The organism is Actinacidiphila paucisporea (assembly GCF_900142575.1).
In the GTDB taxonomy this organism is placed as follows: domain Bacteria; phylum Actinomycetota; class Actinomycetes; order Streptomycetales; family Streptomycetaceae; genus Actinacidiphila; species Actinacidiphila paucisporea.
The window spans coordinates 1-94,895 of record NZ_FRBI01000029.1; the positions used below are offsets into that span (position 1 = coordinate 1).

The 94,895-nt window shown below is 71.7% G+C and carries 73 protein-coding genes, 1 tRNA gene and 2 rRNA genes; 58 read left to right on the forward strand and 18 right to left on the reverse strand.

Going from position 1 to position 94,895, the window contains the following annotated elements:
* The 4 genes from BUE44_RS30100 to BUE44_RS30115 all read left to right on the forward strand — a co-directional run.
* A 23S ribosomal RNA gene (locus BUE44_RS30100) occupies window positions 1-129 on the forward strand; the annotation flags it as partial.
* 101 nt (window positions 130-230) lie between these two features.
* Window positions 231-347: ribosomal RNA gene (gene rrf / locus BUE44_RS30105) — 5S ribosomal RNA — on the forward strand.
* Window positions 348-481: 134 nt separating this feature from the next.
* Window positions 482-1,210: a DegT/DnrJ/EryC1/StrS family aminotransferase gene (locus BUE44_RS30110; RefSeq protein ID WP_073502250.1), complete on the forward strand. Its 729-nt coding sequence runs from the start codon at window positions 482-484 to the stop codon at window positions 1,208-1,210.
* A 94-nt stretch (window positions 1,211-1,304) separates the two neighbouring features.
* Window positions 1,305-1,377: transfer RNA gene (locus BUE44_RS30115), tRNA-Thr, on the forward strand.
* 64 nt (window positions 1,378-1,441) lie between these two features.
* On the opposite strand, the gene BUE44_RS30120 is transcribed toward BUE44_RS30115, so the two are convergent.
* Window positions 1,442-4,081: a SpoIIE family protein phosphatase gene (locus tag BUE44_RS30120; RefSeq protein ID WP_073502251.1), complete on the reverse strand. Its 2,640-nt coding sequence runs from the start codon at window positions 4,079-4,081 to the stop codon at window positions 1,442-1,444.
* Between the two features lie 321 nt (window positions 4,082-4,402).
* Between BUE44_RS30120 and BUE44_RS30125 the strand changes: the two genes are divergently transcribed.
* The 10 genes from BUE44_RS30125 (at window position 4,403) to BUE44_RS30170 (ending at window position 19,210) form a co-directional block, all read left to right on the forward strand.
* Window positions 4,403-9,799 carry a HAMP domain-containing protein gene (locus BUE44_RS30125; RefSeq protein ID WP_200804567.1) on the forward strand — a complete coding sequence of 1,799 codons (5,397 nt, stop codon included), beginning with the start codon at window positions 4,403-4,405 and terminating at the stop codon, window positions 9,797-9,799.
* Between the two features lie 235 nt (window positions 9,800-10,034).
* Window positions 10,035-10,721, forward strand: coding sequence for a response regulator (locus BUE44_RS30130; protein ID WP_073502195.1), 687 nt, complete (start codon window positions 10,035-10,037; stop codon window positions 10,719-10,721).
* 159 nt (window positions 10,722-10,880) lie between these two features.
* Window positions 10,881-13,592 (forward strand): DNA translocase FtsK, encoded by a 2,712-nt coding sequence (locus tag BUE44_RS30135; RefSeq protein ID WP_073502253.1) that lies wholly within the window; start codon window positions 10,881-10,883, stop codon window positions 13,590-13,592.
* A 194-nt stretch (window positions 13,593-13,786) separates the two neighbouring features.
* Entirely contained in the window at window positions 13,787-14,587 is an 801-nt protein-coding gene (locus BUE44_RS30140; protein ID WP_073502196.1) for a helix-turn-helix domain-containing protein, read from the forward strand.
* A gap of 74 nt (window positions 14,588-14,661) precedes the next feature.
* Window positions 14,662-16,272 carry a 30S ribosomal protein S12 methylthiotransferase RimO gene (gene rimO, locus BUE44_RS30145; RefSeq protein ID WP_073502197.1) on the forward strand — a complete coding sequence of 537 codons (1,611 nt, stop codon included), beginning with the start codon at window positions 14,662-14,664 and terminating at the stop codon, window positions 16,270-16,272.
* 104 nt (window positions 16,273-16,376) lie between these two features.
* A complete protein-coding gene (pgsA, locus tag BUE44_RS30150; protein WP_407640072.1) occupies window positions 16,377-17,135 on the forward strand; it encodes a CDP-diacylglycerol--glycerol-3-phosphate 3-phosphatidyltransferase in 759 nt (252 codons plus the stop codon).
* Complete coding sequence (locus BUE44_RS30155) at window positions 17,132-17,617, forward strand: CinA family protein (RefSeq protein ID WP_073502198.1); 486 nt, start codon at window positions 17,132-17,134, stop codon at window positions 17,615-17,617. Before pgsA ends, BUE44_RS30155 begins: the two co-directional genes overlap by 4 nt.
* 164 nt (window positions 17,618-17,781) lie before the next feature.
* Window positions 17,782-18,183, forward strand: coding sequence for a helix-turn-helix domain-containing protein (locus BUE44_RS30160; protein ID WP_073502199.1), 402 nt, complete (start codon window positions 17,782-17,784; stop codon window positions 18,181-18,183).
* Window positions 18,184-18,324: 141 nt separating this feature from the next.
* Entirely contained in the window at window positions 18,325-18,795 is a 471-nt protein-coding gene (locus BUE44_RS30165; RefSeq protein ID WP_073502200.1) for a Dps family protein, read from the forward strand.
* A 187-nt stretch (window positions 18,796-18,982) separates the two neighbouring features.
* Window positions 18,983-19,210 (forward strand): hypothetical protein, encoded by a 228-nt coding sequence (locus BUE44_RS30170; RefSeq protein ID WP_073502201.1) that lies wholly within the window; start codon window positions 18,983-18,985, stop codon window positions 19,208-19,210.
* Between the two features lie 14 nt (window positions 19,211-19,224).
* On the opposite strand, the gene BUE44_RS30175 is transcribed toward BUE44_RS30170, so the two are convergent.
* Window positions 19,225-20,025, reverse strand: a complete 801-nt coding sequence (locus tag BUE44_RS30175; protein WP_073502202.1) for a DNA-formamidopyrimidine glycosylase family protein — start codon at window positions 20,023-20,025, stop codon at window positions 19,225-19,227.
* A 681-nt stretch (window positions 20,026-20,706) separates the two neighbouring features.
* A complete protein-coding gene (locus tag BUE44_RS30180; RefSeq protein WP_073502203.1) occupies window positions 20,707-25,362 on the reverse strand; it encodes an ATP-dependent helicase in 4,656 nt (1,551 codons plus the stop codon).
* A 91-nt stretch (window positions 25,363-25,453) separates the two neighbouring features.
* Here BUE44_RS30180 and BUE44_RS30185 point away from each other — a divergent pair, with 91 nt between their 5' ends.
* The 7 genes from BUE44_RS30185 (at window position 25,454) to recX (ending at window position 30,811) form a co-directional block, all read left to right on the forward strand.
* Window positions 25,454-26,302: an AraC family transcriptional regulator gene (locus BUE44_RS30185; protein ID WP_073502204.1), complete on the forward strand. Its 849-nt coding sequence runs from the start codon at window positions 25,454-25,456 to the stop codon at window positions 26,300-26,302.
* A gap of 9 nt (window positions 26,303-26,311) precedes the next feature.
* Window positions 26,312-27,073: an AzlC family ABC transporter permease gene (locus BUE44_RS30190; RefSeq protein WP_079190209.1), complete on the forward strand. Its 762-nt coding sequence runs from the start codon at window positions 26,312-26,314 to the stop codon at window positions 27,071-27,073.
* Complete coding sequence (locus BUE44_RS30195) at window positions 27,070-27,396, forward strand: AzlD domain-containing protein (RefSeq protein WP_073502205.1); 327 nt, start codon at window positions 27,070-27,072, stop codon at window positions 27,394-27,396. Before BUE44_RS30190 ends, BUE44_RS30195 begins: the two co-directional genes overlap by 4 nt.
* A 47-nt stretch (window positions 27,397-27,443) precedes the next feature.
* A complete protein-coding gene (locus BUE44_RS30200) occupies window positions 27,444-27,638 on the forward strand; it encodes a DUF3046 domain-containing protein (RefSeq protein WP_073502206.1) in 195 nt (64 codons plus the stop codon).
* A 75-nt stretch (window positions 27,639-27,713) separates the two neighbouring features.
* Window positions 27,714-28,901, forward strand: coding sequence for an AI-2E family transporter (locus tag BUE44_RS30205; protein ID WP_079190210.1), 1,188 nt, complete (start codon window positions 27,714-27,716; stop codon window positions 28,899-28,901).
* A gap of 217 nt (window positions 28,902-29,118) precedes the next feature.
* Entirely contained in the window at window positions 29,119-30,234 is a 1,116-nt protein-coding gene (gene recA, locus BUE44_RS30210) for a recombinase RecA (RefSeq protein WP_073502207.1), read from the forward strand.
* A 4-nt stretch (window positions 30,235-30,238) separates the two neighbouring features.
* A complete protein-coding gene (gene recX, locus BUE44_RS30215) occupies window positions 30,239-30,811 on the forward strand; it encodes a recombination regulator RecX (protein ID WP_073502208.1) in 573 nt (190 codons plus the stop codon).
* Window positions 30,812-30,866: 55 nt separating this feature from the next.
* On the opposite strand, the gene BUE44_RS30220 is transcribed toward recX, so the two are convergent.
* Complete coding sequence (locus BUE44_RS30220) at window positions 30,867-32,582, reverse strand: FAD-dependent monooxygenase (protein WP_079190211.1); 1,716 nt, start codon at window positions 32,580-32,582, stop codon at window positions 30,867-30,869.
* Between the two features lie 289 nt (window positions 32,583-32,871).
* Here BUE44_RS30220 and BUE44_RS30225 point away from each other — a divergent pair, with 289 nt between their 5' ends.
* Complete coding sequence (locus BUE44_RS30225; protein WP_073502210.1) at window positions 32,872-33,627, forward strand: response regulator transcription factor; 756 nt, start codon at window positions 32,872-32,874, stop codon at window positions 33,625-33,627.
* Between the two features lie 23 nt (window positions 33,628-33,650).
* The gene (locus BUE44_RS30230; protein WP_073502211.1) at window positions 33,651-35,081 is read left to right on the forward strand and encodes a sensor histidine kinase; all 1,431 of its coding nucleotides are present in this window, start codon (window positions 33,651-33,653) and stop codon (window positions 35,079-35,081) included.
* A gap of 30 nt (window positions 35,082-35,111) precedes the next feature.
* On the opposite strand, the gene BUE44_RS30235 is transcribed toward BUE44_RS30230, so the two are convergent.
* Window positions 35,112-36,128 carry a TAXI family TRAP transporter solute-binding subunit gene (locus tag BUE44_RS30235; RefSeq protein ID WP_073502212.1) on the reverse strand — a complete coding sequence of 339 codons (1,017 nt, stop codon included), beginning with the start codon at window positions 36,126-36,128 and terminating at the stop codon, window positions 35,112-35,114.
* Between the two features lie 129 nt (window positions 36,129-36,257).
* Between BUE44_RS30235 and miaB the strand changes: the two genes are divergently transcribed.
* The gene (gene miaB / locus BUE44_RS30240) at window positions 36,258-37,751 is read left to right on the forward strand and encodes a tRNA (N6-isopentenyl adenosine(37)-C2)-methylthiotransferase MiaB (RefSeq protein WP_073502213.1); all 1,494 of its coding nucleotides are present in this window, start codon (window positions 36,258-36,260) and stop codon (window positions 37,749-37,751) included.
* A 94-nt stretch (window positions 37,752-37,845) separates the two neighbouring features.
* Window positions 37,846-38,574 (forward strand): class III extradiol dioxygenase subunit B-like domain-containing protein, encoded by a 729-nt coding sequence (locus BUE44_RS30245; protein WP_073502214.1) that lies wholly within the window; start codon window positions 37,846-37,848, stop codon window positions 38,572-38,574.
* 132 nt (window positions 38,575-38,706) lie between these two features.
* On the opposite strand, the gene BUE44_RS30250 is transcribed toward BUE44_RS30245, so the two are convergent.
* Window positions 38,707-38,946, reverse strand: a complete 240-nt coding sequence (locus BUE44_RS30250) for an antitoxin (RefSeq protein ID WP_107415888.1) — start codon at window positions 38,944-38,946, stop codon at window positions 38,707-38,709.
* 194 nt (window positions 38,947-39,140) lie between these two features.
* Between BUE44_RS30250 and miaA the strand changes: the two genes are divergently transcribed.
* The 10 genes from miaA to BUE44_RS30300 all read left to right on the forward strand — a co-directional run bounded on the left by miaA (window position 39,141) and on the right by BUE44_RS30300 (window position 52,704).
* Window positions 39,141-40,064 (forward strand): tRNA (adenosine(37)-N6)-dimethylallyltransferase MiaA, encoded by a 924-nt coding sequence (gene miaA / locus BUE44_RS30255; protein WP_073502215.1) that lies wholly within the window; start codon window positions 39,141-39,143, stop codon window positions 40,062-40,064.
* A gap of 105 nt (window positions 40,065-40,169) precedes the next feature.
* Window positions 40,170-40,739 carry a hypothetical protein gene (locus BUE44_RS30260; RefSeq protein ID WP_073502255.1) on the forward strand — a complete coding sequence of 190 codons (570 nt, stop codon included), beginning with the start codon at window positions 40,170-40,172 and terminating at the stop codon, window positions 40,737-40,739.
* A gap of 45 nt (window positions 40,740-40,784) precedes the next feature.
* Window positions 40,785-41,693: a diaminopimelate epimerase gene (gene dapF / locus BUE44_RS30265; protein ID WP_073502216.1), complete on the forward strand. Its 909-nt coding sequence runs from the start codon at window positions 40,785-40,787 to the stop codon at window positions 41,691-41,693.
* Window positions 41,694-41,888: 195 nt separating this feature from the next.
* Window positions 41,889-44,099, forward strand: coding sequence for a RelA/SpoT family protein (locus tag BUE44_RS30270; protein ID WP_073502217.1), 2,211 nt, complete (start codon window positions 41,889-41,891; stop codon window positions 44,097-44,099).
* Between the two features lie 261 nt (window positions 44,100-44,360).
* Window positions 44,361-45,857, forward strand: coding sequence for a GTPase HflX (gene hflX, locus BUE44_RS30275; RefSeq protein ID WP_073502218.1), 1,497 nt, complete (start codon window positions 44,361-44,363; stop codon window positions 45,855-45,857).
* A 316-nt stretch (window positions 45,858-46,173) separates the two neighbouring features.
* The gene (locus BUE44_RS30280; RefSeq protein ID WP_073502256.1) at window positions 46,174-47,523 is read left to right on the forward strand and encodes a diaminobutyrate--2-oxoglutarate transaminase family protein; all 1,350 of its coding nucleotides are present in this window, start codon (window positions 46,174-46,176) and stop codon (window positions 47,521-47,523) included.
* Between the two features lie 55 nt (window positions 47,524-47,578).
* Complete coding sequence (locus BUE44_RS30285; protein WP_079190212.1) at window positions 47,579-49,432, forward strand: IucA/IucC family protein; 1,854 nt, start codon at window positions 47,579-47,581, stop codon at window positions 49,430-49,432.
* Window positions 49,433-49,442: 10 nt separating this feature from the next.
* Window positions 49,443-50,165, forward strand: coding sequence for a GNAT family N-acetyltransferase (locus BUE44_RS38920; RefSeq protein WP_073502219.1), 723 nt, complete (start codon window positions 49,443-49,445; stop codon window positions 50,163-50,165).
* 59 nt (window positions 50,166-50,224) lie between these two features.
* A complete protein-coding gene (locus BUE44_RS30295) occupies window positions 50,225-51,988 on the forward strand; it encodes an IucA/IucC family protein (RefSeq protein ID WP_073502220.1) in 1,764 nt (587 codons plus the stop codon).
* Between the two features lie 74 nt (window positions 51,989-52,062).
* Window positions 52,063-52,704, forward strand: a complete 642-nt coding sequence (locus BUE44_RS30300; protein ID WP_073502221.1) for an FHA domain-containing protein — start codon at window positions 52,063-52,065, stop codon at window positions 52,702-52,704.
* Here the strand turns inward: BUE44_RS30300 and BUE44_RS30305 are convergent.
* Complete coding sequence (locus BUE44_RS30305; RefSeq protein ID WP_073502222.1) at window positions 52,688-53,884, reverse strand: serine/threonine-protein kinase; 1,197 nt, start codon at window positions 53,882-53,884, stop codon at window positions 52,688-52,690. The two genes, BUE44_RS30300 and BUE44_RS30305, sit on opposite strands and share 17 nt — an antisense overlap.
* A gap of 324 nt (window positions 53,885-54,208) precedes the next feature.
* Here BUE44_RS30305 and BUE44_RS30310 point away from each other — a divergent pair, with 324 nt between their 5' ends.
* Window positions 54,209-56,179 (forward strand): ATP-dependent DNA helicase, encoded by a 1,971-nt coding sequence (locus tag BUE44_RS30310; RefSeq protein WP_073502223.1) that lies wholly within the window; start codon window positions 54,209-54,211, stop codon window positions 56,177-56,179.
* A gap of 117 nt (window positions 56,180-56,296) precedes the next feature.
* Here BUE44_RS30310 and lexA read toward each other — a convergent pair whose 3' ends face one another.
* Window positions 56,297-57,076 (reverse strand): transcriptional repressor LexA, encoded by a 780-nt coding sequence (gene lexA, locus BUE44_RS30315; RefSeq protein ID WP_073502224.1) that lies wholly within the window; start codon window positions 57,074-57,076, stop codon window positions 56,297-56,299.
* A 538-nt stretch (window positions 57,077-57,614) separates the two neighbouring features.
* Here lexA and nrdR point away from each other — a divergent pair.
* The 3 genes from nrdR to BUE44_RS30330 all read left to right on the forward strand — a co-directional run bounded on the left by nrdR (window position 57,615) and on the right by BUE44_RS30330 (window position 61,854).
* The gene (gene nrdR, locus BUE44_RS30320) at window positions 57,615-58,127 is read left to right on the forward strand and encodes a transcriptional regulator NrdR (protein ID WP_073502225.1); all 513 of its coding nucleotides are present in this window, start codon (window positions 57,615-57,617) and stop codon (window positions 58,125-58,127) included.
* A gap of 116 nt (window positions 58,128-58,243) precedes the next feature.
* Complete coding sequence (locus tag BUE44_RS30325; protein WP_073502226.1) at window positions 58,244-61,105, forward strand: vitamin B12-dependent ribonucleotide reductase; 2,862 nt, start codon at window positions 58,244-58,246, stop codon at window positions 61,103-61,105.
* 143 nt (window positions 61,106-61,248) lie between these two features.
* Window positions 61,249-61,854: a DUF4937 domain-containing protein gene (locus BUE44_RS30330; RefSeq protein ID WP_073502227.1), complete on the forward strand. Its 606-nt coding sequence runs from the start codon at window positions 61,249-61,251 to the stop codon at window positions 61,852-61,854.
* Window positions 61,855-61,868: 14 nt separating this feature from the next.
* Here the strand turns inward: BUE44_RS30330 and BUE44_RS30335 are convergent, their stop codons facing one another.
* Window positions 61,869-62,468 carry a TetR/AcrR family transcriptional regulator gene (locus tag BUE44_RS30335; RefSeq protein WP_073502228.1) on the reverse strand — a complete coding sequence of 200 codons (600 nt, stop codon included), beginning with the start codon at window positions 62,466-62,468 and terminating at the stop codon, window positions 61,869-61,871.
* 72 nt (window positions 62,469-62,540) lie between these two features.
* Between BUE44_RS30335 and BUE44_RS30340 the strand changes: the two genes are divergently transcribed.
* From BUE44_RS30340 to BUE44_RS30365, 6 genes are all read left to right on the forward strand, one after another.
* Entirely contained in the window at window positions 62,541-63,272 is a 732-nt protein-coding gene (locus BUE44_RS30340; protein ID WP_073502229.1) for an SDR family oxidoreductase, read from the forward strand.
* Window positions 63,269-64,105 carry an SDR family NAD(P)-dependent oxidoreductase gene (locus BUE44_RS30345; RefSeq protein WP_073502230.1) on the forward strand — a complete coding sequence of 279 codons (837 nt, stop codon included), beginning with the start codon at window positions 63,269-63,271 and terminating at the stop codon, window positions 64,103-64,105. Before BUE44_RS30340 ends, BUE44_RS30345 begins: the two co-directional genes overlap by 4 nt.
* Before the next feature lie 98 nt (window positions 64,106-64,203).
* A complete protein-coding gene (locus BUE44_RS30350) occupies window positions 64,204-64,866 on the forward strand; it encodes a histidine phosphatase family protein (RefSeq protein WP_073502258.1) in 663 nt (220 codons plus the stop codon).
* A 55-nt stretch (window positions 64,867-64,921) separates the two neighbouring features.
* Entirely contained in the window at window positions 64,922-65,827 is a 906-nt protein-coding gene (locus tag BUE44_RS30355) for an ADP-ribosylglycohydrolase family protein (protein WP_073502231.1), read from the forward strand.
* Between the two features lie 48 nt (window positions 65,828-65,875).
* Window positions 65,876-66,568 (forward strand): ribonuclease HII, encoded by a 693-nt coding sequence (locus tag BUE44_RS30360; protein ID WP_073502232.1) that lies wholly within the window; start codon window positions 65,876-65,878, stop codon window positions 66,566-66,568.
* A gap of 54 nt (window positions 66,569-66,622) precedes the next feature.
* On the forward strand, window positions 66,623-67,291 hold the full coding sequence (locus BUE44_RS30365; RefSeq protein ID WP_073502233.1) for a hypothetical protein: 669 nt from the start codon (window positions 66,623-66,625) through the stop codon (window positions 67,289-67,291).
* A gap of 37 nt (window positions 67,292-67,328) precedes the next feature.
* Here BUE44_RS30365 and BUE44_RS30370 read toward each other — a convergent pair whose 3' ends face one another.
* Window positions 67,329-67,919 (reverse strand): hypothetical protein, encoded by a 591-nt coding sequence (locus BUE44_RS30370; RefSeq protein WP_073502234.1) that lies wholly within the window; start codon window positions 67,917-67,919, stop codon window positions 67,329-67,331.
* Between the two features lie 465 nt (window positions 67,920-68,384).
* On the opposite strand from BUE44_RS30370, the gene BUE44_RS30375 reads away from it, so the two are divergent.
* Complete coding sequence (locus BUE44_RS30375; protein ID WP_073502235.1) at window positions 68,385-70,544, forward strand: RecQ family ATP-dependent DNA helicase; 2,160 nt, start codon at window positions 68,385-68,387, stop codon at window positions 70,542-70,544.
* 36 nt (window positions 70,545-70,580) lie between these two features.
* Here BUE44_RS30375 and BUE44_RS30380 read toward each other — a convergent pair whose 3' ends face one another.
* Both BUE44_RS30380 and BUE44_RS30385 read right to left on the reverse strand, forming a co-directional pair.
* Complete coding sequence (locus tag BUE44_RS30380) at window positions 70,581-71,927, reverse strand: M1 family metallopeptidase (RefSeq protein ID WP_073502236.1); 1,347 nt, start codon at window positions 71,925-71,927, stop codon at window positions 70,581-70,583.
* Window positions 71,928-72,068: 141 nt separating this feature from the next.
* Window positions 72,069-76,034 (reverse strand): Pls/PosA family non-ribosomal peptide synthetase, encoded by a 3,966-nt coding sequence (locus BUE44_RS30385; RefSeq protein ID WP_079190215.1) that lies wholly within the window; start codon window positions 76,032-76,034, stop codon window positions 72,069-72,071.
* A gap of 443 nt (window positions 76,035-76,477) precedes the next feature.
* Here BUE44_RS30385 and BUE44_RS30390 point away from each other — a divergent pair, with 443 nt between their 5' ends.
* Window positions 76,478-77,737, forward strand: a complete 1,260-nt coding sequence (locus BUE44_RS30390; protein ID WP_073502237.1) for a DUF4192 domain-containing protein — start codon at window positions 76,478-76,480, stop codon at window positions 77,735-77,737.
* Here the strand turns inward: BUE44_RS30390 and BUE44_RS30395 are convergent.
* The gene (locus tag BUE44_RS30395) at window positions 77,649-78,959 is read right to left on the reverse strand and encodes an alpha/beta fold hydrolase (protein ID WP_073502238.1); all 1,311 of its coding nucleotides are present in this window, start codon (window positions 78,957-78,959) and stop codon (window positions 77,649-77,651) included. The two genes, BUE44_RS30390 and BUE44_RS30395, sit on opposite strands and share 89 nt — an antisense overlap.
* 1,058 nt (window positions 78,960-80,017) lie before the next feature.
* On the opposite strand from BUE44_RS30395, the gene BUE44_RS30405 reads away from it, so the two are divergent.
* The 5 genes from BUE44_RS30405 (at window position 80,018) to BUE44_RS30425 (ending at window position 86,427) form a co-directional block, all read left to right on the forward strand.
* On the forward strand, window positions 80,018-80,752 hold the full coding sequence (locus BUE44_RS30405; RefSeq protein WP_073502240.1) for an NUDIX hydrolase: 735 nt from the start codon (window positions 80,018-80,020) through the stop codon (window positions 80,750-80,752).
* Between the two features lie 43 nt (window positions 80,753-80,795).
* Window positions 80,796-82,568 carry an ABC transporter ATP-binding protein gene (locus BUE44_RS30410; protein WP_073502241.1) on the forward strand — a complete coding sequence of 591 codons (1,773 nt, stop codon included), beginning with the start codon at window positions 80,796-80,798 and terminating at the stop codon, window positions 82,566-82,568.
* Window positions 82,569-82,673: 105 nt separating this feature from the next.
* The gene (locus BUE44_RS30415; RefSeq protein WP_073502259.1) at window positions 82,674-83,576 is read left to right on the forward strand and encodes a FadR/GntR family transcriptional regulator; all 903 of its coding nucleotides are present in this window, start codon (window positions 82,674-82,676) and stop codon (window positions 83,574-83,576) included.
* Between the two features lie 254 nt (window positions 83,577-83,830).
* On the forward strand, window positions 83,831-85,402 hold the full coding sequence (locus tag BUE44_RS30420) for an RNA polymerase sigma factor (protein WP_073502242.1): 1,572 nt from the start codon (window positions 83,831-83,833) through the stop codon (window positions 85,400-85,402).
* Window positions 85,403-85,557: 155 nt separating this feature from the next.
* The gene (locus BUE44_RS30425; protein WP_079190216.1) at window positions 85,558-86,427 is read left to right on the forward strand and encodes a S1 family peptidase; all 870 of its coding nucleotides are present in this window, start codon (window positions 85,558-85,560) and stop codon (window positions 86,425-86,427) included.
* A 108-nt stretch (window positions 86,428-86,535) separates the two neighbouring features.
* Here the strand turns inward: BUE44_RS30425 and BUE44_RS30430 are convergent, their stop codons facing one another.
* Window positions 86,536-86,766: a DUF7455 domain-containing protein gene (locus tag BUE44_RS30430; protein ID WP_073502243.1), complete on the reverse strand. Its 231-nt coding sequence runs from the start codon at window positions 86,764-86,766 to the stop codon at window positions 86,536-86,538.
* Between the two features lie 425 nt (window positions 86,767-87,191).
* Between BUE44_RS30430 and BUE44_RS30435 the strand changes: the two genes are divergently transcribed.
* The 3 genes from BUE44_RS30435 (at window position 87,192) to BUE44_RS30445 (ending at window position 90,807) form a co-directional block, all read left to right on the forward strand.
* Complete coding sequence (locus BUE44_RS30435; RefSeq protein ID WP_073502244.1) at window positions 87,192-89,312, forward strand: DNA gyrase/topoisomerase IV subunit B; 2,121 nt, start codon at window positions 87,192-87,194, stop codon at window positions 89,310-89,312.
* A gap of 793 nt (window positions 89,313-90,105) precedes the next feature.
* Window positions 90,106-90,285, forward strand: a complete 180-nt coding sequence (locus BUE44_RS38925; protein WP_235002603.1) for a hypothetical protein — start codon at window positions 90,106-90,108, stop codon at window positions 90,283-90,285.
* Between the two features lie 132 nt (window positions 90,286-90,417).
* Window positions 90,418-90,807: a hypothetical protein gene (locus tag BUE44_RS30445; RefSeq protein WP_073502245.1), complete on the forward strand. Its 390-nt coding sequence runs from the start codon at window positions 90,418-90,420 to the stop codon at window positions 90,805-90,807.
* A 114-nt stretch (window positions 90,808-90,921) separates the two neighbouring features.
* Here BUE44_RS30445 and BUE44_RS30450 read toward each other — a convergent pair whose 3' ends face one another.
* Both BUE44_RS30450 and BUE44_RS30455 read right to left on the reverse strand, forming a co-directional pair.
* Window positions 90,922-91,290: a hypothetical protein gene (locus BUE44_RS30450; protein ID WP_073502246.1), complete on the reverse strand. Its 369-nt coding sequence runs from the start codon at window positions 91,288-91,290 to the stop codon at window positions 90,922-90,924.
* 57 nt (window positions 91,291-91,347) lie between these two features.
* Window positions 91,348-91,653, reverse strand: coding sequence for a hypothetical protein (locus BUE44_RS30455; RefSeq protein ID WP_073502247.1), 306 nt, complete (start codon window positions 91,651-91,653; stop codon window positions 91,348-91,350).
* A 450-nt stretch (window positions 91,654-92,103) separates the two neighbouring features.
* Between BUE44_RS30455 and BUE44_RS39875 the strand changes: the two genes are divergently transcribed.
* Together BUE44_RS39875 and BUE44_RS30460 are read left to right on the forward strand one after the other, a co-directional pair.
* Entirely contained in the window at window positions 92,104-92,418 is a 315-nt protein-coding gene (locus tag BUE44_RS39875) for a DUF6924 domain-containing protein (RefSeq protein ID WP_407640073.1), read from the forward strand.
* A 164-nt stretch (window positions 92,419-92,582) separates the two neighbouring features.
* The gene (locus BUE44_RS30460; protein WP_073502248.1) at window positions 92,583-93,014 is read left to right on the forward strand and encodes a TIR domain-containing protein; all 432 of its coding nucleotides are present in this window, start codon (window positions 92,583-92,585) and stop codon (window positions 93,012-93,014) included.
* A gap of 201 nt (window positions 93,015-93,215) precedes the next feature.
* On the opposite strand, the gene BUE44_RS30470 is transcribed toward BUE44_RS30460, so the two are convergent.
* Together BUE44_RS30470 and BUE44_RS30475 are read right to left on the reverse strand one after the other, a co-directional pair.
* Entirely contained in the window at window positions 93,216-93,935 is a 720-nt protein-coding gene (locus tag BUE44_RS30470; protein ID WP_073502261.1) for a DinB family protein, read from the reverse strand.
* 175 nt (window positions 93,936-94,110) lie between these two features.
* Window positions 94,111-94,638 carry a hypothetical protein gene (locus BUE44_RS30475; protein WP_073502249.1) on the reverse strand — a complete coding sequence of 176 codons (528 nt, stop codon included), beginning with the start codon at window positions 94,636-94,638 and terminating at the stop codon, window positions 94,111-94,113.
* A gap of 63 nt (window positions 94,639-94,701) precedes the next feature.
* On the opposite strand from BUE44_RS30475, the gene BUE44_RS38930 reads away from it, so the two are divergent.
* The coding region (locus BUE44_RS38930) for a transposase (RefSeq protein ID WP_235002604.1) at window positions 94,702-94,895 on the forward strand (194 nt) is incomplete at its 3' end.

The following is a 94,895-nucleotide window of genomic DNA, read 5'->3' on the forward strand; positions in this document are numbered from 1 at the left end:
TTCGAGATGAGGGCTCCCACCCACTTGATGGGGTAAGGCTCCCAGTAGACGACTGGGTTGATAGGCCGGATGTGGAAGCCCTGTAAGGGGTGGAGCTGACCGGTACTAATAGGCCGAGGGCTTGTCCTCAGTTGCTCGCGTCCACTGTGTGGTTCTGAAACAACCAGCTACCACACTCCCGTACCACCGTCAGGTGGTGTGTGTGGGGTGTGGTGTGTGTTTCATGGTGTTTCGGTGGTCATAGCGTTAGGGAAACGCCCGGTTACATTCCGAACCCGGAAGCTAAGCCTTTCAGCGCCGATGGTACTGCAGGGGGGACCCTGTGGGAGAGTAGGACACCGCCGAACAATCTTTGATAGAAGCCCCGGCCCCCGAGTTTTGTCTCGGGGGCCGGGGCTTTTTTGCTGCCCGTTACCCGGTGTTCACATGGTGCAGAGACTCTGGGCGCCCCGACAGGCGGAGGTGTGGAGACGTGCAGCAGATGACGACTGCCGGACGGCGGCACAGGATCGCTTCGGACACGACGGCCGCCGCTTTGCGCCAGGCGCTGACGGTGCTCGGGATAGGGGCCGGCGACGAGGTCATCGTGCCCTCGTTCGGGCCCGGTGCGCCGGCTGACGCCGTTCGGCTCGCCGGTGCCGTACCGGTCTTCGCGGACATCGACCCGCGGACGTTCTGCCTCGACCCCGACGCGGTGGCGGCCGGCATCACGTGCCGGACGGCGGCCATCCTGCCGGTGCATGTGTTCGGGCACCCGGCGCCCATGTCGCGGCTCAACGAGCTGGCCGAGAGTCGTGCGTTGGCCGTGGTGGAGGAGGGCGCCGACGGCGGGCGTACCGAGGACGCGGGGGCCGTCGCGAGGCGCCGGGCCCACGCGCGCTTCCTGGACTCGGCGTTGAAGGGCGTCACCGTGCCGTACACCGAGCCCGGGGCGCGTCACCTCTACCATCGCTACACCGTGCGGATACCGGGCAACGGACGCCCCGACAGGGACGCCTTCGCCGCCGCCCTGGCCGCCCGCGGGGTGCGGGCCGAGGTGAGCGTGCCCGTACCGGTGCACCGGATGCCCGCACACCGCTCCGGGGCCGTGCTGCCGCAGACCGAACGGGCGGCCGCGGACACCCTGTCGCTGCCGGTCCACCCGGGCATCACGCAGCGGGAGTTGACGCATATCGCGGACACGTGCAACGCGCTCGGCGGGCTGGTCTGAGCCGACCGCCCGCAGCCCGCGAACCCGGCTCGACCAGGCACTCGGCCGAGTTTCCCGCACAGCCGTTCATGGGCTACGATCTTCCCGTCGACGCGCCCCAATAGCTCAGTCGGTAGAGCGTCTCCATGGTAAGGAGAAGGTCTACGGTTCGATTCCGTATTGGGGCTCTGACAGGAAAGGCCCCCCGCTTCCGGCGGGGGGCCTTTCCCATGTCCGGGGAGCGGTGGGCGGTCAGTCCTTCGGCAGGGCCGGCACCCGCATGGCGAGGATGGCCATGTCGTCGGAGGGCGCGTCGGAGGCGAAGCGTTCGACGGCCCGCTGGATGCGGGCCGCGACGGCGCCGGCCGTCAGGCCCGTACAGGTCGCGAGGACGTCCGCGAGGCCGTCGTCACCGAGCATCCTGGACCCCTCGCGGCGCTCGGTGACACCGTCGGTGACGCAGAGCAGGACGTCGCCCGGGTCCAGGGTGACGGACTGCTCGACCAGTTCCAGGTCCTCCATCACGCCCAGCAGCGGCTGCGGGTCGGCCGCGGGCTCGACCGATCCGTCGGGGCGCAGCCGCAGCGGCAGCGGGTGGCCCGCGCAGACCATGCGGAGCACGGCGCTGCCGTCGTGCTGCGGCCACAACTCGCCGTAGAGGAGGGTCAGGAAGCGGCTGCGGGCGCCCTCGTCCAGGATGGCCGCGTTGAGGCGCTCCAGGACCGCGGGGCCGCCGAAGCCCTCGCGTGCCAGCAGGCGCAGGGCGTGCCGGGCCAGGCCGGTCACGGCGGCGGCCTCCGGCCCCGTACCGCAGACGTCGCCGATGGCGAAGCCCCAGCAGCCGTCACGGATCGGGAAGAGGTCGTAGAAGTCGCCGCCGACCTCGTTGCCCTCGCCGGCGGCACGGTAGACGACCTCGACCTCGACGCCGGGGACCTGCGGCAGTTCGGGCGGGAGCAGGCTGCGCTGGAGGGCCTGGCTGATGGCGGTGCGCTCGCTGTAGAGGCGGGCGTTGTCCAGCGCGAGGGCGGCCCGGCGGGAGAGGTCCTCGGCCAGTTCGAGGATCTCCTGGCGGAAGCGCTCGTCGGACGGCTTGCCGAGGGTGAGCATGCCGATGACGCGGTTGCGGGCGACCAGTGGCAGGACGACCGTCTCGCCGCCGACCGCGGCGGCGGTGGCAAGGGCCACGCCCGGGGTGCTGGGTGCGCGGCCGGCGATCGTACCCGAGCCGCTGGGGCCGACGCCGAGGCTGCGCAGCGACGCGCGTAGGGCGCTGGAATGTGCCGCGTCGGAGGGCGCGGTCCAGATGCGGGCGCCGGGGGTCGGGTCAGGTTCCGGGGCGCGGACCTGGGACAGCAGCGCTTTGATGCCGTCGATGCGGTCCTCGTCCTCGTGCAGCACGAAGGCCAGTTCCGGCTCGGACTGCTCGGCGATCGTGTAGACCGCGCACCAACTGGCCAGCGTGGGCACGGTCATCTGGGCCATCAGCGCCAGCGTCTGGTCGCGCTCCAGGGTCCCCGCGAGCAGGTCGGAGGCCTCGACGAGGAAGGACAGCGAGCCGCGGCGGAGCCTTTCCAGCTCGGTGAGCCTGGCGCTCTCCACGGCCAGGGCGATCCGGTCGGCGGCGAACTGCAGCCGCAGGGCTTGCTGGTTGGAGTAGCGGCCCGGGGCTTCGGCGGCGACTCCGAGCGAGCCGGTGAGCCGGCCCTCGACCTTGAGCGGCACGGTGACGACCGAGCGCATCCCGGTTCCCGACAGCAGCGGGACGGCGCCGGGGACAGCGGTGAGGTCCTCGTGTACGGCGGGCATACGGGCGCTGCCGTACCGGCCGGTGCCGGCCTCGACGGGGACCCGGGCGAAGCGCTGGCGGGCGGAGGGCAGGCCGGTGGAGGCGCGTACTTCGAGTTCGGTCTCGTCGTCGGTGGCCAGCAGCAGGTAGGCGGCGTCGCCGTCGAGCATGTCACGGGCGCGTTCCACCGTGCGCTGCAGGAGGCTGTCGAGGTCGTCGGGGGCGGGCGAGCCGATGAAGACCTCGAAGGCGTCGACGTTCTTGCCGCGCTGGACCAGGCCGGTGTCGGAGGGCGCGTTGCCGCGCGCCGGGGTCTGCAGGACGGCGCGCTCCTCGACGCGCACCAGCAGGCACACGGTGGAGGGCTCGCCGGAGGTGTCGCGGACCCGCAGGTGGGAGCCGTAGACGGGCAGGACGCGGCCGTCGCTGTTGCGCAGCCCGTAGGTGCCCTCCCAGCGCGACAGCTGCAGGGCCTCGGCCAGGCCGATGCCGGTGCCGGGGGTCTGCGGCCAGGCGGTGAGGTCGGCGAGCGACTTGCCGACGACGCCGTCGGCGGGGTGGCCGAAGAGGTCGGCGGCGTCGTCGTTCCAGCGGGTGATGGCACCCCGGCTGTCGACCTGGACCACGGCGACCCTGACCCGCTCGTCGGCGACGGGCAGGTCGGCGGCGGGCAGCAGCGGTCCGGCGGAGCGGGTGCCCGCGGGGCGCTCGGGAAGGTCGAGCTGGAACCAGACGTGCTTGCCCGCCGCCGTGTACTCCACGCCCCAGCGGCTGGCGAGCGCGGCGCACAGCAGCAGGCCGCGGCCGCCTTCGTGGTCGGGGTCCCGGTGCGGCCGGCCGCGGCCCTGGAGCGGTACCTCGCGCTCGGGGTAGTGGTCGGCGACCTCCACGCGTACGGCCGTCTCGTAGCGCAGGCAGCGCACGTCGGCGGCGGTGCCCGCGTGCACCACGGCGTTGGTCACCAGTTCGCTGGTCAGCACCACCGCGTCGTCCACGACGTCGGCGAAGCCCCAGCCGTGCAGGGTGTCCCGCACGAAGGCCCTGGCCACGGCGACCGACCGCCCCACCGGTTCGAAGCTGGCGGATGCCCGAGCCGTGATCACGGATCTCCTCTTGACGGATTCGGTGGTGTCCCGGATCAGCTGCCGGGTCGCGCCACGATCGGTCGCCCGCTCGTGCACCGTGCGTCGTACTGCCATCAGGCAAGGCTAGTGCGTAGCGCCCCGGCCGTCAGTTGGGGCTGTCAAACCGGAACGTGCCCTGCCGGATGCGGTGCGTGTACAGGTCCGGTTACGGGTCTAGCCCCAACGAACCCGCTGCGTACTGGTTACGCGGGATGTTGCCTGGCCGGTAGGCGGAGGTGGAAGACTGGAGGCGCCTAACTCAGGTACATGCAGGTCGATCGACCCTCCAGGAGGGACACGGTGGAGTCTGGCGCATCGGCGCGGGGCACAGTCACGCGTACGAAGAACGGGCGTTCCCGGGCCGGCGGGACCGTAGAGGTCGATTCTGCCGCGCTCACCAAGCTGCTCACCGCGCTTGCCGCGATGCGGGACGGAAATTTCCGCCGGCGTCTGACGGTGGCGGGCGACGGGGTGATGGCTGAGGTCGCGGCCGTCTTCAACGAGGTCGCGGACCGTAACCAGCACCTCACCGGGGAGCTGGCGCGGGTGCGCCGGGTCGTCGGCCGGGAGGGCAAGCTCACCGAGCGGCTGGAGACCGGCGCCTGCGAGGGCGCCTGGGCGGCCGCCATCGAGGCGTCGAACGCGCTGGTGGACGACCTGGTGCGGCCGGTCTCCGAGGTGGGCCGGGTGCTGTCGGCGGTGGCCGAGGGCGACCTGGAACAGCGGATGGACCTGCGCGCGCAGAATTCGGACGGCTCCGCGCACCCGCTGCGCGGCGAATTCCTCAAGGTCGGCCGTACGGTCAACGGCCTGGTCGACCAGCTGTCCGCCTTCACCGACGAGGTGACCCGGGTGGCCAGCGAGGTCGGCACCGAGGGCAAGCTCGGCGGGCAGGCGAAGGTCCGGGGCATGGCGGGGTCCTGGAAGGACCTGACGGACTCCGTCAACACCATGGCGTACCGGCTGACCGCGCAGGTGCGCGACATCGCGCTGGTGACGACCGCGGTGCTCAAGGGCGACCTGTCGCGCAAGGTCACCGTGCATGTCGCGGGCGAGATGCTGGAGCTGAAGAACACCGTCAACACGATGGTGGACCAGCTCTCCTCGTTCTCCTCCGAGGTGACGCGCGTCGCCCGGGAGGTCGGCACCGAGGGCGAACTGGGCGGCCAGGCGCAGGTGCCCGGTGTGGCCGGGGTGTGGAAGGACCTTACCGACTCGGTGAACCTGATGGCCGGCAACCTGACGGCCCAGGTGCGGGACATCGCCCAGGTGACCACGGCGGTCGCGAACGGCGACCTGACGCAGAAGATCACCATCGGCGCGCGCGGCGAGGTCGCGCAGCTCGCCGAGACGATCAACGCGATGACCGAGACGCTGCGGACCTTCGCCGACGAGGTGACCAGGGTCGCCGGCGAGATCGGGGCCGAGGGCCAGCTCGGCGGTCAGGCGCAGGTGCCTGGCGCCGCGGGCACGTGGAAGGACCTCACCGACTCGGTGAACACCGCCTTCCGCAATCTGACGGCCCAGGTGCGGGACATCGCCCAGGTCACGACCGCGGTCGCGGGCGGCGACCTGTCGCAGAAGGTCACTGTGGACGTCTCCGGCGAGATGCTGGAGCTGAAGAACACCGTCAACACGATGGTCGACCAACTGTCGGCCTTCGGCGCCGAGGTGACGCGGGTGGCCCGCGAGGTCGGCGTCGAGGGCATCCTCGGCGGTCAGGCGCAGGTGCCGGGTGCCGCGGGCACGTGGAAGGACCTCACCGACTCGGTGAACACCGCCTTCCGCAACCTGACCGGCCAGGTCCGCAACATCGCGCAGGTCACCACGGCGGTCGCCAACGGCGATCTCTCGCAGAAGGTCACGGTCGACGTCTCCGGCGAGATGCTGGAACTGAAGAACACCGTGAACCGCATGGTCGACCAGCTCGGCTCCTTCGCCGCCCAGGTGACCCGGATGGCCACCGACGTGGGTACGGAGGGCAGGCTCGGCGGCCAGGCGCGGGTGGACGGCGTCAGCGGCACCTGGAAGGACCTCACCGACTCCGTCAACTTCATGGCGGGCAACCTGACGTCGCAGGTGCGGCAGATCGCCCAGGTGACCACGGCGGTGGCCCGCGGCGACCTGTCGCAGAAGATCGACGTGGACGCGCGTGGCGAGATCCTGGAGCTGAAGAACACCATCAACACGATGGTGGACCAGCTGTCCTCCTTCGCCGAGCAGGTGACCCGGGTGGCCCGCGAGGTGGGCACCGAAGGGCGGCTCGGCGGTCAGGCGCAGGTGCCGGGCGTCGCCGGTGTGTGGCGGGACCTCACCGACTCGGTGAACTTCATGGCCGGCAACCTGACCGGCCAGGTCCGCAACATCGCGCAGGTCGCGACGGCGGTCGCGCGCGGCGACCTGTCGCAGAAGATCGACGTCGACGCCCGTGGCGAGATCCTCGAGCTGAAGAACACCCTGAACACGATGGTCGACCAGCTGTCGTCGTTCGCCGAGCAGGTGACCAGGGTCGCGCGCGAGGTGGGCACCGAGGGCATCCTGGGCGGCCAGGCCGAGGTGAAGGGGGTCAGCGGTACCTGGAAGGACCTGACCCAGTCCGTCAACTTCATGGCCAACAACCTGACCAGCCAGGTCCGCAACATCGCCGACGTCACCAGCGCGGTCGCGCAGGGCGATCTGTCGCGGAAGATCACCGTCGACGCCAAGGGCGAGATCCTGGCGCTGGTCACCACGGTGAACACGATGGTGGACACGCTGTCGGCCTTCGGTGACGAGGTGACCCGGGTGGCCCGCGAGGTGGGCACCGAGGGCCAGCTCGGCGGCCAGGCGCGGGTCCGTGACGCGTCGGGCATCTGGAAGGACCTCACCGACAACGTCAACCTGATGGCGAGCAACCTGACCAGCCAGGTGCGGTCGATCTCCTCGGTCGCCACCGCCGTCGCCAACGGCGACCTCACCAAGAAGATCAACGTGGACGCGCGCGGCGAGGTCGCGCAGCTCGCCGAGACCATCAACACGATGGTGGACACGCTGTCGGCATTCGGTGACGAGGTGACCCGCGTGGCCCGCGAGGTGGGCACCGAGGGCATCCTGGGCGGCCAGGCGCGGGTGCCGGGCGTCAGCGGCACGTGGAAGGACCTCACCGAGTCCGTCAACGGGATGGCGTCCAACCTGACGGGCCAGGTGCGGCAGATCGCCCAGGTGACCACCGCGGTCGCCCGCGGCGACCTGTCCAAGAAGATCGACGTGGACGCCCGGGGCGAGATCCTGGAGCTGAAGACCACCATCAACACCATGGTGGGGCAGCTGTCCGCCTTCGGTGACGAGGTCACCCGGGTGGCGCGCGAGGTGGGTACGGAGGGCAGGCTCGGCGGTCAGGCGCGGGTGCCCGACGTGTCCGGCATCTGGAAGGACCTGACCGAGTCCGTCAACCTGATGGCCAACAACCTGACCAGCCAGGTGCGCAACATCGCGCAGGTGGCCACCGCGGTGACCCGCGGCGACCTCAACCTGCGGATCGACGTGGACGCGGCCGGCGAGATCCTGGAGCTGCAGGACTACATCAACACCATGATCGTCCGGCTCCGCGAGACGACGCTCGCCAACAAGGAGCAGGACTGGCTCAAGGGCAACCTGGCCCGTATCTCCGGCCTCATGCAGGGCCGCAGGGACCTCGGCGACGTGGCCGCGCTGATCATGAGCGAGCTGACGCCGGTGGTCTCCGCGCAGCACGGCGCCTTCTTCCTCGCCGTGGACACCTCGGAGGTCGGCGAGGAGTACGAGCTGCAGCTGCGCGGCAGCTACGGCTTCTCTCGGCGCACCATGTCGACGGTCTTCCTGCCGGGCGAGGGGCTGATCGGGCAGGCGGCGGTGGAGAAGCGGTCGATCCTCATCGAGCACGTCCCGCCGGGCTATCTGAAGATCACCTCGGGTCTCGGCGACTCGCCGCCGTCGCACGTGATCGTGCTGCCGGTGCTGTTCGAGGGCCGGGTGCTGGGCGTCATCGAGCTGGCCGCCTTCCAGCCGTTCACCCAGATCCAGAAGGACTTCCTCAACCAGATCACCGACATCATCGCGATCAGCGTCAACACCATCAGCGTCAACACCAAGACCGAGGGCCTGCTCAAGCAGTCCCAGGAGCTGACCGAGCAGCTGCAGGAGCGGTCCGCCGAGCTGGAGAACCGGCAGCGTGCCCTGCAGCTGTCGAACGCCGAGCTGGAGGAGAAGGCCGAGCTGCTGGCCCGGCAGAACCGCGACATCGAGGTGAAGAACACCGAGATCGAGGAGGCCAGGCAGGTTCTGGAGGAGCGGGCCGAGCAGCTCGCCGTCTCGATGCGCTACAAGTCGGAATTCCTCGCCAACATGTCGCACGAGCTGCGCACCCCGCTGAACTCGCTGTTGATCCTGGCCAAGCTGCTGGCCGACAACGCCGACGGCAACCTGTCGCCCAAGCAGGTCGAGTTCGCCGAGACCATCCACGGCGCCGGCTCTGACCTGCTGCAGCTGATCAACGACATCCTGGACCTGTCGAAGGTCGAGGCGGGCAAGATGGACGTCTCGCCCACCCGTATCGCGCTGGTGCAGCTGGTCGACTACGTGGAGGCCACCTTCCGGCCGCTGACCGCGGAGAAGGGCCTGGACTTCTCGGTGCGGGTCTCGCCGGAGCTGCCGGTCACCCTGCACACCGACGAGCAGCGGCTGCTCCAGGTGCTGCGCAACCTGCTGTCGAACGCGGTGAAGTTCACCGACAGCGGCTCGGTGGAGCTGGTGATCAGGCCGGCCGGCAGCGAGGTGCCGCAGTCGATCCGCGAGCAGCTGCTGGAGGCCGGCACCTTGCGCGACCCTGACCAGCCGCTGATCGCGTTCTCGGTGACCGATACGGGTATCGGCATCGCGGCCGGCAAGATGCGGGTGATCTTCGAGGCGTTCAAGCAGGCCGACGGCACCACCAGCCGGAAGTACGGCGGTACGGGCCTGGGCCTGTCGATCAGCCGGGAGATCGCCCGGCTGCTCGGCGGCGAGATCCACGCCGACAGCCAGCCGGGCCGCGGCTCGACCTTCACGCTGTATCTGCCGCTGAGCCTCGGCGAGATCCCGCAGTCGACGCCGCAGCTCCCGGCGGGCGCGGGCGACCAGGACGCGGCGGCCGCGGCCCGCACCCGCAGCCCCGGCAGCAGCCTGGCCAGGCTCCGCCGCCGCTCCGCCCAGCCGGCCCCGCTGCCCGCCGGGCACGGCCAGCAGGGACAGCACGGCAGCGGGCACGAGCCGTGGCTGGAGGAGGAGGCCCAGCCGGCCCCCTACTCGGGCTTCACCGGCGGTTTCAGCGGCGAGAAGGTGCTGATCGTCGACGACGACATCCGCAACGTCTTCGCGCTCACCAGTGTCCTTGAGCAGCACGGCCTGACCGTGCTGTACGCCGAGAACGGCCGCGAGGGCATCGAGGTGCTCGAACAGTACGACGACATCTCGATCGTGCTGATGGACATCATGATGCCGGAGATGGACGGCTACGCGACGACGACGGCGATCCGCAAGATGCCGCAGTTCGCGGGCCTGCCGATCATCGCGCTGACCGCGAAGGCGATGAAGGGCGACCGCGAGAAGAGCATCGAGTCCGGAGCGTCGGACTATGTCGCCAAACCGGTGGACACCGACCACCTGCTGACGCTGATGGAGGAGTGGATGCACGCCCGCTGACGACGAAAAGTTGAAGTTTTACCAACTCTCTCGTCTGACGGGGTGTGAGGACGGGAGGATCAGGGAACCTTCTCGTCTCCGCCAGCGTTTTCGGTGTGTGGTGAGTGACGTGACGGTGACAGGGTGTGGCGAACGGCGGGGTGCGGCTACCATGACCGGCACAAGGACGGGCGGCGCGACAGAGTCGTCCCCGGGGGCGGCGACCGGCGTGATGCCGGGGCGAGGAGGGCGGGCCATGGTGCAGAAGGCCAAGATCCTCCTGGTCGATGACCGGCCGGAGAATCTGCTGGCGCTGGAGGCCATTCTCTCGGCGCTCGATCAGACTCTGGTCAGGGCATCGTCCGGGGAGGAAGCGCTCAAAGCGCTGCTCACCGACGATTTCGCGGTGATTCTGCTCGATGTCCAGATGCCGGGCATGGACGGGTTCGAGACCGCGGCGCACATCAAGCGGCGGGAGCGGACCCGGGACATCCCGATCATCTTCCTGACCGCGATCAACCACGGCCCGCACCACACCTTCCGGGGTTACGCGGCCGGTGCGGTCGACTACATCTCCAAGCCCTTCGACCCGTGGGTACTGCGGGCCAAGGTGTCGGTCTTCGTCGACCTCTACATGAAGAACTGCCAGCTGCGCGAGCAGGCAGGACTGCTGCGGCTGCAGCTGGAGCAGGGCCTGCCCTCCGGCGCCGAGGCCAACGGCTCCAAGGAGCCCGCGGGCCTGCTGGCCGAGCTGTCCGCCCGGCTCGCGGCCGTGGAGGAGCAGGCCGAGGCGCTGAGCAAGCAGCTCGGGGAGTCCGCCGACGCGGCGGCTGTGGCGACCGCGGCCCACCTGGAGCGCAAGCTGACCGGACTGCGCCGGGCGCTGGACGCGCTGGAGCCGGGCAGCAGCGGCGGTATCGTGCGGCAGGCCTCCGGGGACTGAGAGCCCGCCGGGGGCACGGCCGGTACGGGCTCGGTCGGCGGCCGGTCGGGCAAGGCCGGTTGACGCCACGTCAACACGGCGGCGACGGCGGCCCGACACGAACGGGCGTATCCGCAAGCACGCGTGTTCCCCGATCACAAGGGCGGTAACCTCGGCACCATGGCCCCACGTACGTCCGGCACCGCCAAGAAAGCCCCGGCGAAGCCTGCGGCCAAGAAGCCCCCGGCGAAGAAGGCCGCCGCCCGACCGCCCGCCAAGAAGGCGGCAGCGGCGCCCAAAGCCGCGCCCAGACCGGTCCCTTCGCCGACCAGCGGCGTCTACCGGATGTTCCGGGCGCTGTGGCTCGGCCTCGCGCACACCGTCGGCGCGGTCTTCCGCGGTGTGGGGCGCGGTGCCCGCGGCCTGGACCCCGCGCACCGCAAGGACGGCCTCGGCCTGCTGCTGGTCGGCCTGACCCTGGTGGTCGCGGCCGGCACCTGGTCCGATCTGCACGGCCCGGTCGGCGACCTGGTCGACATGCTGATCACCGGCGCTTTCGGCCGGCTCGACCTGCTGGCGCCGCTGCTGCTCGGCGCGGTCGCCGTCCGCGTGATGCGGCACCCCGAGCAGCCCGAGGCCAACGGCCGGATCGTGATCGGCCTGTCCGCCCTGGTCATCGGCATGCTCGGGCTGATCCACCTGGCGTGCGGCGCACCGACCCGCAGCGACGGCGCCACCGCGCTGCGCGACGCCGGCGGCCTGATCGGCTGGGCGGCCGGCGCCCCGCTGGTCGCCACGGTCGGGCCCACCCTCGCCGCGCCGCTGCTGCTGCTCGTCACGGTCTTCGGGCTGCTGGTGGTCACCGCCACCCCGGTCGCCGCCGTACCCCAGCGGCTGCGCGCCGCCGGGGCCAGGTTCGGCCTCTACGCCTCGGCCGCGGACCCGGACGCCATACCGCTGGAGGACTTCTTCGACGCCGACGAGCCGGGCGGCATGCCCGGCACCCTCGACGACGAGGACGCGTCGCCGGTCCGCCGGCTGCCCAGGAAGCTCAGCAAGGCGCCGGACGAGCCGTACGACGTCGACAGCGACCTCGGCGCCGACGGCCTGCCGGCCGCCGACGAGCCCACACCGCGCCGCAGACCCCGCCGCCGCCCCGAGCCGCTGCCGGGGACCGCCCAGGCCGCGGGCTCCGAAGCGGTGGACGTGGCCGCGCGGGCCGCGGCGGCGCTGGACGGCGCCGTCCTGCACGGGCTGCAGCCGTCGCCGCTGGTCGCCGACCTGACCACCGGCATCAGGACGCCGGTGCCGGCCGCCCGCGCCCAGGAGGACACCGGCTCCGGCGTCCCCGACCTCACCAAGCACACCGCGGACCCCGGCGAGCCGCTGCCGCCGCGCGCCGAGCAGCTGCAGCTGTCCGGCGACATCACCTACGCGCTGCCCTCCCTGGACCTGCTGGAGCGCGGCGGCCCGGGCCGTACCCGCAGCGCCGCCAACGACGCGGTGGTCGCCTCGCTGTCCCAGGTCTTCAAGGAGTTCAAGGTCGACGCGACCGTCACCGGCTTCACCCGCGGCCCGACCGTCACCCGCTACGAGGTGGAGCTGGGCGCCGCGGTCAAGGTCGAGCGGATCACCGCCCTGGCCAAGAACATCGCCTACTCCGTGGCCAGCCCCGACGTACGGATCATCAGCCCCATCCCCGGCAAGTCCGCGGTCGGCATCGAGATCCCCAACAGCGACCGCGAGATGGTCAACCTCGGCGACGTGCTGCGCTCGGCGGAGGCCGCAGGCGAGGACCATCCGATGACGGTCGCGCTCGGCAAGGACGTCGAGGGCGGCTACGTGATGGCCAACCTCGCCAAGATGCCGCACGTCCTGGTCGCGGGCGCCACCGGCTCCGGCAAGTCGTCCTGCATCAACTGCCTGATCACCTCGGTGATGGCCCGCGCCACCCCGGACGAGGTCCGCATGGTGCTCGTCGACCCCAAGCGCGTCGAGCTGACCGCGTACGAAGGCATCCCGCACCTGATCACGCCCATCATCACCAACCCCAAGCGGGCCGCGGAGGCCCTCCAGTGGGTGGTGCGCGAGATGGACCTGCGCTACGACGACCTGGCCGCCTACGGCTTCCGGCACATCGACGACTTCAACGCCGCGGTGCGCTCCGGCAAGGCCAAGACCCCCGAGGGCAGCGAGCGCGAGCTGACGCCGTACCCGTACCTGCTGGTCATCGTGGACGAGCTGGCCGATCTGATGATGGTCGCGCCGCGCGACGTCGAGGACTCCATCGTGCGGATCACCCAGCTGGCCAGGGCCGCCGGCATCCACCTGGTGCTCGCCACCCAGCGGCCCAGCGTCGACGTCGTCACCGGCCTGATCAAGGCCAACGTGCCGTCCCGGCTGGCCTTCGCGACCTCCTCGCTCGCCGACAGCCGGGTCATCCTCGACCAGCCGGGCGCCGAGAAGCTGATCGGGAAGGGCGACGGCCTGTTCCTGCCGATGGGCGCGAACAAGCCGATCCGCATGCAGGGCGCCTACGTCACCGAGGACGAGGTCGCCAAGGTCGTGGACCACTGCAAGGCCCAGCTCACCCCGTCGTACCGCAGCGACGTCACCGTCGGCAGCGGTCCGAAGAAGGAGATCGACGAGGAGATCGGCGACGACCTGGACCTGCTGTGCCAGGCCGCGGAGCTGGTGGTCTCCACCCAGTTCGGCTCGACATCGATGCTCCAGCGCAAACTGCGTGTGGGATTCGCCAAGGCGGGCAGGCTGATGGACCTGATGGAGTCGCGCGGCATCGTCGGCCCCAGCGAGGGCTCGAAGGCGCGCGACGTCATGGTGAAGGCGGACGAGCTGGACGGCGTCCTGACCGAGATCCGCGGCGGGGCCTGATCGCGACACGCGGTGGCGGCCGAAAAGCGATCGGATTTTACGGGCAACCGTTTGATCTGTTCGTACGTCAACTTCGGCAGGGAAGGCGACATCCTGATGGCGGACAAAATCCGGCCGTCCGCTTGTCCCGCGTTTTCCGACCCCCTCTAGACTGATACACCCAGCAGGCGGCTGCACGCTCGAAAGGCGCCCTCGTGTCCCTCGGCAACACGCCCACCGAAGACCGGCCTTCGGTCGGTCACGCCCTCGCCCGGGCCCGCATCGCCGCCGGGCTCTCCATCGACGAGGTCAGCACCAGCACCCGGGTGCGCGTCCCCATCGTGCAGTCGATCGAGCAGGACGACTTCTCCCGCTGCGGCGGCGACGTCTACGCCCGCGGCCATATCCGTACGCTCGCCCGCGCGGTCGGCCTGGACCCCGAACCGCTGGTCGCACAATATGCGGCCGAGCACGGCACGGAGATCGCGCCCGCGCCCGTCGCGCCGCTCTACTCGGCCGAGAAGATCCGCTCCGAGCCGCGCCGGCCCAACTGGACCGCCGCCATGGTCGCGGCAATCGTCGCGGTCATCGGCTTCGTCGGCTACACCGCCTTCACCGGCGGCAACGACGGGAACGGCGCCAAGGCCGACCCCGCCCCGCCGACCCCGAGCAGCGCCAGCACGAAGCCCACCGCCACCACCCAGGGCGCCCTGCCGCCGTCCTCGACGGGCAGCGCCATCGCGGCGGCCCCGCCCGGCAAGGTCACGGTCAAGATCAGCGCCGAGGGCGGTGCCAGCTGGGTCCAGGCCACCGACCACAACGGCAAGCGGCTCTTCCAGGGCTCGCTGAAGAAGGGCAACTCGCAGACCTTCAGCGACGACAAGAAGATCAAGCTCGTCGTCGGCAACGCGGGCGCGGTGCAGCTCTTCGTCAACGGCAAGGACCTGGGCCCGGCCGGCGACGACGGCCAGGTGGTCCGCCTGACGTACACCCCGGGGGATCCGACCCAGGGCTGACCGGCCGGCGGGGCGTTCCGGCCGCGGCAACCGTGCCGCGAGGGGCGCGACAGGGCAGCGGGTAGTCTGAGTGCATGCCCGAACCCCGTACCGTCGCCCTTGTCACGCTCGGATGCGCCCGTAACGAGGTGGACTCCGAAGAGCTCGCCGGCCGTCTGGCGGCTGACGGCTGGCAGCTGGTCGAGGACGCGGCGGACGCCGATGTGGCGGTCGTCAACACCTGCGGCTTCGTGGAAGCGGCCAAGAAGGACTCCGTCGACGCCCTCCTCGAAGCCAACGACCTCAAGGACGGCGGCCGCACCCAGGCCGTCGTCGCCGTCGGCTGCATGGCCGAGCGGTACGGCAAGGAGCTGGCCGACGCGCTGCCCGAAGCCGACGGGGTGCTGGGCTTCGACGACTACGCCGACATCTCCGACCGGCTGCGGACCATCCTGGCCGGCGGCGTCCACGCCTCGCACACCCCGCGCGACCGGCGAAAGCTGCTGCCGATCAGCCCGGCGGAGCGCCAGGCGTCAACGGTGGCGCTGCCGGGTCACTCGCAGGAGGTTCACTCGAACGGGCGCTTGTCCGGGGCGGGTGCCGCTGTGGCCGAGGGCGCCTCCGCGGTGGACGACGGGCCGGCCGTGGACCTCGCCGACCTGCCGGAAGGCGTCGCCCCCGCCTCCGGACCGCGCGCACCGCTGCGGCGCCGGCTGGACTCCGGGCCGGTGGCCTCGGTGAAGCTGGCCTCCGGCTGCGACCGGCGCTGCACCTTCTGCGCGATCCCCTCCTTCCGCGGCTCCTTCATCTCCCGCCGCCCCTCCGACGTCCTCGGCGAGACCCGCTGGCTGGCCACCCAGGGCGTCACCGAGGTCATGCTGGTCAGCGAGAACAACACCTCCTACGGCAAGGACCTCGGCGACATCCGGCTGTTGGAGACACTGCTGCCCGAGCTGGCGGCCGTGGACGGCATCGAGCGCGTCAGGGTCAGCTACCTCCAGCCTGCCGAGATGCGCCCCGGGCTCATCGACGTGCTGACCTCCACGCCCGGCGTGGTCCCGTACTTCGACCTGTCCTTCCAGCACTCGGCCCCCGGCGTGCTGCGGGCCATGCGGCGCTTCGGCGACACCGACCGCTTCCTCGAACTGCTCGGCGCGATCCGCGCGAAGGCACCCGAGGCGGGGGTCAGGTCCAACTTCATCGTCGGCTTCCCAGGCGAGACCGAGGCCGACCTCGCCGAGCTGGAGCGCTTCCTGAGCGCCGCCCGGCTCGACGCGATCGGCGTCTTCGGCTACTCCGACGAGGACGGCACCGAGGCGGCCGGCTATGACGGGAAGCTGGATGACGACGTGATCGCCGCCCGGCTGGCCCGGGTCTCCCGGCTCGCCGAGGAGCTGACCGCGCAGCGTGCCGAGGAGCGCCTCGGGGACACCGTGCGGGTGCTGGTCGAGGCCGTGGACGAGGAGACCGGCGAGGTGACGGGACGCGCCGACCACCAGGCGCCGGAGACGGACGGGCAGGTCGTGCTGGTTCCGGCCGCCGGGCACGGGCAGCTGCGGCCGGGGACCTTCGTGACCGCGAAGGTGACCGGCACGCAGGGCGTCGACCTGGTGGCCGAGCCGCTCGGCGGCGCCGCCGTGGTCGGCGCGCCCGCCGCGCCGGCCGCCGGCGCGGTCACGGACGGACCGGCGGTGGTGGGCAGATGAGCGGAGCCCCCGCGCCGGCCGCGTCCCCCACGCCGTCCTCCTCTTCCTCCGGATCCTCCTCTTCAGGTTCTGCCGGGCCGGCGGCTGCCGACTCGGGCGCCACGGTGGCACCCGCCTCCCTGGTGAACCCGGCGGCGGGCACCGACCACGCGGGCGACCCGGTGGCGCCGAACGCCGGCCTGTGGAATATCGCCAACCTGCTGACCATGACCCGACTGGTGCTGGTCCCCGGCTTCGTGCTGCTGCTGGTGCACGGCGACGGGCACGACCCGAAATGGCGCTCCTTCGCCTGGGCCGCCTTCGCCATCGCGATGATCACCGACCTCTTCGACGGTGAGCTGGCCAGGCGCTACGGGCTGGTCACCGACTTCGGCAAGATCGCCGACCCGATCGCGGACAAGGCGATCATGGGCGCGGCCCTCGTCGGGCTGTCCGCGCTCGGCGACCTGCCGTGGTGGGTCACCGCCGTCATCCTCTTCCGCGAGCTGGGCATCACCCTGATGCGGTTCTGGGTGATCAGGCACGGCGTCATCCCGGCGAGCCGCGGCGGCAAGCTCAAGACGCTCACGCAGGGCATCGCCGTCGGCATGTACATCCTGGTGCTGACCGGCCCGCTGGCCAGCACCCGCGCCTGGCTGATGGCCCTCGCGGTGCTGCTCACGGTCGCGACCGGGTTCGACTACGTACGGCAGGCCGTCGTGCTGCGGCGGGCCGGCCTCGCCGCCGAGCGGGAGGCGGCGCAGGAGCCCGCGGGCTCGCCGCAGCCCGCGGCGTCCTCCGGGGCGAGCGCCGCTGACGGGGCCGCGACCGGCGGGCCCGCGACGGGGGGACCGGGCGCCGAGGGGCCGGAGCAGGGCGTATGACGGGCGGCGCCGCGGCCGAGGTGCTGCGGCTGCTGGAGCTGCGGGGGGACACGCTCGCGGTCGCGGAGTCGCTGACCGGCGGTCTGCTGGCCGCCGAGCTGACCGGGGTGCCGGGCGCGTCCCGCACCTTTCGGGGGTCGGTGACCGCCTACGCGACCGCGCTCAAGCACGAGCTGCTCGGCGTGGACGCTGCGCTGCTCGCCGAGCGGGGCGCGGTGGACGCGCAGGTGGCGCGCGAGATGGCCGAGGGCGTACGCCGCAGGCTCGGCGCGGACTGGGGAGCCGCCACCACAGGCGTGGCGGGTCCCGAACCGCAGGACGGCCGGCCGGTGGGCACCGTTTTCGTGGCGGTGGCCGGTCCGGGCGGGGTCGCCGAGGTCGCGGAGCTGCGGCTGAGCGGGGACCGGACCGCGATCCGCCGGGCGTCGGTCGCGGCCGTCGTCGATCAGCTGCTCGAACAGCTTCGGAAGGTCTGCGAATAACCGGCCCGGCGTGCGTTCGGCGGCCGCAGGCAGGGAAGAACACCAAGGGGCGGGTTGTTTGCAGCCCTGAGTGAACACGTCTTTGCTCCCCGCACGGCCGGTGCCCGAGGCGGTACGGTGGGGCGAGAAGGATGCGGTACCGCGATCCGAGGAGGGAGCCACCGATGATTCTGCTCCGTCGCCTGCTGGGTGACGTGCTGCGTCGGCAGCGCCAGCGCCAGGGCCGCACCCTGCGCGAGGTCTCCTCGTCCGCCCGGGTCTCGCTCGGCTATCTGTCGGAGGTCGAGAGGGGGCAGAAGGAGGCGTCCTCCGAACTGCTCTCGGCGATCTGCGACGCCCTGGACGTGCCGATGTCCGAGGTGATGCGTGAGGTCAGCGACGATCTGTCGCTCGCCGAGCTGGCACAGTCCGCGGCGTCCGAGGCCACTGCCGCACCGATGAGGCCGCTGCTCGGCAGCGTCACATCGGTCACATCGGTGACGTCCGTCGCGTCCACCCCGGACGAACGGATCACCATCAAGGCACCGAAGAAGTCCGCGGAAACCGTGGACGTCGTCGCCGCCTGATGTCCGGCCGCCATCCCGTGCGGCGGCGGATCTGCTTTTGCCGTGTTCCAAACGGCGAGGCAGGGTAGGCGAAGAAGGTCCGATCATGGCCGCAAAGGGTCATATCGGATCCGATCGCGTCGATCCGCAGGGAGAACCCGCATGAGTGTCGTGAAGAGCCCTCTGTCCGAACAGGACCGCAAGGCCGTGGGAGACGCCCTCCAGGGCGCGCTGGTCGACCTTCTCGACCTGTCGCTGCTCGCCAAGCAGGTCCACTGGAATGTGGTGGGACCGCGCTTCCGCTCCGTCCACCTCCAGCTCGACGAGGTCGTCGACAGCGCGCGTACGCACGCCGACACCGTCGCCGAGCGCGCCTCGGCCATCGGCGTCTCGGCCGACGGCCGCGCCGGAACCGTCGCCAAGACCAGCGGCATCGACACGGTGACCGACGGCTGGGTCAAGGACACCGAGGTCGTCGAGATCATGGTGGCCGCGCTGGGCGCCGTCATCACCCGTCTGCGTGAACGCATCGAGCTGACCGAGAAGCCCGACCCGGTCTCCCAGGACATCCTGATCGGCGTCGCCCGCGACCTCGAGAAGGCTCATTGGATGTTCCAGGCCGAGAACGTCTGACCTGTCCGCTCGCTCGTTTGTTTGTGCTCCGGCACCGAAAGTACGGGCACCACGGGGGCCGCCGCGTGCGGCCCCCGCCGCGAACTCGGGGTCAGAGGAGGCGGCCATGCGTGCGCTTCAGGAAGTCCCGGCAGTCCCTTCCGGCCCTAGCGTCGCACCAGCGTCGCCGCCGTCGTCCTCGTCTTCGGTGGGATCCCGACGGCGTGCGGTGCGCTGCGTCATCGGAGTGATCGGCGGGGTGCTGTGGTGGGGCTCGCTGCTGTGGCTCGCGATACGCCCCGAGGCGGTCGGCCCGTGGCAGGGCGTACTGGCCGCGGGCGGCTGGAGTCTCGGCCTGATACCGCTGCACGCCGTGCCCGTAGGCATCCGGCGCACCCGCGCGACCCGGGCCCCGGACGGCGTCACCGCCGCCTGAGGCCCGGGCCCCGGTTACCGGGTGGGCACCGGCCCGCGCTGGCACCGTGGGCACCAGTACGCCACCCGCCGCTGCTCCGCCGGGCCGTGCTCGCCGACCCTGACCGGGGTGCCGCAGCGCAGGCACGGCCGGTTCGCCCGGCCATACACCCAGTGCGTACGCCCGCGCCGCGTGTCCCCGGTCGTCACGTGGCCGGGCCGGGACTTGTTGGCCTCCAGCAGCCGCTTGGCCAGCGCCACCAGTTTGTCCGGGGCGGTGACCTCACCGAAGGGCGTCCAGGGGGTCACCCCGCGCAGAAAGCACAGCTCGGCCACGTAGACATTGCCGATCCCGGCGAGATTGCGCTGGTCCAGCAGGGCCTCGCCCACCGGCCGCTCCGGCGCGCCCGCCAGCCGGTCAAGCGCCGCCGCCGCATCCCATCCCGGCCCGAGCAGATCGGGCCCGAGATGCCCGACCACCTGTGACTCCTCCGCGGTGGGCAGCAGTTCGAGAACCGGCAGCCGATAGCCGACCGCGGTCCTCGCCTCGTTCCCGAGCACTGCCCGTACCTGGTGCTCGGCCCCGCCGCGCCACTGCTCCCCGGGCGCGTACAGGTGCCAGGAACCGTCCATCCGCAGATGCGAATGCAGCGTCAGGCCGCCCTCCAGCCGCGCCATCAGATGCTTCCCGCGGGCCGCGACCTCCACCACCTGCCGCCCCACCAGCTCCACCGTGGCCAACTGCGGCACCCGCAACTCCGCCCGCACCAACGGCCGCCCGGCCAACGCCGCATCCAGCCGCTGAGCGGTCAGCCACACCGTGTCTCCTTCAGGCACCCCCCCATCATGCCGCCCCCACGATCCCCTCGCGCCGGGGGGCAACGCCTGACCCCCGCCCTCCGCGCGGACCCGCGGCTGTCCGGCCACGACCGCGTGCGACGACGGCCCGCCACCATCTCGCCCCGCGGCGCGGCGCGCGGCTGTGCGGCCACGACCGCCGTGCGACGACGGACCGCCACCATCGCACCCCCCGGCGCGGCGCGCGGCTGTGCGGGCCAGGCTGCCGAGCGGCGACGACCGTCACCGTCCTGCGGGCTACGCGGCTGAGCGGCTGAGCGGACACGACCGTGGTGTGGCGACGCATCGCCACCACCCCAGGGGCGCGGGGAACTGCGTGCCCAGCCCACCACCGGGGTGCGGGTTGCCACCGACCAGAAGGGGCTGTTGCTGTCACATCCGGACCACCGGCCGGTGGCCGGCTGGGCGCGCAGTTCCCCGCGCCCCTGGCGGGACCCAGCGACGCAGCCGCGGCGCTTGCCGGGTGTGCCCCGGAGAGTGAGGCACTTCGGGCCCGCCAGGGCATGTGCGCGGGGGCGCCCTGGTGGCCACGGCACCCCCCGCCGGGGGAAGCAGGGCCGCGCCCGGCGTACCGCTGTGGGGCGCGGGCACCCTCGCAGGGGAAGCCGGACCCGGGGCGCGCCCGGAGTCCAAGCGGCACCCCGCAGGGGACCGCGGGGGTCAGGGGGAGTCGCGCAGGCGCAGTCCGCGCGGTGTCGCGTGGAAGCCGGCCGCTTCCAGCGCCCGCCCGAGCGGCGAGGTCAACGCGGACTCGCCGTTCGTCCGCTCGACCGTGAGCTTGCCGAGCGCACCCTCCCGCACCGCCAGCGCCAGCGCATCCGCCGCGGCCTGCGTCCGTATCTCGTCAGTGGGCCAGGCCAGCAGGGTCTTGCCGCCCCGCTCGACGTAGAGGGCCACCTCGCCGTCGGTGAGCACGACCAGGGCGCCCGCCTTGCGGCCGGGACGGTGGGTGATACCTGCCGGCTGTTCGGGCCACGGCAGGGCCGCGCCGTAGGGGTTCGCCGGGTCCGCCGCGGCGAGCACCACCGTCCTGGTGCGGCCGGTCTGCTCCTCCTCCCGCTCCCGCGCCGTGTTCAGCGCGCGCAGCCGGTCCACGGCCCCGTCCATCGCGAACTGCGCCGCGCCCAGCCCCTCGATCACATAACCGCGCCGGGCCTGCCCGGTCTCCTCGAACGCCGCCAGCACCCGATACGCCGCGGAGAAGCCGCCCTCTACCCCTTCCGCCGCCACCGCACCCCGCGTCACCACACCGTGCCGGTCGAGCAGGGAATGAGTGAGGGCGTGGGCGCGCAGGGTCGGGTCCTGCTCGGCCGCGGGCAGCAGCGACCAGCGCCCCGCGGTCGTCGGCGGACCGTTGCGCGACGCTGTGGCGCGCGGCGCGGCCCGGCCGGCGAGCGAGCTGTACCGGCCGCGCGGAACCGACCGGGGCGCCCGGTGGGCCGTGGCCCCGGCGGTGCGGCCGGAGCCGAGCAGGGCGCGCAGCGGCGCGAGCGTGTCATTGGTGAGCCGGCCCGACCAGGTCAGATCCCAGACGGCGTCGGCGAGCTGAGGCTCCGTGACGCCGAGGCCGCCCGCCCGTACCTGGTCGGCGATCTGCCGGAAGAACAGCCCGTACCCGCCGGACAGCGCGGTGAGCACCGCCTGGTGGAGAGGGGTCAGCTCCAGCGGCTGGGGCGGCGGCAGCAACAGCGGCGCGGTGTCCGCCAGGTAGAGCGAGATCCAGCCGTCCTTGCCGGGCAGCCCACCGGCTCCCGCCCACAGGATCTCGCCCGAGGCGGTCAGCTCGTCCAGCATCGCCGGGGTGTACCCGGTGACCCGGGAGGGCAGCACCAGCTTCTCCAGCGCGGACGCCGGCACCGACGCGCCCTGCAACTGCTCGACCGCCCGCGCCAGGCCATCCATGCCGCGCAGGCTGTGCGTGCCGATGTGCTGCCACTGCGGCAGGAACACCCCCAGCGTCGCCGGCGGCACCGGCTCCAGCTCCTGGCGGAGTGCCGAAAGCGACCTGCGCCGCAGCCTCCGGAGCACGGCCGCGTCGCACCACTCCTGGCCCGCGCCGCCCGGCCTGAACTCGCCCTGCACCACCCGGCCGGCCGCTCCCAGCCGGTGCAGCACGCCGTCCGCGACCGCCGCCCCGAGCCCGAACCTCGCCGCGGCCTCGCCGGTCGTGAACGGTCCGTGCGTGCGGGCGTAGCGCGCCAGCAGATCCCCCAGCGGATCCTTCACCGGCTCGGTGAAGGCCACCGGCACCCCCACCGGCAGCGCGGTGCCCAGCGCGTCCCGCAGCCGTCCCGCGTCCTCGACCGCCGCCCAGTATTCGGCGCCGGCGATTCGCACCCGGATCGCCCGCCGGGCGGACTCCAGCTCCGCCGCCCAGGTCGGCTCCGCGCCCCGGGTGGACAATTCCGCCTCGGTCAAAGGTCCGAGCAACCGCAGCAGGTCCGCGACGCCCTCGGCGCTCCTTGCCCTGCGGTCCTCGGTGAGCCACTGCAGTTCGCGGTCCAGCTCCGCCAGCACGTCGGCGTCGAGCAGTTCGCGCAGCTCTGCCTGTCCCAGCAGCTCCGCGAGCAGGCGCGAGTCCAGCGACAGCGCCGCCGCCCGGCGCTCCGCCAGCGGCGAATCCCCTTCGTAGAGGAACTGCGCGACATAACCGAACAGCAGCGACCTGGCGAAAGGCGACGGTTCGGTCGTGGTGACCTCGACCAGCCGCACCCTGCGTGCCTCGATGTCGCCCATCAGCTCCACCAGGCCCGGCACGTCGAAGACGTCCTGGAGGCACTCGCGTACCGCTTCCAGCACGATCGGGAACGATCCGTACTCGGAGGCGACCGAAAGCAGCTGGGAGGCGCGCTGGCGCTGCTGCCACAGGGGGGTGCGCTTGCCCGGGCTGCGGCGCGGCAGCAGCAGCGCGCGGGCCGCGCATTCCCGGAACCGGGAGGCGAACAGCGCGGAGCCGCCCACCTGGTCGGTGACCAGCTGCTCGACCTCGCCCTTGTCGAAGGCGACATCCGCGGCCCCGACCGGCGACTGCTCGGGATCGAACTCCGCCTCCTGCCGCGTCGGGGCCATGTCGAGCAGGTCGAGCCCCATCAGGTCGGCGTCCGGCAGCCGCAGCACGATGCCGTCGTCGGCATGCATCGCCTGCGCGTCCAGGCCGTACTTCTCCTGGAGGCGAGCGCCGAGAGCCAGTGCCCACGGCGCGTGCACCTGCGCGCCGAACGGGGAGTGGATGATCACCCGCCAGTCGCCCAGCTCGTCGCGGAAGCGCTCGACCACGATCGTCCGGTCGTCCGGGACGTGGCCGCACGCCTGCCGCTGCTCGGTCAGATAGGCCAGCACATTGTCGGCCGCCCAGGTGTCGAGGCCCGCCGCCGACAGCCGCTCCCTGGCCGGCCCCTCGGCGAGCGCGCCCACCTCGCGCAGCCACGCCCCCAGCGCCCGGCCCAGCTCCAGCGGGCGGCCGAGCTGGTCGCCCTTCCAAAAGGGCAGCCGCCCCGGCACGCCGGGTGCGGGCGAGACCAGCACCCGGTCCCTGGTGATGTCCTCGATCCGCCAGGAGGTGGTGCCCAGGGTGAAGACGTCGCCGACCCTGGACTCGTAGACCATCTCCTCGTCCAGCTCGCCGACCCGCCCACCGCCCTTCTTCGGGTCGGCACCCGCCAGGAACACCCCGAACAGGCCCCGGTCCGGGATGGTGCCGCCCGAGGTGACCGCGAGGCGCTGCGCTCCCGGCCGCCCGGTCACCGTATTCGCCACCCGGTCCCACACCAGTCGTGGGCGCAGTTCGGCGAAGGCGTCGGAGGGATAGCGCCCGGCGAGCATGTCGAGCACCGCCGTGTAGGCGGAGTGCGGCAGGGAGGCGAAGGGTGCCGCGCGTCGCACCACCGTCAGCAGCTCGTCGACGTCCCAGCTGTCCAGCGCGGTCATCGCGACGATCTGCTGGGCCAGCACGTCGAGCGGGTTGGAGGGCACCCGGAGCGACTCGATCGCCCCGGCCCGCATCCGCTCGGTGACCACCGCGGACTGCACCAGGTCGCCGCGGTATTTGGGGAAGACCACACCGGTGGAGACCGCACCGACCTGGTGACCCGCGCGCCCCACCCGCTGCAGGCCCGAAGCGACCGAGGGCGGCGACTCCACCTGGACGACCAGGTCGACGGCGCCCATGTCGATGCCCAGCTCCAGGCTGGAGGTGGCGACGACGGCCGGCAGCCGGCCGGCCTTCAGGTCCTCCTCGACGAGCGCCCGCTGCTCCTTGGACACCGAGCCGTGATGGGCGCGGGCCAGCACCGAGGGCGCCCCACGGGCCGCACCCGACTGTGCCATGACCTCGGCGGGGGAGTGGGCTTCGGGCAGTGGCTCGCCCTCCGCCCGCTCGTGCCCGATCTCGTTGAGCCGGTTGCAGAGCCGCTCGGCCAGCCTGCGCGAATTGGCGAAGACGATCGTGGAGCGGTGGGCCTGCACCAGGTCGGCGATCCGCTCCTCCACATGGGGCCAGATCGAGGGCCGCTCAGCGGGACCCGCGGCCGGACCGCTGTGCTCGGCCTGGTCGGCGACCGGCGAGCCGCCCAGCTCGGCCAGATCCTCCACCGGCACCACCACCGACAGCCGGAATTCCTTCTGCGACGGCGGCTGGACGACGGTCACCCTGCGCTGCGGGGACAGATAGCGGGCGATCTCGTCCACCGGACGCACGGTGGCCGACAGCCCGATCCGGCGGGCGGGCCGGTCGAGCAGGCGGTCGAGACGCTCCAGCGACAGGGCCAGGTGGGCGCCGCGCTTGGTGCCCGCCACCGCGTGCACCTCGTCCAGGATCACCGTCTCGACCCCGGCCAGCGCCTCCCGGGCGGCGGAGGTGAGCATGAGGAAGAGCGACTCCGGGGTGGTGATCAGGATGTCGGGCGGCCTGGTGACCAGCGCGCGCCGCTCCGCCGGCGGGGTGTCCCCCGAGCGGATCCCGACCCGCACCTCGGGCTCGGGCAGCCCGAGGCGCACCGATTCCTGGCGCAGGCCCGCGAGCGGGCTGCGCAGATTGCGCTCCACATCCACTGCCAGGGCCTTCAGCGGTGAGACGTAGAGCACCCGGCAGCGCTTGCGTGCCTCGGCCGGCGGCGGGGTGGCCGCCAGCCGGTCGAGCGCGGCCAGGAAGGCGGCGAGTGTCTTGCCCGAGCCGGTGGGCGCGACGACCAGCACGTCGGAGTCCTCGGCGATGGCCTTCCACGCCCCTGCCTGGGCGGGAGTGGGCTCGCTGAACGCCCCCGTGAACCACGCTCGGGTGGCGGGGGAGAAAGCGTCGAGGCTGCTGCGACTGGACATGCCACCATCCTGCCTCGCCGGACCGACAGCGCGCTGAGCCGGAATCGCGACCTGTGGATAACTCCTGGCGCGGTCACGCCACAATGGCCTCATGACGCCGCGCGAGCAGGCAAGACACTGGGAGCACCCGGCGCTGCCGGGGGTGGACCTGCTGCGGGCCCGCTACGTCCGGCACACCTTCCCCCGGCATGCTCATGACGGCTACGTGATCGCCGCGGTCACCGGGGGAGTGGAGGGCATCGGCCTGCCGGACGGGGCCGAGCGGGCCGGTGCGGGCGGTGTCGTGCTGATCAACCCCGGGACACCGCACTCCGCGTACGCGGGCACCGAGGAGGGGTGGGCCTACCGCGTCCTTTACCCCGCCCCGCAGGTGGTCGCCGCGGTGGCCGCCGACCTCTTCGGTTCGCGCGGCACCCCGGCCTTCGACGCCACCGTCGTGCACGACCCCGTCACGGCCCGGATGATCGCCGACGTCCACACGGCGGCCGAGAGCGACAACGCGCTCGCGGCCGACACGTGCCTGCGGCTCCTGCTGGCCCGCCTGCTCGCTCGGCACGGATCCGTGCCCGCCGCGGCCGGCGGCCGCGCGGGCGGACAGGCCGTCGCCGCCCGCGCCCGCGACCTGCTGGCGGCCCGGCTGGCGGAGCCCCCCAGTCTGGAACAGCTCGCCACCGAGTTCGGCACCAGCCCCTTCGCCCTGCTGCGGGCGTTCAAGTCCGTCTACGGGCTGCCCCCGCACGCCTGGCTGACCGGCGAGCGCGTCAAGGAGGCCCGCCGGCTGCTGGACGCCGGCGTCGCGCCCGCGAGCGCCGCGACCGCCGTCGGCTTCACCGACCAGTCGCACCTCACCCGCCACTTCACCCGGATCGTCGGCGTCCCGCCAGGGGCGTACCAGCGCGAGCGCAAGAACGTACAAGACCCGCCGGTCGCCCGTTCCTAGCCTGGGCGCATGACCGCACCGCCGATACCTGACAGAGCCGCTGACCAGCCGCCGTCCCCCTCCCCGTCCCGCTCACGCGTGGTCCGCGACGCCCTCGGTGTCGGGGTGGCCGTGGGGCTGTCCGGTTTCGCCTTCGGCGTCACCTCGGCCGGCGCCGGGCTCACGGTGGCGCAGAGCTGCGCGCTGTCGCTGCTGGTCTTCACCGGCGCCTCCCAGTTCGCCCTGGTCAGTGCGCTCGGCGCGGGCGGTAACCCCCTCGCGGCAGCGGCCGGCGCGTTCTTCCTCGGCGCACGCAACGCCTTCTACGGGCTGCGGCTCTCCGGGCTGCTGCGGCTGCCTGCGGCGGTGCGCCCGCTGGCCGCGCAATGGGTCATCGACGAGACCTCGGCGGTGGCGCTCGCCCAGCGGGACCGGGCCGCCGCCAGGCTCGGCTTCACCGTGACCGGCGCGAGTCTTTACGCGCTGTGGAATCTCACCACCCTGCTCGGAGCGCTGGGCGCCTCCGCGCTCGGCGACCCGGCGGCCTGGGGCCTGGACGCGGCCGGTCCTGCCGTCTTCCTCGCCCTGCTGGCCCCCATGGTCAAAGGCCGTACCGAACGCGCCGTGGCGGCGCTCGCCGTGCTCCTCGCACTGGCCGGGCTGCCGCTGCTGCCCGCCGGGGTGCCGGTGCTGGTCGCCGCTCTCGCCGCGCCGCTGGTGCTGGCGGGCAGCCGGTGGACCAGGAGAGGCACCGCGGCGGCCGGTCCGGAACAGCGTGAGGCGCGGCGATGAGCCCTGACGCCCGCACCTGGACGGCGATCACCGTGACGGCGGCGGGCTGCTACGCGGTGAAACTGCTCGGCCTGTCGGTACCAGCGGGGCTGCTGGAAAGACCGCTGGTCAAACGGCTCGCGGCCCTGGTGCCGATCGCGCTGCTCGCGGCGCTCACCGCGCTGCAGACCTTCGGCACCGACAAGCCGGGGTTCACCGTCGACGCACGCGCCGCCGGACTCGCCGCCGCCTGGGTGGCGGTGCTGCTGCGGGCGCCCTTCCTGGTGGTGATCGCGGCGGCGGTTCTCGTCACCGCGGGCCTGCGGGCACTGTCCGGCGTGTGACGAAGGGCGGGCGGGATCCGCGCGGCGGGCGCGCGATACTGGCACCCATGCGGTTGACGATTTTCTGGGAACGAATGCGCGCTCATTTCGGTGACGCCTACGCCGACTCCTTCGCACGGGACCATGTCATGGCCGAGCTGGGCGGGCGTACGGTCCACCAGGCGCTCGACGACGGCTGGGAGGTCAAGGACGTCTGGCGCGCGGTGTGCGCCGCCATGGACGTCCCCGCGACCCGCCGCTGATCTGTCGCCGGACGGACGCCACGCCGCGTCCCTCCGGCGGCAGCGGACCGCGCCAGGGCACTCCCGCTGCGCCGAATGAGTCGATATCAGGACTTTCCCCCCGCTCAAGGCGAGACTTGGCGCGTGGCAGGCAGCGACGACACCCCCGATCCGGCCGCACCTGCTGCCCCGCCGCCCGGCGGACCCGGTTCTCGCGACACGCACGGCACGCCACGTGCCCGAATGCCGCGCTGGCTGCCGCGCGCACTGCTGCTCGCCCTCGCGCTCATCGCCTGCTATCAGTTCGCACACTGGGCCTTCGACCGGCTCCTCGGACTGCTCGTCAACATCGTGGTCTCGTTCTTCTGTGCCGTGGCCATCGAGCCCGCGGTGGAATGGATGGCCACCCGGGGAGTCCGCCGCGGGGCGGCCACCGGCCTGGTCATTCTGGTGGTGCTGGCCGCGGCGGCGGGCTTCCTCCTGGCGCTCGGCTCGCTGCTGGTCGACCAGATCGGCACCATCGTGCGCAATCTGCCGCAGTACGTGGACGACGTCGTCGTGTGGATCAACAGGACCTTCCACTCCCACCTCGACACCGGCAGGCTCCGGGACAACGTCCTGCACTCCGACTGGGTGCGCACCTATCTCGCGAACGGCGCGAGCAGCGTGTGGGGACTGTCGGCCACCGTCGTCGGCACCGTCTTCCAGCTCTTCACCGTGCTGCTGTTCACCTACTACTTCGCCGCCGACGGCCCGCGGCTGCGGCGCGCGCTGTGCTCCGTACTGCCGCCCGCCCACCAGGCGGAGGTGCTGCGCGCCTGGGAGATCGCGGTCGCCAAGACCGGCGGCTACCTCTACTCCCGCGCGCTGATGGCGCTGATCTCCGGAGTCGCGCACTACATCCTGCTCCAGGTGCTCGGGGTGCCCTACGCGCCCGCGCTCGCCGTCTGGGTCGGGCTGGTCTCGCAGTTCATCCCGACCGTCGGCACCTATCTGGCGGGCGCGCTACCGGTCCTGATCGCGTTCACCGAGGACCCGTGGGACGCCCTGTGGGTGCTGTGCTTCGTCGTGGTCTACCAGCAGTTCGAGAACTACCTGCTGCAGCCGCGGATCACCGCGCGCACCGTGGACATCCACCCGGCGGTCGCCTTCGGCTCGGTCATCGCGGGCACGGCCCTGCTCGGCGCGGTCGGCGCCCTCATCGCGATCCCCGCGACCGCCACCCTGCAGGGCTTCTTCGCAGCCTACGTGCGGCGCTACGAAGTGACCGATCCCCGGGCCTGACGGCCCCGGCGGGTCGCTTGACACGGAATTCGAACATCCATTCTTATGGAGGCGCCGGGCGGATTTCCTGGTCGGCGGCATGGATTCGGGCCGGAACTACCCGGCCGGAACCGCCCGAGTTATCCACAGGCCGGAGCGACGTCCGGGCGCATTGTCAGTGGCACGCGCTAGCGTCGTGGACGTGAAGCGATCGAACCAGACATCCCGGGTGGAACCCATGGCAGGAAACGACCGCGACAAGGCGCTTGACGCCGCGCTCGCACAGATTGAACGGCAGTTCGGCAAAGGCGCGGTCATGCGCCTCGGCGACCGGCCGAATGAGCCCATCGAGGTCATCCCCACCGGGTCGACCGCCCTGGACGTGGCCCTCGGCGTCGGCGGACTGCCGCGCGGCCGGGTGGTAGAGGTGTACGGCCCCGAGTCCTCGGGCAAGACGACGCTCACCCTGCACGCGGTGGCCAACGCGCAGAAGGCCGGCGGCACGGTGGCGTTCGTGGACGCCGAGCACGCCCTCGATCCCGATTACGCCAAGGCGCTCGGCGTCGACACCGACAACCTGCTGCTGTCCCAGCCGGACACCGGCGAGCAGGCGCTCGAAATCGTGGACATGCTGGTCCGCTCCGGCGCCATCGACCTCATCGTGATCGACTCCGTGGCAGCCCTCGTGCCGCGGGCCGAGATCGAGGGTGAGATGGGCGACTCGCACGTCGGCCTCCAGGCCCGGCTGATGAGCCAGGCACTCCGCAAGATCACCAGCGCGCTCAACCAGTCGAAGACCACCGCGATCTTCATCAACCAGCTCCGCGAGAAGATCGGTGTGATGTTCGGCTCACCGGAGACCACCACCGGCGGCCGCGCGCTGAAGTTCTACGCCTCCGTCCGGCTCGACATCCGCCGGATCGAGACGCTCAAGGACGGCACCGACGCGGTCGGCAACCGCACCCGCGTCAAGGTGGTCAAGAACAAGGTCGCGCCGCCCTTCAAGCAGGCCGAGTTCGACATCCTCTACGGCCATGGCATCAGCCGTGAGGGCGGTCTGATCGACATGGGCGTCGAGCAGGGCTTCGTCCGCAAGTCCGGCGCCTGGTACACGTACGAGGGCGACCAGCTCGGCCAGGGCAAGGAAAACGTCCGCAATTTCCTCAAGGACAACCCGGATCTCGCGGACGAGATCGAGAAGCGGATCAAGGAAAAGCTGGGCGTCGGCGTGCCGAAGACCACCGAAGCCCCGGCAGTCCAGCCGGGCGCCGACGCGGTAGGTGTCGCGGCGCCGGCCAAGGCCGAGGTCCCGGCGCCGAAGAAGGCGGCCAAGGCCACCGCTGCCAAGGCCTGACGCCATGGCGCGCAGGTCCCAGGAGCGCGGCGGCTCTTCCGAGTCGAGGGCCTCGCAAGAGCCGCCGCTCGATCCCGAGGAGCAGGCGCGGGCGCTGTGCCTGCGCCTGCTCACCGGGACTCCGCGCACCCGGCGGCAGCTCGCCGACGCCATGCGCAAGCGGGAGATCCCCGAGGAGGTCGCGGAATACGTCCTGGAGCGCTTCCAGGACGTGGGCCTGATCGACGACCAGGCGTTCGCCAACGCATGGGTGGAGTCACGGCACCGCGGCCGCGGCCTGGCCCGCCGGGCCCTCGCCCAGGAGCTGCGCCATCGAGGGGTGGAGGCCGAGCTGGTGAGCGAGGCCGTCGGTCTGCTCGACCCGGAGCAGGAGGAGGAGACCGCACGGGCCCTGGTGCAGCGCCGGCTGCCCGGTACGCGCGGCCTGGAGCGGGACCGGCGGATCCGGCGGCTGGCCGGGATGCTCGCCCGCAAGGGCTACGGCGAGGCGCTGGCCCTGAAGGTGGTGCGTGACGCCCTCGTGCAGGAGCAGGAGGAAAGCGCCGACAGCGCGGAGGGACTGGACCCATGGGAATAGCCGAGCGGCCGGGCCGTCCGGCGTAGGACCACCCCGCCACCTACCGCCCAGCTGCCTACCGCGTCCGCCCGCTGACGCGCGGGCCCGCCGCGCTGCCTCCCGGCATTCCGCGGGCTTCGGAATGTTGACCGCCGTCGTCCTGGCCGTCCTCCTCGTCACCGCCGCCCGTGGTCGGCGGACCGCCGCGGGCGAGGTCAGCGTAGGAGTACAGCTCGGCGGGCCGGCAGCCGACCATGGCGGTGACCAGATGGCCGTCCGGCCGGATCAGCAGCACCGTGTGCGCCGTTGCCCCCGGGTAGGTCTCGGCAACCAGCAGTTCCGCGGGAGTGGGCAGTGCGGCGACCGCCGACGCCAGCCGGGGCATCAACCCGGCCGTCAGCCAGTGCCTGCTCTCCCACACCCCCGTGCCTGGCGCGATCAGGACCACCACCAGCCCCTGCCCCAGCCGGTCCCGCAACCGCCCGACCGTTCCGTCGAGCGAGGTCACCTGCACATCGGCGACCTGCCCGCCCGGCGCCGTGTCGCATCCCGCCACCAGTGGGGACGCCCCGGACCTGCCGCCGCCCGACCGCGGCGCGGGCAGCGCGAGCGGCGAGCGCCCGTAGACCCGGGAGGCGGCTGCCGCTCCCAGCCCCAGGTGGCTGTCGGTCAGCAGTTCCGCCTGCCCGCGCGCCGACCCGGACAGCAGCGACTGCCGTACGGTCTGCCAGGTGCCGCTGGCCCGGAGCAGGGGAAGCACCTGGTCGGTGGCCCGCAGCCGGGCGCCGACCGCGCCGCGCCGCTCGGCCTCGTAGCTGTTGAGCAGCAGCTTGGACGCACCGTCGTGCCAGGCGAGGGCCAGTTTCCAGGACAGGTTCTCGGCGTCCCGCAGACCCTCCTCGACGCTCTGTGCGCCGAGCGCCCCCATCAGGTGCGCGGCGTCCCCGGCCAGGAAGGCCCGGCCGGACCGCCAGCGCCTGGCAAGCCGCTGGTGCACCGAGTAGTCGGCGGAGCCCACCACCTCGTACGGCACGACGCTGCCGCACCACGTGGTGAGCGTGCCGCGCAGCCGCTCCACCAGGGCGTCAGGGGTCAGCGCACGGGCCTGTACCGGCAGCAGCCAGTCAAGCCGCCACAGCCCCTCGGGAAGCGGCCGCGCCGTCACCTCCTGCCCGGCGGGAGCGCCCGGCGGGTCGCGGTGCAGCAGGGCCACGCCCGGCTCGGGCAGTTCGGCGCGCACCACCGCCACGGCATGCCGGTCCACCGCCGTGCGGCCGGGGAAGCGCACCCCCAGCAGCTTGCGTACCGTCGACCGCGGGCCGTCGCACCCGACCAGGTAACTGCCCCGCCACCAGGTCTCGTGCGAGCCGCTGGTGTGCACCGTGACCCCGCGCCCGTCCTGCTCCAGCGCGTCCACCCGGCAGCCGGCCACGATCCGCACGGAGCCGCACCGGAGCAGCGCCTGCCGCAGGCCGTTCTCCAGCCGGTGCTGTGCGATGTGCACCGGCGCGTCGTCGGCTCCGAAATCGATCCGCGCCACCTCGGCGCGCCGCCGTACGGTGCGCCAGCCGATCCAGGCGGCGCCCTCCTCGCGGGCGGCGGGGAAGCCCAGCCGCTCGACCAGCGCGACCTCCGCCGGCCCCAGCACCGCGGTACGCGACCGCCGCAACCCCTCGGCGTCGGCGATCACCTCCGATTCGTCCAGGAGGATGACGGGGACGTCGCGGCGGGCCAGCGCGAGGGCGAGGGTCAGGCCCACAGGGCCCGCCCCCGCGACGATCACCGGGTCCATGGAGCAGCCCCCGGAAGAAGTGCGGTCACAAAGCGTATGCAACCCACTGCGCCTGCCCACGTCAAGCGACAGTGGCACGTCGGCGCGGTGCGCCGACCTGCGCCCGGCGCATGCCGGTGGCATCGAACGGCGCCGGTGACGCGTACCGGCTCGGTAACGGTCGGCACCGTGAGCCGGTAGCCCCTTGACGCACCCCGGGCCGATCAGCGTGGATTCGGTCACAGGGCCGGGCACGACCGGCCCGAACGGACGAGGCCGCACCTGGCAGGCCAGAAGGAGGAGACCGCAGATGCGGCTGCTGCTGGTGGAGGACGACGACCGGGTCGCCGCGGCCGTCTCCGCACTCCTCGGCAAGCACGGATTCGACGTCAAGCATGCCCGCAGCGGCGAGGAGGCGATCCAGGCGCTGCTTCCCGACGGCGGTCCGGCCTTCGACTGCGTCCTCCTCGACCTCGGCCTGCCCGACCAGGACGGTTTCGAGGTGTGCAGCCGCATCAGGCGCAGGACGGGCACCCCGGTGATCATGGTCACCGCCCGCGCCGACGTCAGGTCCCGGATCCACGGTCTCAACCTGGGCGCCGACGACTACATCGTGAAGCCGTACGACACGGGGGAGCTGCTCGCCCGCATCCATGCCGTCAGCCGCCGGCCGCCCCTGGCCGCGGCCGGCCCCGTGTCGCCGGAGCAGCTGCCCGGCGCCGGGTCGGCAGCCGCTCCGGACAGCGCCGGGCCGGCCGCGCAGCGCACCCGGCTGCTGCTCGGCCCGATCGCCATCGAGCTGCCCACCCGGCGTGTCACCGTGGACGGCGCCCCGATCGTGCTGACCCGTAAGGAGTTCGACCTGCTGGCGCTGCTCGCCGGGCGGCCCGGCGTGGTCTTCCGCCGGGAGCAGATCATCAGCGAGGTGTGGCGGACCGCATGGGAGGGTACGGGCCGCACCCTTGAGGTCCATGTCGCCTCGCTGCGCTCGAAGCTGCGTACCCCGGCCATGATCGAGACGGTCCGCGGTGTCGGCTACCGGCTCGTCGTACCGTCCGCCGGCTGACCCGGCCGCCCTGGTACCGCGCCGTGCGCTCCCGCCTGCTTCCGCTGCTGATCGTGCTGATGGCCGGTGTCCTGCTGGCCCTCGGCATCCCGCTGGCCGCGAGCCTGGCCGCCGCGCAGCAGCAGCGTGTGGTCGTCGACCGCATCGACGACACCACGCGCTTCGCCGCGCTCGCGCAGTTCGTCACCGCGCGCGACGAGCAGAAATCCGTCGTGGACAGCGTGGACGACGAAAGACTGCACACATTGCGCACGGAACTGGCCAGGTACCAGCAGCTCTACGGCATCAGCGCCGGTGTCTTCTACCGTGACAGCGCCACCATGGCCGCGGCTCCCAAGAGCTGGCAGCTGCCCGCGGAGGGCGAACTCTACGACGCCTACGAGTCGGCGCTGCTGGGCCGCCGGGCCCACGACCCGGCGCAGGTGTGGCCCTGGCAGCACCGCAGGCTGGCCATCGCGTCGCCGATCGTGCGGGACGGCGACGTGGTGGCGGTCGTCGTCACCGACTCGCCGACCGGCGCCCTGCGCTCCCGCATCCTGCACGGCTGGATGCTGCTCGCGGCGGGTGAACTCGCGGCCATGGTCATCGCAGTGCTGTGCGCGGTGCGGCTGACCGGCTGGGTGCTGCTGCCGGTGGCCACCCTCGACCGGGTCACCCACGACATCGCCACCGGCCGGATGAAGTCCAGGGTCGGAGCGGCCGGCGGGCCGCCGGAACTGCGACGCCTGATCCGGTCGTTCAACGAGATGGCCGACAATGTCGAGGCCGTGCTCGACCAGCAGCGCGCCTTCGTCGCCGACGCCTCCCATCAGCTGCGCAATCCGCTGTCCGCACTGCTCCTGCGGATCGAACTGCTCGGCCTCGAATTGCCCGAGGGCCATACCGAGGCCGAGTCGGTCATGGAGGAGGGGCACCGGCTGGCACAGGTGCTCGACGATCTCCTGGGCCTGGCGCTCGCCGAGAATTCCGGCAGCCATCTGGCGGTCATGGACATCGCGGCCATGGCCCGTACGCGTACGGCCGCATGGCGGCCCGTCGCGGACCGGGCGGGCGTCGTCATGGACGTCGTCGCGTCGCCCGAGGGCGCCGCGGTGACCGGATGGGCCGATCCCGTCGCCCTGTCCAGTGCGCTGGACGCGGTGCTGGACAACGCCATCAAGTTCACCCCAGCCGGGGCCGCCGTCACGGTCGTGGTGGCGGCGGAGGGCGACAGTGCCACAGTCGTGGTGGCCGACAGCGGTCCGGGCCTCGCGGACGAGGAGCTGTCCAGGGTCGGCGACCGCTTCTGGCGCAGCGCCCGGCATCAGAATGTGCAGGGTTCCGGGCTCGGCCTGTCCATCGCCAAGGCACTGCTCAGCCAGGGCGGCGGCGCCATCGCGTACCGCCACCACGATCCGTCCGGCCTCGAGGTCACCCTCCGCGTGCCGCGCGCGGCACCGGCCGTGGCCGCCTAGCGGCGCGGACCCCCGCAATGGACGGGACGGCTACGGCTTGACCGAGCGGTAGTAGCGCTCGGCGCCCGCATGCAGCGGCAAGGGGTCGGTGAAGACCGCTGTCCGCAGATCCACCAGCTGGGCGGCGTGCACGACACTCCCGATCGCGTCCCGGCTGTCGATCACCGCCCGGGTCAGCCGCTGCACCAGCCCGGCGTCGGCGCGGTCCGTGGTGATCAGCAGATTGGCCACCGCGACTGTGGACACCGCCTTGCCGTCCTGCGCCGCCGGATAGGCGTCGGCCGGCATCACCGCCTGCCGGTAGTAGGCCATGTCGGCGCCCATAGCGTGCAGCGGGGCGACCAGGTCCCCGAGTTGCACGAGCCTGATCCGTGCCACGGGAGTCGCCATCGCGGAGACCGCGGCGGTCGGCAGCCCGCCGGACCAGAAGAACGCGTCGAGCCGGCCGTCGAGCAGCATCGCGGGCGCCTGGTCGATGCCGATCGGCTCGGCTGTGACGTCCCTGTTCATGTCCATGCCCGCCGCGGCGAACAGGCGCCGGGTGATGAGGTTGACGCCGGAGTCCGCCTGCCCCACCCCGACCGTCATATGGCGCAGGTCGCGGATCGAGCGCACCGGCGAGTCACGCGGTACGACCAGTTGCATGTAGTCGTCGTAGAGCCGCGCGACAGCCCGCAGCCCTGACTTCCCCGGGCCGTCGTAACTGGCCACCGCGTCGGCCGCCGCGATGGTGAAGTCGGCCCGCCCCGAGGCGACCCGCTTGATGTTGTCCACGGATCCCTCCGTGTGCACCAGCGCGACGTCGACCCCGGGCAGCGCCGTCCGCAGGTCGCTCTGCAGCAGCATGCCGTACTTCTCGTACACACCGTTGGCGACGCCCGTGGCGAAGGACAGCGGCACTCGCGGGTAGCCGGGGCCGCCGGACGGGACCAGCCACCACAGCAGGAGCGCCAGCGCCGACGCGGCGGCCAGCGCGGTCTGCAGCACTCGCCGGCGCCGGGCACGGCGGCTCTGCGGCCACAGGATGCCGAGGCGGGGGAGGTCCATGCCCCGCGATCCTGCCAGGCCGCGCCGATACGCGGAAGGGCCGGTGGACACGGGCGGGGGCCGGTGGCCCGCGGGCGTCGGAAGGCGGAGGCGACACCGCCCGGGAACCACGTACTCTGGTGGATTGTTATGAGCGCGCGTACTTACGAGGTCCGCACCTACGGGTGCCAGATGAACGTCCACGACTCCGAGCGGCTGTCCGGCCTGCTGGAAGGCGCCGGCTATGTGCGGGCGCCGGAGGGCGCCGACGGGGCGGACGTCGTCGTCTTCAACACCTGTGCGGTGCGGGAGAACGCCGACAACCGGCTCTACGGCAACCTCGGCCAGCTGGTGCCGAAGAAGGCCGCCCGCCCCGGCATGCAGATCGCCGTGGGCGGCTGCCTGGCGCAGAAGGACCGCGACACGATCGTGAAGCGGGCGCCCTGGGTCGACGTCGTGTTCGGCACCCACAACATCGGGCAGCTGCCGGTGCTGCTGGAGCGGGCCAGGATCGCCGAAGAGGCCCAGGTCGAGATCGTCGAGTCGCTGGAGACCTTCCCCTCCACGCTGCCGTCCCGCCGCGAGTCCGCGTATGCCGCCTGGGTCGCGATCTCCGTGGGCTGCAACAACACCTGCACCTTCTGCATCGTGCCCGCGCTGCGCGGCAAGGAGAAGGACCGGCGGCCCGGCGATGTGCTGGCCGAGGTCGAGGCGCTGGTCGCCGAGGGCGTCATCGAGGTCACCCTGCTCGGCCAGAACGTCAACGCCTACGGCTCCGACATCGGCGACCGCGAGGCCTTCGGTAAGCTGCTGCGGGCCACCGGCGCGGTCGAGGGACTGGAGCGGATCCGCTTCACCTCCCCGCACCCGCGTGATTTCACCGACGACGTGATCGCGGCGATGGCGGAGACGCCGACCGTGATGCACCAGCTGCACATGCCGCTGCAGTCGGGCTCGGACCGGGTGCTCAAGGCGATGCGCCGGTCGTACCGGCAGGATCGTTACCTCGGCATCATCGAGAAGGTGCGGGCCGCGATGCCCGACGCCGCGCTCACCACCGACATCATCGTGGGCTTCCCCGGCGAGACCGAGGAGGACTTCGAGCAGACCCTGCACGTGGTGCGCGAGGCGCGCTTCGCACAGGCCTTCACCTTCCAGTACAGCAAGCGGCCCGGCACCCCCGCCGCGGAGATGGACGGCCAGATCCCCAAGGCCGTCGTCCAGGAGCGCTACGAGCGGCTGGTCGCCCTCCAGGAGGAGATCTCCTGGGAGCAGAACAAGACGCAGCTCGGCCGCACCCTCGAAGTGCTGGTCGCCGAGGGCGAGGGCCGCAAGGACGACGCGACCCGCCGGCTGTCGGGACGTGCGCCCGACAACCGCCTGGTGCACTTCGAGCGCCCGGAGGGGCAGCAGGTCAGGCCGGGCGACATGGTGACCGTCGAGATCACCTACGCGGCACCGCACCACCTGCTCGCCGAGCGCCCCGCGCTGTCCGTGCGCCGTACGCGGGCCGGTGACGCGTGGGAGCGGCGCACCGCGGCCGCTGCGCCGCAGTCGGCCGGCGTGATGCTCGGGCTGCCGACGATCGGGGCGCCCGCGTCGGCGGAGTCGATGGCCGGCACCGGGGGCTGCGCGGTCGACTGAGCGCAGGTCGTCGAAGGAGGCTGGAGCGGTCGGCGTCCGCAGGCCCGAGGCGGACGCGGGGGCGCTGCCGGGCGCCGGCGGTAAGGTGTCGATCATGCTGGTCGCCGCTGCCGTCTGCCCCTGCCCGCCGCTGCTGGTGCCCGAGGTGGCGGTCGGGGCCGCACCAGAACTGGACGCGCTGCGAGACGCCTGCGGGGACGCTGTCGGGGTGCTGGCCGCGTCCCGGCCCGACCTCCTGGTGGCCGTGGGGCCGGCCGAACTGCCGGCCAGCGGCGCCTTTCCCGCGGGTACCCGCGGGTCCTTCCGCCAGTTCGGCGTCGCACTGGAGGTGCGGCTCGGCAGCGCGGGGGAGACCGACGGTGACAATGGCCCGGCCGATGATCTGCGCCTGCTGCCGCCCTCGCTGGCCGTGGCCGCCTGGCTGCTGCGCGGCTGGCACGCGAGCCCGGTGCAGGGCCTGGGAGTGGGGGAGCAGCTGGCACCCGACCGCTGCGCCGCCGCCGGGCAGGACGTCGCCGCGTCGGCGGGGCGGGTCGCACTGCTGGTGATGGGCGACGGCAGTGCCTCCCGTACGGTCAAGGCGCCGGGCTACCTGGACGACCGCGCCGAGGGTTTCGACGCGTCCGTCGCCGCCGCGCTCGCCGCGGCCGACACCGAGGCGCTGGCCGGGCTCGATCCCGAGTTGGCGCAGGGAGTACGCGCCGCCGGCCGGGCACCCTGGCAGGTGCTGGCCGGCGCGGCTCGCGGCGCCGGCCTCGGCGGGCAACTGCTGTACGAGGAGGCGCCCTACGGCGTCGGATACTTCGTGGCCGGCTGGACATAGCCGCCGGTCAGGCCGCGAGCGCCGACCCACGTGGACGGGCCGCGGAAGGTGGAATTCCGCGGCCGTCCGGTCTCACCCGCCGTATGCCACGCCGCTTGCGGCGGGGACGGCACTCACCGGGGTAAGCGGGTGTCAGACTGTGCCGCCGGTGTCCCGGCCGCCGCCCTCGCCGCCGAGCTTGTCCGCTGCGTCCCTCGCCTTGTCGGCGCCGGTGTCGATCTTCTCGGAATACTTGCCGCCGGTCTTCGAGTCCGCGGTCCGCGCCGCCTTGTCGATTCCCGAGTCGACCTTGTCAGGATGCTGCCGGGCCATGTCACCGGCCTTGTCCTTCGCCAGGCCGAGCTTGTCCTTGAGCGTGTCCATGAAGCTCATCTGGCACCTTCCTCGAATGATGCGACCAGGGCGGCTGACCTGCGCCATCCGCGACCAGATAGCCGCAAAACACCACAAGCATCGCGAAATGCCCTTCGCTCCCAGACGATACCCGCGCCGGCGTGAATGCGCGCTGCCTGGCCCGCGGCCCCCGTGGATCGAGGTCGGTACCGGATGTTTGGGAGACTGATCGTGTGAAGAACCGTGTGATCGCCGTCGTCGGCCCCACCGCAGCCGGAAAATCGGACCTCGGTGTCGCTCTGGCCCGGATTCTGGGCGGCGAGGTGATCAACGCCGACTCCATGCAGCTCTACCGCGGCATGGACATCGGCACCGCCAAACTTCCGCCCGACGAGCGGCACGGCGTGCCGCACCACCTGCTGGACATCTGGGACGTGACGCAGGCCGCCAACGTCGCCGACTATCAGCGGCTGGCCCGCGCCGAGATCGACCGCCTGCACGCGGCGGACCGGGTACCGGTGCTGGTCGGCGGCTCCGGGCTGTACGTGCGCGCGGCCATCGACCCGCTGGAATTCCCGGGCACCGACGCCGCCGTCCGCGCCCGGATCGAGGCCGAACTCGAGCTGCGCGGCCCGGGCGCCCTGCACGCCCGGCTGGCCGCCGTCGACCCGGCCGCGGCCCGGGCGATCCTGCCGAGCAACGGCCGCCGGATCGTCCGCGCCCTTGAGGTGGTCGAGATCACCGGTCGACCCTTCACAGCCAATCTCCCCCAGGTGGAGGCGCAGCAGCCGGTCTACGACACCGTGCAGATCGGACTCGACATCCCCCGGCCGCTGCTCGACGAACGCATCGCGCTGCGGGTCGACCGCATGTGGGGGGCCGGCCTCGTCGCCGAGGTCCGCGCCCTCGAGGCCGTCGGGCTGCGCGAGGGTCGCACCGCCTCCCGCGCCCTCGGCTACCAGCAGGTGCTCGCCGCGCTCGCCGGGGAGTGCACCGAGGAGCAGGCACGCGCGGACACCGTGCGGGCCACGAAACGCTTCGCACGGCGGCAGGATTCGTGGTTCCGACGCGACGGCCGTGTGCACTGGCTCACCGCCCAGGGCGAAGAACTCACCGACCGTGCGCTGACGTTGCTCGGAGAAGCGGTCACAGCCTGATCACGTGATGGCATCGGGACGCTCCGGCGTCCCGGACCAGCCCTCCGACCGTGCCATCATCGAGCATCTAGCTACGGTGTCGGAGACTCGGGAGGGCGCGTGGCGATGGCTCTCGGCCCACGCGACACCCCCCAGGGGTGCGACTCAGCGGCGGACTCGTACGAGTCCCATGAGTCACAGGAGATCAACGGTGTCCCGGCAGACAGTGCAGAACCCCTCCCGGAACTGGCGCACTTGGAGCCGCTGGAATCGCTGGATGCCCTCGGCGGCCCGCTGAATCCGCTCGAACCCCTCGACCCGCTGGGCTCGATCGACCCGATCCTGCCGCTCGACGGCGGCCAGTCCTTCGGTGAACTGCGACCGCAACGGCGGCTGCGCATCTGGCAACTCGCTCCGATCATCGCGCTCGCGGTGGGCGGGTCCCTCATGTTCGCCTTTCCTCTCGCCTTCGAATCCGGCGACGCCGGTCCGGTCGTCGCCATGCTCGGCCTGCTGCTGTGCTGCTGCTCCGCGGGCTGGGGCCTGATGGCGGCCCGCCGGGTCGGCTACACCTGGCCGGGCCTGCCCGCCCGCGGCTCCGGCGCCCGGATCGACTGGCGCTTCGCCGCCGGCTACGCAGCCCTGATCGTGCTGCTCGCCGCGCTGGCCGTCTGGCGCGTCGCCCGGCTGCGCTGACGCCCCGCGCCGCCGGACTGCCGGCCGTCCGCGTACGATCGATATGTGACTGACGCGCACCCCGGCACCGCCGCATTCGCCTTCCTCAAAGGCCACGGGACCGAGAACGACTTCGTGATCCTCCCCGATCCGGACGGCCTGCTCGACCTGTCCGCCGCCCAGGTGGCCAGGCTGTGCGACCGCCGCGCCGGGATCGGCGGCGACGGCCTGCTGCGTGTCGTCCGCTCCACCGCCCACCCCGAGGCCGCCGCGCTCGCCGACCGGGCCGAGTGGTTCATGGACTACCGCAACAGCGACGGCAGCATCGCCGAGATGTGCGGCAACGGCGTCCGTGTCTTCGCCCGCTACCTTCAGCGGGCCGGTCTCGCCGACGCGGGCGACCTGGCCATCGCCACCCGCGCGGGGGTGCGCGAGGTCCACCTCGCCAAGGACGGCGACGACGGCACCCCCGGGGCGGTCACCGTCGGCATGGGCCGCGCCACCCTCCCCGGCGGCGAGGTCACGGTCACGGTCGGCTCTCGCAGTTGGCCCGCACTGCACGTCGACATGGGCAACCCACACGCCGTCGTCTTCGTCGACGACCTCGCCGATGCCGGAGACCTCTTCCGAGCCCCCCTTGTCACCCCCTTCGAGTCCTATCCCGCGGGCACCAACGTCGAATTCGTCGTGGACCGCGGACCCCGCCACGTGGCCATGCGCGTCCACGAGCGCGGCTCGGGCGAGACCCGGTCCTGCGGCACCGGAGCCTGCGCCGTCATGGTCGCCGCCGCCCGCCGTGACGGCCTCGACCCCGCGGACACCGGCCGCCCCGTCACCTACACCGTCGACGTCCCCGGCGGTCGGCTGGTGATCACCGAGACCGTCGAGGGCCTGATCGAGATGACCGGTCCTGCGGTCATCGTCGCCGAGGGAGACTTCGATCCCGCTTTCGCGGCCGCCGGACCGGTCCGCTGATCGGCCCGCACCGATTTGTTACCCGGCTCATTCCGCCAGGAATCCCCGTACACCGTCCCTCGAACGGGTGATGGGGATCACTCTCGGCGAGAGCGCGACAGCCGCACGTGGTGGGCTCGATAGCATCAATCACCGGCGCGGCCCCGCGGGTCGTGTGAGGGCTTCCGCCGCCGGTTCACGCTGCCGGAGGTGCCGATGAGCGCAGACAACGCGGTGGACGCCGAGCGCGCCGCCGATGACCGTCGACGCGGTCTGCGGCGCATCGATCTGCGCCGGCTCGGGCGGGCGGCACTGCTCGGTCCCGGCGCCAGGGACCGCCTGCCCGGCGCCATCGAGCACCTCATCAAGGTCCACCGCGCCCGGCATCCGCAGGCCGGGCCTGAGGCGGTCGAGACGCTGCGCCGGGCATATGTGCTCGCCGAGTCCTCGCACCGCGGCCAGACGCGCAAGAGCGGTGAGCCGTTCATCACCCATCCGCTGGCCGTCACCTTGATCCTCGCCGAACTCGGCGCCGAGACCACCACCTTGACGGCCTCTCTGCTGCACGACACCGTCGAGGACACCGACGTGACGCTGGATCAGGTGCGGAAGGAATTCGGCGCCGAGGTGACCTATCTCGTGGACGGCGTCACCAAGCTGGAGAAGGTCGATCACGGGGCCGCGGCCGAGCCCGAGACCTTCCGAAAGATGCTGGTCGCCACCGGCAGCGACGTACGCGTGATGTCGATCAAGCTCGCCGACCGGCTGCACAACGTCCGCACCCTCGGGGTGATGCGGCCCGACAAGCAGGCCAGGATCGCCAAGGTCACCCGGGACGTGCTGATCCCGCTCGCTGAGCGCCTCGGTGTGCAGGCGCTCAAGACCGAACTGGAGGACCGTGTCTTCGCGATCCTCCACCCTGCCGAATACGCCCGCACCCAGGCCATGATCGCTGCCAACGCCCAGCGGCCCGACCTGCTGGCCACGATCGCCGAGGACCTGCGCAAGGTGCTGCGCGACGCGGACATCCCGGCCGAGGTCGCGATCAGGCCGCGGCACGCGGTCTCCGTCCACCGGCTGCTGCTCAAACGCGGCGGCACGGAACTGGGCGGCGGCGATTTCGGCAGGCTGCTTGTGCTGGTCGGCGAGGACGCCGACTGCTACGCCGTGCTCGGCGAACTCCACACCTGCTTCACGCCGGTGATCGCCGAATTCAAGGACTTCATTGCCGCGCCCAAATTCAACCTCTACCAGTCCCTGCACACCGCCGTCGCCGACGCCCAGGGGCGGATCGCCGAGGTCTTGGTCCGCACCCGGCAGATGCACCGGGTGGCGGAGGCCGGGGTGATCGCCCTCGGCGACCCGCACGCCGCCGCCGAGCACCTGCACTCCGCCGCCGGTGGCGTGCCATCGCCCGCCACGAGCGGCGCGGGACGCGCCCCCACGGGGTCCGCGGCCGCCGAAGCGTGGGGGAGGGTCGACCCGACCCAGCCGGGCTGGCTGGCCCGGCTCCTCGAATGGCAGCGTGACGCGCCCGACCCCGACACCTTCTGGACCGCGCTGCGCGACGACCTCGCGCAGGACCGCGAGATCACCGTGTTCACCGCGGAGGGCGGCGACGCCTCGGGGACGATCCGGCTGCCCGCGGGCGCCAGTTGCGTCGACGCCGCTTATGCCGTGCACGGCGAGGGCGGCCGCCGGTGCATCGGCGTACGGGTCAACGGCCGGCTGGCGCCATTGGGCACCAGGCTGCGCGACGGTGACAGCCTGCAACTCCTGCTGGACGACGCGGCCGCCTCGCGACCGGCCGCCGACTGGCTCGAACACGCCACCACCCCCGCGGCCAGGATCGCCATCACCCGCTGGCTGGCACAGCACCCGGCCCCGGCCGACGACGACCAGCCGGCAACCGCCCCGGCGGCCCGGCCCACCCGGGCGGCCAGCACCGCACCGGCCGCCCAGCCGGCGGCCGTCGCCGATCTGCCGGGCGCCACCGTGCGGCTGGCCCGCTGCTGTACGCCCGTCCCGCCCGACGCGGTGACGGGCTTCGTCATCCGCGGCGGGGCCGTGACCGTCCATCGCGTCGAGTGTCCGAGCACCGCCAGGATGACCGCGACCGGCAGGACCTCCGTGCCGGTCGGGTGGCGGGACGGCACGCCGGCCGGCGGCTACCGCGCCACGGTGCTCGCCGAGGCGCTGAGCCGCCCGCGGCTGCTCGCCGACCTCACCGAGGTGATCGCCACCGAGGGCGTCGGCATCGTCTCGGCGGCGGTGGAACCGCCGCAGGAGCACCGTGTGCGACACACCTACACGGTGGAGCTGCCCGACCCCCAGGCCCTCGCCGGCCTGATGCGTGCCATGCGCGCCGTGCCCGGCGTCTACGACGTCTACCGCGCGAAGCCCGCGGTCACCGCCACCCGCAGCTGATCCCCGCACTGCCGTCCTGCTGCCACCCACCGCACTCACCCCTCAGATCGCCATCGACCCGGCTGTCTCCCGCTTCGATGATTACTCTGAGTGAACGTGTGGCTGCGGCGGTGCGTTCCCGGCAGGCGTCACCCGTACGAGTGGTACGCACGTGGTGCGCACCCGCCGGGAAACCCGCGTGACCGCGGCGGTCCGGCGTGCGACCATCGTAATGACGGCACGAACGTGTGCCGGACCCTGACCGTACGACCTAAGGATCCGATGACCTCCTCCTCTTCTTCCTCTTCGAACAACCGCCAGCGCCTCCCCGAGAGCCTTCGGGCCGACGCCCTGATGGAAGAGGACGTCGCCTGGAGCGCGCAGATCGACGGAGACCGGGACGGCGATCAGCTCGACCGCTCCGAGCGGGCCTCGCTCCGCCGGGTCGCGGGACTGTCCACCGAACTCGAGGATGTCACCGAGGTCGAATACCGGCAGCTGCGCCTGGAGCGCGTCGTGCTCGTCGGCGTCTGGACCTCCGGCACCGTGGACGACGCCGAGAATTCGCTGGCAGAGCTGGCGGCGCTCGCCGAGACCGCCGGCGCCCTCGTCCTCGACGGTGTCATCCAACGCCGCGACAAGCCGGACCCGGCCACGTACATCGGCTCAGGCAAGGCGCAGGAGCTGCGGGACATCGTGCTGGAGACCGGCGCCGACACCGTCGTCTGCGACGGTGAGCTGAGCCCCGGACAGCTCATCCACCTCGAAGACGTGGTGAAGGTCAAGGTCGTCGACCGCACCGCGCTGATCCTGGACATCTTCGCCCAGCACGCCAAGTCCCGTGAGGGCAAGGCGCAGGTCTCGCTCGCCCAGATGCAGTACATGCTGCCCAGGCTGCGAGGCTGGGGCCAGTCGCTGTCCCGGCAGATGGGTGGTGGTGGCTCCGGCTCGTCCGGCGGCGGTATGGCCACCCGTGGTCCCGGTGAGACCAAGATCGAGACCGACCGGCGCCGAATCCGCGAGAAGATGGCCAAGATGCGCCGGGAGATCGCGGAGATGAAGACCAGCCGTGACCTCAAGCGCCAGGAGCGCAAGCGCCACAAGGTGCCCTCGGTCGCCATCGCCGGTTACACCAACGCGGGCAAGTCCTCGCTGCTCAACCGGCTCACCGGAGCCGGAGTCCTGGTGGAGAACTCGCTGTTCGCCACCCTCGACCCGACCGTACGAAGGGCGGAGACGCCCAGCGGGCGGCTCTACACCCTGGCGGACACCGTCGGGTTCGTCCGGCACCTGCCGCACCACCTGGTGGAGGCCTTCCGCTCCACGATGGAGGAGGTCGGCGACGCCGACCTGATCTTGCACGTGGTGGACGGCTCGCACCCGGTGCCCGAGGAGCAGCTGGCGGCGGTCCGCGAGGTGTTCCGCGACGTCGGCGCGCTCGACGTGCCCGAGATCGTCGTGATCAACAAGGCGGACGCGGCCGACCCGCTGGTGCTCCAGCGCCTGCTGCGCAACGAGAAGCACGCCATCGCCGTGTCGGCGCGAACCGGCAAGGGCATCGACGTGCTGCTGGAGATGATCGACGACGTATTGCCGCGCCCGGACGTGGAGGTGGAGGCCCTGGTGCCCTACACCCACGGCGGGCTGGTGTCCCGGGTGCATGCCGGCGGTGAGGTGCTCTCCGAGGAGCACACCGGTGACGGCACACTGCTCAAGGTCCGGGTGCATGAGGAGATGGCGGCGGAGCTGGCCCCGTTCATCCTCGCCACGCACCACTGACCGACCCGGGCAGGCAAGGCAACACATGGGTAGGGCCCCGTCTCGCGGGCCCTGCCCATGTCCTCGTTGGTCACCGGGTTGACGAAATCCGCCGCCTTACGCAGCCATGGGTCGCTGTCCCAGTTCTTCCAGGCCGCGAAAGTTCTGCGTGCCGCCCGTGATCGGTCCGTCACCGCGTCGTTAGTACAGACGGGGGACGAATCGACTGCAGGCGACTCGGAGGAGACAGCACGTGGCGGCCATTTCGAGCGCGTCGGGACATCTCACGGCGCCGGCCGGCGGTTACGACGACCACGACGGCTTCACGGCGGCGGAAGTGCCGGCGGAGGGGATCCTGCGCAGGCAGGAGCAGCGCGAGTCGGCCGCCCGCACCTACGCGCGTTCGCTGCCCGTGGTCCCGGTGCGCGCCAGGGGAATGACGATCGAGGGCGCGGACGGCCGCCGCTACCTGGACTGCCTTTCAGGTGCGGGAACCTTGGCTCTCGGCCACAACCACCCCGTCGTCATGGAGGCCGTCAGGGGCGTATTGGACTCCGGTGCGCCGCTGCAAGTGCTCGACCTCGCCACCCCGGTCAAGGACGCCTTCACCACGGCCCTGTTCGAGACGCTGCCGCCGGCACTCGCCGAGCACGGCCGGATCCAGTTCTGCGGGCCGGCCGGCACCGACGCCGTCGAAGCGGCCATCAAGCTTGCCAGGACCGCCACCGGGCGCGACGGGCTGCTGGCCTTCTCCGGCGCCTACCACGGCATGACGGCGGCGGCGCTCGCCGCGACGGGCGACACGGCGGTGCGCGCGGCCCTGCACGGACACGACACGCAGGTCACCCGGCTGCCGTATCCCTACGACTACCGCTGCCCCTTCGGGATCGGCGGCGAGCGGGGCGCCGAATTGGCCGCGCGCTGGACCGCGCACCTGCTGGACGACCCCAAGGGCGGGGTGCAGCCTCCCGCCGGGATGCTCCTGGAAGTGGTGCAGGGCGAGGGCGGCGTGATTCCGGCCCCGGACAGTTGGCTGCGGCGGATGCGGGCGATCACGGCGGACCGCGGCATCCCGCTGATCGCGGACGAGGTGCAGACCGGAGTCGGCAGGACCGGCACTTTCTGGGCCGTCGAGCGCAGCGGCATCGTGCCCGACGTGATGGTGCTGTCCAAGGCCATCGGCGGCAGCCTGCCACTCGCCGTCATCGTCTACCGCGAAGAGCTCGACGGCTGGCTGCCCGGCGCGCACGCCGGAACTTTCCGCGGCAATCAGCTGGCCATGGCCGCGGGCACCGCGACCCTCGGCTTCGTCCGGCGCAACGCCCTGCACGAGCGCGCCGAGACGGTCGGCTCCCTCATGCTCAGCCGCCTGCGGGGGCTCGCAGCGCACCACCCGTGCATCGGAGACGTACGGGGCCGCGGCCTGATGATCGGCGTGGAGATCGTCGACACAGACGCGGAAGCGGACGACCACGGCGCCCAGCCCGCCGCACCGCGCCTCGCCGAGCAGATCCGGTGCGAGGCACTGCGCCGCGGCCTGATCATCGAGCTCGGCGGCAGGCACGGCAGCGTCGTCCGGCTGCTGCCGCCGCTGACGATCACCGACGAGCAGGCGGAGGCCGTACTCGAACGCCTGGCAGGAGCCATCGAAGCCGCGCACGCCATCGCGCCGGGCGCCGCCGCATGACGCCCGCACCCGACATCGCCCGCTTTCCCGCGGAAACGACCAGTGGAGCCTCCGTATGACCGCCCCCGCAGAAGTCGCCATGGCCCCGGTCGCCGAACTGACCGGTATGCCGCTCCAGCGCCCGCATCTCCCGCAGCCGGGCGCTACTTCCGCGCCCGAGGCCACGGCAGGCGCCGGCGCGGACCCGCTGCATCATCCCGACGCCTATCGTGTCGCCGACGCCGCGGCCACCGACAATCTGCTGCGGTGCTGGGTGCGGGAAAGGGGACTGCCGCGGCCGGCCGACGGCGTGCTGCGGCTCGTCCTGCCGGCCAGCGGCATCGAAGCGCGAGCCGCCGTACGCCACTGGTCGCAGACCGGCCACCACCGCTTCGGCCCGGCACGCCCCACCGCCGCCGAGCATGTCCTGACCGCCGTGGAACTGTCCGCCCTGCTGGCCAGGGAAGGCGGCGGCGACCCCGCGCAGGCCGCCGATCTGGTGGCCAGGGTCGCCGATTCAGTACGCCGCACGGCCGTCTTCGTCACGGAAAGGCGCAGCCGTCCCAACCCCGCCGACGCAGAACTGCCCTTCCTGGACTCCGAGCAGGCCCTGGTTCTCGGCCACCCGATGCACCCCGCCCCGAAGAGCCGCGAAGGGCTCAGCGACGGCGAGAACGCGGCATATTCCCCCGAGACGTGCGGCTCGTTCCCCCTGCACTGGCTCGCCGTGGACGAGGCACTGCTCGCCACCGACTCCGCATGGACCGAACGGGGACGCCCGATCCGGGCGGTCGACCTGGTCAGTTCGTTCGCCGGGCCCGGCCCGGCTCGGCCCGACGGCACAGCGCTGCTGCCGCTGCACCCGTGGCAGGCCCGCGACATCGGGCATCGGCCGGGCGTGCGGGCGCTCTTCGACGCGGGGCTGCTGCACGACCTCGGCCCGCACGGCGAGGCGTGGCACCCCACCTCCTCCGTGCGCACCGTCTATCGGCACGACGCCCCCGCGATGCTCAAGCTGTCGCTGGGCGTCCGGATCACCAACTCCCGGCGGGAGAACCTGCGCAAGGAACTGCTGCGAGGCACCGAGGTCCACCGGCTGCTGCGCAGCGGGCTGGCGGCGCAGTGGCGCGCGGCCCACCCCGGGTTCGACATCGTGCGGGACCCGGCGTGGCTCGCCGTCGACACCGCGGACGGCGAGCCGGTGGCCGGTCTCGACGTCGTGCTCCGGCACAATCCGTTCGGCCCTGGCGACCAGGCGCACTGCGTCGCCGGACTGGCCTCGCCGCGGCCCTGGCCGGCCGACGGCGCGGCGCACGTACTGCGGTCCCGGCTGGCCGTGCTCGTCGCCCGGCTCGCGGGGCGGACCGGGCGGCCCGGCCCGGCGGTCGCCACCGAGTGGTTCCTGCGCTACCTCGACGCCGTGGTGCGCCCGCTGCTCTGGCTGGACGGTGAGGCGGGCATCGCACTCGAAGCGCACCAGCAGAACACCCTGGTGCTGCTCGACGCGGACGGCTGGCCCTGCGGCGGCCGCTACCGCGACAACCAGGGCTACTACTACCGCGACTCGCACCGCGCGGACCTGGAGCGGCGGCTGCCGGGCCTCGGAGCCGCCAGCGACACCTTCGTCTCCGACGAGATCGCCGACGAACGCTTCGCCTACTACGTCGGCATCAACAATGTGCTCGGCCTGATCGGCGCCCTGGGGTCGCAGCAACTCGCCGACGAGCGGGTACTGCTCGCCGCCTTCCGCGGCTTCCTCGCCCGGGCGGCGCAGAGCGACGCAAGCAATCTGCCCGGGCTGCTGCTGCACAGCACGCATTTGCGCTGCAAGGCCAACCTGCTGACCCGGCTGCACGGCATGGACGAACTCGTCGGCCCGGTCGACACGCAGTCGGTGTACGTCACCATGTCCAACCCGTTGGCCGGCTGACCGGCCCCCCGTGCAGGGAGGAGGAGCCACCGTGACACCCGCGGAACCGGACACCGAGGACACCCTCGATCTGACGCTGCCACCGGAATTCCTCGCGCTCCTGGCGGCCCGCGACGCCCCGTCGGGCGGGCAGGACCCCGGCTCCCGGTCCGCCGCCGACGCCGGGCTGGTCGGCGACATCGAGCGCTGGGCCTGGGCGGACACGGCCGCCGGAGCCTTCCGCCTCGTGCCGGTCGACGGCGTACGCGACCTCGCCCTCGTGAGCAGATGGATGAACGACCCGGTGGTCGCGGAATTCTGGGAGCTGGCCGGCGACCCGGCGGTGACCGAGCGGCATCTCGACGCCCAACTCGGCGGAGACGGCCGCAGTATCCCCTGCCTCGGCCTGCTCGACGGCATCCCCATGAGCTACTGGGAGGTCTACCGCGCCGACCTCGATCCACTGGCCCGGTACTACCCGGCCAGGCCGCAGGACACCGGCGTCCACCTGCTCATCGGCGGTCCCGCCGACCGCGGCCGCGGGCTCGGCAGCATCCTCATCAAGGCGGTCGCCGACCTCATCCTGGACCATCGGCCCGGCTGTGGCCGGGTGGTCTCGGAACCCGACCTGCGCAACACCCCCTCCGTGGCCGCCTTTCTCGCCGCGGGCTTCCGGCTGTCCGCAGAGGCCGACCTGCCGGGCAAGCGCGCCGCCCTGATGATCCGCGACCGCGCCGTGCGCCACCTGCTCTGAGTAAGCCGTCCCGATCTCCCACCACCCGCCTGCACCCCCGGTCCCGGCAGGAGTCCACCGTGATCAGCACCCCCCATTCCCCCGACTCGGCCGCCTGGCAACGCGCGGCCCGGCGCCTGCTGGCGAAGCTGCTCGCCGAATTCGCCTACGAGGAGGTGATCGTCCCCGAACCGGAGCCCGCGGTCGGTCCGACGGCGTACCGCCTGCGGGTCGGCGACGACGTGACCTACCGCTTCCACGCCCGCCGGGGCGCCTACGGCAGCTGGCAAGTGGACCAGGCGAGCATCGGCCCCGACGGCGATCCACTGCACTTCATCAGCCAGGCACACGACGGCGTGCTCGGCCTGAGCGGGGACACCACCGGCCACCTCATCCGCGAACTCCTCGCCACGCTGCGCGCCGACCTGCGCCTGGACGCCGGCGCGCTGCCCGCCGCCGAACTGGCGGACCTGGACTACGCGGAGCTGGAAGGACACCAGACGGGGCACCCCTGGCTGGTGGCGAACAAAGGACGTATCGGATTCTCGGACGCCGACGCGGCCCACTGGGCGCCCGAAGCCCGCAGGCAGCACCGCCTGCCGTGGATCGCCGTGCACCGCAGCCTGGCCCGATACCGCGGTGTCGACACGCTCGCCACCCCCGATCTGCTCTACGCGGACGAGATCCCGTCCGACACGCTCGACGCCTTCCACCGCACCATCGCCGAGCGCCACCGCGACCCGGCCGACTACCTGCTGCTGCCGGTGCACCCCTGGCAGTGGGAGCACGTGGTCCTGCCGCTCTTCGCTCCCGCTGTCGCCGACGGATCCATCATCGCCCTCGGCACTGACAACGACCTCAGATCACCCCAGCAGTCCATCAGGACCTTCCTCAACACCAGCCGCCCGCAGCGCCGCACGGTCAAGCTGCCGCTGTCGGTGCTCAACACCCTGGTCTGGCGCGGCCTGCCGACCGAGCGCACCCTCGCCGCGCCCGCCGTCACCGCGTGGGTGCACGGGCTGCGTGCCGGCGATCCGTTCCTGCGCGACGAGACGCGGGTGATCCTGCTGGGCGAGGTCGCCTCGGTGACCGTGGCGCACCCGCAGTACGACCGGCTGCCGACCGTTCCGTACCAATACCGCGAGCTGCTGGGCTGCATCTGGCGCGAGCCGCTGACCGCGTACCTCGAACCGGGTGAGCGCGCGCGCACGCTGGCCGCGCTGCTGCACACCGACCCGGACGGCCGCTCGTTCACCGCCGAACTGGTGGCGCGCTCCGGTGTCGCCCCGGCCGTCTGGCTGCGGCACCTCTTCGGCGCCCTGCTGCCCCCGCTGCTGCACTTCCTCTACCGCTACGGCACGGTCTTCTCCCCGCACGGCGAGAACGCCATCGTCGTCTTCGACGAGCACGACCTCCCCGTGCGGCTCGCGGTCAAGGACTTCGTCGACGACGTCAACGTCAGCGCGGAAGCACTGCCCGAGCACGGCACGATGCCCGACGACGTCCGGGCGGTGCTGTTGACCGAGGCGCCCGGCTTCCTCACGCAGTTCATCCACTCGGGCCTCTTCGTCGGCGTCCTGCGATATCTCTCGCCCCTGTGCGAGGATCAGATGGGCGTCGTGGAAGCCGACTTCTGGCGCCTGGTGCGCGACGAGATCATCCGCTACCAGGAACGTTTCCCCCATCTCAAGGAACGATTCTCCAGCTACGACCTGCTCACCCCGCGCATCGCCCGCCTGTGCCTGAACCGCAACCGGCTGCACCTCGACGGCTACCGGGACCGGGCCGAGCGGCCGCACGCAGCGGTGCACGGCACCGTGCCCAACCCGTTGCACACGGTCTGACCTCGGCCGCACCGTGCCGCCGCACCAGCCGATACGATCGCCGCACCGGTCGTACCGCGGAGGGATGGGGGCGGATGCGCGAGGAAACGGGCGCCGGATCCTGCCCGGAATGCGGCACGCCGGGCGCCTTCGCCGGCCAGCTGGTCTGCCAGGGCTGCTTCGTGCCTTTCGCGCTGATGCCCTCGGCGCATGCCGCGGCCACCCCGCCGCCGTCCTCGACGGCCCCGACGGAACGCCTGCCGAGGCCCGGCGTGTCCCGGCCGCCCGCGCCGGGCCCGGACACGCCGGGAGCCGGGCCGGCCCCGAGCACACCGCCACGGGCCGCCTCGGACGCCGAACACACCCGGGTCATCAACGTCATCCCCGGTGTCCTCCCCAGGCCCGCACGGACCCGCAGGGACGCTCCCGTGGACGCCCTGCGGCTGCGGTTCCCCGGCGGCGACATCGTCGAGGTGGCACCGGGTTACTCGATCAGGCTCGGCCGCGACCCGCAGCTCTGCCCGGCCGTCACCTTCCTCGCCGAGCGCGACAATCTGTCACGCATCCACGCGCGAGTCGGCGTCGACACCGACGGCTCGGCATGGATCACCGACGAGGACTCCACCAACGGCACCTACGTGCGGGGCTACCGGCTCGCGGCGAACGACAGGACACCGCTGCGGCCGGGAGACACCTTCCGGCTCGCCGCAGACCTCCACGTCAGTGTGCTCCTCTGACCGACGCATAGACGGCGGTGCATCGGGCGAGCGGATGGTCGGCGCCCAGCGCCTCCGCGGCGCTCAACGCCAGCTCCTCCAGCTGTCGGCGGGTCGTTTCGACGCCGTTGAGGCCCTCGAGCGCCCGTGCCCGGCCGAAGAGCGCGGCAAAGGAAGCGGGCTCGTTGTCCGCGCCCTGGCGCAGGATCTGCTGCCGCGCCTGCCAGTACCTGTCATCGGCGTCATGGAAGCGCCCGGCGGCGAGCAGCACCTCGCCCTCCTCGATCAGCGTCCACACCAGATGCCGGGCACCACGGTCCAGGGTCGTCGGCGTCCGCCGCAGTGCCGCGGGCCGCATCATCGCCCGCAACCGAGCGGCAACCTCGGCGGCACTGGCGGGACGGTCCCGCGGAGCCTTGGCGAGCAACTCGTGCACCAGCCGCGCCAGCTCCGGCGGCACTCCGGGACGCCGGTTCGCGATCGGTTCCGGCTCCTCGTGCACGTGGAGATATGCGTAGCCGATGTAATTCCCCGCGGTGAAAGGCGGCCGTTCCGCGAGCATGGCGTAGAGGACGCAGCCCAGCGAATACAGGTCGGACCGCGCGGTCACCTCGACGCCCTGTGCCTGCTCGGGCGTGAAATACGGCGGCGAGCCGAGCAGTGCCTGCGGCTCCGTATACCGCGTCACGTTCGGATCCTGCGGTGCGACCAGGCCGAAGTCGCAGATTTTGACGACGCCGTCTGGGAGCAGCATCAGATTCTCGGGTTTGATGTCGCGGTGCACCAGGCCGCGCTCATGGGCGTGCTGCAGCCCGGCGCAGATCTGCGCGCCGTACGCCAGCACGTCCGCCACCGGCAGCCCGCCGCGATCCAGCAGGACATTGCGGAAGTCGGTGCCGGAGAGCAGTTCCATCACGATGAACGGGCGCCCTTCGTGCTCGCCCGCGTCATGGATCGTCGCGACATTGGGGTGGCTCAGCGCGGCCGCCGCCACCGCCTCGCGGCGGAAACGCCCTTGCCGCTCGCTGCGTTCGACGTCCGCCCACTCGGCGCGCAGCGTCAGCACCTTCACCGCGACCCGGCGACCCAAACCCTGATCGACCGCCGCGTAGACCTGCCCGAAGCCGCCGCCGCCGAGCAGCTCCTCCAGCCGGTAGCGGCCGCTGAGGACCGTTCCGACACCGACTTCGCCTGCTGCCACCGGAGCCCCGTTCACTCGACGTCGTGCAACGGCAGCCGCACCGTCGTGGGTGCCGCGACCGCCCTGCCTGCCCGCGGTGCGACCGTACCCTCCGCCGGGTCGCCCTCGACGACGGGTCCGCCGCCCTCGTCCCGCCGAGCGCCGGCGCGCGGACCACGTCGGCGACGGCGATCACCTCCCTCGCGGACGAGGAGTCCGGAGTCGGGCGACGCCCGAACGGCATATGACCGGAAGGCGGCACCCTATGACAGGACCGGTCGCGGAGATGACCGGCCGCGGCAGCCGGACGGCGTTGTCGGTGGCTGCCCGTAGGCTTGCCTTCCTATGACTGACACGCCCCCACCCGCGCTCACCGACCTCCTGCACGCCGCCGTCACCGCCGTCGGAGGCGTGGAGCGGACCGGTCAGGTCACCATGGCCGAGGCCGTCGCCGCCGCCGTGGACGACAAGTCCCACCTGCTCGTCCAGGCAGGCACCGGCACCGGTAAGTCCCTCGGCTATCTCGTGCCCGCGCTCGCCCACGGGGAGCGGGTGGTGGTGGCCACCGCCACCCTCGCGCTCCAGCGCCAGCTCGTCGAGCGTGACCTGCCTCGCACGGTCACCGCGCTGCAGCCGCTGCTGCGCCGCGAGCCGCAGTTCGCCATGCTCAAGGGCCGTTCCAACTACCTGTGCCTGCACCGCCTGCACGAAGGGGTGCCGCAGGACGACGAAGAGGGCCTCTTCGACCCCTTCGAAGCCGCGGCGCCGAGCAGCAAGCTCGGCCAGGACCTGCTGCGGATGCGGGACTGGGCCGACGAGACGGAGACCGGCGACCGCGACGGCCTCACCCCGGGGGTGTCCGACCGCGCGTGGGGCCAGGTGTCGGTCAGCTCGCGCGAGTGCCTGGGTGCCACCAAGTGCGCCTATGGCGCGGAGTGTTTCGCCGAGGCGGCGCGCGAGCGCGCCAAGCTCGCCGACGTGGTGGTCACCAACCACGCGCTGCTCGCCATCGACGCGATCGAGGGCACGCCGGTCCTGCCGAGCCACGAAGTGTTGATCATCGACGAAGGGCACGAGCTGGTCTCCCGGGTCACCGGGGTGGCGACCGGCGAGCTGAGCGCGGGCAGCGTGAACCGGGCGGTCAAGCGCGCCGCCCGGCTGGTCAACGAGAAGGCCGCGGACGCGCTGCTGAGCGCCGCGGAGGGCTTCGAGCGGGTGATGGAGCTGGCGCTGCCCGGACGCCTCGAGGAGATTCCCGAGGACCTGCTCTACGTCCTGGCCGCGCTCCGGGACGCCTGCCGCCAGGTGATCACGGCGCTCGGCGACACCCGCGACAAGTCGGTGCAGGACGAGGACGCGGTACGCAAGCAGGCCCTCGCCGCGGTCGAGCACGTGCACGAGGTGAGCGAGAGGCTGGTCTCGGTCTCGGAGTACGACGTGGTGTGGTGCGAGCGCCACGACCGTTTCGGAGCGTCGCTCCGGGTCGCCCCGCTCAACGTGTCCGGGCTGCTGCGCGAGAAGCTGTTCCCCGAGCGTTCGGTCGTCCTCACCTCTGCCACGCTCAAGCTCGGCGGCGACTTCAACGGCGTGGCGGCCTCGCTCGGCCTGTCCCCGGAAGGCACCGAGGGCGACGACGTGGCGTCGTGGAAGGGCATCGACGTCGGATCGCCCTTCGACTACCGCAAGCAGGGCATCCTCTATGTGGCCAGGCATCTGTCGCCGCCTGGCAGGGACGCCGGCCGTGAGGACATGCTCGACGAGCTGGCCGAACTGATCGAGGCGGCCGGAGGCCGTACGCTCGGGCTGTTTTCCTCGATGCGCGGCGCCCAGACCGCCGCGGAGGCGATGCGCGACCGGCTGGACCACCCTGTGCTGCTGCAGGGCGAGGAGACGCTCGGCGAGCTGATCCGGGCCTTCTCGCAGGACGCCAGGACGTGCCTGTTCGGCACGCTCTCGCTGTGGCAGGGGGTGGATGTGCCGGGGGTGAACTGCCAGCTCGTGGTGATGGACCGGATTCCGTTCCCGCGGCCCGACGACCCGCTGATGAGCGCCCGGCAGAAGTCGGTCGAGGAGCACGGCGGCAATGGCTTCATGGCGGTCGCCGCGACCCACGCCGCGCTGCTGATGGCGCAGGGCGCGGGTCGGCTGATCAGGGCGTCGGGTGACCGGGGTGTGGTCGCCGTCCTCGACCCGCGGCTCGCGACCGCCCGCTACGGCGGCTTCCTGCGCTCGTCCATGCCCGACCTCTGGTACACGACCGATCGCAACCAGGTGCGCCGCTCCCTGGCGGCGATCGACGCGGCGGCCCAGGTCTGAATCGACGGCGGGGACCTGCGCGGCGGGATCTTTACGGCCGGGTCTGTACGACAGGGCCCCGACGAGTCCGCCCCGGAACCGTCGCACGGTTTCCGGGGCGCTCGGACCACCAGCGGGTCAGACCCTGCGCAGGACCGCGACGACCTTGCCGAGGATGGTGGCCTCGTCGCCGGGGATGGGCTGGTAGGCCGCATTGTGCGGCAGCAGCCACACATGCCCGTTGTCCCGCTTGAAGCGCTTCACCGTGGCCTCGCCGTCGAGCATGGCGGCGACGATGTCGCCGTTCTCGGCGACCGGCTGGCGGCGGACGGTGACCCAGTCGCCGTCGCAGATGGCGGCCTCGATCATCGAGTCGCCGACGACCTTGAGGACGAACAGCTCGCCGTCGCCGACGAGTTGCCGGGGCAGGGGGAAGACGTCCTCGACCGACTCCTCGGCGAGGATCGGCCCACCTGCCGCGATCCGGCCGACCAGCGGCACGTACGAGGCCGACGGCTTCCCCGAGGTGTCGGTGGGTTGGGGATGCCCCGCGTCGGAGGCACGCACCTCGTAGGCCCGCGGGCGGTGCGGGTCGCGGCGTAGGAACCCCTTGCGCTCCAGCGCCATCAGCTGGTGCGCGACGGACGACGTGCTGGACAGGCCCACGGCCTGGCCGATTTCCCGCATGGACGGGGGGTATCCGCGGCGCTGCACCGAATCCCTGATGACTTCGATGACCCTGCGCTGGCGTTCGGTGAGGCCGGAGCTGTCGGCGCGAATACCCGGGGGCCGTCCGGGAAGTGAGCGCGCGGGCTTCGGGCTGTTGTCTTCGTTCATCACGTCCAACGGGCCGATTCGATCCGGGGAGCGGTCATGGGCGTTCAATGTCGCTGTGGCGCTCTCTGCGGTGGTGGTCACGGCGGCCCCTTTCGAGATGTTCTCCCACCGCATGAACTGCGGGAGGCCCGCTTCGCAGCCGCGGGCAGTTAGTACAACGGTAGTGGGTTTCGAAAGGTTGCGCCAAACACACGTTCGAGTGAATTTGCATAAATCCGCTGACGTGATCAAGGTACCGGGTGTAATGATCGAATGGAAGTTCGACCGCAGTGTTCGCCGTATACGGTCGTCCCCTGCTCGTTCGGACGACCGCCGTGACGCTCCGGTCGGTGCCGTCTCCAGGGTGTCACCGGCTCCCCGAAGCCGCCGCGACACGCAGCGGACGCGGCCGCGTACGGTCTGCGACTTGCGACACGCGCGGCGAGCCGGTTGAATCCACTCCACCACATCTAGTGGTTGGATAGGGCCCGGCCCCCACGGGTTGTGGTCCGCTAGGGACCCCGGCGGGTCCAACGCAGCAGTGGTCACCTATGCTTGAGGCTGCTTCTCGGGGTCGCACGACACCGCGGAAGCCGTCTTGTCGCGCGCTCACCACGGAGTGAGGGAGGGAGTAGGAACGATGCACTGCCCCTTCTGCCGACACCCCGACAGCCGTGTCGTCGACAGCCGCACCACAGATGACGGTGCCTCGATCCGCCGGCGGCGCCAGTGCCCCGACTGCGGTCGCCGGTTCACGACGGTGGAGACCGCGTCACTGATGGTGATCAAGCGCAGCGGCGTCACGGAGCCGTTCAGCCGCGGCAAGGTGATCGCCGGCGTGCGCAAGGCATGCCAGGGTCGCCCCGTCACCGAGGACGCCCTCGCCCAGCTCGGGCAGCGGGTCGAGGAGGCGGTCAGGGCCACCGGCAGCGCGGAGCTGTCGACCCACGACGTGGGACTGGCCATACTCGGTCCCCTCCAGGACCTCGACCTCGTCGCCTACCTGCGGTTCGCCTCGGTCTACCGCGCCTTCGACTCGCTCGAGGACTTCGAGAGGGCCATCACGGAGCTGCGCGAGCAGCGGCCACCCACCACTCCTGGCGGGCTCGACGAGGACCTCGGTGTCCCCGCGCCCGCATCCGCCGCCGACTGAGCGGCGCGCAGGACACAGATTTCCGCCGGAGCGCGACGCGCGCCGGCTGTGGACGACACCGTGCAGCGGGAAGAACCGCGCACATCAGGGCGTTTTCGCCCGTATAGGGAGGCGGAATGACAGAGACGACGAGCGGCCCGGCGCGCGGTTCCCGCACCAAGGGGTCCAAGACGAGCAAGGGCCTGCGCATGGAGCGCATCCACACCACCCCCGGCGTGCATCCGTACGACGAGGTGGTCTGGGAGCACCGTGACGTCGTCATGACCAACTGGCGCGACGGTTCGATCAACTTCGAGCAGCGTGGCGTCGAGTTCCCCGACTTCTGGTCGGTGAACGCGGTCAACATCGTCACCAGCAAGTACTTCCGCGGCGCGGTGGGCAGCCCGCAACGCGAGAAGAGCCTCAAGCAGCTGATCGACCGGGTGGTGCTCACCTACCGCAAGGCGGGCGAGAAGTACGGCTACTTCAGCTCTCCCGACGAGGCCGAGGTCTTCGAGCACGAGCTCACCTACGCGCTGCTGCACCAGGTCTTCAGCTTCAACTCGCCGGTCTGGTTCAACGTCGGCACCGCGCAGCCCCAGCAGGTCTCCGCGTGCTTCATCCTGTCCGTCGACGACTCCATGGAGTCGATCCTCGACTGGTACAAGGAAGAAGGCATGATCTTCAAGGGCGGCTCGGGCGCCGGCCTGAACCTGTCCCGTATCCGCTCCTCCAAGGAACTGCTCTCCTCCGGCGGCAACGCCTCGGGGCCTGTCTCCTTCATGCGCGGGGCCGACGCCTCCGCGGGCACCATCAAGTCGGGCGGTGCCACGCGCCGCGCCGCCAAGATGGTCGTCCTGGACGTCGACCACCCCGACGTCGAGGCCTTCATCGAGACGAAGGTCAAGGAGGAGGAGAAGATCCGCGCCCTTCGTGACGCGGGCTTCGACATGGACCTGGGCGGTGACGACATCACGTCCGTCCAGTACCAGAACGCCAACAACTCGGTCCGCGTCAACGACGAGTTCATGAAGGCGTACGAGTCGGCGGCGCCCTTCGGCCTGCGCGCCCGGATGACCGGCGAGGTCATCGAGGAGGTCGACGCTCGGTCGCTGTTCCGCAAGCTGGCCGAGGCGGCCTGGGCATGCGCCGACCCGGGCATCCAGTACGACGACACGATCAACCACTGGCACACCTCGCCGGAGACCGGCCGGATCACCGCGTCCAACCCGTGCAGCGAGTACATGCACCTGGACAACTCCAGCTGCAACCTGGCCTCGCTGAACCTGCTGAAGTTCCTGCGCGACGACGGCGAGGGCCACCAGTCCTTCGACGCCGAGCGTTTCGCGAAGGTCGTCGAGCTGGTCATCACCGCGATGGACATCTCCATCTCCTTCGCCGACTTCCCGACCGAGAAGATCGGCGAGACCACCCGGGCATTCCGCCAGCTGGGCATCGGATACGCCAACCTGGGCGCCCTGCTGATGGCAACCGGCCACGCGTACGACTCGGACGGCGGCCGCGGTCTCGCCGGTGCCATCACCTCCCTGATGACCGGTACGTCCTACAGGCGGTCCGCGGAACTTGCCGCGGTCGTCGGCGCCTACGACGGCTACGCCCGCAACGCCGACGCTCACAAGCGCGTCATGAAGCAGCACTCCGACGCCAACGGCGCCGCGCGCAGGGTCGACGACCTGGACAGCCCGGTCTGGGCGGCGGCGACCGAGGCGTGGCAGGACGTCATCAGGCTCGGCGAGAAGAACGGCTTCCGCAATGCGCAGGCCTCGGTCCTCGCGCCCACCGGCACGATCGGCCTGATGATGGACTGCGACACCACGGGTGTCGAACCGGACCTGGCCCTGGTGAAGTTCAAGAAGCTCGTCGGCGGCGGCTCGATGCAGATCGTGAACAACACGGTCCCCACCGCGCTGCGCAGGCTCGGCTACCAGCCCGAGCAGATCGAGGCGATCGTCGCCCACATCGCCGAGCACGGCAACGTGATCGACGCGCCCGGCCTCAAGCACGAGCACTACGAGGTCTTCGACTGCGCCATGGGTGAGCGGGCGATCTCGGCCATGGGCCACGTGCGCATGATGGCCGCCGCCCAGCCCTTCCTGTCCGGTGCCATCTCCAAGACGGTGAACCTGCCGGAGACCGCCACCGTCGAGGAGGTCGAAGAGGTCTACTACGAGGGCTGGAAGCTCGGCCTGAAGGCGCTGGCGATCTACCGCGACAACTGCAAGGTCGGCCAGCCGCTCTCGGCCAAGAAGAAAGACGAGAAGGCGGCGCAGGCGCCCGCGCAGGTCGAGAAGGTCGTCGAGTACCGCCCGGTGCGCAAGCGCCTGCCCAAGGGCCGTCCCGGCATTACCACGTCCTTCACCGTCGGTGGCGCCGAGGGCTACATGACGGCGAATTCGTACCCGGACGACGGTCTGGGCGAGGTCTTCCTGAAGATGTCCAAGCAGGGCTCCACCCTCGCCGGCATGATGGACGCCTTTTCCATCGCCGTCTCGGTGGGCATGCAGTACGGCGTTCCGCTGGAGACCTACGTCTCGAAGTTCACGAACATGCGCTTCGAGCCGGCCGGACTCACCGACGACCCGGACGTGCGGATGGCGCAGTCGATCGTCGACTACATCTTCCGCCGCCTGGCGCTGGACTTCCTGCCCTTCGAGACCCGCTCGGCGCTCGGCATCCACTCCGCCGACGAGCGGCAGCGGCACCTCGACACCGGCTCGTACGAGGCCGACGACGTCGACGTCGAGGGCCTGGCCCAGTCCGCCCCGCGGCAGGTCGAAGCCCGTACGCCGCTGACCGTGGCCAAGCCCCCCGCGGCCGTCCCGGCGCCCAAGGAGGCGCACAACTCCACGGAGCTGCTGGAGATCCAGCTCGGCCTCAACGCCGACGCACCGCTGTGCTTCTCGTGCGGCACCAAGATGCGCCGCGCCGGCAGCTGCTACCTGTGCGAGGGTTGCGGCTCGACCAGCGGGTGCAGCTGACCCGCGGATCGACCGGCTGACCGGTAAATGACAGTGGTGGGGTGCGGGCCCGCGGGCCCGCACCCCACCATTTCGTGCGCTCGGCGCGGACCTGAGTCGCGCGCGGGGACGTTCTCCCCCCTCCGCGCCACTACGATGGCGCGGTGTTGGTGAAGTGGATACGCTGCGGCGTCCTGGATCAGGCCGGGTTCGACCGGGGGCAGCGCAGATGGGCGGCGCTCAGGCAGCAGCCTGGTTTCCACGGACAGGGCGGCGGTTTCAGCCGTTCCCAGCCCGGCGTGGTGCATCTCTTCGCCTTCTGGGACGCGAGGGCGTCCTACGACGCCTTCATGGCGGGGCCACACGACGCCCTGGCGGCTACCCAGGCCGGCACGTTCGAGATGCTGGCGGCGCGGGACTTCACCACCAGGCTGGACGTGAAGGTCGGCTTCGAGCCGCGCTTCTCCGACGTCGACCTGCTGCGGGTGGCGCTGTGCAAGGTGCGTCCCGAGCGCGTCGACCACTTCGTCCAGATGCAGGAACGCGTCTGGAACCCCGCGATGGCCGGCTCACCAGGCATGCTGCGCGGCGTCTTCGCGCAGGGCGTGGACGACGACTTCCTGGTGTTCTCTGCCTGGGATACCGCCACGGAGCGCGGCAAATACCGAGAGAGCGCGGTCGCCCGCCTGTCGGACCGGGCCGGCCTCGACGGCGATGTGCTGTCCGTCGCCGGCGACGTGGTCGATGTCGTGCAGGCGTGGACGGTGTGAGTGCGGCGGCGCCCTCACGCGGCGGCGGGACGTAGCAGCGTCGCGAGCGCCGCGGTGATCTGCTCGGCCAGTGCGGTGTCCACCGGGGCGTGCTGGCTGATCAGCCGGTACCACATGGTGCCGAAGGCGAAGTCGACGGCGAGGTCGAGCGCCGCGGCGTCGCCTTCGAGCGAACCGTCCGCCACTCCGCGGGCCAGCAGCGCTCGAAGCGCCTGGCGTCGCGGGCCGATGACGGTCGCCTGAAGCCGGTGCGACAGCGCCGGGTCGTGCTGCGCCTCGGCCATCAGCCCGACCAGCGCCTTGCCGGTGAGGGAGGTGGTCAGAGTGAAGGTGGCGTTGAGCAGAGTGCGTACGTCGCGCAGCGTGTCGCCGGTCTCCGGGTCCAAATGCTCAGCCTTGCGCAGCGCGAGGTCGCGCAGGGCGTCGATCAGCACGTCCTGCTTGGCGGGCCACCAGCGGTAGACGGTCTGCCGGCCGACCCCCGCGGTCAGTGCGATGCCTTTCATCGTCAGCCCCTGGTAGCCGCCGCTCTGGCACAGCTGCAGTGCCGCGTCGAGCACGGCGCGTCTGGCTGTCTCGCTGCGGGGCCTGCCCCGCGCGGGTGTGTCGTCCATGAGGTCACTTTACAAGGCAGACTGTCTCGCATATGGTTAACGAGTCAGCATGTCTCGTAATGGGGGAGCGCAATGTCCGCATCGACAGAACGTGTCGTCGTCATCGGCGGCACATCGGGAATCGGCCTGGCCGCTGCGGAGGAGCAGCTGCGGGCCGGCCGCGAGGTGATCATCGCCGGTCGGGACAAGAGCAGGCTGGACGCCGCTCTCGCGCGGCTCGGGCAGGGCGCGTCCGGCGTGTCGCTGGACGCGCTGGACGAGACGGCCACCCATGACTTCTTCGCCGGGCTCGACCAGATCGACCACGTGGTGGTGGCCGTCACCGGCAGCACCGCCGCGGGTCCCTTTGAGAACCTGCCGGTAGCCGACCTGCGGGCCGCGGCGGAAGGCAAGCTGGTGGCCCAGACCGTCGCCGCCCAGGGAGCGCTGAAGGCACTGCGCCCCGGTGGCTCGATCACCTTCGTCACGGCGGGCTCGGCCGGCTCGGCCCGTCCCGGCACGGCCGGACTCGCCGCTGTCAATGCGGCCGTCGAGGCGATGGTCCCGGTCCTGGCCGTCGAGCTGGCGCCGATACGGGTCAACGCCGTCTCGCCGGGGATCATCGACACTCCGTGGTGGGACTGGATGGACGCCGAGGCCCGGCAGCAGGCGTTCGACGGCTTCGCGGCGACCGCGCCGGCCGGCCGGGTGGGGCGTCCCGAGGACATCGCCGGGGCGATCGGGTACCTGATCGGCGCGACCTTCACCACCGGTGTGGTGCTCTCGGTCGACGGCGGGTCGCGCCTGCGGCCGGCCGCGCTGTGACCGGCCCGGGGCGGCGGACCGTACTGATCACCGGATCCACCGACGGAATGGGCCGCTGGCTGGCCCTGCGGCTGGCCGAGGCGGGTGACCGGGTCCTGATCCACGGCCGGCACGAGGGGCGCGCGCAGGAGGTGCGCAGACAGGTGCGGGAGGCCACCGGCGAGGACCGGGCCGAGGTGCTGCTCGCCGACCTCGCCGAGCTGCCCGAGGTCGACCGGCTGGCCGACGAGGTGGCCGCCCGGACCGACCGGCTGGATGTGCTGGTGAACAACGCGGGGATCGGCGGCGCCTCACCCGGCGGCCGGCGGCAGGTCGACGCTTTCGGGGTCGAACGCAGGTTCGCGGTGAATTACCTGGCCGGATATCGGCTGACCCGCCGGCTACTGCCGCTGCTCATCGGCTCGGCGCCGTCCCGGATCGTCAATGTCGCCTCGGCGGGGCAGCATGCCATCGACTTCGCCGACCCGATGCTGGCCGCGGGTTACGACGCGACGCGGGCGTATTCCCAGAGCAAGCTGGCGCAGATCATGTTCACCTTCGACCTCGCCGAGGAATTGCGCGGGACGGGCGTCACGGTGGACGCACTGCACCCGGCCACTTTCATGGACACGACGATGGTGCGGGAGGTCGGCGTCAGCCCGTGGAGCACCGTCGAGGAGGGCGGTGTGGCGACGCTGCGGCTCATCAATGCGGCGGATCCCGGCAGCGGCCGCTATTTCAACGGGCTCGACGAGGCGTGGGCCGACCGGCAGGCGTACGACCCCGAGGCCCGGCGAAAGCTGCGGGAATTGTCGGACCACCTGCTGGCAGGACCTGCCGGGGCCGGGCACTGACCGATCGGCCCGACGTGCGCCCCACCTGCGGCATGGCGGGCGACCTGGTCGGCGGCCCCGGCGAGCCGCTGAACCGGTCGCACCATAGGCTCGTCTTCATGGGACGCCCTCGCCGCATCGTGCTCATCCGACACGGCGAGTCCCAGGGCAACAGGGACGACACCATTTACGAGCGGGTGCCCGACCACGCCCTGGAACTCACCGCCGTCGGCATGCGCCAGGCCGCCGAGGCCGGCGAGCGGCTGCGCCGGCTGTTCGGCGACGAGCGGGTGCAGGCTTTCGTGTCCCCTTACCGGCGCACCTGGAACACCTATCGCGCGCTACGCCTGGACCCCCGCCTGACGCGGGCCAAGGAGGAGCCCCGGCTCAGGGAGCAGGACTGGGGCAACTGGCAGGACATCGAGGACATCCAGCGGCAGCGCAAGGCGCGCGACGCCTACGGCCACTTCTTCTACCGGTTCGCGATGGGGGAGAGCGGCGCCGACGTCTACGACCGGGTCGGGGCGTTCCTGGAGACCCTCTACCGCGCCTTCGACAAGGAGGACTTCCCGCCGAACGTCCTGATCGTCACCCACGGCCTCACCATGCGGCTGTTCTGCATGCGCTGGTTCCACTGGACCGTCGAGGAGTTCGAGGCCCTGTGCAATCCGGACAACGCCGAGACGCGCACCTTGCTCCTCGGCGCATCGGGCCGCTACGCCCTGGACCGGCCGTTCGAACGCTGGCGTACCCCGGGGCCGCCCGGCGGCAGCTACGGGTGAGTTTCGGCACAAGGAGATTGACCCGAAACAGGCATGATGCCAGAGTTCCGACGACATGACGGCTCACACCACCCACTCCGCGCGAGTCTCCCGCGCCCTCACCAGCCTCCGCGGCCTCGCCGTGGGCGACGCCCTCGGCTCCCAGTTCTTCGTCCCGGCTCACTACAGCGCACTGCAGAGCGGCGAACTGCCGCCAGGCACCTGGCAGTGGACGGACGACACCGAAATGGCCTGCTCCGTGCTCGCCGTACTCGTCCGCCACGGCCGCATCGACCAGGACGCGCTCGCGCTGTCCTTCGCCGAGCACCACGACTTCGACCGGGGTTACGGCCCCGCTGTCAACCGCATGCTGCGGCTCATCCGCCAGGAGGGCGCCGACTGGCGGGAACTGGCGGCCGGGCTCTTCAACGGGCAGGGTTCCTGGGGCAACGGCGCCGCGATGCGGGTGGCCCCGCTCGGCGCCTGGTATGCCGGCGACCCCGTCCAGGCCAGCCATCAGGCCGAGATCTCGGCGTACACCACCCACCAGCACCGCGAGGCAGTCGCCGGAGCGATGGCAGTGGCCGCCGCAGCGGCGCTCGCCGCCGACCCCGCGGGCCCGCAGGACCCGCCCGGGCTGCTCGGCGCGGTCCTCGACCTCGTGCCGCGCAGCGCTGTCCAGGCGGGCATCCGCAGGGCCCGGGACATGCTCGACTACGCCGACGTCGCCACCGTCGCCGCGGTGCTCGGCTGCGGCCGCCGGACCAGCGCCCACGACACCGTGCCCTTCGCCCTCTGGTCGGCCGCACGCCACCTCGGCAACTACGAGCAGGCGTTCTGGACCACCGCGAAGGTCGGCGGCGACGTCGACACGACCTGCGCGATCGTGGGCGGCATCGTCGCGGCACGGCCGGGCGGCGAACCGCCGGCGGCATGGACCGAGCGGACCGAAGCGCTGCCCGACTGGGCCGTGATGTCCTGATCGGCCCGTGGAAGCGGCCGGCGAGCGGCGGGTAAGCTGGTGCCCGCCATGGCGTACCAACCACCCACACACAGCGTCGAGCGTTCGATGCGTGCCACGCTCGGTGTGAAGACCGTCGCAGGCGTCGACGAGGTGGGGCGCGGCGCCTGGGCCGGACCGGTCACCGTTTGCGCCGCCGTCACAGGTCTGCGCCGTCCGCCGGAAGGCCTCACCGACTCCAAGCTGATCGCCCCCAATCGCCGCACCCGGCTGGCAGCCGTACTGACCGGCTGGGTCACCTCCTACGCGCTCGGCCAGGCGTCCCCGGAGGAGATCGACGGGCTGGGCATGACGGCCGCCCTGCGGCTCGCGGCGCTGCGCGCCCTCGACGGGCTGCCCGAGCCGCCGGAGGCGGTCATACTCGACGGCAAGCACAACTACCTGGGCGGCGGCGGGCCGTGGCAGGTCAGGACGGTGATCAAGGGCGACGTGTCGTGCGTGTCGGTCGCCGCCGCCTCGGTCATCGCCAAGGTGCGGCGCGACGGGCAGATGGCCGAAGTCGGCGCCGACTACGCGCCGTTCGCTTTCGGCGACAACGCGGGCTACCCCTCGCCCGTCCACCGCTCGGCACTTGAGGAACTGGGGCCGACACCGCTGCACCGGATGTCGTGGTCGTACCTGGACTCGATGCCGCGCTGGCAGCACCTGAAAAAGGTGCGTAACCCGGACGACTCAGGGGAACAACTCGGTTTCGATTTCTGATCCGGCGCGCACCCGCCGCTGCGCATCCGGTGCGCATTTGATAGACATCAACCCATGCCTCTCACCCCCGAGGAGCCTCAGATTCACGAGAGCGTCCCGGGTCCCCGCACTGCTCCGACCAGCGGCCGGAGTGCGTCGACCCCCCGTCCTGTCCCAGGTCCGCCCCGGCCCGCTGCGCCGCGGCCGGCGCCGCCGAGGGCGGTCGCCACCGTCGGCTCGGCTTCCGCTCACGCGGGAACCGGCCAGACCGGCACCACCGGTCCCACGGCTGCGCCTTCGCCGGCCCCGGCCGCTGCCGCGGCGGTGCCTGAGCAGCACCTGTCCACCACCACGGAAGCCGCACAGATCCAGCTCATCCCCGCCCCGGCCGAGGGCGCGCTCGACGCGGCCGAGGAGGCCGTCGACCTGCTGCTCGACACCGGCCGCGCCCCGGGCGAGATCCTGGTGCTCACCACCGGCGATCAGCACCCGTGGGCCGTCCACGAACTGAGCTTCGGCGAGGTGTCCTACTGGGCACAGCACGCCGCCGCCGACGACGTCTTCTACGCCGACATCACCGCCTCGCGTGCCACCGGCAGGCCCGTCGTGGTGGTGGCGCTCAACGGCGGCAGCGACGACACGCTGCCGCGAGCCCTGGGCACCGCGCTGGCCCGTGCCGGCCTGCTGCTGATCGTGTGCGGAGACCCGGCGCGTATCAACAGTGCGCTCGGCGCCAGCGCCTGAACCGACGCCGGGCGGGGACGTCCCCGCCCGGTGCCGCTCAGCGGGCGGAGGCGTGCCGCAGCGTGTGCGGCCTGCCGTTGGCGGCAAGCGGCGGCGGGTCGGTTTTGGCGCGCGACCACGAGGCCGAATTCGGCGTACGCCCGGCGCGGTTCTCACCGATCACCTGCCAGCCGCCGGCGGTGAGCGTCACATATGAGCCGCAGCGCAGTCCGTGCAAGGTACAGGCGTCCCGCAGCCCCCACATCCAGGCACCGTCCTCCGGGGTCCACCCCGGCGATCCCTCGCGGCAGACCATCAACACCGCGGTACGCACGGGCTTGCGCAGCCTCAGGTCGTGGGGGATGACGCGACGCAGGTGGGACAGCAGCGCATTGCGGTGCTCCCAGCCGTCCACGATCCCGCCGCGGCCGGCGAACGAGGCGCTGGCGCGTATTCGCCCGTCCGGGTCGTAGACCGCGACCACGGCGGTCGACGGCGCCGGCAGATGCCTGGCGTGCAGGTCCTTGACCACTTCGCGCGGGCTCGCGAGCAGCGGGACGCCGACGTCGGTCCACTCCGCCGGCTCCAGCGTGCGCGACGCCGGGGAGGTGAGAGCGGAGGACGCCTGCGGAACGAAGCCGATGGTCACGGTCCTCCCTTCACGGATGCACCCGTGGACCGGCCGCGGGCGTGCGCCGGTCAGGGGGCTCGGAGAGCCGTTCGGGGATCCGTGTCCAATTCTTCCCCGCGTATTGCCCTGCGGCAACGGGCAATTGGCGGTCACGACCGGAATGGTCCCGTCCGTCTGATAGATCCCGACCCCGCCGCAACCCCCTGGCCTCCGCACCCCTTCACCGCCGGGACCAGCGAGAACGCATGGGAAGGGCGACCCCTGCGCGGCCCGAGGGCGGTCACAGCCCGTGGCCGGCCCCTGTCCGAGAATCGACTGCGGGAGGCGCGGGACGCGCTGCCGCCTTCACAGCTTCAACCCACCGCCTTACCGGCGCGGACGATGCGTGCAGTGCCCGTACGCGCCGGGCATCCGCTCGGGGAAGTCGGAGCCGACGGCGGGGTGGAGTGGTGGATTGTCCTTGCCATCGGGTTGCATGGGGGTATGGACACCCTGGAGTTGCGCGCCGAAGCCGATGCCGTCCTCGCCGAACTCGTTCGTGACCCGAGCGGTTCGGCGAGGCTGCGCGAGGACCAGTGGCAGGCGGTGGCGGCCCTGGTGGAGGAGCGCAGGCGGGCGCTGGTCGTGCAGCGCACCGGCTGGGGCAAGTCCGCGGTGTATTTCGTGGCCACCGCTCTGCTGCGGCGGCGCGGCGCGGGTCCCACGGTGATCATCTCCCCGCTGCTGGCTCTGATGCGCAACCAGGTCGAGGCGGCAGCTCGCGCCGGTATCCGCGCGCGGACCATCAACTCGGCGAATCCGGAGGAGTGGGAGACCATCCACGGGGAGGTGGAGCGCGGCGAGACCGACGTTCTCCTGGTAAGTCCTGAACGCCTCAACTCCGTCGATTTCCGTGACCAAGTGCTGCCGAAACTCGCCGCCACCACCGGTCTGCTGGTGGTGGACGAGGCGCACTGCATCTCCGACTGGGGCCACGACTTCCGGCCTGACTACCGTCGGCTGCGCACCATGCTGGCGGAGCTGCCGGCCGGGGTCCCGGTGCTGGCGACGACCGCGACGGCGAACGCCCGGGTGACCGAGGATGTTGCCGAGCAGTTGGGGACGGGCAGCGGCGATGCCCTGGTGCTGCGCGGGCCGCTGGACCGGGAGAGCCTGCGGCTCGGGGTGTTGCAGCTGCCGGACGCGGCGCATCGGCTGGCATGGCTGGGCGAACGGCTGGGGGATATGCCGGGCTCGGGGATCATCTACACGCTGACGGTGGCGGCGGCTGAGGAGGTCGCGGCCTTCCTGCGGCAGCGCGGTTACCCGGTGGCCTCCTACACAGGCAAGACGGAGAACGCGGACCGGTTGCAGGCGGAGGAGGACCTGCTGGCCAACCGGGTGAAGGCGCTGGTGGCGACCTCCGCGCTGGGAATGGGCTTCGACAAGCCCGACCTCGGATTCGTCGTGCACCTGGGGTCGCCCTCGTCCCCCATCGCCTATTACCAGCAGGTGGGACGTGCTGGACGTGGCGTGGACCATGCGGACGTCCTTCTGCTGCCGGGCCGGGAGGACGAGGCGATCTGGAGGTATTTCGCCTCGGTGGGCTTCCCGCCCGAGGAGCAGGTGCGGCGCACCTTGGCCGTGTTGGAGGAGGCCGGTCGCCCCTTGTCGCTGCCGGCACTGGAGCCGCTGGTGGACCTCCGGCGCTCGCGCCTGGAGACGATGCTGAAGGTCCTGGACGTGGACGGGGCGGTCAAGCGGGTGAAGGGCGGCTGGACCGCCACCGGGCAGCAGTGGGCGTACGACGCGGAGCGCTACGCGTGGGTGGCCCGCCAGCGCGAGGCGGAGCAGCAGGCCATGCGGGACTACGTAGCGACCACAGGGTGCCGGATGGAATTCCTGCAACGCCAGCTCGATGACGAGAAGGCGGCCCCCTGCGGCCGCTGCGACAACTGCGCCGGGCCCTGGCTCGACGCTGTCGTCTCCTCGGGCGCCCTTTCCGGCGCGGCCGGCGAGTTGGACCGCCCGGGTGTCGAGGTCGAGCCGCGCCGCATGTGGCCGACGGGCATGGCGGCGGTCGGCGTCGACCTCAAAGGCCGCATCCCCGCCGGCCAGCAGGCGGCCACCGGGCGTGCGCTGGGCAGGCTGTCGGACATCGGCTGGGGCAACAGGCTGCGCCCGCTACTGTCCGAATCGGCGGCGGACGCACCCGTCCCGGACGACGTGCTGACCGCCGTGGTGACGGTGGTGGCCGACTGGGCGCGCTCACCGGGCGGCTGGGCCAGTGGCGCTCCCGACGCGCAGGGACGCCCGGTCGGCGTCGTCGCCATGCCGTCGCGCACCCGGCCGCAACTGGTCTCCTCCCTGGCAGCAGGGCTCGCCCGGGTCGGCAGGCTCCCGCTGCTCGGCACTCTGGCCTACGCCCCGCAGGCTGGGGAATATGCCGCGCACCGCAGCAACTCCGCCCAGCGGCTGCGTGCCCTGGCCGCCTCGTTCACGGTGCCCGACGACGTCGCCGCCGCTCTGGCCGCCACGCCCGGCCCCGTCCTGCTCGTGGACGACTACGCCGACTCCGGCTGGACCCTGGCCGTCGGCGCGCGCCTCCTGCGCCAGGCCGGTGCCGATCAGGTGCTCCCGCTGGTCCTGGCCCTGGCCGGGTAGTCCGCCCTCGCCCCGGCCGGGTCATCCCGAGGCGTGTCAGCCGCCCAGGTCGCCGATCGGCGGCAGCGCCGCCCGGTGCACCCACGCGTCGAAGACCGGGTCCAGCGGGCGGGAGGCGTAATGCGCGGCATGCGCCGCGAGGCCGGCCGTGGTCACCACGCCGTGGCGGTGCACCGCCGTCCAGCCCTTGAGCATGCGGAAGAACGGGCCCTCGCCCAAGGCACGGCGCAGCGCGTGCACCGCCAGGCCGCCGCGCTGGTAGAGCCGGTCGTCGAACATCAGCCGGCGGCCCGGGTCGCCAAGCACCAGGTCCTGCGGCAGCCGGGCCAGCCCGTCGTACGCGGCGGTGGCGAGTGCGGCGGCGGACGGGCCGCCGGTGTGCTCGGACCACAGCCACTCGGCGTATTTGGCGAAGCCTTCATTGAGCCAGATGTGCCGCCAGTCGCCGATCGAGAGGCTGTTGCCGAACCACTGGTGGGCCAGCTCGTGCGCGACCAGCCGCTCCGAGCGGCGCCGCCCCCCCAGGTGGTTGGTGCCGAAGGTGGCCAGGCCCTGCGCCTCGACCGGCACGTCCAGCTCCTCGTCGGCCACCACCACCGTGTACTCGCCGAAGGGATACGGTCCGAAGACGTCCTCGAAGAAGTCCATGATGCGGGTCTGGCGCCCGAAGTCGACGGCGAACTCCTCGCGCCGTCCGGCCGGTACGTAGCCGGTCTGCGGCACCGGGCGGCGCGGCGCGAACACCGAGCCGCCGCCCACCAGCCGCACGGCCTCGTACCTGCCGATCGAGACGGTCACCAGGTAGCTGGAGGTGGGAGCCGCCTGCTCGTAGACCCACGTGGTGCTGCTGGACCTGGTGGTCCTGGACAGCAGCGTGCCTCCGACGACCACGGTGTACGCAGACGGGACGGTGACCGAGACCTGGTAGGACGCCTTGTCCGCGGGCCGGTCGTTGCACGGATACCACGACGGCGCGCCGACCGGCTGGCTCGCCACCAGCGCGCCGTCCGTCAGTTCCTCCCAGCCCAGTCCGCCCCACGGGCTGGCGATGGGCTGCGGATTGCCGGCGTAGTGGACCTCGACGGTGAAGGCCGCGCCCGCCTCCACCGCCTTCGCGGGGCGGACCCGCAGCCGCCCCGCGCGGTGCGAGTAGTGCGCGGGCCTGCCGTCGACCACGACGCGCTGGAGCCGGAAGCCGGCCAGGTCGAGGACGAACTCGCGCAGCGCGGCGCCGCCGGCCACCGCACTGAGCCGGGCTGTCCCGCGCAGCCGGTTGGACGCGGGGCGGTAGTCCAGGGCCAGCTCGTAGCGGTGGACGCGGTAGCGGATGTCGCCGTGCGCGGGGAAGTACCGATCCGCCTCCGGCGCTCGCTTGTGGCTCAACGGTCCCTCGCTCCCTCGTAGTCGCAGGACGGACCGCGTCGCAAAAAGCCGTGCCTCATCCTTTGCCGAGCCCGGACCGTCAAACCCGGCCGTCAGACCCGAGCCGTGCTTTCACCGGAACAGCCGCGCAGGACCGCTCCGTCACGACTGCTCCCTTTCCGGCTCCCCGTCCTGCCATGCCTCCGCCGGATTGCCCAGCCAGCGGCTGTCCGCCGGGATGGACTCGGACCGCATCACCAGCGACGCGGGACCCAGCGTGCTGCGGGCCCCGACCTCGCTGCCAGGCAGCACGATGCCACCGGGACCGAGCGTCGCTCCCGCGCGGAGCACCACCGTATCCAGCCGCATGATCCGGTCGTGGAACAGGTGGGTCTGCAGCACGCAGCCGCGGTTCACGCTCACCCCGTCCTCCAGGGTGACCAGGTCGGCCTCGGGCAGCCAGTAGCTCTCGCACCACACGCCCCGGCCGATTCTCGCGCCGAGACCGCGCAGCCACAGATTCATCACCGGAGTGCCCGGCACCGCCCCGACCAGCCACGGCACCGCCAGCACCTCCACGAAGGTGTCGGCCAGTTCGTTGCGCCATACGAAGCCGCTCCACAGCGGGCGTTCCACGGGCCGGAAGCGGCCGACCAGCAACCACTTCGCAGCGATCGACACCACGGCCGCCACGCCGCCCGCGGCGAGAAGCACAGGACCGGACAGCAGCGCCATCAGCAGCGGCCCGCTCCGCGCCAGCACCGCGAGTACCAGCACGGCCAGCGCGGCTGAAGCCAGCACCGGCACCAGCCGGCAGACCTCGACCAGCCCGCGAGCCCACACCAGCCGGGCGGGCGGCTCGTACGTCAGGCTCTCGACGCCGTCGTCCGCGGTGCGCGGCAGCCGTACCGGCGGCATGCCGAGGTAGGAACGGCCCTTCTTGGCCTTCTTCGGCGTGGCCGACAGCACGCCCACCAGGCCGCGGTCCGGGACGGCACGCCCCGGCGCGGTCATGCCGGAATTGCCGAGGAAGGCGCGCTCGCCGATCTCGGCCGCGCCGATCCGCAGCCAGCCGCCGCCGAGCTGATAGGGAGCGATCAGCACGTCGTCGGCGAGGAAGGCGCCGTTGCCGACGGTGGTGAGGCTGGGGATCGCCAGCACCGTGGAGACCTCGGCCCCGCTGCCGATCTTCATGCCCAGCGCGCGCAGCCACACCGGGGTGATCAGGCCCGCGTAGAGCGGGAAGAGGGTGTCGCGGGCGGCGTCCATGAGCTGGATCACCGTCCAGGACTGCCAGCCCACCCGGCTGTGCAGCGGGTGCCAGCCGGGGCGCAAGCCTAGGCTCAGCAGCCGTACTGCGGCCAGGAGCAGCGCCGCGTACGCCAGACCGAAGGCCAGGGTGGCAGGCACCAGGGCGACGAGCGCGCCCCGTAGAGCGTCCGCCAGGCCCCCGTGGGCGGGCACCAGGGCGCCCGCGACGGCCAGGGCCGCCAGCCCGGCCGCCACGGGCAGCAGCGCGAGGCCCACACCGCTGGCGCCGTAGGCCGCCGCCCAGCAGGCCCGGCGGGCGGGACGCTGCTTGGGCCAGCGCCGCTCCGCGTGGCCGACCTTGACCGCGGGCGCGCCCGCCCAGCGCTGGCCGGTGGGCACCTGGCCGGTGACGCTGGACCCGGCCGTGATCTGTGCTCGCTTGCCGATCCTGGCACCGGGCAGCAACGTGCTGCGGGTACCGACCACGGCACCCGAGCCGACTTTCACCGGGCCGACCTCCAACCGGTCGCCGTCGAGCCAGTAGCCGCACAGGTCGACCTCGGCCTCCACCGCGCAACCTCTGCCGAGCCTGAGCATGCCGGTGACGGGCGGCAGCGAGTGCAGGTCCACGTCGTCGGCGATACGGGCGCCGAGCGCACGGCCGTAGCGGATTAGCCAGGCGCCGGACAGCGAGGTCGCGCCGGTGGCCTCGGCCAGCCGCTCGGCCGCCCACAGGCGCAGGTGGACGCTGCCGCCGCGCGGATAGCTGCCCGGTTTCAGGCCGAGCAGCAGCAGTCGCGCGCCGGCCGCCGCCAGCGCCAGCCTGCCGGGCGGGCTGAAGAGCAGCACCGCGGCGGCCCCGACCAGCCACCAGGATGCGGTAGGCGCCCACGGATAGCCGTCGGTCCGGGCCAGGATGTCGCCCAGCGCCAGCAGCCCGGTCGTCCAGCGCAGTCCGGGCAGCGCGTACAGCGGCAACAGGGCGAGCAGCTGTACGACCTTGGCGCGGTTCGGCACGGGCGCGATCTCCCTGGCGGGCCGGTCGTCGCGCACCGAACGGTCGAGCTTGCGCGCCAGCTTGCGCACGGTGGGCGCCTGGTAGACGTCGACCACCGCGACCGAAGGGAAGCGGGTCCGCAGCAGGGTGGTGAGTTGGGCGGCGGCCAGGCTGGTGCCGCCGACCGCGAAGAAGTCGTCGCGCGCCCCGGCCACCGGTACCCCGAGGACCTCGGTCCACTGCTCGGCCACCCACGCTTCGGTGCCGTGCAGCGGTTCCGCGGCCTCCTCACCGGCTGCCGGAGCCGCGGACTCCGGCAGCGGCCAGGGCAGCGCGGCACGGTCCACCTTGCCGGAGGTGCGGGTCGGCAGCGTGTCCACGGCCGCCAGCAGCGGCACCAGGGCGGCGGGCAGTTCGGCAGACAGCGCGGCGACGGCGGCGGCCCGGTCCCAGCCGTCACCGGCCACGACATAGCCGACCAGCAGCTGGTTGCCGCGCCGGGTCGTCCGCACGGCCGCTGCGGCGCCTGCGACGCCGGGAAGCGCCTGGAGTGCGGCGTCCACTTCGCCCAGCTCGATCCGCCGGCCGCCGAGCTTGACCTGCTCGTCGGCCCGGCCGAGGAAGAGCAGTCCTTCGGGCTCGGCCCTGACGAGGTCGCCGCTGCGGTAGGCGCGCTGCCAGCCGAGCGACTCCAGCGGCGCGTATTCCTCCGCGTCCTTGCCGGCGTCCAGATAGCGGGCCAGGCCCACGCCGCCGATGATGAGCTGGCCGGTGCCGCCCATGGGAACGGGCTCGCCCGCCTCGTCCACCACGGCCAGTTCCCACCCGTCCAGCGGCAGGCCGATGCGTACCGGCCCCTCCCCGGTCAGCGGTGCGGCACAGGCGACGACGGTGGCCTCGGTCGGGCCGTAGGTGTTCCAGACCTCGCGCCCCTCGGTCACCAGGCGCTCGACCAGTTCCGGCGGGCAGGCCTCGCCTCCGAAGATGAGCAGCCGCACCTCGTTGAGTGCCTCGGCCGGCCACAGCGCGGCGAGCGTCGGCACCGTGGACACCACGGTGATCTCCTGTTCGGTCAGCCAGGGGCCGAGATCACCGCCGCCGCGCACCTGCGAGCGCGGCACCGGTACCAGGCAGGCGCCGTTGCGCCAGGCCAGCCACATCTCCTCGCAGGACGCGTCGAAGGCCACCGACAGGCTCGCCATCACGCGGTCGCCGGGACCGATCGGTTCGTCCCGCAGGAACAGTGCGGCCTCGGCGTCCACGAAGGCCGCCGCACTGCGGTGGGTGACGGCCACGCCCTTGGGGCGGCCGGTGGAGCCGGAGGTGAAGATGATCCAGGCGTCGTCGTCGGGGGAGGGGCGGCGGGCTGCGGTGCGGTCGTCGCGCCTGCCGGTCACGGTCAGGGTACGGCCGGCGCCCAGCACGGCCGCGACGGCCGCCTCGCCGAAGACCAACTCCGCCCGCTCGTCCGGGTCCTCGGCGTCCACCGGCACGTACGCGGCACCCGCCGCGAGCACGGCCAGGACGGACACGTACAGGTCGTTGCTGCCCGACGGCACCCGGACGCCCACCCGGTCGCCCGCGCCGATCCCGGCCGCCGCCAGCTTCCGCCGCAGCCCGTCGACCTCCGCGGCCAGTGCCCGATACGTCAGCGCGGTGCGGCCGTCATCCAGCGCCGGCTCGTGCGGGTGGGCGAGAACGGTCGCGTCGAGGATGTCCATCAGCGTCCGCGGTCCGGCCGCCGGACCTCCGGAGAATCGGGCGTACGGCGTGGCGGGCTGCCCGGCCGCCGGGCTGTCGGCGGTGTCGGCGGTGTCGCCGACGACACCGATCAGCAGGTCCACGTCCCGCAGCGGATCGCTCTGCACCCTCAGATTCATGCGCTCCTCGTCCCTCGTCCCCCATCCGGGGCCCTGCATCCGGCCCTGGGCCCCGCGGTGGCACGCCCCTCCCGGGACGCCGCACTCGGTACCAAAGCAAGACAAGCCGGCCAATACTAAGTGGCTCGCCCGCCAGGCGCCTCCTGAGTACGGCTGCCCCGCACTCGGCCCGAGCCTGCCCCGGGGCGCCGGCCCGCTCCCTCTGACCTGCACGGGAAGTGGGCCGGCCACCCCTTCCCCTGACGCCGCGCCAGCTGCCGGATAGTGCCGCAACGCACACCGCGGGGCCGCGGCCGGGCGTCCTGGAAGGGTGTCGGCCCCGGCGAGGCCACCGGCGGAGTGTCAACCCCGTTCCGCGCCCTGTGGATAAGTCTGACCCAGAGTTATCCACAGGTTTTGAGGGGGTCTGGTGGGAAGCGTGCCGCCTGCGGGATCCTCGAGTCATGACACAGAGCAACCAAACTCAGCACGGAGAGTCATCGTCGTCGGCGGGTGAGACGAAGGTCGTCCTGCACGGCCCTGCCGAACTCGCTGACGCCCTACCGTTTTTGATGGGCTACCGGCCCGACGATTCCATCGTCCTGCTGGCCCTGCACGGTGAGCGGGGGCGCTTCGGCGGCAGGCTGCGGGTCGGGCTGGGCAAGGACCCACAGGATCCCGCGGAGTGGGCGGATCTCGCCCGGCAGCTCGCGGACTGCCTGGTGACCGGGAGTCTGCGGCGCGGCAGCCGACCGTCCTCCATGGTCGCCTTCCTCTGCCAGGATCCGCGCGCGGGTGAGCGGTCCTCCGACGTGGTGGAGCGACTGCGGCCGCTTGCCCAACAATTGCGTGTCGCATGCGGTGAGTTGGACGTCCCGGTGATCGAGGCGCTGTGCGTCTCGGGAGGCCGATGGTGGTCGTACTGCAGGCCGGACCGCGACGGAGCCGCGCCGACCCCGGAAGAGGGTGTCCTGATCGCGGAGCCCGGCGGTTCCGCTATCGCCGCCGCGGCGGCCTACAACGGCATCCGGATGCCGTTGCCGCTGCGCGACCTGGAGTCCCGGCTGCGGCCGGTCGAGCCGCGCGACCCCGCCCATGAGACCGCGCTCGACCTGGCCTGCGCCAGGCTGGTGCCACGCATGCTCGACCGGGACACCAGCGCCTCGGTCACGGAGCGCACGGTCGAGCTCGCCCGCGGCGCGCTGGACGCCTTCCGCACCGCACCGCTGATCAGCGACCCGGCGCGGTCCGACAGCCGGGACGACGCGCTCCTCGATCACGACGAGGCCGCGGAGATGATCCTCGGCCTCCAGGACAACGCGGCGCGTGACCGGGTCGTGGAGTGGTCGGACCCCGCCCGGGCCGGTGCGGCGATCCGGCTGTGGCGGGCGCTGGCCAGGCGCTGCGCGGGGCCCTACGCGGAGCACGCGGCCGCACTGCTCGCCCTGACCGGCTGGGTGGCCTGGTGCTCGGGAGACGAGGCGGAGGCGCGCGTCGCCCTGTGCGCGGCACTGGACCTGGAACCGCACTGCACCTTCGCCCGCCTGCTCCAGCACGCCGTCGGCCAGGGACTGGACCCCGACGTGGTCAGGCGCACCCTGCGCAGCACCCGGCGCAGAAGGATCATGGAAGCAGCTACAGTTCGCCGCGGACCATCCGGACCAGCCGGTCGAGGACCCGGCCGCCGCTCACTCGGAGGCCGTCGTGCTCGTATTCGTCGGTGACCCAGGTCCGCAGGCCCCGGATCGCCCGCGCGGTCCGAAGCGAGTCCGCCGTGTCGACGTACATGTCGTCGTGGTAGACGGCGGCCGCGACGGGCACCTCGTTGTGCGCCAGCCGGTCCGGGTCGTAGAGGTCCGGCCACTCCTCGCGCTGCGCCAGCAGTTCGGCCGGCTCACGCAGTGGTGCAAGCGCCGGGTCGGTCTCGAACATCCACGGGTGGATCGACTCGCCGGTGAAGAGCACCGGTCCGTCGCCGTCCAGCGCGATGTCCGCGTCGAAAGCGGGGAATTCGCGCCTGACCGTCTCGGCGGCCCAGCGGGTCCCCTGCGCGGACACGGACTTCTGACCGTAGGTGGCCTCGTGCAGCACGGCGTAGAGCGGACCGCCGGCGAAGGAGAGGTGCCCTTGGGCCTCGGTGAGAAAGGAGTCGGACAGGACGCGTCCGGCCGGGCCGGTGACGAAGGCGTCCTCGATCAGGTAATGCAGGGTGTGCGATCCGGTGCCCGAGCCCAGCATCAGGCCGAGGGACTGGAAGGCGCGCGGGGTGAGCACGCCGCCGCCGGGGAGTTCGGCGGGCCGGTCGCGCAGGTGGCGGACGATGTCCCTGACCGCCGCGACGTCGTCGGGGTAGCGCGCGTAGTGTGCGGCGTTCTTCCGCTGGATCCGCGGGTAGGCCGCGCGATAGACCTCCTCGGGTGCCGTCCGCAGCCCCGGCAGGCCGCCGGTGATCAGCACTTCGCTGAGGGAACGGGGCGCGTAGGACAGGTAGCTGACGGCGCAGAAGCCGCCGAAGCTCTGGCCGAGCACGCTCCACGGCTCGTCCTCGCCGCGCAGCCGGCGCCGGACGATCTCGCAGTCCCGCACGATCGCGTCGGCCCGGAAGTGGGAGAGGTACTCCGCCTGTGCCGCCGCGTCGCCGCGTACGGGCAGCGTGCGGCGGTTCGCGGGAGTGGACAGCCCCGTGCCGCGCTGGTCGAGCAGCAGCACGCGGTAGTCGTCCAGGGCGCGCTCCAGCCAGCCGTCCCTGCCCAGCGGACGCGGGGCGCGGTTGCCGGGGCCGCCCTGGAGGAACAGCAACCACGGCAGCCGGTCGGAGTCCTTGCCCGCCGGCGCCACCTCCCGCGCGAAGATCTCGATGTGCTCGCCTTCGGGCTCCTCGTGGTCGAGCGGCACCTGGAAGCGGTGGTCGGTGACGACGGTGCCGGGCTGGCGGTGGACGGGCATGCTGCCTCTTCTCTGCGACCCCGCGACATCACGGGGCTGCGCGAACGGTGCCTTTCGTTCAGGAACCGTAGACGGCCTGTGACCTGTGCGCTCGGCACGCCCCTCTTCAGGAGTGCAGCACTCAGCGCGACAGCCGAACCGCCCGCGGCCGCACGCGGACGCGGGCAGCGAGCCCGCCGGCCGGTGGCGAGGCCTGCGGAGCACGCGAGTCGACGGGAGGCGGTGACGGCACCGCGCCCCCGGGGCCGGGTCCGGGCGGGGCTGCCGTCGGCCGCCGTCCACGACGCGCTGATCCGCGTGGCAGCACCGGCGCTCGCGGTCCCCGGCCGGTACGGCCGGCTGCGGGCAGAAGGGTGCGACGGCCTCTACCGCGACGGGCGCCGGCTGCCCGCCCGGTGCGTGCTGACGGCGGCGGGGGAGGAATCGGTGCCGGTGCAGGCCGCGTTGCTGGGGGCCGACCACGTCCGCTTCGTGGCCGTCGTGCGGACGGCGGCAGACCGCGGCCCCGGCTTCAGCCCGTTCGGGCATCGCAGCGGCGCCGTGCGGATCCCCGAGACAGCCGTGGCGGTGGCGGGGTCGGCGACCGCGGGGCTGGAGGATGCCGCGTCGTCGCTGCCGGCGGAGTGCTCGACGCGGAGCCCGCGTTCGGCACGCGCCTGCCGGCGATGTACGCGGGGCGGCATTCGGGCGACGGCTCGGCGTGCCCGCATCCGACGGCCTGCCGTCCCGCCGCGATCGCGGCGGGACGGGTCGGTCCACCTGCCGGTCGCGCCGGCCGGATCGCGGCCGGACGCGCCGGGAACGGTTGAGGGCCCTGCGGCCGCTGTCCTGCGCGCCGGCGGAAGCCGTCCTGCTCAGCGGGATGCGGGTCGCGGAGGCGCCGTTCGCGGTCCGGGTCGGCAGGAAGGGGGGACGGCGACGGTCGAACAGGTCGCTCCGGCGCTGCATCGCGAGGCCTGACGCGGGCCGGGGCGGGGGAAAGGATCGGGGGAGGGAAGTGATCGCGGAGAGGTGTCGAACCTGCTGATTATCGTCAGGCAGACGACTAAGATCGCGGCATGTCGCCCTACGACCCGTCGGCCTTTCCGCCCTTCGCCGTCACCGTCGACCTGGTCGTGCTCACCGTGCGGCACCACGCGCTGTGCGCGTTGACGGTGCGCCGTGGTGAGCCGCCCTACCAGGGGAGATGGGCACTGCCCGGCGGTTTCGTGCGGGACGACGAGGACCTGTCGCAGGCCGCGGCGCGCGAGTTGGCCGAGGAGACCGGTCTGCGGGCGCAGAGCGGTGCCCATCTGGAGCAGCTCGCGACCTACGGCGATCCGAACCGCGACCCGCGGATGAGGGTGGTGAGCGTCGCCCATCTGGTGCTCGCGCCCGATCTGCCCGCGCCGCGGGCGGGCGGGGACGCGCGCAGCGCGCGCTGGGCGCCGGTCGGCACCCTGCTCGCCGAGAACGGCCAGGAGCACCCGGCAGACGCCGCGCCGCTGGCCTTCGACCATGCGCGGATCCTGTCGGACGGCGTGGAGCGGGCCAGGTCCAAGATCGAGTACTCGTCCCTGGCCACGGCCTTCTGCCCGGCCGAGTTCACCGTGGGCGAGCTGCGCCGCGTCTACGAGGCGGTGTGGGGAGTGGCCCTCGACCCGCGCAATTTCCACCGGAAGGTCACCGGCACGGTGGGCTTCCTGGTGCCGACAGGTGGCACGACGACACGTCAGGGCGGCCGTCCCGCACAGTTGTTCAGAGCGGGTGGGGCCACTCTGCTCAATCCGCCGATGCTGCGGCCCGAGGTGTAGTCCGGAGGGCGATTTACCCCTTTTCCGGCGTTATGGTGCTGGAGTGATCCAGGCCATCGGATTGACCAGCATGCCCCGCCGCAGCTCCCCGCCCGCGGTCGTCGACCTCACCTTCGACATCCGCCCGGGCGAGGTCACGGGCCTGCTCGGACCCGCGGGGTCGGGCAAGTCCACCGCCGTCCGCCTGCTGCTCGGCCTGCAGGCGGGCCGAGGCGCCACGCTCGTCGACGGCCGCCCGCTGCACGAGCTCGACAGACCGGCCCGCGCGATCGGCGCGGTGCTCGGAGACGTCCCCGGGCACCCCCGCCGGACCGCGCGCGGCCATCTGCGGATGCTCTGCGCCGCCCACGGCCTGCGGGTCGCCCGCGCCGATGACCTGCTGGAAACCGTCGGCCTCGACGCGGTGGCCGACCGGCGGCTCGGCACGTACTCGCTGGGCATGGACCGCAGGCTGGCCTTCGCCGTGGCGCTGCTGCCCGACCCGCACACCCTGGTCATCGACGACCCGGCGCGCGAGCTCCCGCCGCGCGAAGCCGCCTGGGTGCACGCGCTCGTACGCCGCCACGCGGCCGCCGGCGGCGCCGTACTGCTGACCGGCCGCGACCCAGGAGCGCTGGCCAGGACCGCTGACCGGGTGGTCGCGCTCGCCGACGGCCGGGTCGTCGCCGACCAGTCCGCGGCGGTCTTCGCCGGCACCCGGCTGCGGCCGCACGTGGCCGTGCGGTCCCCCTACGCCGAGCGGCTGGCCGGGCTGCTCGCCGAGGACGGCGCCGAGGTCGTCGCGACCAGCGGCAGCCGTATCGCGGTCTACGGCGCCACATCGGCGGCCGTCGGCGAGGTCGCCCACCGGCACGGCATCCTGCTGCACCAGCTCGCGGACGAGTCGGCGGCGGCCCGATCCGAGGATGCCGACCCGGACACGGACCATGACGAGGCCAAGCCCCGTCGTGCGGCCAGGAACCGGCCCTCGCCGCTGCGGAGGCCGCACAACCCGCTGCATCCGGTGCGCTACGAACTGCGCCGCTGCTTCGGGGTGCGCACCCCCTGGCCGACGGTTGCGGCAGCGCTGGTCGCGTCCACGGTCGGCGCGCTGCTGCTGGCGCGCACCGGAGCCGTGCACGCGTCCCCCCTGCGGCTGCTGTCCGGCTGGCCCGCGGCGCTTCCGCTGCCCGCCGCGGCAGTCGGCGCCGGGGCGCTGGGCGCGCTGGCGTACGGGCAGGAATTCGCCTTCCCCGCGCTGACCGCCGGCTTCGGCCCCGAGCCCCGGGCGCCACGGCTGCTCGCCGCCAAACTCGCGGTCAGCGGCGCCCTCGCGCTGGTGCTCGCCGCGCTGGCGGCGCTGGTGGACACCGCCGTGCTGCGGCTGGCCCTCGGGTCCGGCCGGGCCCCGGACCCGATGGCACTGTCGGCCACCACGGCGGGCTGGGCGGCGCTGGCCGTCGGTTGCGCCTGGACCGGGGTGCTCGCGGCCTGCGCGTTCCGCACGACGGCGCTCGGGCTGTCCGCGGTCCTGTCGGTGCCGCTGGTGGTGGCACCAGGCGTACGGACCTTGCTCGGTGGCCGGACGGGGCGGCAATTCCTCGACGCGGGCGGTGCGTTGTGGTCGGTGCTCAGCGGGGCGTCGCGCGCCGACGACCGCGCGGCGCTCGCGGCGCTGCATTCGGCCGCCCAACCGCTCTTCGTGGCGATGGCGTTGTCGCTGTCCGGCCTGGTCACCGCCTATCTGGCAGGCGCATTGCGCGGTCGCAGGCGCGGTCGCAGGCCAACTCCCGCCCGTTCCGGGGGGGCTGTAGGAATCGACAATGAGGAGGGATGATTCGTCCCCATAAAACGTCAATTATCAGGTGATGAGCGCTCACCCTTTCGTGTGCTTTTCAGCAAAGCCCTCAAGGCCCGCATCGGCATCGCCGACAAAGGATGCGTGAGTACCCTTGCGCACACCATGATGACCGCGGCTCGATCCGCCGATTCCGGCATCGCCGGCCCGGGCGAGCTGGACCGCTACTCGTATGCCGACGCCCCCGGCGGCGACCGTCCAGGACTCGGCTCCTGGGACGGCATGGACCCGGACATGGGCCGGGTCGGCCGCCGAGCCGGCGGCAGCCGCGGCCGGGGGCTGCACGGCCAACTCGTCCAGCAGCTCGGACAGATGATCGTCTCCGGCGACCTGGGCGCCGACCGCCCGCTGGTGCCCGAGGAGATCGGCCAGCGCTTCGAGGTCTCCCGCACCGTGGTGCGCGAGTCCCTGCGCGTCCTTGAGGCCAAGGGCCTGGTCAGCGCCCGGCCCAACGTCGGCACCCGGGTCCGGCCGGTCAGCGACTGGAATCTGCTCGACCCCGACATCATCGAATGGCGGGCCTTCGGGCCGCAGCGCGACGAGCAGCGCCGCGAGCTGCTCGAGCTGCGCTGGACCATGGAACCGCTCGCCGCCCGGCTCGCCGCCGGCCACGGTCGCGAGGACGTGCAGCAGCGGCTCGCCGACATGGCCGAGATCATGGCCCACGCCGCCGCCCAGGGTGACGCGCTCACCTTCACGCGCGCCGACGCGGAATTCCACGCCCTGCTGCTCCAGGTCGCGGGCAACCGCATGCTGGAGCACCTGTCCGGCATCGTGTCGTCGGCGCTGCATGTCTCCGGTGGCCCGGTCACCGGCTGTGAGCGGCCCGGCGACACTTCGGTCGGCCTGCACCACCGCATCGTCGACGCCCTCGCCGGCGGCGACGGCGGCACGGCGGAGGCCGCGATGCGCCAGCTGCTCACTGTGCCCTCGGAGCAGGCGACCGCTCCGGCCGACCATGTCGTCCCCGCCCCCCGCGAGCACTGAGCGCCCTGTCCGGCCGTCGCCGGCCCCGTGATCGGGGGTCTGCGGCGGCCCCATGCGTGGCACATGTCCGACTTTGCCGCTGATCTGCACAATTTGGGGTGTGACTCGGGCCACGTAAGCTGGGCGTAACGCCAGACGAGGCAGTGCGATGACTTAAGAGGTGGCGGCCGTACGAGGAATATTCAGCATCGAGCTTGACGCTGAGTGGCTCTGCGGTTCCACCGAGTCGTTCCCATCGTTCCGAGAGGTTGTTCGTGTCGGCCAGCACATCCCGTACGCTCCCGTCCGAGATCGCCGAGTCTGAGTCTCTGATGGCGCTCATCGAGCAGGGTAAGGCCCAGGGGCAGATCGCAGGCGACGACGTGCGTCGGGCGTTCGAAGCGGACCAGATTCCGGCAACCCAGTGGAAGAACGTTCTGCGCAGCCTCAACCAGGTCCTCGACGAGGAGGGTGTGACGCTGATGGTGAGTGCCGCTGAGGCGCCCAAGCGCACCCGTAAGAGCGTCGCAGCCAAGAGCCCGGCGAAGCGTACTGCCACCAAGACGGTCGCCACCAAGGCGGCCCCTGCCAAGAAGACCGTAGCGCCCAAGGCTCCCGCTCCCGAGGCGGCGGCCGAGGCCGAGACCACGGTGGAGCCATCGGTGGAGGCGGAAAACCCAGCAGCCAAGAAGGCGCCTGCCAAGAAGGTCGCCGCCAAGAAGACGGCCGCCAAGAAGGCCCCCGCGAAGAAGGTGGCGGCCAAGAAGACCGCCGGTTCTCCCGGTGAGGACGAAGCGGTCGAGGCGGAGGAGGCGATCGAGGACGTCGCTCCCGGCAAGGCCGGCGAGGAGGAGACCGAGAAGCCGGAGTCCGAGAGCTTCGTGCTCTCCGACGACGACGAGGACGACGCGCCCGCCCAGCAGGTCGCGGTCGCCGGCGCCACCGCCGACCCGGTCAAGGACTACCTCAAGCAGATCGGCAAGGTCCCGCTGCTCAATGCCGAGCAGGAGGTGGAGCTGGCCAAGCGCATCGAGGCCGGCCTCTTCGCCGAGGACAAGCTGGCGGCGGCCGACAAGCTCGCCCCGAAGCTCAAGCGCGAGCTGGAGATCATCGCCGAGGACGGGCGCTGGGCCAAGAACCACCTGCTGGAGGCCAACCTCCGGCTGGTCGTCTCGCTGGCCAAGCGCTACACCGGCCGCGGCATGCTCTTCCTGGACCTGATCCAGGAGGGCAACCTGGGCCTGATCCGTGCGGTCGAGAAGTTCGACTACACCAAGGGCTTCAAGTTCTCCACGTACGCCACATGGTGGATCCGCCAGGCGATCACCCGCGCGATGGCCGACCAGGCCCGCACCATCCGTATTCCGGTGCACATGGTCGAGGTCATCAACAAGCTCGCCAGGGTGCAGCGCCAGATGCTCCAGGACCTGGGCCGCGAGCCCACCCCGGAGGAGCTGGCCAAGGAACTCGACATGACCCCGGAGAAGGTCATCGAGGTCCAGAAGTACGGCCGCGAGCCGATCTCGCTGCACACCCCGCTCGGTGAGGACGGCGACAGCGAGTTCGGTGACCTGATCGAGGACTCCGAGGCGGTCGTGCCCGCGGACGCGGTCAGCTTCACGCTTCTGCAGGAGCAGCTGCACTCGGTGCTCGACACCCTGTCCGAGCGCGAGGCGGGCGTGGTCTCCATGCGCTTCGGCCTGACCGATGGGCAGCCCAAGACGCTGGACGAGATCGGCAAGGTCTACGGCGTCACGCGGGAGCGGATCCGGCAGATCGAGTCCAAGACGATGTCCAAGCTGCGCCACCCGTCGCGCTCCCAGGTCCTGCGCGACTACCTGGACTAGATCGTCACTGATCCGCCGCCCTGCTCGGCAGGGCGGCGGATTTCTGCGTTCCCCGTTCTTCCCGGGGTTTTTCCGGTCCCTCTTCTGCGGATGCGGCCTCCTGCCCGATCGATGACTCTGGGTGTTCAGAGTGATTCACAGGGTCAGGAGGCCCCATGCGTGTCCCCATCCCCGTCTGCTTCCGCCGTCGTGCCGTGGGCGGCCGCCGTGTACTGATAGCCGTGGCGGCGCTGCTGCCGGCGCTTGCCGTTCCCCTGGCGGCGCCCGCGGCTCCGGCCGCCGCCAACGGGGTCGTGGTCGGCGGTGCGCCGACCACCACCGACAGCGACCCGTGGGTGGTGGCGCTCGCCAGCAAGGAGCGTTTCGGCTCCAGCCGGTCGGGTCAGTTCTGCGGCGGCGTCGCGGTCGGGCCGCGTACCGTCGTCACCGCGGCACATTGCTTCGGCCAGGAGGCCCTGGGCACCGCGGACTGGCGGAAACTGCCCGATCTTCGGGTCATCGTCGGGCGTACGGACCTCAGCGGGACGGCGGGCCAGGAGGTACCGCTGTCCGACGTGTGGGTCAATCCGGCCTTCGACGCCGCGACCAATGCCGGCGACGTCGCGGTGATCACGCTGCCGCAGGCGCTGCCGGACGGAGCCGTCATCCCGATGGCCGGACCTGCGGACACCGCGCCGTACACGGCGGGGACCCAGGCGCAGGTCTACGGCTGGGGGGATACGACGGGGCAGGGAACGTATCCGCAGGGGCTGCGGACGGCCACGGTCGACGTCCTGGCGGACTCGGTGTGCGAGAAGGCGTATCCAGGCAATGCCGACGGTACGTATCTGCGTGCATCCATGGTGTGCGCAGGGGTCATCGGCGGGGGCAAGGACGCATGCCAGGGCGACAGCGGCGGCCCGCTGGTCGTGGGCGGCCGGCTGATCGGCCTGGTGTCCTGGGGGACGGGCTGCGCCGAGGCGGCCTTCCCCGGGGTCTACACGCGCGTTTCCGCGGTGTCGGAGCTGGTTGCCCAGCACATGTGACGGAAGCCGCAGGAGACCCTTGGCGGGCCTGCAGGAAGACCTGCGGGCGGACACCCCCTCATGGGGTCCGTCCGCCCGCAGGTCCGAGCTGGTCGCTGGTGCGACGTGTCAGCGCTCGTCGTCTCCCGCCGACGCCGGGGGGTCGGTAAGCCGTCCGGTCTCGTCCTGTATTTCCGCAGCGATCTTCTTGAGTTCCGGCTCGAACTTGCGTCCGTGGTGTGCGCAGAAGAGCAGCTCACCGCCACTGGTGAGCACGACACGCAGGTAGGCCTGAGCGCCGCAACGGTCGCAGCGGTCTGCCGCTGTCAGCGGACTCGCGGGGGTCAGAACAGTAGTCACGTCGCCTCTTCTCTAGCTCGACGAGCTGTCGTACCAGGGTCAACATCCAACCAGGCCGAAAACGTTCCCGCTGACGACTTTTCCTCGAAAACGGGCCTCGGGGTGACTGGCTGTGACCGATTGGCGGCGAATAAGAGTTCTTGCGTCGGATGTCGCTTGTGGGCCTTTTGGTGCGCTTGTCCCTGCTTGGCCCCGACCGGCTTGCCGGAGTGTTGGTGAGGACGTGCCCGGAGCCTAAATGGTTCATGCCTCTTTGGGAACGTGACATGTGTATCACTCGCGCGGGTGATCGAACGGATGCTCGAAAACGACTAGGATGAGCCCCTGGATACCGGGTGGCGGCGTGGTCGCCCTTGCTGACCTCGGTACCCTCTCACCGATACGGCTGAAGACCTTCAGGCCATCCAGATCGAGGAGTTGTCCGCGTGACCGCCGAAACATCCGTGCCGTCGTCCGCGCTGCTGGCGGGCGCAGATCGCGACGGCTCCAATTACACAGCGCGGCACCTGCTCGTTCTCGAGGGCCTCGAAGCGGTTCGCAAGCGGCCCGGCATGTACATCGGCTCCACCGACAGCCGCGGTCTGATGCACTGCGTCTGGGAGATCATCGACAACTCCGTGGACGAGGCGCTGGGCGGCCACTGCGACCGCATCGAGGTGATCCTCCACGAGGACGCCTCCATCGAGGTCCGGGACACCGGCCGGGGCATCCCGGTGGACGTCGAGCCCAAGACCGGCCTGTCCGGTGTCGAGGTCGTCATGACCAAGCTGCACGCCGGCGGCAAGTTCGGCGGCGGCTCGTACGCGGCCTCCGGCGGCCTGCACGGTGTCGGCGCCTCGGTGGTCAACGCGCTGTCGGCCCGTCTCGACGTCGAGGTCGACAGGAGCGGCCACACCCACGCCATCAGCTTCCGCCGCGGGGTGCCAGGCGCCTTCAGCGGTGCAGGTCCCGAGGCGCCCTTCGAGCCTGCCAGCGGCGTCACCAGGACCAAGAAGGTCCCGCGCACCCGCACCGGCACCCGGGTGCGCTACTGGGCGGACCGGCAGATCTTCCTCAAGGACGCCAAGCTCTCTCTGGAGAATCTGCACCAGCGTGCCCGGCAGACCGCGTTCCTGGTCCCCGGCCTGACCATCGTGGTGCGCGACGAGCGCGGCATCGAGTCGGACGGGCCGGTCGAGGAGACCTTCCACTTCGACGGCGGCATCAGCGAGTTCTGCGAGTTCCTGGCCCCCGACAAGCCGATCTGCGACGTCCTGCGCCTCACCGGCAGCGGCACCTTCAAGGAGACCGTCCCGGTCCTCGACGACCGCGGCCACATGACACCGACGGAGGTCACTCGGGAACTGGGCGTCGACATCGCGCTGCGCTGGGGCACCGGGTACGACACCACCGCCAGGTCGTTCGTCAACATCATCGCCACGCCCAAGGGCGGCACCCATGTGACCGGCTTCGAGCGCTCCGTCACCAAGACGATGAACGAAGCACTGCGCGCGGCGAAGCTGCTGCGCGTCGCCGAGGACGACATCGTCAAGGACGACGCGATGGAGGGACTCACGGCCGTCGTCACCGTGCGGCTCGCGGAGCCGCAGTTCGAGGGCCAGACCAAGGAGGTGCTCGGCACCTCGGCCGCCAACCGGATCGTGTCGGCCGTGGTCGCCAAGGAGCTGAAGGAATTCCTGACCTCCACCAAGCGGGACGCCAAGGCCCAGGCCCGCGCGGTGCTGGAGAAGGCCGTCGCCGCCGCCAGGACGCGGATCGCGGCCCGCCAGCACAAGGAGGCGCAGCGCAGGAAGACCGCGCTGGAGACCTCCTCGCTGCCCGCCAAGCTCGCCGACTGCCGCAGTGACGACGTGGACCGCAGCGAACTGTTCATCGTCGAGGGCGACTCCGCCCTCGGCACCGCCAAGCTGGCGCGCAACTCCGAATTCCAGGCCCTGCTGCCGATCCGCGGAAAGATCCTCAACACCCAGAAGTCGTCGGTCTCCGACATGCTCAAGAACGCCGAATGCGGCGCGATCATCCAGGTGATAGGAGCCGGCTCGGGCCGCACCTTCGACATCGACCAGGCGCGCTACGGCAAAGTGATCTTCCTGGCCGACGCCGACGTCGACGGCGCCCACATCCGCTGCCTCCTGCTGACCCTCTTCCAGCGCTACATGCGCCCGATGGTCGAGGAGGGCCGCGTCTTCTCCGCGGTCCCTCCGCTGCACCGCATCGAACTCGTCCAGCCCAAGAAGGGCCAGGACAAATACATCTACACCTACTCCGACAACGAACTGCGCCAGACCCTCCTCGACCTCCAGCGCCGCAACGTCCGCTACAAGGACGGCATCCAGCGCTACAAGGGCCTCGGCGAAATGGACGCCAACCAGCTGGCCGAAACGACGATGGACCCCCGCCACCGCACCCTGCGCCGCATCAACATCAGCGACATCGAGGCCGCGGAGCAGGCCTTCGACCTCCTGATGGGCAACGAGGTGGCACCCCGCAAGGAGTTCATCACCAACTCCGCCACGACGCTCGATCGCTCGAAAATCGACGTGTGAGGCACGGCGGAGCAGAGGGCGGGCGCAGGGTTCCCTCTGCGTTCCGTACGCTGTCCGCAGGCGAGCTGATGTCAGTTCGGGGGAGTGGTTACGCCGCCGTCTCGGCCTCTATGTCACCCCCGTCCAGGCGGTCCGCGTAGGCCTCGTGGACGGGAGCCTGGGGTCCGCTCATCGAAGTCGGGCCACAGGTGGGTACGGGTGTTGGCCGTCATGGCCGCGTTGGCGTGGCCGAGGTGCTCGGGGAGTCTGAAACGCCCTGCTGGTCGCGCTCCACGTGCACCATGACTTTCGTGCGGTTGGCGTCGACCCGTGGAAGGCGACGACGCCCGGCGCTGCGCCTCGCCTGCGACGGTCGTTCCGCTGACCCGCTCGTCGGATATCTGCGTGTCGAAGTCGCGCTTGACCCCACCACTCAAGTCGCCCGATGGCTGAAGGGGTGGCGCGCTACTCGATGCGCCCAACGCCGTCCATGAACTGCGGGAGCTCTTCGGAACTGGGTCACTGGTCGTCCGCCACGCACACACGCAGGCACCTGGACCTCGACCGGTTCGTCCATGGTGTGCATCAAATTCGTGTTGCAACTAAAGCGCCTGAATTCGCGGATTCTGAGCACTCGGCGCCCCGAACCTGGGCGTTCGTCGCGTGTCGGTTGGCGATCATCGCCTGGCCCTACCCGCAGGGCCGGACCTGGGAGACCAGGGATCATGACCGACCGTCGACCGCTCTCGCTGCCCGCCTCTCCGAGCCCGCTTCCGATGCTCCCGTACCCGCCCAGGCGGGTGGGCGCCGGCTGATGCCGGTCGAGCAGCGCGCCTCCTTCCGCCAGCCGCCCGGCGAGACCGAGCCCGCACCCGCCCCGGCCCGGCCCGACGTCCGCTCGCGCCCGGCGGCCTCACCTTCTCAGATCCGGACCGCCACATCTGAGCGCTACCACCACGGGTTGCGCCACGTCCACGACCAGCTCACCACCTAGCCCCGCCGCCGGGTGTGCCAGCGCCTCCACTTGGACAGTGGTCGTAGCGGGCCCGGCTCCCGCCTCGGATACCGTGTTCCTCTACGGGGCGCCACAACGGATGTGACGCCCCCTACCGGAGGTAGTCAGCGTATGAGTTCAAAGCGCAGCAAGAATCCAGCCCTGCCCGTGCTTGACGACGCATTCCGACTCGCGTCGGTCAAGGACGCCGAAGAGTCCACCCGTGACTTGGCCGCGCGGCTGGCCACCACCGAGCTGCGCCGCGTTTCCCACCCGGGCCGGGTCACCTGGGAGCCCACTGATCAGGCCGAGCCCGTACCGGTCCCGCCTACTGTGGTCGACGGTGACGGGGACCTGTGGCTGCGGGACCGGGGCACTGGCACCTGGACCATGCCTGAGTTCAACCCCAAGGATTTCCCGGCCCGCTGTGGCGAGGTTCTGACGTGGAACCAGCTTGCCCGCGAGTTCGGCCCGCTGACCGCACTGGCCGACGACCGCCGCATCGGCGGCGGCCGGCGCTGACCGCGCAGCCTTCTGGGATGACCGCGCCCCTGAAGCGCCCGTCACGGGTAGCTGGGAGTTCCAGCTCACCGCCGAGCTCGACGATGGCGGCGAGCAGGTGAGCGTGGTGGTCGGTCACGATGTCTCCATGTTGCAGCCGGATACTTCGTCGCTGTCCGTGGGGTCGGGGTGGAAGAAGCGGGTGTAGTGGAGTCCGGTCTCCGAAGTGATGTTGAACACCGCGCATAGGTGGGGCGGATCAGCGCCGGTGACGGCGGCCTCTTCGAGGATTCGGTCCTCGCGAAGTTGCTGGGCGGTGACCGGAGGCCGCGCAGCAGAGGCTGCATCCAGCCGGTTGTGACCGGGGCTCGGGTGTGCGCGGTCTGCGAGCTGCAGCAACGAGAGCAGCCAGGTGAGTCCGGCGAGTGCGGGCAGGTTGTACGGGTCGTAGGCACCATCGCCGCGGCCTCCGCCGTTGGCGGCAAGATCCAGCCAGGTTGTCACCGTGCGCCGGAGCACCTCAGCGTCGATCGGAGCGGTCAGGGCCAGTGCCCGGCGGTCCTATGTGCCGGTGGGACGCGCCACCGGTGCGAGCAGGGCGTGGTCGATGAAATCGGGCCAGGGCTCGTCGAGCGAAGGCAAGTCGGTGAGTACGGCATCGGCCCATAGCTCACCCGGGTTGAGTACGGGCCCGCGAAGACGGGTGAGCACCGGTGCCGCACACTCCGGGGGCCAGTCGTGCTCCAGTGCGGAGCGCCGGAGGAGGCCGACGACCGCGTCGGGCAGGTGCCTGTCGGCGTCCAGCAGAGCCTGGCTGCACGTCCAGAGCTCGTCCGCGATGCCGCAGGACCAGAGCTGATCCGCCATCTCCGCCAGAAGCGATTCCCCACGCCTCGCACCATGTGGCGTCGGCGATGCCACGCGAGACAGCAGCCCTCGTGCCGTGGGTCTTTCGCGAGGAGCAAAGCGCGCGACAGCTCGGCGAGGTCGCCCTTGCGGGCCAGTTCCCGGACGTACTCAACCCGCTCAGCCGGCTCCCACGGGGACGTGGAGAGTACGGGCTGCCACTGACAGCGCACGGGTATGCGCCTCGAAGGGCTCGCTGCGGTACCGCCCCGGCTCCTCGCGATGTGTTTGGTCGGCGAGGCCGGTCGAGTCCTGACCACGTAGAACTGCACCGTCGGATGAGGTCCGACCAGTCCGCAAACAGTCCGCAGGACAGTCGAAAGGGGCCGTCGGGGGCCAACGCCAGCCATCGGGGAAACGCCTGGTCAGCGCAGGATCGGCGGCTGCGCCGCAGGTCAGAAGGGTGGCCGGATGGTTCATCATCAACTCCGCCACGACGCTCGACCGCTCGAAGATCGACGTCTGACCTGCGGCTTTGCAGCCGAGCGGACTCAGGGGAACCCCTGCAGTCCGCACACGGTCCCCAAGGTGACTGACGTCACGTTCCGCACCGTTCCCGCGGAGATCCACGGTATCCATGCGAACCTGAGCATCGCCAACCTGACATTTGAGGAGTTCGGGCACGGGCTCACGACGATCCCGAGGAGATTTAACGGTCCTTCTGAACAGGGCTCCCGAAATCGCCGTCGCCGATCGCGGTGCGGGGATTCCGTCGGCGAACCGTGAATCGTCCGTTGTGCAGCGGCTCAATCGATGCGCACAGCACCGTCCGGCGGTAGCCGACGGAGCTGCTGAAGAGCGAGAGAAGCGGCTGCGGCCGGCGCGGTAGCCGTATTCGGGCCGGCCTGCCAGATCGAAGTATTTGACGTCGTCACCACCAGGAGGAATCAGTGGCGTACTCGCAACGGCTCACCCCTGAGGAGAAGCTCGCCGACGCGAAGAGGCTGTTGAGCCTCCCGCGAATCGTGGTGATCTGCGGGTCCACCCGCTTCATGGCCGAGATGAACGAGGCAGATCTGCGGGAGACCCAAGCAGGAAAGATTGTCGTCAAGCCGGGCTGTGACATGAAGTCGCCGCACGAACTTTGGTCCAATCCTGTCGAGGCCGAGGCTCTGAAGGTTCGACTCGACGATCTGCACCGGGCGAAGATCCGGCTCGCTGATGAGGTACTCGTGGTCGGCGACTACATCGGAGACAGCACCCGAGCCGAAATCGCCTACGCCCGGTCGATGGGCAAGCCCGTGCGGTTCAGGCACCCTTTTCCGGACTATGAGATTGAGTCAGTAGGTCATAGTTCCACCGGTCCTACTACTGAGCTTTAAAGTGTGGTGCCGTCGAGGGCTGACAGTTGTTCGGTCCGGCGGTACGTCTGTTGTATGAGATATGCGCAAGGTGGCGGTTGACCGCCGAGCGTAGAGCGGTGCGAGAGCAGCTGAGGATGGAGGCCGGTGAGCGGTTCGCCGTCGGCGACGACAACGCGGTGATCGCCAAGGAGTTGCGGGTGCAGTTGTCCGTAGTCGGCCCTACTCGGCGTCCTGCGCCTCGATCAGGTCGAGGTCGCGAACGCAGAAACCGTGGTGCTCGAAGGTCTCGTTGAGCACCGTGCGGAGGCACTGCCGCACCAAGCGGCCCCGGGCGTACGGCGGCCAGACATCGTCGTCGGGCACCGGCGCTCGCGCTGCGAGCTGCACGGCGGTGACCTCGTCGAGCCAGGCCTCAAGCTCGGCGGCCTGCGCGTCACGCACGCTCACGATCTCGTCGAGGGCCGGATCGAGCGAGAGGTCAAGCCCGTGCGCTCCACGGTAGGGCTCGACGGTCGTCCCGATGCCCATCGGCGTGAACAGCTCCGTCGAGCCCAGGCAGCAGCGGCGGAACCACGAGTCGTGGACGAAGACCAGGTGGCGCATCGTCTGCACCGCCGACCACTCGTCGTTCACGCTGCGCCGCTCGATGCCGGGCATACGGCGGATTCGATCGATCGTGGCGGCCCAGCCGGCATGGAGCTGACGCGATGCCTCGCGCAGATCGTCAGGGTCCTCGGAGCGAATTAGCACCCGCACTGGATGTCGCCGGTCGAGCTCTGCCTCAACGTACTCGGTGACCTCGACACCGTTCACCACGAGGTTGGTGACGAGCCCGTCGATCACGGCATCCTGCATGACGATGCCGATCAGGCGTGCCCCGGTCAGATCGCACTCGCGGAACTCCGCACCGTGCAGATCCTCGTCGATATATCGTGTCATGCTCCGCATGCTAGGTCCGAGCACCGACAAGCCAGCCTCCCCGGCTTGATGTGGCCTCTTCCAAGTCCTGACCGAGCGCGAAGAACGCAACAGCGCCGTAATGAGGGCCCTTGTGAGGTCTCGGAACAGCGCGCGGCGGATGATTGAGTCAGCAGACCGGCCGTGGTGCCGTCGGTCACGACGTCGTGGTGCCGCGGAAGACCGGAACGTTGAGGTCGACCAGCTGGCTGCGGGGCTTGTTGGCGGAGCGTTGAGCGGCCGCAAGCTTTTCGCGAGCCTGCGGGATAGTGAGGCGCAGGTGTGTCGCCGTTCCGCCCCAGCCGTACATCTCGGCCTCAGCCAGCCGGTCTTCCATGTTCTTGATCATCCTGATGAGGCGGCCTGTCGCGTTCGGGTCGACCTGGAGCATGGGCCACTTCAAGCAGGCGTGTTCGTGCGGACATGTGGTGCCGAAGGTGCGGTTGCAGTCGCCGAGTTCGACCTTGCGAAGCTCGAAGTGTTCGTGGAATTCTCGCCACTCGTCGGGGGTCGGTTCCCGGTACTCGGGCTCGGGCCTGGTGCTGCGCCGCTTGGGCAGGAACTGGCGGTAGTTGGTGACGACTTCTTCTGGGAAGACGGCTAAGTCGCTGTTGTCGTTCCGACCGTGCGGGATGCGGTTCGAACCGGGGTTCCCGTTCAGGTAGTGGTTGCGGGGTTGGCGCATAAAGGTGGGGCCTTCTGAACAGTTCGGTGGTGTCGAATCAACGAACAACGTCAGGAGGCCCCGGTGTTGGAGTGTTCCGTGTCGATGGCAGGGCAGTCCAGTTCCGTCACCCCGGGGTGTGACTGCCTGGCGCACCAGTTCGGAAACGCCGCCGACAACGGCACGCGCCGGGCCCGGTACCCGTCGGACATGACGGAGGCGGAGTGGGTCGTGGTCCGGCCGCTGCTGCCGGTGCCGGGCTGGATGCGGGGCCGGGG

Bases quoted from the DNA above. Each gene is read 5' to 3' on its own strand.
- BUE44_RS30110 (WP_073502250.1), top strand. From the start codon at position 482: ATGACGACTGCCGGACGGCGGCACAGGATCGCTTCGGACACGACGGCC.
- BUE44_RS30130 (WP_073502195.1), top strand. From the start codon at position 10,035: ATGGTGCAGAAGGCCAAGATCCTCCTGGTCGATGACCGGCCGGAGAAT.
- BUE44_RS30135 (WP_073502253.1), top strand. From the start codon at position 10,881: ATGGCCCCACGTACGTCCGGCACCGCCAAGAAAGCCCCGGCGAAGCCT.
- rimO (WP_073502197.1), top strand. From the start codon at position 14,662: ATGCCCGAACCCCGTACCGTCGCCCTTGTCACGCTCGGATGCGCCCGT.
- BUE44_RS30155 (WP_073502198.1), top strand. From the start codon at position 17,132: ATGACGGGCGGCGCCGCGGCCGAGGTGCTGCGGCTGCTGGAGCTGCGG.
- BUE44_RS30160 (WP_073502199.1), top strand. From the start codon at position 17,782: ATGATTCTGCTCCGTCGCCTGCTGGGTGACGTGCTGCGTCGGCAGCGC.
- BUE44_RS30165 (WP_073502200.1), top strand. From the start codon at position 18,325: ATGAGTGTCGTGAAGAGCCCTCTGTCCGAACAGGACCGCAAGGCCGTG.
- BUE44_RS30180 (WP_073502203.1), bottom strand. From the start codon at position 25,362: ATGTCCAGTCGCAGCAGCCTCGACGCTTTCTCCCCCGCCACCCGAGCG.
- BUE44_RS30185 (WP_073502204.1), top strand. From the start codon at position 25,454: ATGACGCCGCGCGAGCAGGCAAGACACTGGGAGCACCCGGCGCTGCCG.
- BUE44_RS30190 (WP_079190209.1), top strand. From the start codon at position 26,312: ATGACCGCACCGCCGATACCTGACAGAGCCGCTGACCAGCCGCCGTCC.
- BUE44_RS30195 (WP_073502205.1), top strand. From the start codon at position 27,070: ATGAGCCCTGACGCCCGCACCTGGACGGCGATCACCGTGACGGCGGCG.
- BUE44_RS30200 (WP_073502206.1), top strand. From the start codon at position 27,444: ATGCGGTTGACGATTTTCTGGGAACGAATGCGCGCTCATTTCGGTGAC.
- BUE44_RS30205 (WP_079190210.1), top strand. From the start codon at position 27,714: ATGAGTCGATATCAGGACTTTCCCCCCGCTCAAGGCGAGACTTGGCGC.
- recA (WP_073502207.1), top strand. From the start codon at position 29,119: ATGGCAGGAAACGACCGCGACAAGGCGCTTGACGCCGCGCTCGCACAG.
- recX (WP_073502208.1), top strand. From the start codon at position 30,239: ATGGCGCGCAGGTCCCAGGAGCGCGGCGGCTCTTCCGAGTCGAGGGCC.
- BUE44_RS30220 (WP_079190211.1), bottom strand. From the start codon at position 32,582: ATGGACCCGGTGATCGTCGCGGGGGCGGGCCCTGTGGGCCTGACCCTC.
- BUE44_RS30225 (WP_073502210.1), top strand. From the start codon at position 32,872: ATGCGGCTGCTGCTGGTGGAGGACGACGACCGGGTCGCCGCGGCCGTC.
- BUE44_RS30235 (WP_073502212.1), bottom strand. From the start codon at position 36,128: ATGGACCTCCCCCGCCTCGGCATCCTGTGGCCGCAGAGCCGCCGTGCC.
- miaB (WP_073502213.1), top strand. From the start codon at position 36,258: ATGAGCGCGCGTACTTACGAGGTCCGCACCTACGGGTGCCAGATGAAC.
- BUE44_RS30245 (WP_073502214.1), top strand. From the start codon at position 37,846: ATGCTGGTCGCCGCTGCCGTCTGCCCCTGCCCGCCGCTGCTGGTGCCC.
- BUE44_RS30250 (WP_107415888.1), bottom strand. From the start codon at position 38,946: ATGAGCTTCATGGACACGCTCAAGGACAAGCTCGGCCTGGCGAAGGAC.
- BUE44_RS30260 (WP_073502255.1), top strand. From the start codon at position 40,170: ATGGCTCTCGGCCCACGCGACACCCCCCAGGGGTGCGACTCAGCGGCG.
- BUE44_RS30270 (WP_073502217.1), top strand. From the start codon at position 41,889: ATGAGCGCAGACAACGCGGTGGACGCCGAGCGCGCCGCCGATGACCGT.
- hflX (WP_073502218.1), top strand. From the start codon at position 44,361: ATGACCTCCTCCTCTTCTTCCTCTTCGAACAACCGCCAGCGCCTCCCC.
- BUE44_RS30285 (WP_079190212.1), top strand. From the start codon at position 47,579: ATGACCGCCCCCGCAGAAGTCGCCATGGCCCCGGTCGCCGAACTGACC.
- BUE44_RS30300 (WP_073502221.1), top strand. From the start codon at position 52,063: ATGCGCGAGGAAACGGGCGCCGGATCCTGCCCGGAATGCGGCACGCCG.
- BUE44_RS30310 (WP_073502223.1), top strand. From the start codon at position 54,209: ATGACTGACACGCCCCCACCCGCGCTCACCGACCTCCTGCACGCCGCC.
- nrdR (WP_073502225.1), top strand. From the start codon at position 57,615: ATGCACTGCCCCTTCTGCCGACACCCCGACAGCCGTGTCGTCGACAGC.
- BUE44_RS30325 (WP_073502226.1), top strand. From the start codon at position 58,244: ATGACAGAGACGACGAGCGGCCCGGCGCGCGGTTCCCGCACCAAGGGG.
- BUE44_RS30335 (WP_073502228.1), bottom strand. From the start codon at position 62,468: ATGGACGACACACCCGCGCGGGGCAGGCCCCGCAGCGAGACAGCCAGA.
- BUE44_RS30340 (WP_073502229.1), top strand. From the start codon at position 62,541: ATGTCCGCATCGACAGAACGTGTCGTCGTCATCGGCGGCACATCGGGA.
- BUE44_RS30350 (WP_073502258.1), top strand. From the start codon at position 64,204: ATGGGACGCCCTCGCCGCATCGTGCTCATCCGACACGGCGAGTCCCAG.
- BUE44_RS30355 (WP_073502231.1), top strand. From the start codon at position 64,922: ATGACGGCTCACACCACCCACTCCGCGCGAGTCTCCCGCGCCCTCACC.
- BUE44_RS30360 (WP_073502232.1), top strand. From the start codon at position 65,876: ATGGCGTACCAACCACCCACACACAGCGTCGAGCGTTCGATGCGTGCC.
- BUE44_RS30365 (WP_073502233.1), top strand. From the start codon at position 66,623: ATGCCTCTCACCCCCGAGGAGCCTCAGATTCACGAGAGCGTCCCGGGT.
- BUE44_RS30375 (WP_073502235.1), top strand. From the start codon at position 68,385: ATGGACACCCTGGAGTTGCGCGCCGAAGCCGATGCCGTCCTCGCCGAA.
- BUE44_RS30385 (WP_079190215.1), bottom strand. From the start codon at position 76,034: ATGAATCTGAGGGTGCAGAGCGATCCGCTGCGGGACGTGGACCTGCTG.
- BUE44_RS30390 (WP_073502237.1), top strand. From the start codon at position 76,478: ATGACACAGAGCAACCAAACTCAGCACGGAGAGTCATCGTCGTCGGCG.
- BUE44_RS30395 (WP_073502238.1), bottom strand. From the start codon at position 78,959: ATGCCCGTCCACCGCCAGCCCGGCACCGTCGTCACCGACCACCGCTTC.
- BUE44_RS30405 (WP_073502240.1), top strand. From the start codon at position 80,018: ATGTCGCCCTACGACCCGTCGGCCTTTCCGCCCTTCGCCGTCACCGTC.
- BUE44_RS30425 (WP_079190216.1), top strand. From the start codon at position 85,558: ATGCGTGTCCCCATCCCCGTCTGCTTCCGCCGTCGTGCCGTGGGCGGC.
- BUE44_RS38925 (WP_235002603.1), top strand. From the start codon at position 90,106: ATGCCGGTCGAGCAGCGCGCCTCCTTCCGCCAGCCGCCCGGCGAGACC.
- BUE44_RS30445 (WP_073502245.1), top strand. From the start codon at position 90,418: ATGAGTTCAAAGCGCAGCAAGAATCCAGCCCTGCCCGTGCTTGACGAC.
- BUE44_RS30455 (WP_073502247.1), bottom strand. From the start codon at position 91,653: ATGGCGGATCAGCTCTGGTCCTGCGGCATCGCGGACGAGCTCTGGACG.
- BUE44_RS39875 (WP_407640073.1), top strand. From the start codon at position 92,104: ATGGTTCATCATCAACTCCGCCACGACGCTCGACCGCTCGAAGATCGA.
- BUE44_RS30470 (WP_073502261.1), bottom strand. From the start codon at position 93,935: ATGACACGATATATCGACGAGGATCTGCACGGTGCGGAGTTCCGCGAG.
- BUE44_RS30475 (WP_073502249.1), bottom strand. From the start codon at position 94,638: ATGCGCCAACCCCGCAACCACTACCTGAACGGGAACCCCGGTTCGAAC.